The organism is Bradyrhizobium sp. LTSP849 (genome assembly GCF_000938255.1).
In the GTDB taxonomy this organism is placed as follows: Bacteria; Pseudomonadota; Alphaproteobacteria; order Rhizobiales; family Xanthobacteraceae; genus Bradyrhizobium.
The window spans coordinates 55101-166824 of sequence record NZ_JYMR01000034.1 but is presented as its reverse complement, the minus strand read 5'-3'; the positions used below and the strand labels follow the sequence as shown (position 1 = coordinate 166824).

The following is a 111724-nucleotide window of genomic DNA, read 5'->3' as shown; positions in this document are numbered from 1 at the left end:
CTTCGTCACGGCCGCAAGCAGCGCCGACATATTGCCAAGCACGGCCATGTCGGCCGGTACGCCGTGGCGCGCCGCAAGCCATGCCGGATCATTGTACGATAACCAGGTGGCGCCGGCAGCATCCTGCCAGACCAGGGCCTTGAGCGGCAGGTCGATGCCGATGGACTGGACTGACTGCATCAGAGGCGTCCCGGCCTTGGCGTTGCCGAAGATCAGGACCTCCGTCGGCCGCAGTGAAAGGCCAGCCTCCGCCGCGCCCGCGGCGTGGTCGATCCGGGCGAAGATGCGCAGGCCCTTCGTTGTCAGCTCGGCCTCGAGCCGGTCCATGGTTTCCCGAGACCCGTACGGGCTTGCAAGCGTCACCAGTCCATCCGCGCCCATGTCGCAACTCCGTTCCGGTCGTAGCGCGCCGGACTATCGGGCGAACAATCGTCTCGTGTCATCTGCCAATTGCGAACGCGCGAAAGGACGCCATGCTTTTTGACAATGGGGCGACTATATTCACGCCATGACTCTGATCGCCGGCGTTGTCGCAATTATCACCCTATATCTGCTGCTCCAGATGTTCCGCGCAGCCAATCCGGCGGTGCTGGCGCGCACCATCAAGGTCGGCGGCGGCGTGGTGGCGCTCGCGGTTGCAGCCTTCACCGGCTTGAGGGGCGAGCTGGCGGTGGCGATCCCGCTCGGGATATTCGGCGCCGGCCTGCTTGGCTGGACGCCGCTGGCGAATGCGGGCTTCGGCGGTGTCGGCGGCCTATTCGGAGGCGGCGCAACGCGCCCGTCCGGCAAGACCTCGCGCGTGCGCTCGCAGTTCCTGGACATGCGGCTCGACCACGATTCTGGCCAACTCACAGGCCAGCTCGTTGCCGGACCCCACGCCGGCCGCGGTCTCGACGAGTTCGATCTGGCTGGCCTGCTGGCGATGGTCCCGGCGTTTGACGCCGAGAGCGTGGCCTTACTTGAAAGCTATCTGGACCGCCGGTTTCCCGCTTGGCGTCAGAACGCGCAAGGCAACGCGGCAGGGGGGCAGCGCCGCACGGTGGCGAGCGGCAAAATGACGGCGGAGGAGGCCTATCAGATCCTTGGCTTGCAGCCGGGGGCGGGGCGTGACGACATCGGCCGGGCTCACAAGTCCCTGATGAAGAAACTGCATCCCGATCAGGGGGGCTCGACGTATCTCGCTGCCCGTGTAAACGAGGCCAAGGATACTCTGCTTCGTACGCATAACGGCTAACTCCGGCACCACGCTACAAACGCCCGTACCGCGTGAGCTCCGCATGCTCTGTTTGCCGTCGCCCCGATGCCCGCCATTGTCGGCGTGGTCAATCCCTTGAGCAGAAATTTAACCGTAAATTGTTGACGAGAGGTTGTCGCGGAACTGACTTTGCGTCACCGCGCCTCCCAAAACAAAAATGCCCGCGGCTGGGCGCGGGCATTTTGTTCGGAAACGGTGGAGAAGATCAGTTGCGGACGGTGATGCAGGAGATGTCGGCGCGCTTCAGGGCGCGGCAGACGGCTTCGGCTTGGTCCCGCTCGAGCCCGGCGAAGCGGGCGCGGTAGAGTTTGCGATTGTCCTTGGCGACGACCGGTTCGGTGAACGGGTCGGCCTTGCTGAGCAGGCCGCGGGCCGAGCTGCGCGCGGCGTCGATGCGCTGCTGGGCTTCATTCTCGCTCTCCAGCGCGCCGACCTGGACGATCCAGCCGCTGTGGGTGACGACCGGCCTGGTGGTGGCGCTCATCTGGATTGGCTGCGGCGACGGATCGGCGGAGGCGAGCTTCGCAGCCATCGGAGCGGGCGCGGCAGCGGTTGCTGACGGCAGCACGCCGAGAATGCCGTTGCCGGTGCCGAAGCCCGCCGGCTGCTGCGGCAGCTCGGTACGGGCGACCTCGGCCCTGGCGGGCTCTGGCTTGCTGTTGATGGTGTCGGCCTTGGCGACGAGAGCGCCGGAGGTCTCCGCGACCTCGTTGCGGGGCGTAATCGTGTTGGTGACCTGCGGTGCGACTTGCGTCGGGGCGGCGGACGCGACTTTCACGGTGCCCGCCTTGACCTGAACCGTTTTGACCCGGACCGGCTTCATCGGCTCGGACGAACCCGGAATGAGGGAGAGCGGCTGGCTCGAGATCACGCCATTGGTGAGCGGCGCGGGCTCGATCTTGGACTCAGTGGGCTTGGCTTCAGGCTTGGGCAGGGGGGGCGGCATCGCGGCAGTCGCAGCCGCAAGCGCCGACAGGCGCGAGGCGGGACGCGGCGCGGGTGCCTCGGGCGCAGGGGCGGCTGCAGCCTGGACCTGCGGAGCGGGGCGGGCCGGAGTATCGGAGGCATCAGCGACATCGGTGCTGGCATCAGTGCCGTTACGCTCGGTGACCGCCACGACCGTATGAGTGGTCGCGGCCTTCTCGAGATTCTCCGCGAGCAGATTGCGCATGATGGCGTCGCGCGAGCCGCCGCTGCGGCCGCCGAGCACCACGCCGATCAGGTGGCGGTTGCCGCGGCGCATCGACGTCACGAGGTTGAAGCCGGAGGCGCGGGTGTAGCCGGTCTTGATGCCGTCCACGCCCTCGACGCTGCCGAGCAGATGATTGTGGTTCCGGATCGACTGTCCGCGCCAATTGAACGTGGAGGTCGAGAAATAGCGATAGTAGCGCGGGAAGCGCTCCTGGATGGCGCGGCCGAGCGTGGCCTGGTCGCGCGCGGTCGTGACCTGCTCGTCGTTGGGAAGGCCGTTGGCGTTGCGGTAGACCGTCTTGGACATGCCGAGCGCGCGCGCCTTGCGCGTCATCATCTGCGCGAAATCGTCCTCGTCGCCGCCGATCGCTTCCGCGATCACAACGGCGGCGTCGTTGGCCGAGCGGGTGACGAGGCCCTTGATCGCGTCCTCGACGCGAATGGTCTGGCCGGCACGCAGGTTCAGCTTGGTCGGATCCTGGTCGGCGGCGTGCTGCGACACCGGCATCTCGGTGTCGAGCTTCATCTTGCCGGACTCGAGGCGCTCGAACAGCAGATAGAGCGTCATGATCTTGGTGAGCGAGGCGGGATGGCGGAGCCCGTCGGGGCTGGTCGACTGGAGCACCGAGCCGGAATTGCCGTCGACGATAATCGACGCGAATTGCGGGCTGTAGCTCTCGGAGACATCACGCTGCACCCGGTGGTGCGCATAATGCCGCCGATAGCGCCGCGCATCGGCGGCCTCGGTCGTGAAGATGACGGCTGTCGTGACCGTCAGAAGCCCAAAAACGCCAACCCGCGCCAAGCGCGAGGAAGACCAGTTGTTACGAAGCATGAAACCCCGTCCCCGTTTGTGACTTGATCACCGGCTCGTGAGGCGAAATTGTGCCCTGCGGACCCGGGATCATTACCTGCTCAGGCTGTCCCTCCGCCGTTGCTCGCTGCGGGGGACGTTGGGCCTGAGCCGCTGTTCTGGCTAAGGTGATGTTCTCAAACGGCTTTTGACCGCCTGCGGAAGGTGAATACGTCCAGGGAATCAGGGTAGGGGCCCGGGGTTTCCAAAAGCTTAAGGAACCATTGCGGGAAAGCCCGGGAATCTCCGTAACTTGCATCTATTTTTGTGCGTCGCACAAGATTCTTGACTTTTTTGTGCGCTGCACTAATTGTGGGCAGAGTCAGGGAGCCGGGCTTCCGGACCAAAGCCAGGGAAAAGGATTCCAAAATGTTCAAGGTTGAAGACTTTCAGAATTACGGGAAAGAGCACTTCGAGACCTACGTTGCTTCCGCGACCTCGGTGCAGCACGGCCTCCAGGCGATCGCCAGCGCATACGGCGACTACACCAAGAAGTCGTTCGAAGACACCAAGTCCTTTGTCGAGAAGCTTTCCGGCGTGAAGTCGCTGGACAAGGCGCTGGAAGCGCAGACCGATTTCGCCCGCTCCGCCTACGAGAGCTTCGTCGCGGAATCGCAGAAGATCGCCGGCCTCTACAGCGATCTCGCCAAGCAGGCGTTCAAGCCGGTCGAGACCGTCGTCTCGAAGTTCACCCCGGCCGCCAACTAATTTCTTCCGGAAGTCCTGGAATCAAAAAGCCCGGCTGGTTCAGCCGGGCTTTTTTTGTTCGGGGGCGATTGATCCGTCAGCGTGCCACGCGCAGCTTGCTCAGCGCGGTACCGATCGTATTGAACGTCGTGAGGATCTGGCTCGAGCTCGTCAGCATGAAGAACTTGTCGGAGCTGCTCGCACAGTTCTGCAGCACCGTGGACGTCGCATCCGCGGGCGAGGATGTGTTCACCTGGATGGTGTAGATCGTGTACATCGTCTGGCCCTTGGAATCCTTGGCGGCCTTAAGGTTGCTGCACATCAGCGCCTGCCGGACGTCGATCGGATTGCCCGACGCTTGCGAACTGCCGTTGCCGTATTCGGGCCAGCGATCTTCGGTATTGAGGCCGTCCGACAGCAGGATGATGACCCTGTTGTAGGTCGTGTTGGCGTCCTCAGCTGGTGTATTCAGCGGGCCGCCAACCAGCAGCGACTGCCAGGCCCAGGCCAATCCGACCCCCTGATTGGTGCCGCCTGTCGGCTGCATCGCATTGACGGCTGTCTTGAGCGTGCTCCAGTTGTAGCTCAGGGGAATGATCGGCTCGAGCTGGGTCGAGGCGCTGCTGCTGCAATAGGACGCGCTGTTCTCGTAATACTCGTTGGCAGGGAACAGCGTCGTGACGTCGGACGTCACGGGCAGCACACCGGTGGCGTCGTTCGGCTGGGTGCGGTCAGCGATGCAGCCCGTCCAGGTGTTGATCGGATTCGTCGAAGCCTGATTATAGGCGTTCACAACCGTTGGCGTGGTGTTCGTGGAGGTCCATTTATTGTTTGTGAAGCCAACGACGGCGCTGACCCGAGGCTGGTTCAGATTGTGCGTCAGATCGTTCGGTCCGGGCTGCGTCCAGTTGTGGACATAGAGATTGCCGGTGCATGATCTGCCGCCGTTGCTGCCGGTGCAGGTGCAGCCAGAGACGGCATTGTTCGAGGAATCCTTGGGGCAGGCGCACGACGAGGACCCCGAGCAGAAGACGCCGGTGCCGGCGGCCTCACTGGTCCAGCAGCCGTTGTAGAGAGTGTGGGAGTTGGCATCCACGCTTGGGCAAATATAGCCTGCGTAGGTGTTGCCAGTCGGAGGAATCGTCGAAACATTCGACTTGCTTGTTGGACTGGCGTTGCAGGTGAAGCCACCGCTGCTGTTCGAGAACGGGCACTTCGCGCCGGGTCCAACGGCGTGCCAGTTCATCGGCAGCGTCGCCTGATAGCTGCCATTGGCGGGTTGCGTGGTGGGCGGATTGAGCCAATCCGTCCAGTCAATCCAGCTCTGGCCATAGTTGCTGGCGTCGACATTGACGTCTTTGGCGAAGGGGATGACCGAGATATAGACGTCGCCGTTGGTCTTGCTCAGTGCGCTGAGCTGCTCGATGAGGCCGCCGCTGCCGGCCACCGCATTTCTGAGCGCGGTGATCTTACCGTCCTGCGCCATCGATCCCGTGTTGTCGAGCGCCAGCGCCACGCGCATCTTGACGTTGCCCCAGGTCGTCGTCGACGCGGTATTGAAGCCGAGTGTCGGAAATCCTGCAATTTGCATGAAATCAGACGTGATGTGGCCGGAGCCGCTCAGAAGGATGGTCGCCGCTGTGCTCGCCGTCGCTGTCGTGTAGTTGGAGGTGATGGAGACGCCCTGCGCTTCCGTATCCGTATAGAGCCCCGTGAAATAGCTCTGTGCCTTCGAGCTGATGTCGGAGCTCGTGATCGTACCCTGCGTCAGATCCTTGGACAGCATCAGGGCGGTGGAGTCGAGAGCGGCCTGCATCGCTGTGCGTGCCCGGGCTGCCCGCGTATAGTCGACGGCGGCGCCGACGAAGCTCAAGATCGGGATCAGCGTGATGGCAAAGATGACCGCGATATTGCCTTGCTCGGCCCCCGCGAAACGGGCGAGCTTACGTCCAATGAGGCTGACAACGGGCAGGCGAAACATGACGATCCCCGACATCTGTGGTTTTGCCCGATTTAGCGCCATACCCATTGAACCGCGGGTAAACAGGACCGTAGAAAACCGGAGGGATCCCGCGCTAAACCGCCGCGGTCCCGCCCGTGTCAGGTTCTTGGTCAACACGTTCTAAACGGTCGGGACGGAAATTTTTGTCAAATCAGTCCGGATTGATTAACCTTCGCCAGGATCGCCGGACCGGGAATCGGGGCCGCCGCGGCCGCATCGGCCGGACCTTTGCACGCTTGCGGCGAGCCGGGGGCGGGCCCATATTCCCTGCAATCGATCCGGCTTGGACCGGACCGGTTGGAAGCGGCGATCCAACAAGGCGGCGCGCCTGTGCGAGGCTCCCAAGTGCGGGGCGGCGCGGTGGACCGTTATTCGCTTCCGTGGGGAATTTGAACGCCTGAGCCATGCTGCAACTGACTTCCAGACTCGACCTGTCCGCGGCGGCCGCCGCCCACGCTCCCCGGATGAGCAACGACGAGAACCGTTCCGGCGGCCCGACGGGGCCGAACACGTCCGTGATCACCAAGGTCAAGCCGAAGACCAAGCGGCCCAACCTCTATCGTGTGCTGATCCTGAACGACGACTACACGCCGATGGAATTCGTCGTCCATGTGCTGGAGAAGTTCTTCCAGAAGGACATCGAGGCCGCGACCAAGATCATGCTGCATGTCCATCATCACGGCATCGGGGAGTGCGGCGTGTTCACCTACGAGATTGCCGAGACCAAGGTGACGCAGGTGATGGATTTCGCCCGCAAGCACCAGCATCCGCTGCAATGCGTGATGGAGAAGAAGTAAGACACCTCACGGCGCGTTCGAAGCCGGCGCTTGGCATGTCGCAGTTCCTGGGCATGTCGCAGTTCTTGGGCATGTCGCAGTTCTTGGGCATGTCGCAGTTCTTGGGCATGTCGCAGTGTGATCGTCGCGTGATGTCTGCGCGATGTCGGTCGCTTCCCGGCAAAACTACGGAAATCTGTACCGGCGCCAATCCCGCCCAAATCGGAACGGGTTTTGCATCGAAAATACCGTGGGGTGCGTACTCCCTTGAGTCGCGGAACCGGTCTTTCGCCGCGGCTTTGTATAACTATATGTGACAAAGGTTGTTGTTGCCTGACCGGGCGATGGCGATCATGATGGTGGGGGCCATAGAGGACGCGAATGCCGACTTTTTCTCAAAGCCTTGAACAATCCCTGCATCGTGCACTGGCGATCGCAAACGAGCGTCATCACCAATACGCGACGCTCGAGCATCTCCTGCTCTCTCTGATTGACGATTCCGATGCAGCCGCCGTCATGCGCGCCTGTAGCGTCGATCTCGACAAGCTCCGCACGAGCCTCGTCAATTATCTTGAGACCGAATTCGAGAATCTGGTGACGGACGGCGCCGACGACGCCAAGCCGACCGCCGGTTTCCAGCGCGTGATCCAGCGCGCAGTGATCCACGTGCAATCGTCCGGTCGCGAAGAGGTGACCGGCGCCAACGTGCTGATCGCGATCTTTGCCGAGCGCGAAAGTCATGCCGCGTATTTCCTGCAAGAGCAGGACATGACGCGCTACGACGCGGTCAACTACATCAGCCATGGTATCGCCAAGCGGCCCGGCGTCTCCGAGGCGCGGCCGGTGCGCGGCGTCGACGAGGAGACCGAAGCCAAGGGCAGCGAGGACGCCAAGAAGAAGGGCGAGGCGCTCGAGACCTATTGCGTCAACCTCAACAAGAAGGCGCGTGACGGCAAGATCGATCCGGTGATCGGACGCAATTCCGAGATCAACCGCGCGATCCAGGTGCTGTGCCGCCGGCAGAAGAACAATCCGCTGTTCGTGGGCGAGGCCGGTGTCGGCAAGACCGCGATCGCAGAGGGCCTCGCCAAGCGCATCGTCGACAGCGAGGTGCCGGAGGTTCTGGCGGCTGCGACCGTGTTCTCGCTCGACATGGGCACGCTGCTCGCCGGCACGCGCTATCGCGGTGACTTCGAGGAGCGCCTCAAGCAGGTGCTGAAGGAGCTTGAAGCGCATCCCAACGCCATCCTGTTCATCGACGAGATTCACACCGTGATCGGTGCGGGTGCGACGTCGGGCGGGGCGATGGATGCCTCGAACCTGCTCAAGCCGGCGCTCGCCTCGGGCACCATCCGCTGCATGGGCTCGACCACCTACAAGGAATACCGCCAGCACTTCGAGAAGGACCGCGCGCTGGTGCGGCGCTTCCAGAAGATCGACATCAACGAGCCGACGGTCGAGGACGCGATCGCGATCCTGAAGGGTCTCAAGCCGTACTTCGAGGACTACCACCGGCTGAAATATACCAACGAGGCGATCGAGGCCGCCGTCCAGCTCTCCTCGCGCTATATCCACGACCGCAAGCTGCCCGACAAGGCGATCGACGTGATCGACGAGTCCGGTGCGGCGCAGATGCTGGTCGCCGAGAACAAGCGCAAGAAGACCATCGGCATCAAGGAGATCGAAACCACGATCGCCTCGATGGCGCGGATCCCACCGAAGAGCGTGTCGAAGGACGATGCCGAGGTGCTCAAGCATCTCGAGCAGACCCTGAAGCGCACGGTGTTCGGTCAGGACAAGGCGATCGAGTCGTTGGCAGCCTCAATCAAGCTCGCCCGCGCGGGCCTGCGCGAGCCGGAGAAGCCGATCGGCTGCTACCTGTTCTCCGGTCCGACCGGCGTCGGCAAGACCGAAGTCGCAAAACAACTCGCAGCGTCGCTCGGCGTCGAGCTGTTGCGCTTCGACATGTCCGAATACATGGAGCGGCACACCGTGTCGCGCCTGATCGGCGCGCCTCCCGGCTATGTCGGCTTCGATCAGGGCGGTCTGCTGACCGACGGCGTCGACCAGCATCCGCATTGCGTGGTGCTGCTCGACGAAATCGAGAAGGCGCATCCCGACCTCTACAACGTGCTGCTCCAGATCATGGATCACGGCCGGCTCACCGACCACAACGGCAAGCAGGTTAATTTCCGCAACGTGATCCTGATCATGACCACGAATGCAGGTGCTTCGGATCTCGCCAAGCAGGCGTTCGGCTTCACCCGCTCCAAGCGGGAAGGCGACGACCACGAGGCGATCAACCGGCAGTTCGCGCCGGAATTCCGCAACCGCCTCGATGCCATCGTCTCGTTCAGCCATCTCAGCGTCGAGGTGATCGGTACGGTGGTGGAGAAGTTCGTGCTTCAGCTCGAGGCGCAGCTCGGCGACCGTGACGTCACCATCGAACTGTCCGAGCCTGCCAAGGTCTGGCTGGTCCAGCACGGCTATGATGAGCAGATGGGGGCGCGGCCGATGGCCCGCGTGATCCAGGAGCATATCAAGAAGCCGCTGGCCGACGAGGTGCTGTTCGGCAAGCTCAAGGGTGGTGGCCATGTCCGCGTCGTCCTGGTTAAGGACGAGGCCGACGAGACCAAGGAGAAGATCGGCTTCGAATTCGTCGAGGGCCCGGTCACGCCGAAGCAGGAAAAGCTGCCCGCCCGCAAGCGCCCGCCGGGCAAGCCCAAGCCGGGTGGCCCGGGCGGCTCGAAGGGGCCGACCTCGAAGGGCCCGCTGGTCAAGGCCTGATCCAGGCGCATCATGAATCGAAAAGGCCGGCTGAAGAGCCGGCCTTTTTGTTGACGCCGATGTCGGACCGCACAGCGGCCTTACGTACCCGCCTCGGGTGCGCGTGGCGGACGCGGCTTCTTCGGAGTGCGCGGTGCTGCCTGCGGGACGGACGGTTGCATCGTCACGATGACCGGATTCGGCTTGTGATCGGTTGCCGCACCCGTTGCCGCATCGACCCCCATGCCGATGACACCGCCTAGCAAAAGATTGCCTGCAAAGCCGGCGGCCCCGGAGGTCGGGATGTCCCGGCTCAGCGGTATGATCTGCGGGTCATAGCCTTCCTTCTGGAAGGTGATGGAGATGTCGGCGTTCCGCTTGATGACCACGGAGCAAGGCGTCGTGCAGGTGGTCGGAACCTCCATTCCGCTGACAACGGCTTCAACGCCAGACGGTGTCGATGCAATGCTGATATTCTCGGTCGTGCCGCGCGTGACAGACGCGCAGCCGCCCAGCATGACGCTGAGCGCCACAATTCCAATTGAACGCATGAAATGCCCCTTGCCCGATGCCAATGAAGCGCAACCGGAGCGCGAGTGCAATGGTTCGTGCGTCAGATAGTTAAGCCGTGCACGGGTTGCATGGAGGGAGAGGCAGTGACCTTTGCGTGGGCTCGCGCTACTCGCCCCGCAGGCGCTGGTCGTCCTGCACGCGGACATGTTCGGCGCCGCGCGCGCCCGCAGGCGACAGCCGCAGCATGCTCAGTATCGCGCCGCAGAGCGCAAATCCAACGCCGGTGAGGAGCGCGATTCGGGTGCCATCGATCGGATAGCGGCCGAGGAACAGCGCTACCAGCGCTGCGCCCGTGGTCTGGCCGAGCAGCCGCGCCGTGCCGAGCATGCCGCTGGCGCCACCCGAGCGCTCGCGCGGCGCGGCGGCGATCATGGTGCGGTTGTTCGGTGTCTGGAACAGGCCGAAGCCGGCGCCGGCCAGCGCCATCCGCCAGATGATGTCGAGCGGTGTCGGAGTTGCGGGCAGGTAGGCGAGCGCGCCGAGACCACAGGCGAACAGCGTAAGCCCGATGCCGCCGAGCAGGCCGGCCGGATAATGCTCGACCAGTCGGCCGGCGAGGGGCGCTGCGAAGGCCACCGCAATCGGCCATGGTGTGATCAAGAGGCCCATATGCACGGCCGAATAGCCAAACCGGCTCTGGAGATAGAAGGGGATCGCAACGAAGGCCAGCATCTGTCCGCAGAACGAGGCGATCGAGGTCGCAATCGACAGCCCGAACACCGGAATGCGCAACAGGTCGACCGGCAGTAGCGGCGATGCCATGTGCGTTTCGCGGTAGATCAGCAATCCGCCGGCGATGATGGCGATGGCGAACTGGACGAGCCAGGTGATCGGTGCCTCGCCGTGACCGACACTGTCGATCGCGGCGATGCCGACACCGAAGGTGATCGCGGAGAGACCCGCGCTCTGCCAGTCGAAGGAATGGCTCGCGGGCGTCGTGTGCGGCAGGCTGCGCCAGCCGAGCGCCAGCGTCACCACGCCGAGCGGAACGTTGATGGCGAACAGCCAGGGCCAGCTTCCGACCGCAAGGATGCCGGCCGCGATCGTCGGGCCGATTGCGGCGGAGAAGGCGACGACGAGCGCGTTGAGCCCGATGCCGCGGCCGAGCAGGCTGCGCGGATAGGTGAAGCGGACCAGCGCCGAGTTGACGCTCATGATGCCGGCCGCGCCGAACCCTTGCAGGATGCGCGCGATCGTCAGCAGCGGCAGCGTATGCGCCAGCGCACAGAACGCGGATGCGAGCGTGAACAGCACCAGCCCGACCAGGTACACACGGCGATAGCCGACGATCTCGCCGAGCGAGGCCAGCGGCAGCAGCGAGATCGTGATCGCGAGCTGATAACCGTTGACGATCCAGATCGAGAAGGCCGGGCTCGCGTCGAGGTCGGCCGCGATCGTCGGCAGCGCCACATTGGCAATCGCGCTGTCGACGACGGCCATGATGATGCCGAGCGCAATGGTCAGGACCGCCTGGTTGCGCTGGGGCTGTGGCAGGCCGTCGGCATGTTCGATCGGGACAGACGACATGGTGGAGGCTTGCTTGATTCGAGCCGTGATTGATCTCCGGATTAGGAAATTGCGAGATGCATCGCAACCCGGCAGGACACCGACGGTTCCTGTGTCGGGAGGGGGCCCCGGCGCTACAAGCATGGGTCAGGAGGCTCTCGCGGCCTCACCAGCGCGATGTCGACTTTCCGAAGAGGTCTACACCGGCGGCGGATTGCGATCGGAGAACGTTCCCCGTTGATGCCAGTAGGGATAGGGCAGCGTGACCTTGCTCGCCGCGTCGAGCTTTGCGATCTGGTCCTTGGTCAGCGACCAGCCGACCGCGCCGAGATTCTCGCGCAGCTGGGTCTCGTTGCGCGCGCCGACGATCAGCGTCGAGACCGTCGGACGCTGCAATAGCCAGTTCAACGCGATTTGTGAGACGCTCTTGCCCGTCTCCTTGGCGACCTCGTCGATCGCATCCACAACGCGATAAACGTGCTCGTCCGGCACGGGCGGCCCGAAATCGGCGGTCTTGGGCAGGCGGCTCACCTCCGGCTTCGGCTGGCCGCGGCGAATCTTTCCGGTCAAGCGGCCCCATCCGAGTGGCGACCAGACGACGGCGCCGAGCCCCTGGTCGAGGCCAAGCGGCATCAGCTCCCATTCGTAGTCGCGGCCGATCAATGAATAGTAAGTCTGATTGGCGACGTAGCGCGGAAAGCCGTGCTTGTCGGCAACACCGAGCGCCTTCATCAGGTGCCAGCCTGAAAAGTTCGAAACGCCGACGTAGCGGATCTTGCCGGCGCGCACGAGCCCATCGAGGGTCGCAAGCACCTCTTCAGGCGGGGTGAATGCGTCGAAGCCATGGAGCTGGAACAGATCGATGTAGTCGGTGCCGAGGCGGCTCAGCGCGCCATCGATGGCCGCGAGCAGATGTTGCCGTGACGAGCCGACGTCGTTGGGCCCGTCGCCGAAGCGGAACGTTGCCTTGGTCGAGACCAGCACCTTGTCGCGGCGGCCCTTGATGGCCTGCCCGAGAACGCGCTCGGATTCGCCGAGTGAATAGACGTCGGCGGTGTCGAACATCGACACACCGGCCTCGAGGCAGATGTCCAAAAGGCGCCGCGCTTCGGTCGCGTCAGTCGTCCCCCATGCAGCAAGGCGGCCGACGCCGCCGAACGTGCCGGTTCCAAGGCTCAGAGCAGGGACCATGAGGCCAGACCGGCCCAGGCGTCGGTATTCCATCGATATGCTCCTCGGCTGGCCGCTGATTGATCCCTGCGGCCTTGGTGCCGGATGGTAATGCAAGCAAGCGCCGTGTCCTATTGCGCGCTCACATAGCGGCTCTGCTGGGGCCGCACGCGTTACGCCGCGCTCGTCGCCTGCAAATTCGCGGCCGTGATCTTCGCACGCAGCCAGGCCTCGAACGCGCCGACATGGCTGCGGCCTTTGGCTTCGGCGGACCGCACGAGATAATAGGACACCGTCTCGACCTCGAACTCGGGCTGGCGAAAAGGCGCGACGAGCGTGCCTTTGTCCAGCTCCTCGGCGGCGAGGATCTCGCTCTCGAGGACGACGCCGAGACCTTCGACAGCCGCGTCAATGGCCATGGTGGACCGGTCGAACCACAATTCGTGGCGGGCTTTGATCGTCGAGCCGGTGACCTTTCGCAGATAGTCGGTCCAGGTCAGTGCGTTCGACGAATGAATCAGCGTGGCGCGGGCGAGATCACCGGGTTCGTGAAGTTCGAGTTGCTCGATCAGCCGCGGGCTACAGAGCGGGCGCAGACGCTCCGCCAGGAGAGGCTCGATATGCCGATTGTTCAGGACGGGCGGGCGTCCATAGGCAATGGCGAGATCGAAGCGAATGGTCTCGAGATCGCGCAAGTCGGCGATGGTTGACAGCCTGATCCCGATCTCCGGATGCTCGCCGATGAAATTCCCGATCCGCGGCTGAAGCCATTTGGCGGCAAAGCTCGGACCGCTCGCGATGAACAGATGATCGCGCTGCGACTGCGGCGCGACCAGCCGCGTTGCGCCCATGATCGTTCCGAATGCGCGCTCGATCTCGGCGGCATAGACGCGGCCGGCATTGGTGAGCACCGCACGGCCGGCGTGGCGGGAGAAGACGCGAACGCCGAGGAAGTCCTCGAGCTTCTGGATGTGGTGGCTGATCGCGGAGGGCGTAACCCCGAGCTCCTCGGCGGCGCGGCTGAAGCTGCCGTGGCGGGAGGCTGCTTCGAAGGCCGATAGCGCCTTGAGCGGAGGCATTCGCTGCCGCTGCGTTGACTCCGCTTCATCACCTGCTGAGTTTTTTGAACTGGCGCCCATTATGTCCGCTCGGTACGAATTTCTTGTTGCTCAGGCAAGTCTCGTACCGCAAGCGCCCCGAAGCAACAGCTACGTATCCCAAAACCGACCCGACAAAGTTGAGCGGCCTCGGCATCGACGCACCGCATGGCTGCGCGGCGGATGCCGCTTGCCCGAGGAGAACCGATGACTTCAGCGCTGAAACAGGCCGCCGACGAATTCCTCGTCCGCTATGGCGGAGACGTGTTCCCGAACCTCTTCACCTCGGCGAAGGGGACGATCGTGACCGACAGCGACGGGCGCGACTATCTCGATTTCACCTCGGGCCAGATGTGCGCTACTATCGGCCACAACCATCCGGCCATCGTCGCGGCGGTGGAGAGTGCAGGGAAGAAGGCCTTCCATCTCTTCAGCGGAATGATCCCCGAGGTGGTCGCCGAGCTCGCCCAGGTGCTGGCGAAGGATTGGTTGCCCGGCGATCTCAAGCGCTCGATCTTCATCAACACCGGCTCCGAAGCGACCGAAGTCGCGCTCCGGATGGCCAAGATGTACACCGGCGGCTACGAGGTACTCGTTCTCGGCGGCTCGTGGCACGGCATCACCGGCGGGGCGGCTTCGGTCTCCATGGCAAGCGACCGCAAGGGATATGGCGTGCCGGCGCCCGGCGTGTTCGTCATCCCCGAGCCGAACGCCTATCGGCCCTACATCGCAAAAGGCAGCGACGAGGAGTCCGCGCTCGCCAATCTCGAGATCGCCCTGAAGATGTTCGACATGCAGTCGAGCGGGCGGGGCGCGGCGATCATCGCTGAGCCCGTGATCAGCGCCGGTGGCGTGCTGGTGCCGCCGAAGGCGTTCATGGAGGCGCTGCGCAAGGCGGCCGATGAACGCGGCATGCTGCTCATCTTCGACGAGGCCCAGACTGCTTTCGGGCGCATCGGCAAGAAGACGGGATCAGAATATTTTGGGGTCGTTCCCGACATCATGACCATGTCGAAGACGCTCGGCGGCGGCCTTCCGCTTGCGGCGGTGTCGACCACCGAGGCGATCGAGAGCAAGCTCCACGAGGATCATTTCACCTATTACACCAGCCACGTCTCCGATCCCCTGCTTGCCGAGGTCGGACTCGCGGTGCTGCGCGTGATCACTGAAGAGAAGCTGGTCGAACGGGCCAACGTCATGGGCGCCTACCTGCGAAGCCGGTTCGAGGGGCTCCAGCAGAAATACGAGCAGATCGGCGACATCAGGGGCATGGGCCTTCTGCTCGGCGTCGAGCTGGTCACCGATCGCAACAGCCGGCGCCCAGCCCATCAGCTCGGCGGCCTGACGACGAAGAAGTGTTTTGAGTATGGGCTGAGCATGAACATCCGCCGCCGCCCCGAGCGCGGATCGGTGTGGCGCATCGCGCCGCCGTTGACCGTCTCGACCGAGGAGATCGACCGCGCCGTCGAGATCCTTGATCGGGCTTTGAGGGAAAGTCTCGACGAGCTGTCGCGAAATCCCACTGCTTAGTACTGGTCGGAGGCTGACATGATCCGCAGGAATTCGCCGACGTTTGCCGTTGCCGCCCTGTCGCTTGCGCTGCTCGATATTCGAGCGGCGCAAGCGGCGAGCCAGACCCTGGACAAGATCAAGGAGGTCGGCAAGATCACCTTCGGCTACCGCGAAGCGTCGATACCGTTCGCCTATCTCGGCGCAGATCAGAAACCGACCGGGCTCTCGCTCGACCTCTGTGCCGCAGTGGCCGACAAGATCAAAGTGATGTTGCAGCGGCTTGAGCTGGAGATCGAATACGTTCCGGTGAATGCGTCCAATCGCATTCCGCTGCTCCAGAACAGCACCATCGATGTCGAGTGCGGCAGCACGACTAATACGGCCGAACGGCAAAAGCAGGTGGCGTTCTCCGTTGCAACCTATGTGGCATCGCCGCGCTGGCTGGTGTCCGCCTCGTCGCCGCTGATGGAGCCGAAAGGACTTGACGGGCAGACCGTCGTCATCACGCAGGGCTCGCTGAATTTCGGGATCGCCAAGAAGCTCCTCGATGACCAGAAGCTGAATGTGACGATCGTCCAGGCCAAGGACCATGCCGAGTCGCTCCTCATGCTGGGAACGGGCCGGGCCGCAGCGTGGTTCGAGGACGATATCCTGGTTGCCGGGCTGGTCGCGAACGCATCCGATCCCAAGGCATTCCGGATGTTGGCGGCTACTTATGCGCCGTCCTACTACGGGCTGATGACCCGCAGGGAAGATCCCGAGTTCAAGGCTCTTGTCGATGCCGCGATCAAGGAGAAGATGGCGTCCGGTGAGTTCGGGAGGCTCTACGCGAAGTGGTTCGAGTCGCCGATTCCGCCGAAGGGACAGAGCCTCCAGCTTCCCATGAGCGAAGCGATGAAGGCCCGCGTCGCATCTCCCAGCGATGCGCTGGTGCCGTAGGCGGGGCTCGCGGCAGACCTCGCCTCAATGCCGCAACTGACTCTGCCGGAAGTCGCGCGGCGACATGCCAAAATGCTCGCGGAAGACGCGGCCGAAATGCGAGACGTCATTAAAGCCCCAGGCAAACGCAATCTCGCTGATGTGACGGTGAGCGAGCACGGGCGAGGCGAGGTCGCGCCTGCATTGGGCGAGGCGCTCAGCGAGCACATGGCGCTGGAACGAGGTGTCCTCATCGGCGAGGAGATCGTTCACGTAACGCGGTGAGATGCCGAGGGCTGCGGCGGTCTCGGGCAGCGACAGCTCGGGATCGGAGAGGTGACTGCGGATGTGCGCCTTGAGCCGGTAGAGCAGGGCGGAGCGATGGGTCGAGGACGGCAGCGACGTCTTGCCGAGCCGTTCGCTCAGTGCCATCGCCAATAGATCGACGGCCTGCTCCGACAGAGCGGCGGCATTGTTCGGCGCGAGACGGTCCGCGCTCTGGCAGAGCTTGAAGATGAAATCATAGGCGAGCCGCTCGAGCGGTACGTCGGGGCCGAACGAGATCGCGGTGAGGGCCTCGGTGCCGCCGAGCCGCCGCTGCAACATCTCACGAGGCACCTTGAAGATGGTCTGCGTGAAGGTGTCGTTGAACTTCAGCTCATAGGGGCGCGTGGTGTCATAGAGGGCGAATTCGCCGGGATGGATCACGGTCTCGCGGCCGTCCTGCACCACACCTCCGTCGCCGCGATTGCCGAGCGCGACGAGAACAAAATCCTGATCCGAGCGCGCGATGCGCGAGGGCGTGCGGAACACGTGCTGGCGGTCGGAGCTGACGTCTGAGCATATGGCCTTGCCGAGCGGGGCCTGCGTGACCGAGCCGCGAAAGGCGCTGCCAAGGTCCGACTTGCAGTCGAGCCCGACGAAGACGTCGCAGACGATGTCCTGCCAGAGGGCCAGCCGCCGGTAGCCGGGACTGCCGTCCGTCGTGAACTGGATTGGCATCTGGAGAGCCTCCCTTTCACATCCTGTAAAGCCGCATGTTGGCGCAGATCCGGCCTGACCGGAGGCAAGTTCCGTACCGGGGCGGCAATTCCTCCCGGTCGAGTTTTTGTTCCGCCATGGTCGAGCGCCGGCCGCCCGCCTTGCCCCAATAGACTGCATCGGACGTGGTCTCCGATCAACCGGCAATGGAGGCGGCAATGGGCATCGAACATCCGAAATACAAGGTGGCGGTGGTGCAGGCGGCGCCGGCCTGGCTCGACCTCGACGCCTCGATCGACAAGTCGATCGCGCTGATCAGGGAGGCGTCGGAGAAAGGCGCCAAGCTGATCGCCTTTCCGGAAGCCTTCATCCCCGGTTACCCCTGGCATATCTGGATGGACTCGCCGGCCTGGGCGATCGGCCGCGGTTTTGTGCAGCGCTATTTCGACAATTCGCTGTCCTATGACAGTCCGCAGGCCGAGCGGCTGCGTGACGCCGTGCGCAAGGCGAAGCTGACGGCGGTGCTCGGCCTGTCCGAACGTGACGGCGGCAGTCTCTATCTCGCGCAATGGCTGATAGGGCCCGATGGCGAAACCATTGCCAAGCGCCGCAAGCTACGGCCGACCCATGCCGAGCGCACTGTCTATGGAGAGGGCGACGGTAGCGATCTCGCCGTTCACGCCCGGTCCGACATCGGCCGCATCGGCGCGCTGTGCTGCTGGGAACATCTCCAGCCTCTGTCGAAATACGCCATGTATGCCCAGAACGAGCAGGTGCACGTCGCGGCGTGGCCGAGTTTCTCACTCTACGATCCCTTCGCGCCGGCGCTTGGCGCCGAGGTCAACAATGCCGCCTCGCGCGTCTATGCGGTCGAGGGCTCCTGTTTCGTGCTGGCGCCTTGCGCAACCGTGTCGCAGGCCATGATCGACGAGCTCTGCGACCGGCCCGATAAGAACGCGCTGCTGCATGTGGGCGGCGGGTTCGCTGCGATCTACGGGCCCGACGGCAGCCAGATTGGCGACAAGCTCGCGCCGGACCAGGAGGGGTTGTTGATCGCCGAGATCGATCTCGGAGCGATTGGCGTCGCCAAGAACGCGGCCGATCCTGCCGGGCATTATTCGCGGCCCGACGTGACGCGGCTGCTGCTCAACAAGAAGCGCTATCAACGCGTCGAGCAGTTTGCGCTGCCGGTCGACACTGTCGAGCCCACGGACATTGCAGCGGCGGCGAGCTGAGTGCGGCAGGCAGGGGAGGCTTGATCATGGAATCCGCTATTCCTCAGAATCTGGAAATGAAGCGCACGCGCCACAAGCGGGTACCGGACGATTACCAGCCGCCATATCCGTCGTTCGTGGCGCGCTACAAACCCGCGGTGAGCCGCGTCGTGATGGCCTATTTCGGCGTGCAGCATCGCGGCACGGTGCCGGCGGCAGCGACCGACGCGCTGAAGGAAATCGCAGGGCTCTTCGCTGCCGAGCATGGTCCCTCTCACTGGGACCGCGCGCACTATGTCGACCAGGCCGGCCATGAGAATGTGGTCTCGGTCGCCTATTGGGACGACGTCGCACGCTTCGACGCCTGGTTTGCCTCGGCGCGCGAGGCCTGGACTGGCAAAGCGCGAGAGGGCGTCGGCACCTTCATCGAGGTGTTGCGCCCCTCGGTCGAGCGGCATGAGACGCTGTTCTCCTCGCTCGGTCGGGCCGAGGGGGTCGCCGTCATCGCCGACGGCATGAGCGGCGAGGTGCAGGAGCACGCTTATTGGGGCGGCATGCGCGACCGCATTCCGCTGTCGCAGACCGACGCGATGGCGCCTGGCGGGTCTCCAGAACTGATCCGTGACGGAGCGCGGCTGCGCGTGAAAGCGCATGACAATCTCTGCCTGATCCGCTCGGGACAAGACTGGAGTGACACAGAAGCGTCGGAGCGAAAACTCTATCTCGACGATGTCGAGCCGGTGCTGCGCGAGGGCATGGACTTTCTACGCGACGATGGCCTTGCGATCGGCTGCTACGCCAATCGTTACATGGGCGTGCTCTCCGCCGACGGCAGCGCGAGCGAAAAATCCTACGGCCAGAGCTGGTGGAAGAGTCTCGCTGCGCTGGAGCGCTGGGCGGAGTCGCATCCAACCCATGTCAAGATTTTTGGCGCGGCGATGAAGTATCTATCCACGCTCGGGCCCTCAGCAAAACTGCGGCTCTATCATGAGGTCACGGTAGCGACCGCGGACGAACAGTTCTTCGAATATCTGAACTGCCATTCGAAGACAGGCATGCTGGCGGCGGTCGAAGGGTGAACGCCTAGGCCACGCAATGGCCGAGCAGCTCGGGGTGTGCGGCGCAGATGTGATGTGCGCCGGCATCCCTCAGCTCGGCCTCGCTGCCATAGCCATAGAGCACGCCGATCGCGGTCATGCCGTTGGTGCGGGCGCCGACCACGTCGTGGCTGCGGTCGCCGATCATGATCGCGCTGGCGGGATCGACCCTGGCTTCGTCGAGCGCGTAGCGCAGCAGGTCGCGCTTGTCGACGCGCGTGCCGTCGAGCTCGGAGCCGAACACGCGCTCGAAATAGGGTTTCAGGCCGAAATGATCGACGATGCGGGAGGCATAGACCACGGGCTTGCTGGTCGCGACGAACATGCGCGGCGTTGTCGCGGCAAGCGTTGTCAGGGTGTCCATGATACCGGCATAGGCCTCGTTCTCGAACAGGCCGATGTCGCTGAAGCGCTCGCGGTAGAGCAGGAGGGCTCGATCGGCGAGTTTCTCGCTGCCGGTCAGCTTTTGCAGGCTGGCATGCAGCGGCGGCCCGATGCACCAGGTCAACTCGTTCTCGGTCGGCACCGCGAGGCCCAGCCGCTCCAGAGCGTACTGGATCGAACGGGTGATCCCGGGTTTTGGGTTGGTCAGCGTGCCGTCGAGATCGAAATAGATTGTCACCATGCTGGTCGTGCCCGTGTTGATGCTGCCGTCTATATTGCGTGACCTAAACGAGGCCGCAGGCCAAGGCAACGCCGCCGCGTCGATGTCGCGTACGGTTTTAAAGCTCGCTATTCGCAGGGCGTAAGCGTAGAGTCCGCCGATCACCGCCCTTCCCATGGCATCCATCGGTGACTGAGGGTCACTCGCGCTCCCGCCGAACGAGGAGGAGGGCGCATGCCTCGATTTCGCCTGGCCGAGTGGATCGTGCCGCCGGTGATCGTTCCGCTGTTTTTGTTGTTCCTGGTGGCTGCTGCGGCCTTTCTGCGTGGATAGGACTTCGCTCCAATATCTGGTGAGCGGACGCGATCAAAGCGGCTTTGTGAGCTTGGGCCGCACCACGACGGCTGCCGCTTTGAAAAAGGCGAGGGAGCTGTTGCAGGAAGGCTATATCGACGTCCGGATATGCACGCCGCAAGGCCGGATTCTGCTCTCCGACGAGTTCGATCAGTTCGAGGCATGAGGAGCCGCCGTCGGCTCATCAAACGGCGCGCCCGGATTCTCCGACAGGAAACATAACTGCATGAAAATACTTATCGTCGCATTGGCGCTTGGCACATTCGTGCAGGGTGCTGTCGCGAAAGAGCCGGACTGCCGTGCGATCGAAAGCACGAGCGGACGGCTCGCCTGTTACGATGCTGCGTTTCCGCCAAAAGCGCAGCAAGCCACTGCTGCCGAAAAAGACGGAGCGCGGGCTGCCTACAAGGACCCGTTCATGGCGGAAGAGGCCAGAACCGCAGCCAAGCTGAAGAATATCTGCCGCGGTTGCTGAGGCCGTGCATTTTTCGACATCAAGAGAAAGCATCGAGGTGCCGACATGACGCCGCTCCGCCGTATTGCCGTCATCGGCAACTCGCTGCCTCGCCGGTGCGGAATTGCGACCTATACGACCGACCTGAAGAACGCGATATCGGTTTCGCGCCAGGATATGGAGACTTGCATCGTGGCAATGACCGATCGCGGTCAAGCCTATGATTATCCTCCGGCGGTCGCGTTCCAGATCAAGGACGGCAATATCGAAGACTACATGCGGGCCGCGGATTTCCTCAATGCCGGCCGGTTCGACACCGTGTGTTTGCAGCACGAGTTCGGGATTTTCGGCGGTGAAGCCGGGGCCCATATCCTTGTGCTGTTGTCCCGCCTTGCCATGCCGGTGGTGACGACGTTCCATACCGTTCTGGCCAATCCGACACCTGCGCAACGGATGGTGATGGAGCGCATCGTCGAGGCGTCGTCGAAGGTCGTGGTGATGGCCCATAAGGGCCGCGAACTGCTGCGTGACGTCTACCTGGTGCCCGACGACAAGATCGAGGTCATCGCCCACGGTATTCCCGATGTCGCCTTCGCCGCGCCCGATGCAGCGAAAGTCACCCTCGGATTTGAGCAGAAATCGGTCATTCTGACATTCGGCCTGTTGTCACCGAACAAAGGCATCGAGGTCATGATCGACGCCATGCCGTCGATTCTGAAGCGCTGCGCGAATGCGGTGTATGTCGTGCTCGGCGCAACGCACCCCAATCTGGTCAAGAACCAGGGCGAGGCCTATCGCGAGAGCCTGATGGCGCGGGTGCGCGAACTCGGAATTGACGACCACGTGGTGTTCTTCGACCGGTTTGCCGATCTGGCGACGCTGCTCGAATTCATCTCGATGTGCGACGTCTATGTCACGCCCTATCTCAACGAGGCCCAGATGACCTCTGGAACCCTGGCCTACAGCTTCGGACTGGGGAAGCCGGTGGTCTCGACGCCTTACTGGCACGCACGCGAATTGCTTGCCGACGGGTGCGGTGTGCTGGTGCCTTTCGGCGATTCCGCGGCGATCGGCAACGAGATCGCGAACCTGCTGACCGACGATGCCCGCCGGCACGCGATGTCTCGGCGCGCCTATGCGGCGAGCCGGATGATGACATGGGAGCGCGTGGCTGAGAGCTACGTGTCCGTCTTCGAGAATGCGCGGCCAGGTCATCGGTTGAAGGTCTTCGCGCGCCCCGAGATGAACACGCCGGAGCCACGTAGCCCTGCGCCGCCCGATATGCAGATCAGCTATTTCCTGTCGATGTGCGATGATGTCGGCCTGTTCCAGCACGCGGTCCATTCGGTGCCGGATCGCGCGCACGGCTATTGCGTGGACGACAATGCCCGAGCGCTGTTGCTGGCCTGCGCCCTCAACAGTCCAGGCGAACAGCCCCTGTCGGAAGTCCTGACGAGCCGGTTTGCGGCATTCGTGCAGCACGCCTGGAACCCTGACACCGGGCAATTTCGCAACTTCATGGGCTTCAATCGAACCTGGCTCGAAGACAGAGGGTCCGAAGACAGTCACGGGCGGACGCTATGGGCCTTGGGTGAGGCCGCACGCAGAGACGCAAGTCCGTCGCGGCGCCTGTGGGCTGCCGCCTTGTTCGCCCGGGCATTGTCGATCGCGGAGAGCTTTCGTTCGCCCCGCGCGTGGGCGTTCATGCTGCTGGGTTTGGACGCCTATTGCGCTGTAACTCCGGACGATCTGCACGCCAGGGAAGTCCGGCATTCCCTTGCCGGCAGGTTGATGTCCTGTCTGGCGTCGGTCGAGACGCCGGACTGGGTGTGGTTCGAAGAAGGGCTGGCCTACGACAACGCGCGATTGCCGCAGGCGCTGATACTCACGGGCGTGGCGACGCAAACGCCTCAATATCTCGATGCCGGATTGCGGTCTCTGCGCTGGCTCATGACGCAACAGACGACCGCGGCAGGGCATTTCCGGCCGGTCGGCACCGCCGGCTTCGGCGAACGGCGGCAACATCCCCGTGCATTTGATCAGCAGCCCGTGGAGGCAACGGCAACGATCGCTGCCTGCCTCACCGCGTGGCGTGCCGACGGCGATGCCGAATGGAAAGCCAAGGCCACGCGGGCCTTCGCCTGGTTCCTCGGCAGCAACGATCTCTCGGTGGCGCTGGTCGATCCGCTCACGGGCAGTTGCAGGGATGGCTTGCACCCCGATCGTGCCAACGAAAACCGCGGGGGCGAGTCGGTTGTTTGTTATCTCCTTGGACTCGCGGAAATGCGTCAGCTTGCGCGCGTCAACCCGAGCCTGACAAGGCCCACAGCCTTGCGCGCCGTGAGCGCCTGAACTTCATCCTTTCATTCAGCGAGCCGAGGATACCGTGTCACAAGCTTCTTTCCTGAACCGGCAGGGGCTTCATTTGCGCCCCGATCCGGCGCGAGTCATCGTGCGGCCATTCAAGCCGACGACGGAACCCCGCGACCTGAACCCGACCGACAAGATGCGTGCAAATCATATCGTCGACCGGGTTCTCGCGCTCAGTTCGGAAGCCGTCGCGGTTCAGCTTGCGGATGTCCTCGACAATTTCCAGGGGCGACATCGTAACCTCCTGGAGAGGTTCGAGACCCGCGCGGACGAAATGGAGGACGCTTTCGCGACGCATGGCGTCTTCTCGAAGAGCCAGCGTCAGCTGGTCGGCGCCTATTTTCTCAGTGAATATTCGTTCGAAGCCTCTGCCTTGTTCAACCCCAGCATCGTCCCGCACCCCGATCAATCGGGGGCGCCGAAAGGGGGGCTGCGCTTCATCATCAGTCTCCGCGGCGTCGGCGAGGGGCATGTCTCGTCACTGACGTTTCGAACCGGAACGATTGCGGCTGACGGAAGCCTGGCCGTCGACCCGACAGCGCGCCTTGCCTCGGTCCCCCGGATCACCGATCGCGTATCCGGGCCGGACGGTGACCGTGTGGAACTGACGTTCAGGCCTGAGGAAGACCTCAGCGAGCGGGTCATCTTTCCCATTACCGAATCCCAATCGAACGGCATCGAGGATGCGCGCTTTGTCAAATTCAGCGATGGCGATCGGGAGACCTATTACGCGACCTATACGGCCTACAGCGGACGCGCGATCCGGTCGGAATTGATCGAGACCGGCGATTTCATGTCGTTTCGACTGACGCCATTGCGGGGGGCTGCGTCACACAACAAGGGCATGGCGCTGTTCCCACGCAAGATCGGCGGCCGCTACGCCATGATCGCGCGACAAGACAATGAGAATCTGTACCTGCTCTATTCGGACGACCTCTACACGTGGGAAGGCGGCGGGGTCCCCCTTCTGAAACCGCAATTTCCCTGGGAGTTCGTCCAGATCGGTAATTGCGGGTCGCCGATCGAACTTGACGAAGGTTGGCTGCTGCTGACGCACGGTGTCGGTCCGATCCGTAAATACTCGATCGGAGCCGCGCTCCTCGACAAGCGCGATCCGTCCAAGGTGCTGGCGCGTTCGGTCGAGCCGCTGTTGCGGCCTGAACCGTCCGAGCGCGAAGGGTATGTCCCCAACGTCGTCTACACCTGCGGTGCGATGCGGCACAATGACCAGATCATCTTGCCATATGCCGTGTCGGACACCTTCTCCAGTTTCGCAACGATCAGGATTTCCGCGCTCATCGAAGCGATGCGCCGCTGAGCGCGGCCTTCACGGTCGTTGACGTCAACTCCGTTTGCCAACAGGTCAGAGGTGCCGTCATGGTCCGTGAAACAACCTACGTGGTGCAGGCGTTCAACGCCGGCAAGGGTGGAAATCTGAAGGCCGACCCTCCCATCGTCTGCAAGTCCGAAAGCGGCGCGCTGCGAACGGCGGAGAGACTGGCATTGAGCAAACTCGGCGTCGTTGCGTTCTCGTCCAGCGGCGATGCCGAAATGGGTGACTATGATGATGAACCTACGGTGTTCTTCCGAAAGGGCGAGCTTCCGGGAGGCTTCGACTGAGTCCTGAGGTCGCGGCCGAGCAGATGTTGGTGGAGAAGCAGAGATGAACGCGCGACTTGAAATATTGAAGAAGGCTCGTGATCGCATGATCGAGGACAGAGATCCGCATGCAAAGGTACTGGCCGCTCCTTTTGATCATGACAAGGCCGAGCGAGCACGGAACAAATTCGTCGAGCTTCAGACACTGATCGATGCCCTCGACCGCGCAATCAGCGCAGAAAAGCCCGTCTCGACTTAAGACCGAAGCGGGCGAAAGGCGGGACTGGCGGACATTTCATCGCCGGACCGTAGCGGCGTGCCGACGGCCGCCGCGGTTCGCCTTATTGCTGTCTCGCCCATTCGACGATCGCAGTCGCATCAGCGCCGGCCTGGGCCTCCCACGTGGCGATTGCGCCCGTTGCGGCCGTTCGAAGCGCGGCGACGAGCGACGCCGGTGCGGGCTCGGTGATGTTGACGCCGTTGTCGCGCATGCGCGCATAATTCTCGACGGTGCGATGGGCCAGCAGCGCAAACTGGCTTTGCTCGGTCTCGGCTGCGGCGACCAGCACCTCGCGCTGCATCGGTTCGGGCAGCGCGGCAAACGCCTCGCTGCGGACGAAGGCGATCGAGACCGGCATCGCGTAGTTGATGGCCGTGAAATAGGGCAGGAAGTCCCAGAGCTTGCGTCCCGCGCCGCCATCGCCGGAGGTGAGGAAAGCATTCAGCCGGCGCTCCCTGAGCCCGGCAAGCGCCGTGTCCATCGGCAGGAATTGCGCGTTCGCGCCGGCCGCGCGCATCACCTCGCTCGAATTGGCATCGTAGGCCCGCAAGTTCAGCTTCGGTAAATCGTCAGCCCCTGCAAGCGAACGGTCCGACCAGAGGCCCGTCGCCGGCCAGATCGTCAGATAGAGCAGCTTGAGACCGCGCGCTGCCAACGCCTTCTCGTAGAGCGGGCGGGCCCGCGCATTGGCGGCGCGGGCGATGTCGGCCGATTGGACCAGGAAGGGCAGGGTGGAGAGGCCGAGCACGGGGTCGAGGCCGGACAGTGCACCCGCAAAGGCATCACCGCCGGCGATCCGGCCATCGGCCGCGGCGCGAGGCATCTCGCCCGAGCTGATCTTGAGCTCGTTGTCGAAGGCGTTGGCCACGGTCACGAAACCGTTTGTGCGCGTGGCGACCCGATCGGCGAAACTGGTCAGCCCGATCCCGGAAATGTTGTTTTGCGGGTATTCCGTGGTCATCCGCCAATTGACTTGCGCCATGGCCGGCGCGGCGGACAGGATAGTTGCGGCGATGGCAAGGACCGCGCGGATCCGTTTGGCGGGGAAGCGCATTGGGAGAAACAGGTCAGGCATATATTGGCAACTCGTCGAACCATGGCACGATGCCACAACATGGCAGATCACCTTGTTGCATGCCGCGCCGGCGCGCGCCACCGCGATGCCTGCACGCAGTTGATGCAGATTGCATGGCGCGTCATCGCCGCACTGCTCGTCTCGGTGACACAGGCGGCGGCATGGGATAGCTCACCGGCAAAAACTGACGTCGCGGTCCCGAGCGTCGAGGAGCTTGCGATGCCGCCCGAGAAGCCGGCGGATGCGCGTGAGAGCGACACGCGGGAATCGATCTGCCTGATCATCGAGGCGGCCGCGCGCGATGCCAATCTGCCGTTGGAATTCTTCGCCCGCGTGATCTGGCAGGAGAGCCGTTTCCAGGTCGATGCGGTGGGCCCGATGACGCGCAGCGGCGAGCACGCGCAGGGGATTGCGCAGTTCATGCCGGGCACCGCCAGCGAGCGCGGGCTGCTCAATCCTTTCAATCCGGTCCAGGCGCTGCCGAAGTCGGCTGAGTTTTTGAATGAGCTGCGCAACCAGTTCGGCAATCTCGGCCTGGCTGCGGCTGCTTACAATGCCGGGCCACGGCGGGTGCAGGAATGGCTCGCCGGCACCGGCGGAATGCCCGAGCAGACCCGCAACTATGTCTTCGCCATCACCGGTGCGACGGTCGATGCGTGGGCCAAGGCGGGCAGCACAGGCAAGGGACCAGCGAGCTCGCCGCCGACGAGCTGCCGCGATCTGATGGCGCTCCTGAAGCGTGCGCCAAATCCCTTCGTGGCCGAGCTCGAGCAGCATGTGCAGCTCGCCGCCGCAAAGATCTGGGGCGTGCAACTTGCCGCGGGCTTCGACCGCAACAAGGCGCTGGCGATGTATTCCCGCGCGGTGACGCGGCTGAGTGCCGTGATCGGTGACCGTGATCCGAGCCTGCTTTCCTCGGTGATGCGCAGCCGCGGCACGCGCGCCTTCTACCTGGTGCGCATCGGTGCCGACACACGCAGCGAGGCGGACGATCTCTGCAACCGTATCCGCAAGGCTGGCGGCGCCTGCTTCGTGCTGAAGAACCGCGGTGTGACCGGGTAGGGCGCTCGCCTTGCACGCATGCCAGCCCCGCCGCGCGCTTCCTTGACGAGGCCGGCCGCATTGCCCGTTATGCAGGCGTGATTCCTTACCCCCGGCAAAATTCCCGTGGCATTTCCTCCGCTCGATTCACCTCAATGGCAAAGCCCCTGGCACGCCTTTGCGTGGGGGCTGCGAGCCATCACGCAGACGATCCTCACTCTCGTCCTGTTCGCAACCTACCTCGGCATTGGCGCGCTCGCCCACGACACCCATTTCAGCCTGGCCTGGGCGCTCGCCTCGACGCTGTTCGTCTGGGCCGGTCCGGCCCAGATCATTTTGATCACCACGCTCGGCTCAGGCGCGACCGTGATTCAGTCGGCGATCGCGGTCACCGTCAGCGCCATCCGCCTGTTTCCGATGGTGGTCTCGGTGCTGCCGCTGATGCGCACGCCGACGACCAAGCGGCGTGAGCTGTTCTTCGCGGCGCATCTCACGGCCGTGACGCTGTGGGTCGAATGCCACCGCTTCCTGCCGCAGGTGCCGCGCGGGCGGCGGATCGCCTTCGTCAACGGACTTGGCTTCGGTCTGGTCTCGGTGTGTCTTACTGCCAACACGATCGGCTATTTCCTCGCCGCCAACCTGACGCAGACGCTGGGCGCCGCGATCCTGCTGCTCACGCCGCTGTCTTTCTTGTTCTCGACCGCGCGCAACAGCCGCGAAGTCGCGGACGTTGTCGCGCTGGCGCTCGGAGTTCTACTCTATCCGCTGGCCGCGAAGATGAACTCCGGCCTCGACATCCTCGTCAGCGGCCTGGTGGCTGGCACGATCGCCTATGGCGTGCACTGGTGGCGTGAGGTGCGCGCATGAGCGCCGCGCAACTCATTGGCGACTGGCACGCGCTGTTCGTGCTCTTCGTCGCCGGCGTCATTCCCAATCAGATCTGGCGCATGCTCGGCCTGTGGTTCGGTGGCGGCATCGACGAGGGCTCCGAGCTTTTGGTCTGGGTGAGGGCGGTCGCGACCGCGATCCTGGCCGGTGTCATCGCCCAGATCGTGGTCGAGCCGCCGGGCGCGCTTGCGAGCGTGCCGGACGTGCTGCGCTATGGTGCGGTGTGCGCCGGGCTCGTCGTGTTCCTGCTGACCCGCCGCTCGATCTTTGCGGGCGTGGTCGCCGGCGAAGTCTTCATGCTGGCCGGCAAGTGGTGGTTGGGCTAAAACCGCTTCCGAATAGCAGGGAACTGGACATATGGTTCGCGAAAACGAGCTCCGCGAGGGCGAGGTCGCCATCGAGCTGCCGCCGACGCAGGACGCCGGCCTTTTCTTCATCGGTCGTATCCGCACACCCTGGACCTCGCGGTTGGAGACGCCGCGGCAGGGTCGCGTCGACGGTCCGGTGTGCCGGCTGGAGATCTTCGAGCCGTTCGTGCCGGCGATCAAGGGCGTCGACTTCTACAGCAATCTCGAAGTGCTGTACTGGCTCGACAAGTCGCGCCGCGACATCGTCCTGCAAAGCCCGAAGAACAACGAGAAAACCCGCGGCACGTTCTCGCTGCGCTCGCCGGTGCGGCCCAATCCGATCGGCACCTCGATTGTGAAGCTCGTCGGCATCGAAGGCAGCACGATCCTGGTGCGCGGCCTCGACTGCATCGACCATACGCCGCTGATCGACCTCAAGCCCGACCGTTGCGAGTTCACGCCGCTGGCCGCGCCGCAGGCGGGGGATTTTCAGACGGAGTGACAGGCGGAGAGCGTCAGCCCGCCTTTAGCGCCGCGATCAGTTTGGTCGCGTTTTCTTCCAGCACCTTGACGTCTTCCTTGCGGCTCGCGGGCGGCAGCATCGCCACGCCATCGTGGCGCGGCATCACGTGCATGTGCAAATGAAACACGACCTGTCCGCCGGCCGCCTCGTTGAACTGCTGCACGGTGATGCCGGCGGCGTTAAACGCCTTCATCGCGGCAGCGGCGATTCTGTGCGCGCCGCGGGCCACATGGGCGTAATCGTCGGGCTTGATGTCGAGGATGTTGCGGGCAGGGGCCTTCGGGATCACCAGCGTGTGGCCGGGTACGCGCGGCATGATGTCGAGGAAAGCGAACACGTGCTCGTCCTCATAGACCTTGTGGCAGGAAAACTCGCCGCGCAGGATCTTTGCAAAGATGTTGTTGGGGTCGTAGGCGGTCATGACGGCTCCTCAGCGGCTCCCTGGAATTTTGCGCTTACTGTCACCAGCCACAGCACACCGTCAAGGCGCCTCGTCGGCGTCTTTCCGGAACGGGCCGAGCTCGGCCAGCTCCCGGCCGGCCTCCGCGACATAGGCACGCTCGCGCTTGAGGTAATCGGCGATAGCGCGGCGCAGACCCTGATCGGCGATGAAGTGGGCGGAATGGGTGGTCCGCGGCAGGTAGCCGCGCGCGATCTTGTGCTCGCCTTGCGCGCCGGCCTCGACATGGGTCAGGCCGCGCTTGATCGCGAAATCGATCGCCTGGTAGTAGCAGACCTCGAAGTGCAGGAACGGATGATGCTCGACCGCGCCCCAGTTGCGGCCGAACAGCGTGTCCGAGCCGATGAAGTTGATCGCGCCCGCGATCCAGCGGTCGTTGCGGCGGGCCATCACCAGCAGCACGTCATCGCTCATGGTCTCGCCGATCAGCGAGAAGAATTCGCGCGTGAGGTAAGGCCGGCCCCATTTGCGCGAGCCGGTCTCCATGTAGAACCCGAAGAAGGCGTCCCAGGCGTCCTCCGTGATGTCGCGGCCCGTGAGCCAGTGGATCGTGATCCCGGCGGCGAGCGCGTCACGCCGCTCGCGCTTGATCGACTTGCGGTGGCGCGAGTTCAGGGTCGCCAAAAAGTCGTCGAAGCTCGCAAAGCCCTCATTATGCCAGTGGAACTGCTGGTCGGTGCGCTGGAGGAAGCCGTGCTCCGCGAGCAGCTTCCATTCAGCCTCGCGCGCGAAGGTGACGTGTACCGAGGAGGCCTTGCTGACGCCGCACAGCGCCACCAGCCCGCCCGCCAGCGCCTCCGCGATGCGCTCGCGATCAACGCCGTCACGGATCAGCAGCCGCGGCCCCGTCGCCGGCGTGAAGGGAACTGAGACCTGGAGCTTTGGATAGTAGCGGCCGCCGGCCCGCTCATAGGCGTCCGCCCAGCCGCGGTCGAAGACGTATTCGCCTTGCGAATGCGATTTCAGATAGCAGGGCACGACGCCGGCGACGCGGCCGTCGATCTTGGCCACGAGATGCCGCGGCCCCCAGCCGGTGCGCACAGTCGCCGAACCTGATTTCTCAGCGGCGGACAAAAATGCGTGCGAGACGAAAGGGTTGTAGGCAGGTTTTGAGAGGCCGAGAGAATCGCCTGGAAGCCCGGATGAGGTTCCTGCGCCATGCCCGTTGCACTTGCCGCCGGGATTGGCGCAGGCGTCCCAATCCTCGGCAGATACCTCGCCAATCGAGGGTACAGCCTCGAGTGTGATTTCAGATGATGCCATCTTGCCCAAGATCGTGCATTGCAGCAGCGACTTCAAGAGTAGGGAACATCAAGCCTACGGTACGAATCCCTCAAAGATCATCTGGTCGGCATATTGGCCAACCCGCGTCCGCTGCTCCGCCGTGCGCACGGTCCAGCCGAGCAGGGCGCAGCCGAACACGTTTCGGGCGATCCAGGGGGCGGGAGCTGGCAGGTGGTCGACCTTGAAGGCGACGAAATGCGGCTGGGTCTGAAAGCCGTGGCGCAGGTACAGCATGCTGTCGCGCTGTTCCCTCGTCAGCTTCGCCCAGTACTCGTCCTCATAGCTCCGCTGCGCGACGATGCCGCGCGGGCGGGAGGGCAGCAGCTCGCGCAGCGCCAGCACCTGGTCGGGGTCGAAGGACATGCCGACCGCGCGGCCGCTGTACGTCGACAGCACGTCGGCCATCCGCTTCACCAGCTTGCGGTCGCCGTCAAAATGGCTCTTTACCTCGATCACCAGCGGTACCCGGCCGGCGACCATGGCGCAAAGGTCGGACAGCGACATCATTCGCTCATCCGTATCCCTAAACTTGAGGGCCTTCAGCTCTGCCGCGGTTCTTTCGACCAGCTCGCCGGTGGCTTCAGTGAGGCGGCCGAGCGCATGGTCGTGGTGGACCATGGCCTCGCCGTCGGCGGAGAGCTGGATGTCGACCTCGATGGAGAAATTGCCCGCGATCGCCGCCTGCACTGCGCCCGGCATGTTCTCCACGATACCACGCGAGATGTCATGCAGGCCGCGATGGGCGACCGGCCGCGCTGTCAGCCAATCCGGAGCGCGCATCGGCCTCAGGCGACCTCGAACACGCCTTCGACCTCGACCGCCGCATCCGCAGGCAGCGAGGCGACGCCGACGGTCGTGCGGGCGTGGCGACCCTTGTCACCGAAGGCCGCGACCATCAGGTCGGAGGCGCCGTTGAGCACCTTCGGCCCGTCCAGGAAGTCGGGCGCCGAGTTGATGAAGCCGCCAAGACGCACCACCCGCACGACCTTGTCGAGGTCGCCGAGCGCCGCCTTGACCTGGGCCAGCAGGTTGACGGCGCAGCCGCGCGCGGCCGCCGCGCCGTCTTCGAGCGAGACGCCGGCGCCCAGCTTGCCCTTGGCGATCAGCTTGCCGTCGGGCGCGAAACAGACCTGGCCGGAGACGAACAGCAAATTACCGGTGCGCACGAACGGCACGTAGTTGGCCACGGGGGTGGGGGCCTCGTGCAGCTTGATGCCCTGTTCAGCCAGTTTCTGTTCGACCGTGCCCGCCATCTTCGACCTCGTTGTCCCAAAATTCATCCGTCCCGGCGCGTCCGTTGGCGGCCGGGCGCGCCCTGTTTCGCCCATCGTGCCGCCACATGCAAGCAAGCCGGCAGGGCGGCGGGGGTGGCCGACCGGACTGCATTTTCCTGAGCCAGGACAGGAGGTTCAACGAAGAGGTGCAACTTTACGTGAAACCGCCGCAGTTGCGACGCAATGGAACGGTCATTAAAGTGTCGAATCTGCGCTTCCCAAGGGACAGACATGGTGCACCTTTTCCGGACTTCGCTCGGTGTGATGGCGCTCGCGGCGGCCGCTTTCGGGGCAGGCGGCGGGGCTCACGCGGCCAGTGGTCCGTTTCTCTCGCACCAAGCGCTCTATGATCTGAGCCTCGTCAAATCGCGCTCCAATTCGATCAACAGCGCGCGCGGCCGCATCCTCTACAATTTCGCCGGCAGTAGCTGCGAAGGCTACACGTCGGAATTCCGCCAGGTCTCCGAGCTCGACAGCGGCGAGGGCAAGATCACACTCAGCGATCTCCGCTCCAATTCCTGGGAGGATGCGGCGGGGAAGAGCTACCGCTTCAAGATCGAGACGCGGATGAACGAGACCGAGGCTGGCCTGGTCGACGGCTCGGCGGAACGCGACGGCGACCACATCAACGTCAAGCTGAAGCTGCCTGAGCCGAAAAATTTCACCCTCGACGGCAAGGTCGTGTTCCCGACCGAGCAGATCCAGCGCATCATTGCCGCCGCCAAGGACGGCAAGCCGCTGCTGGAGCTCTCGGTCTACGACGGCTCCGACGACGGCCAGAAGGTCTACAACACGTTGACCGTGATCGGGCAACCGATCTCCGACGACCGCACCGCTTCGCCCGATCCGTCGACGTCGGATGAGCACATGAAATCGCTCAAGCGCTGGCCCGTCACCGTCAGCTATTTCGATCGCGAAGCCCAGCAGAAGGAAGGCGAGCAGACGCCGGTCTATGCGATGTCGTTCGAGCTCTACGAGAATGGCGTCTCCCGCCAGCTCGTGCTCGACTACAACGACTTTGTCATTTCCGGCGCGATGGGCAAATTCGACGTCAAGGACAGCAAGCCCTGTAATTGAGGGGCGAAACGTCTAGCCCTTGTCGCACTCTGCGGCTACGCTCGCTCCCAATCACAAATCTCCGGGAGCAAGCCCATGCCCAAGCTCGACCATCTCCGCCCCAGCGGCCTGCATCACAATCCGGCCTATTCCCACGTCGTCACCGCCTCCGGCGCGCGCACCATCTACATCTCCGGGCAGGTCTCGGTGGACGAAGAGGGCCGGATCGTCGGCGAGGGCGATCTCGCCGCCCAGACCACGCAGGTGATGCAGAATCTCGGCCACGCGCTGAAGGCGGCCGGTGCGAGCTACGCCAACATCGTGAAGATCACGACCTTCGTCGTGAACTACAAGCCGGAGCTGCGCCCCATCATCGGCAAGGCCCGCTCCGTCTTCTTCGAAGGCATGGAGCCGCCTGCCTCTACCCTCGTTGGCGTCTCCGCGCTTGCGGCGTCGGAATGGCTGATCGAGATCGAGGCGGTGGCGGTCGCGGATTGAGAGTTTGAACTGGTAGCCCGGAGCGAAGCGCAATCCGGGAAACCTATAGCCGCGCATACACCGTCCCGGATTGCGCTTCGCTCCATCCGGGCTACAGGCGCTTCGCTCCGGACATCTCTTGCAGGATGGCCATCGCTTCATCAGCCTTGTCGGCGGGCACAAAGAGATGGTCGTGATGGAAGGCCGAGAGGGCGTTTACGCTGATGCCGGCTTCGGCAAGACGCGCCGTGATGGCCGCAAGAAACCCCACCGCATTGAGCGCGGAGTGAACTGTGAGCGTGATCAGGCGTGAGGCGAACGCGGTGCGTAATTCTGCCGCTTCGGCTTCTTCACGCAGGATTACCAGCGTCGTTCCTTCCTGCTCGCGAAACGTTAGTAGCGGACTGGTGCTTGCGGGAATGGGCTCGTTTGGCGGGATCGTGCAGAATACGAAGATGCCCGGTCGCATCTCCGGTTTCATGTGTCTCAGCAGCGCATCGAGATCGCGTTCACCTGTCATGACTGCCGACGATCACTCCTCCGCCTTCTCCGGCCCCTCATACGCAATCCCCCGGATCACAGCGGCACTGCCGAACTTCTTGCGCAAGCTGTCTACGGCGCGCTCGGCATGCGCGGCGCGGCGGTCGAGCATGTCGGTGTCGTCGGCGGGGGAACCCTCGCGCAGCGCGCTGACGCCGGCGCCCATCAGGCGGAAGGCGGTGCCGTCGATCTCCTTGGCCAGCATCTCACGGCAGATCGCAAAAATCTTGGCGGCGAGCTGCGTCGGGGCGGCGATCGATTGCGAACGCGTGCGCTGACGGAAGTCGGCGGTCTTCAGCTTCAGCGTGACGGTCGAGCCCGCGAGCTCGCTGCTTTTGAGCCGCGACGACGTCTTCTCGCAGAGCCGCCACAGGATCTTCTCCAGCGTCGTGAAATCGCGGATATCGGTCTCGAACGTGGTCTCGCTCGAAATCGTCTTGGCGCCGCGGTCGGCCTCGACACGGCGGTCGTCGATGCCGCGCGCGAGACGCCATAGCCTGCGTCCCTCGCTTGGAAACTGCCGCATCATCTCGATCTCATCGGCCTTCTGGAGATCGGCGATGACGCGAAAGCCGCGCTGTCCCAGCCGCTCCTGCGTTGCGGGCCCGACACCGAAGATGAAGCCGACCGGCTTCTCCGCCAGCATCGCGCGCGCTTCGTCCTGATCGAGCGCGGCAAAGCCGCGCGGCTTGTCGAGGTCGGAGGCGATCTTGGCGAGAAACTTGTTGCAGGACAGGCCGACCGAAACGCTGATGCCGATGTCGCGCTCGATATTGCGCGCGAACCGCGCCAGCACCTTTGCCGGTATCATGCCGTGGACCCGCTCGGTGCCGGAGAGATCGAGAAAGGCCTCGTCGATCGAGAGCGGCTCGACCAGCGGCGTCAGCGCCTGCATGGCCTGGCGTACCTCGCGCCCGACGCGGACATACTTTGCCATGTCCGGCCTGATCACCGTCGCATGCGGACAGGCTTCCAGCGCCCGATACATCGGCATCGCCGAGCGCACGCCGAAGGTGCGTGCGATGTAGCAGGCGGCCGACACCACGCCGCGTTTGCCGCCACCGATGATGACGGGCTTGTCGGCGATGTCTGGATTGTCGCGCTTCTCGACTGTCGCATAGAAGGCGTCGCAGTCGATATGGGCGATGGTCAGCGTCGCGAGCGCGCGGTGGCGGACGAGGCGAGGGGAACCGCAGGCGGAACAACGCCGAACGCCCATGTCCAGATCGGCCAGACAATCCCGGCAGAAGCAGCGGGGCCCGGCCGGGTCGGGAGCGTTCACGGCACATCGCGCTCCCAGGTGCGGTCGCCGAGCGCGTCGCCCAGCACCTGCCGCGCTGCGGCAACGTTGGTCGGGTGCAGTTCCGAGGCGGTCGCAAACGCCTTCACGGTGGCGTCATCACGCATCACGAAATCGAGCACGCTCAGCAGGAAATTCGGGTCGGAAGCCGCGTTCCGGAGCGTCTCCGGGCCGACACCTGTCTCAGCCAGGAACAGGCCCAGCCGCTCGGGATCGCCTGCGACGAAGGACAGCGCCTGAATCGCAACGATTTCAGCGACTTCGCGAGGGTTGTGAACAGGCTTTTTCACGGGCCCGGTTTGCCTTTCCGTTAACTTTCGGTGTCTACTTTGGATCATGCCCGAGTCTCGGCCTTGAGTCTTGCGACCCCAGACAAGCAACTGGAAACCACATCGCAGAAAGTGGGCCCTCGGGCTTAACGAAACTAGAGCGAATCTGAGGCTAGTTTGAATCCAGTTTTCGAAGCGCCGGCAATCGGCGCCTGAGGCGTCATATGTATTGCTCTCCTTGCCAATCAGGAGGACAGGATGGCTAAGACCGTCCTGATCGTGGAAGACAACGAGCTCAACATGAAGCTCTTCCGCGACCTGTTGGAGGCGCACGGCTACCAGACCTCGGGCACCAGCAACGGTTACGAGGCCCTCGACCTCGTTCGCAAGATGCGCCCCGATCTCGTGCTGATGGATATTCAACTGCCGCAGGTCTCAGGGCTCGAGGTGACGCGCTGGATCAAGGACGATCCGGAGCTGCGCGCCATTCCCGTCGTCGCGGTCACGGCCTTTGCGATGAAGGGCGATGAAGAACGCATCCGCGAGGGCGGCTGCGAAGCCTATTTGTCCAAGCCGATCTCGGTCGGCAAATTCATTGAGACGGTCCGACGTTTCATCGGGTAGGGAGTGAGTTTCAGTGTCCGCGCGTATCCTGGTTGTCGATGACGTCCCTGCCAACGTCAAACTGCTCGAAGCCCGTCTCTCCGCCGAATATTTCGACGTGATGACCGCCTCGAACGGCACCGAGGCGCTGGCGATCAGCGCCCGTGCCGAATGCGACATCATCCTGCTCGACGTGATGATGCCCGACATGGACGGCTTCGAGGTTTGCCGCCGCCTGAAGACCGATCCCAACACCCACCACATCCCCGTCGTGATGGTGACCGCGCTCGACAGTCCCGCCGACCGCAATCGCGGACTGGAAGCCGGTGCCGACGACTTTTTGACGAAACCCGTCTCCGACGTCGTGCTGATCGCGCGCGTGCGCTCGCTGACGCGGTTGAAGATGATGACGGACGAGCTGCGCATGCGCGCCATCACCTCGCTCGAGATCGGCATGCAGGCGCCCGAGCGCACTGCGGTCGCCGACACCGGCAAGGGCGGCCGCATCCTGCTGGTCGACGACCGCCAGTCCTCCTATGAGCGGCTCGCGGGCTTGCTCGCGGCCGAGCACACCGTCGACGTGGAGCCCAATCCGACGGAGGCGCTGTTCCACGCGGCCGAGGGCAATTACGATTTGCTGATCGTCTCGCTCGACCTCAACAATTTCGACGGGCTCAGGCTGTGCAGCCAGGCGCGCTCACTGGAGCGCACCCGACACGTGCCGATCCTGGCGATCGCTGAAGCGGAGAACTCCACGCGGTTGCTCCGCGGCCTCGAGATCGGCGTCAACGACTATCTGCTGCGCCCCATCGACAAGACCGAGCTTCTGGCGCGCGTCCGCACGCAGATCCGCCGCCGCCGCTACACCGATCATTTGCGCGACAATGTGCAGAACTCGATCGAGATGGCGATCACCGACGCGCTCACCGGCCTGCACAATCGCCGCTACATGGAGAGCCATCTGGCGACGCTCGCCGAGCAGGCCTCCACGCGCGGCAAGCCGCTCGCGCTGATGATCCTGGACATCGACTACTTCAAGTCGATCAACGACAATTACGGCCACGACGCCGGCGACGACGTGCTGCGCGAATTCGCGGTGCGCGTGCGCAAATCGATCCGCGGCATCGATCTCGCCTGCCGCTACGGCGGCGAGGAATTCGTCATCGTGATGCCCGAGACCGATCTCCACGTCGCCGGCATGGTCGCCGAGCGCCTGCGCCGCTCGATCGCCGGCGAGCCCTTTGCCGTCCACAAGGGCACCAAGCGCATCGAGGTCACGATCTCGATTGGCCTCACCACGCTGGAGCAGAAGGGCGAGGCGGTGGCCGACGTCCTCAAGCGCGCCGACACCGCGCTGTATCGCGCCAAGCATGACGGCCGCAATCGGGTGGTCTCGCACGCGGCGTAAAGGCTGGCGGCACAAAAAGTGCGAAAACAACCCCATGCACAGTAGCCGACGTTAGTCGGATCAACGGCTTATGCGGGAGCGAATGCTTCAGCAGAGCGGTTTGACTCGTCGGGCAAAACAGGCGCATTTTGGTATGATCGCTGATTGAGCTGAACACTGGGGCCTAACACTCAGTGTCGTCCCGGCGGAGGCCGGGACCCATAATCCCAGGGAGGGGTTGTGGCGCGAACAGCTCACCACGAGTCTTCGCCAAACTGTTTTTCGTGGTTATGGGTCCCGGCCTTCGCCGGGACGACAATTACTGCGACGCTCGCTTGCCTCGCTTCACTGCCGGCTTCACCGCTTTCCCCACATCCACCCCCGCATTCCGCAACAGCACCGTCGCCGCTTCCTTCGCAGCCCGCGCCATCGCGGGATCGTCGCGCACGAGATCCTGCGCGATCGAGCCGTCGACCAGCAGCACGAGCTGGGTTGCCAGCGCTTCCGCCTCGCTGACACCGAGCTCGTTCAGCCGCTCGCGAAACCAGACGCGGCGGCTTTCCTTGAAGGCGATGGCGATCTTCTTCACCGCGCGGTCCGTAGGCCCAAGCTCGGCGACCGCATTCACGAACGGGCAGCCGCGAAAATCCTTTGCCGCAAAACGCCGCTCCAGCGAATCGAAGGTGGCAAGGATTTGCTCGGCCGGCGGCTTGTCGGACGGGCGCGCATGAACGAAGCGGCGCTCCAGATAGGCCGCGATCAGCGCGTCCTTGGACGGGAAGTGGTTGTAGAGCGTGCGCTTGGAGATGCCGATCTCGGCCGCGATGGTGTCGACGCCGATGGCGCGAATGCCTTGCAGATAGAACAGCTTGTCGGCGGTCTCGAGGATCCGCTCTTTCATCGTCTGTGGGGCGGGCGGGGGAGCCATGCGGCGGCGAGCATCCTGTTGGGCTTCTCTTGGCTTGACAGCGCCCGTCTCCTATAGACTAATTACACAGGTCTGTGTAACCAAAATCAACGCGAATTGCAGACGCCGGCACGCGTGCCGTGCCCACGAGGGAGAACAACAATGCCCCTGTTGCAGATCCTGCGTCCGACATTGCCCATCCTGATCGGCGCCTCCATCATGCTGACGCTGAGCATGGGGCTGCGACAGTCGCTCGGCATCTTCATGCAACCGCTGACGCACGACATCCATCTATCGGTGTCCGACTTTACGCTGGCACTCGCCGTGCAAAACCTCGCCTGGGGCTTTCTCCAGCCGCTCGCCGGCGCGATGACCACGCGCTACGGCTTCCGCCCGATCATGATGGTGGGCGCACTGATGTACATCGTGGGCCTCATCATGATGGCGACCGCGAACGGGCTCGTCGCCATCATGATCGGCGCCGGCGTGCTGATTGGTACCTCGCTCGCCTGCACCGCGGCCGCGATCGCGATGTCGGTGGCGGCGCGCGCGGTGCCTGCGACCGTGCGCTCGACCGTGCTCGGCATCGTCTCCGGCGCGGGTTCGCTCGGCGCGCTGCTGTCGGCGCCGCTCGGGCAGATGCTCAATGAAGGATTCGGCTGGCGGGTCGGGCTCGCCGGCTTCGTGGTGATGTCGGTGCTGATGATTCCCGCGGCCTGGTACGCCGGCCGCGTTGACATGATTCCGCTGCCGAAGCCTGCGGCCGATGACATCGGCGATGCCACTGCCATGACTGCGGCCAAGACCGCGTTCGGCAACGCGTCCTTCGTGGTGATGACCTGCGCCTATCTCGTCTGCGGCATGCAGCTCGTGTTTCTCACCACGCATCTGCCGTCCTATCTCGCGATCTGCGGCCTCGATCCGATGCTGAGCGCGCAGACGCTCGGCATGATCGGCGGCTTCAACGTGCTGGGCTCGCTGTTCTTCGGCTGGGCCGGCCAGCGCTGGAACAAGCTCGCGCTGTTAGGGGGCATCTACATCTTCCGCTCGCTCGCGCTCGCCTGGTACTTCATGCTGCCGGCGACGCCCGCATCGACGCTGCTGTTCGGTGCGATCATGGGCTTCCTGTGGATGGGCGTCGGCCCGCTGGTCGCAGGCGCCGTCGCCGAGATGTTCGGCCTGCGCTGGCAGGCCATGATCCAGGGCCTCGCCTTCATGAGCCACCAGATCGGCAGCTTCCTCGGCGCGTACGGAGGAGGGGTGATCTACGACTCGCTCGGGTCATACACCATGGCGTGGCGCATCGGCGTCGCGTTGGGCTTGGCCGGCGGCATGGTGCAGGTGGCATTCGCGCTGATCCGGCCGTCGCAGCCGCCGGTGTTGCGGACGGCGTAGCTGGGGGCGCGCGCTAGCGTCAGCTTCGGGATACGGGCTGACCGACGATCGCGCGCGTTCTAACCAGGAGGGGACAGCGAAGGCCACTGGTCGCTCGGGTTTGCGAAATTGGTTGAGGTAAAGCATTTCGAGAGAAGCCAGCGGTGCAGCAACGCCATGGGCGTCGCAACTATTGCGTAAGGGATACCCAGGATGACGGTTCCGACCACCACTATTTCCAACGGTAGGATCAGGATCAATAAGGGGGTGATCTTCGAAGTGGGATCAGAAATCATTGAAACAAGACCGTCAACGAGCATTGATGACGCAATGATCATGCTGACGACACCATACGCCGCGCCGATGAGCTTCAACGTTTGGTGCCGCGAGTAGTCGCGTCGACGAAAGATGACCGCATACCAACACGCCGGATAAACAATCATGCCGGGGGATGCGAAGACCACAATCATTGCCAAGCCTGGGTGCTCGCCGCCAGACGCAGCAAGCAACACGACAAACATTCCAGCAAGCATCAATGCCGCAACGGCAAAGGCACTGATTACACCTGTCCAGAGGAGCCGGGTCGACCACATGGCACGGTACTCTCCGCCAAACGCGTAAACGAACCGTGCTCTGACAACTTAGGGATGTCTATTTCTGGGCCCAAAGCTGACATCGAGCCTCCGGATTCAACGTCGTCTTCCACGCGCATCGCGGACGCGACAATTCTCGCTCTCGCGCTCCGGACGCAGCGCATTCGGATCAAGCGCCCAAATAAAAACGGGGCCCAGAGGGCCCCGCAAAAGTCTTCAACGTTCCGCGATCTTACTTGATCTTGGATTCGCGGAATTCGACGTGCTTGCGCGCAACCGGATCGTACTTCTTCTTGACCAGCTTGTCGGTCATGGTGCGCGAATTCTTCTTGGCGACGTAGTAGAAGCCGGTGTCAGCCGAGGACACGAGCTTGACCTTGATGGTGACCGCTTTGGCCATGTTCAGGACCTCTGAAAATTAGGGGAATCTGGAGCCGGCCAAACGGCCCGCGTTGGCCGGCAACCTAGCCAGAAACCGCCTGATGTCAAGGTTTTTGGGCCCTAAAACCACTCAAATCGGCCCTTTCAGGCTTCAAAATAGCCGTAGCAGGACCTAAGTCTATCAGTCGCCCTTGTACGAGTTTCTGTACGTTGATATGTACGGTTGTCTGTACAAAAAGACTAGGACAATTGCCATGGCAAACGTCTCGTATACGGAGCTACGGAGCAACCTCGCGGCCTACATGGACCAGGTCTGCGACGATCGCGCCCCGCTCGTTGTCACCCGCCAGAACGCCCGTAGCGTGGTGATGATCTCGGAGGAAGAGTACGAGGGCCTTATCGAGACGGTTCATCTTCTCAAGAGCCCGGCCAACGCCGCGCGCATTCTGCGCTCCATCAAGGAAGCCGATGAGGGCAAGCTGGTCGCGCGTGAATTGATCGAGCCCGGCTCGACCGGCTAGGCGCATGCTGATCGCCTGGACCGAGCTTGCCTGGCAGGACTATCTGCAATGGCAGACAGAGGACGAAAAGATCCTCACGGCCATCAACGATTTGATCAAGGACATCAAAAGAGATCCGTTCAGGGGGCTCGGGAAACCGGAGCCCCTCAAGCATGATCTGCGCGGTTGGTGGTCTCGCCGCATTACAGGCGAGCAACGATTGGTGTACCGCCTTCAGGGCAAGGACGACGGGCAGCAGCTCGTCATCGCCGAATGTCGATATCACTACTAAAACGTTTTGTTGGTTCGGTCGTCTTCGGCGTCAAAAATATTACGCCTCAAAGAACCGGTTTTTCGGCCGGGGCAGGCCCAGATTGTCCCTCAAAGTGGGCCCTTCGTACTCTTTGCGGAAAATCCCGCGGCTCTGGAGCTCGGGGACGACCTTGTCGACGAAATCGTCGAGGCCGGCAGGCAGGAACGGGAACATGATGTTGAAGCCGTCGGAGCCGCGGCCGACCAGCCATTCCTCCATCTGGTCGGCGATGGTTTTGGCCGTGCCGACGAAGGCGAGCCCGCCATAGCCGCCGACGCGCTGGGCGAGCTGGCGCACGGTGAGCTTGTCGCGGGCGGCGAGGTCGACCATGCGCTGGCGGCCGCTCTTGCTGGCGTTGGTCTCGGGGATTTCGGGGAGTGGGCCGTCGGGATCGAAGCCTGAGGCGTCGGTGCCGAGGATGACGGAGAGCGAAGCGATGGCGCTGTCGTAATGCACGCGGCTGTCGAGCAGCGCGCGCTTCTCCTTGGCCTCGTCGACGCTGTCGCCGACCACGACGAACGCGCCGGGCAGGATCTTGAGGTGTTCAGGATCGCGCCCGACCTTCTCCATGCGCCCCTTGATGTCGGCATAAAGCTTTTGCCCGTCGGCGAGGCTGCCGCCGCCGGTGAACACGGCTTCCGCCGTTTCAGCCGCGAGCTGCCTGCCGTCCTCGGAGGCACCGGCCTGCACGATCACCGGCCAGCCCTGTACGGGACGGGCGATATTAAGGGGCCCGCGCACCTTCAGATATTTGCCCTGGTGGTCGAGCACATGCATCTTCGAGGGATCGACGAACAGGCCGCTTTCGACATCGCGGACGAAGGCGTCGTCGGCGAAGGAATCCCACAAGCCCGTGACCACGTCATAGAATTCGCGGGCGCGCTTGTAGCGCTCGGCGTGCTCCATGTGGTCGTCGAGGCCGAAATTCAGCGCGGCGTCCGGGTTCGAGGTGGTGACGATATTCCAGCCCGCGCGCCCACCGCTGAGATGGTCGAGCGAGGCGAAGCGCCGCGCCACGTGATAGGGCTCGTCAAAGGTGGTCGAGCCCGTTGCGATCAGGCCGATCCGCTCGGTGACGGCCGAGAGCGCCGACAGCAGCGTGAACGGCTCAAACGACGTCACAGTGTGGCTGCGCTTGAGCGCATTGACCGGCATGTTCAGCACGGCGAGGTGATCGGCCATGAAGAAGGCGTCGAACTTGCCGGCCTCGAGCTTCTGGATCAGCGTCTTGATGTGACCAAAATTGAAATTGGCGTCCGGCCAGGCCCCGGGATAGCGCCAGGCGCCGGTGTGGATGCTGATCGGGCGCATGAACGCGCCAAGCTTGAGTTGCCGTTGTGCCATCGCCCCGTATCCGTTCTGGGTATCGTTAGAGAAGACATAGGAACGCCGCGAAACTCTGCCATCGGGAGGGGCAAGAACATTTTTTCGTTTTTCGATGCGTCCTCAGCACATTCGCGTCATTCCGGGCTCGTGCCGGAGGGGCGCGCCGCGGAATGACGGAGGAGAGGCCCTCGAACCATTCAGCTTCTCGACCCGACCAAGCCATGAACTCGGCCCGTGAGGAAACGTGACATGGCAGGCGCAATGACCGTGGATGGCAATACCGTCCGCATCGACCGGCCGATGCCCTGGATCGGCCGGTTGCTGTCGCTGCCGCTCCTGGCGGCAAGCGCCTATCTGCTCTGGAATGTCGCCCTCGGCCTGCGCCAGGATTTTTCCGGCTTCGGGCGACTCGCCGACGATCTCGTGCCGGTGCTGGTGTTCACGGCCCTCGGGCTGCTCGTCGGCATACCCGGCTTTATCCTGCTGACGTTTCGCACTTTCGTCGTGCTCAACGAGACGCTGCGCCAGATCGTCATCACCAGGCAGTTCGGCCCGCTGAATATTCGCAAGCGCCGCAATCTCGCCGACTATCACTTCATCAGCATCACCGATGATTACGATCCGGAGCTGACGGCCTATGATGTCAATCTCTGCGGCAACAAGGGCACCGAGCCGATCACGCTGATGAGCTTCACCACGCGCGAGGAGGCGGACAAGTTGGCGAATGAAATCGGCCATGTCCTCAAGCTGCCGGCGCGCGATTATGTCGGCACCGAGCCGGACGCGGACTGATCAAGCCTGGGCGCGACCTGTTGCTCCCTGTTCCCAAAATTGCCATCCTTGCGGCCGGACACCGCAATGGAACGCCATGACCTCAACGAATCATTCCATTCCTGCGATTCTGCCGCGCAGCAAGGGCCATCAGTTTCTCTTGTATGGCGACTCCTGCTCGGGCGTGCCGGGTGCCTTGCACGAAAGGACCTTCGCCTCGGTCAACGCTGTCGTTCAACGCCTGAGACCGCAGCCTGAATTCATTCTGTTTCCGGGCGACGAGATCATCGGACTGACGCCGGATCCAGACGCTCTGCGCGCGCAGTGGCGCTATTGGCTGGATACGGAAATGGCCTGGCTCGACCGTGCAGCCATTCCGATGTGGCACACAACCGGCAATCACACGACCTATGACGTGATGAGCGAGGCGGTGTTTCGCGCCGCTCTGGACCTGCCGGACAATGGGCCGCCGGGGCAGACTGGTCTTTCCTACTTCGTGCGGCGCGGCGACCTCCTGATGGTATTCGTCAACACGCTCTGGAGCGGCCTTGGCGGTGAGGGCCATGTTGAGCTCGCGTGGCTGGAAGCCACGCTGAGAGAAAATGCTGACGCGCGGCATAAGCTCGTCCTCGGTCATCACCCGGTATTTCCCATCAACGGCTTTACGGGGACGTATCAGCGCGAGATCGGCCACGAATACGCGCGCCCGTTCTGGGACATTCTGGTGAATGAGAACGTGCTTGCCTATTTGTGCAGCCATATCCTCGCCTTCGATGTGCAGGCGCATCGCGGCGTCCTGCAGATTTGCACGGCGGGCGCGGGAACGGCTCACAGGATGCCGGAAGGCGTCGAATATCTGCATTGCGTTCAGGCCGCGCTTGACGAGCAAGGTCTGCGCTATCAGGTGCTCGATACCGACGGCGTAGCGAGGGAGAGGATTGAATGGCCGCTGCGTGATCCTGATCCCGCCGGCTGGAAAGAGCTGCCGTTCGGAGATGTCACAGCGCCGTTTAGCGGGTGTGTGCAGAGCGGACGTCGGATCGAGTTGAGACTACTGGGGCAAAGCGCCGCGACCGATGTGGCGTCAGCCCAGACGATTTTGACGGCCTTCGCGCCTGGTTCGATCGCGCCGTTCTGGCTCGGGCTCCGGGGACCGAAGCAAACTCTGACAGCCATCGTTGGTCGTGAGCCGGGGCGCAGTCCGTCCTATTGGTTTGGACCTGATCTTCCAGAAGGCGCCGGTTTCGATATTCACGTGACGGTCTATCCGGATATGGGTCCCGGCGGTCTCCTGTACCGCCATCATGACTCCGGCCGTTGGTCGTCCTTCACCTCCGCGTCGGCGCAAGGGCTGGACCAGCTTTCGTGGCCCCGGCATTGGGCTATCGGCCACGGACAAGGCGGCAGCGAAGACCGCGCCTTCAGAGGTGCCGCGCTGAGTTTGCTGATCGCGTGAGCGGGCTTCAATGAAACGGCGGCTGGAGATCAGCTCAAAATATCCTTTTGCATCTTGCCGCCGTAGAAATGGAAGAACGGCACTGGCGCATCGTGGCGGAGCGGGCCGGTGGCAAGACGGGTGTCGAGCTCGTTGAGCACATTGCGCGTCATCGGATGCAAATCGGCGAGCGGCTTTGAGCCGAGCTCGACCCAGACCAGTTCGACGAGCTCCGCATCGGCGTGGATTACGCCCTCGACGCGATGGGTGATCGCGGAGGCATCCGCGGTGAAGAAGCGCGTGTCGAAGCGCTTGACGCGGCCGGGCGGGGTGATCGCGCGTGCGATCAGGAACAGGCTGGACGGATCAGGCAGCAGGCCGGCATCCGCAAACGGCTTCCAGTTGCCCTCGAGCTTTGGCACCTTGCCTTCCGCCTTGCGTCCGAGGCAGAGGCCGGTCTCCTCGCAGGCCTCGCGGATCGCGGCGATGGCGAGCGACTTTGCGCGTGAGGGCGGCGTCTTCGGGCTGCCCTTGGCGAGATTGGCTTCCAGCTCGGATGTGATGGGTGCTGCGACCGGCACGCGATAGTCGGTCTTGTCGACGCGGCCGCCGGGGAAGACGAATTTTCCTGGCATGAAGACCACCTTGTCGTGGCGCTTGCCGACCAGGACCTTTGGAATGGCGCCGCTGCGATCGACCAGGATCAGCGTCGCGGCATCCCGGGGACGGAAATAGGGATGGTGATCGGCTTCCTTGCCTTCGTGGATCTTTGCCTTTTCCGCCTGCGCCGTGCCCGTCATGTCCTCACCCAAACCGCTTTTGTTTATTTTGCTTACACCGGCGGAATACCATCCGGAGGGCTGTCGTCAAAGCCGTGCATGCGCAGAGCCCATTGCAATCCGACCACAGCACCCTTGATCGGCTGGAGCAGTCCGAGCGAGGCGACGAACGTGAAGGGCAGATAGGCGGCAAAGCTGATCCAGACCGGCGTGGTGTAGTTGGTCTCGATCCAGAGGATGGTCGGCACGGTGATGTGGCCGACGATGACGATCACAAGATAGGCGGGCAAATCATCGGCGCGATGCGGCGTGAAATCGAGGCCGCAGGCCGAACAATTGTCCGCCGTTTTCAGGAAGGCGCGGAACAATTTTCCCTGGCCGCAGCGCGGGCAGCGGCCGCGAAAGCCGCGCCTCATCGCAGCCCAGAGGTCGCGCTTCTCGACGAGGCCGGTCTCGCGCGTCCAGACTTTTGGGACCGTGTTCATCGCTACCACGCCTTGCCTTTTGCGCCTTTACCTTTTCCTTTGTTCTTCTTGCCCTTGCCGGGCTTCTTTTGCTTCGCAGGCTTGTGCTTCTTCGCCGGACTGCGTCCGGGATGCGCCTTGAACGAGGGGCGGCGTTGCGGACCGGATGGCCTGCGGCCCCGCGGCGCGGTCTCACCGGTCGAGGACAGCAGCTCGAAGCGCAGCGCGCCCGCGATGGGAGCTGCTTCTATCAGACGGACGTCAACGACGTCACCCAGCTGATGCATGGTGCCGCTGCGCGTGCCGACCAGCGCGTGGCGGCCCTCGTCATAGTTGAAATATTCCGTGCCAAGGGATCGGATCGGGATCAGGCCGTCGGCGCCGGTCTCGGCAAGCTTGACGAACAGGCCCGCGCGCGTGACGCCGGAGACGCGGCCCTGGAAGGTCGCGCCGATACGGTCGGCGAGATGATGCGCGATCAGCCGGTCGACGGTCTCGCGCTCCGCCTTCATCGCGCGCCGCTCGGTCACCGAGATGTGGGCTGCGACCTCGCCGAGGCTTTCCGGCGTCTCGCTGTCGGGCAGGGCGCCTTCGCCAAGGCCGAGGGCGCGGACCAGGGCGCGGTGCACGACCAAGTCGGCGTAACGGCGGATCGGCGAGGTGAAATGCGCGTAGCGGCGCAAATTCAGTCCGAAATGACCGTAATTCTCAGCGGAATATTCGGCTTGCGCCTGGGCGCGCAGTACGACCTCGCTGACCAGCGGGAAATGGTCGTGGCCTTCGAGCTGTGCCAGCACGCGATTGAACAGCGCGGGGCGCAACGCGCCTGTCTTCGCGAAGGGCACGTCGAGCGTCTGCAAAAATTCTGCCAGCGCGTGGACCTTCTCCAGCGTCGGCTCGTCATGCACGCGGTAGATCAGCGGCAGCGACTTCTTCTCGAGCATTTCCGCCGCCGCGACATTGGCGAGGATCATGAATTCTTCGATCAGCTTGTGCGCATCAAGCCGCTCCGGGACGACGACGCGGTCGACCGTGCCGTCGCTCTTCAGCAGGATTTTTCGTTCGGGCAGATCGAGATTGAGCGGATCTCGCTCGTCGCGGGCGCGCTTGACGCAGGCATAGGCGGCGTAGAGCGGCCTCAGGATGGGATCGAGCAGGGGGCCGGTGGTGTCGTCCGGCCTTCCGTCGATTGCGGCCTGCGCCTGCGCGTAATTCAGCTTGGCCGCCGAGCGCATCAGGATGCGGTGAAAGCTGTGCGAGCGCTTGCGTCCGTCCGGGGCGATGATCATCCGTACCGCGAGCGCGCCGCGCGGCTCGCCTGGCACCAGCGAGCAGAGATTGTTGGAGATGCGCTCGGGCAGCATCGGCACGACGCGGTCGGGGAAATAGACCGAGTTGCCGCGGTCGAGCGCATTGCGGTCGAGCGCGGTGCCCGGCCGCACGTAGAAGCTGACGTCCGCAATGGCGACATCGACGATGAAGCCGCCCTTGTTGTTGGGATCGGGATCGGGCTGCGCATGCACCGCGTCGTCGTGATCCTTCGCATCCGGCGGATCGATGGTGACGAGCGGCACGTCGCGCCAGTCCTCGCGTCCCTTCAGATTGGCCGGCTCTGCCGCCTCGGCCTCGCGTTCGGCTGCGGGGGAGAATTGCAGCGGAATGTCATGGGCGTAGATCGCGATCAGGCTGATCGCCTTCTCGGACTTGACCGAGCCGAGCTTCTCCTTGACGCGGCCTGAGGCCAGGCCAAAGGCGCGCGAGCGGACGATGTCGACGCTGACGAGGTCGCCGTCCTGCGCGCCGTGCGTCTCGGTCGCGGCGATGTTCAGTTCGCGATCGGCGGACTTCTTGTCGACCGGGATCAGCCGTCCGCCGCCTTCGGGCAGGCTGCGGAACACGCCGAGGATCCGGCTCTTGGCCTTGTCGAAGACCTTGATGATGTGGCCGCGATAGGCCGGGCCTTCGCCCTCATCCGAGCGCTCGACGCGCAGCAGCGCGCGATCGCCGATTCCGGCCGCGGTGCCAGGCTTTGGCCGGCGCGGCATGACGATGAGGATCTTTGGCGGCTCGCCGCCTTCGACTTCGTCCCATTCGGTGGGGGAGGCGATCAGCTCGCCGTCAGCGTCGCGGCCGGTGATGTCGGCGACAAGCGTCGGCGGCAGGCTGTCGGGCTCTGAAATGGTGTGGCGTTTTTTCTTGACGAGGCCGTCGTCGGCGAGCTCGCGCAGCAGGCGCTTGAGCTCGATGCGGTCGGCGTTCTTCAGGCCGAACTCGCGCGCGATTTCGCGGGTTCCGACCTTTCCGGGATTTGCCTTGATGAAGGCGACGATGGCATCCCTGTCGGGAAAGCCATGGTCATTCTTGCGTTTCACTTAACCTCTTAAGTCGTGCCGGCACTCTTCTTGGCCGGAGCTTTGGCGGCAGCCGCCTTGGTCGGCGACGTCTTGACTGCTGAAGTCTTGGCGGTCGACGACACGGCTGCGCGCGCCTTGCTGGTGGATTCGGATTTGGTTTTGGCCGCGGCTTTCTTCGCGGCCGGCTTCTTCGGTTTCGGCGCGGCGTCCTCGCCAGCGGCGGATTTGGTTGCCTTCGCCTTCTTCGCCGGCTTGGCAGCCTTCTTGGGCTTGCCGCCACCCTTGGCCGCGCGCTCGTCGATCAGTGCGATCGCCTGCGGCAGCGTGACGGTGTCCTTTTCGAACTCGGCAGGGATCGTCGCGTTGACGCCGCCCGCCGTGACATAGGCGCCGTAACGGCCGCTCTTCACGGTGACGGTGCCGAGTGTCGGATGATCGCCGATGGCCTTGCCGGGATCGGCGCCAAAACGACGGCTCGGGCCCTTCAAAACCTTCTCGGCAATCAGCGTGACCGCGCGATTGAGGCCGATGTCGAAGACTTCGTCGCCGGCCTCGAGGCTGGCGTAGGTCTTCTCGTGCTTGACGAACGGGCCGAAGCGGCCGAGGCCGGCGGTGATCGGCTCACCGGTTTCCGGATGCTTGCCGATCTCGCGCGGCAGCGACAACAGTTTCAGCGCAAGCTCAAGCTCGACATCGCCGGGCGAGGTGCCCTTCGGGATGCCGGCGCGCTTCGGCTTCTCGTCTTCCGCATAATCCTTCTGCTCGCCGAGCTGGATGTAGGGACCAAACCGGCCGGCCTTGACCCAGACATCGCGACCGGTGTCGGGATCCTGGCCGAGCGAGCGGTCGGCGCTGGCTTCGCCGTCGGCAGCGAGCTGACGGGTGTAGCGGCATTCCGGATAGTTCGAGCAGCCGACGAAGGCGCCGAACTTGCCGGCCTTCAGATTGAGCCGACCATTGCCGCAGCTCGGGCACTGCCTGATGTCGCCGCCATCGGTGCGAGGCGGATAAATGTGCTGTCCGAGCATCCCGTCGAGCACGTCGAGCACCTGCGCGACGCGCAGATCCTTGATCTCGTCGACGGCGCCGATGAAGCCGGTCCAAAAGTCCTTCAGAACCTGCTGCCAGGAGATTTCGTTGTTGGAGACGCGATCGAGCTGCTCTTCCAGATTGGCCGTGAAATCGTATTCGACGTAGCGCGCGAAGAAGCTTTCGAGGAACGCGACCACGACGCGGCCCTTGTCCTCGCCATGCAGGCGCTTCTTCTCCAGCTTGACGTAGCCGCGGTCCTTCAGGACCTGGAGGATCGAGGCATAGGTCGAGGGCCGGCCGATGCCGAGCTCTTCCATGCGCTTGACCAGCGATGCCTCGGAGAAACGCGGCGGCGGCTCGGTGAAGTGCTGGGTGACGGCGAGGGACTGCCGCTTCAGCGCATCGTTCGGGCTCATCGCGGGCAGACGGCGGGAATCCTCGTCCTCCTCGTCGTCGCGACCTTCCTGGTAGAGCGCCAGAAAACCGTCGAACTTGACGACCTGGCCGGTGGCGCGCAGGTCGAGCGTGCGTCCGCCAACCTTCGCCGTGATGTCGACCGTGGTGCGCTCCAGCTCGGCCGATTCCATCTGGCTGGCGATGGTGCGCTTCCAGATCAGCTCGTAGAGCCGGGCCTGATCGGAATCGAGCTTGCGGCTCATGCTGTCGGGCCGGCGCGACATGTCGGTCGGGCGGATCGCTTCGTGCGCTTCCTGGGCGTTCTTGGCCTTGGCCTGGTACTGGCGCGGGGCCTCCGGCACGTAGGCGTTGCCGTAATCCTCGCCGATCACCTTGCGCGCCTGGGTGATCGCGGACGGATCGATCTGCACGCCGTCCGTACGCATATAAGTAATGAGTCCGGTGGTCTCGCCGCCGATGTCGATGCCTTCATAAAGCCGCTGCGCGATCCGCATCGTGTGCGCCGGCGCAAAGCCGTATTTGCGGCTGGCTTCCTGCTGCAGCGTCGAAGTGGTGAAGGGCGCCTGCGGATTGCGCCGGGCAGGCTTCGCATCGACCGTGGTCACCGCGTAGGCGGCGGCTTCGAGCGCCTTCTTGAAATCCTCGGCTTCGGCGCCGGTGCCGATGTCGAGACGCTGGATCTTCTTGCCGTCGGCACCGACCAGGCGGGCCTCGAACGCGTCGCCGCGCGGCGTCAGCAGGGTCGCGATCAGCGACCAATATTCACGGGCAACGAACTTCTCGATCTCGAGCTCGCGGTCGCAGACCAGCCGCAGCGCCACCGATTGCACACGGCCGGCCGAGCGGGCGCCAGGCAGCTTGCGCCACAGCACGGGGGAGAGGGTGAAGCCGACCAGATAGTCCAGCGCGCGGCGCGCCATGTAGGCGTCGACCAGTGCACCGTCGATCTGGCGCGGATGCTTCATGGCATCCGTGACCGCCTGCTTGGTGATGGCGTTGAACACCACGCGCTCGATCTTGTGGTCCTTGATCGCGCGCTTCTCTTTCAGCACCTCCAGCACGTGCCAGGAGATGGCTTCGCCCTCGCGATCAGGGTCGGTGGCGAGAATCAGGCGGTCGGCGCCCTTCAGGGACTTGGCGATGTCATTGAGCCGGCCGGCCGCCTTGGGATCGATCTCCCAGATCATCTTGAAATTGGCGTCAGGATCGACGGAGCCGTTCTTCGCCGGCAAGTCCCGGACATGGCCGAACGAGGCCAGAACCTCGTAGGACGAGCCCAGATACTTGTTGATCGTCTTGGCTTTCGCCGGCGACTCCACAATGACGATATTCATATAGTTCCAGTGACTTACGGGGAAATTTGGGGCCGAATTCGACAAGATTCGGGTCGGCCCTTTCGACCCGAACATGGGTGGTGAGGCCCCCGCTGTCAAATCGAAGGGTGTTGAAGGCCCGCGGAATGGGAAAAGTTTCATATCGAGAAAGTTGTAAATTACCACCTTGGAGTTGCGATTGATGTAGGCGTACAGTTCCAGCGGGGCATGGATTCGGTGGGGTCTGGTGACAAAGCCAGGAAAGAAACGGACGCGCGCCGCATCAGGCGTGGCGGGAGGCTCGCGCAACGAGGAACCGGGGGAGGGCGGGGCGGATGAGGCGGTTGGCTTCATCGCCGAGCAGACAGCCGCGCTGCGCAAGCTCGCCGAGCGCCACAAGCTGGACGTGTTGCATTATCTCCTGGGCATGACGCAGCTCGAGGCCGACGAGCATCTCAGGCTGCGTACCAAGCGGAAGTTGTCGTGAGCTCTTCTGTCGTCCCGGCGAAGGCCGGGACCCATACCGCGGAGTCCATCGACCTGAACGCGGTGCCAATCCCGAACGACCAGCCTTCGCCTAACGTCTCCCTGTGGTTATGGGTCCCGGCCTTCGCCGGGACGACACTGAGGAGAGATCGTGAGTAACGTTATCCAGCCGACCTTCGGCGCGGCGCGGGTCGCAGCTTCAGCGTTGTCTCCGCCTGCGTGAGCAACCGCCCGTCCTCCGCACGCAGCTCGAGCTTCTTCACCGGGCGGCCTTTCTCGCGATCGACCAGAATCGTCGCGATCTCCTCGGGGCGATCGTCGAACGCCTCGCTCCATTGCCGGAGTGCCACCAGGATCGGGAAGGTGCCGCGGCCCTTCGGCGTCAGCACATATTCCTGGTAGGCGCTGCCATCGGAAGCCGGGGCGGTTTCCAAAATGCCGTGGTCGACCAGTGACCGCAGCCGCGCGGCCAAAATGTTCTTGGCCATGCCGAGCTTGCTCTGGAATTCGCCGAAGCGGCGCAGGCCGAGCAGCGCCTCGCGGATGATCAGCAGCGACCACCAGTCGCCGATCGCCTCCAGCGATCGTGCAACCGGACAGGAATCGCCCTCGAAGCTCGTTCGTTTCACCATCGTCTCGTCCCGCTGCGTCTGCCGGATCCCGGCATCGATCACGCGCTTGTGTGGTTGCATCATAAAACCATATGCCCTAGATGGCAAGTGTAGTTTCATTATGCAACCACTGGAGGCGAGCGTGAGGCTCAAGAACAAGACGGCACTGATCACCGGCGGCAACAGCGGCATCGGACTTGCGACGGCAAAGCTGTTCGTCGCGGAAGGCGCGAAGGTGGTGATCACCGGGCGCAACAAGGAGACGCTGGCGGCTGCTGCGAAAGAGCTCGGGCCGAACGGCCTTGCCGTCGAAGCTGATATCACCGACATCGCCGCCACGGAAAAGGCGATCGCGCAAGGGATCGAGAAATTCGGCAAGCTCGACATCGTGTTCGCCAATGCCGGCATCCCCGGCAACACGCCGGTCGGCGGCACCACGCTCGCGGCGTTCGAGCAGGTGATCCGCACCAATCTGACCTCGGTCTTCTTCACCGTGCAGGCGGCATTACCCCATCTCAATGACGGCGCATCCATCATCCTCAACGGCTCGGTGATCTCGGTGCTCGGCAATCCCGGTTATGCGGCCTACGCCGCGAGCAAGGCCGGCGTGCGCGGGATGGCGCGCGTGCTCGCCTCAGAGCTTTCGCCGCGCGGCATCCGCGTCAACGTGGTGGCGCCGGGCGCGATCCGCACGCCGATCTGGAAGGGCGCTGCACCGACAGAGCAGGCATTCGCCGTGCTGGAGGGCCGCATCGCCAAGACGACTCCGCTCGGGCGCATTGGTGAAGTGGATCACATTTCGAAGACGGTGCTGTTCCTCGCGTCGGATGATTCTGCACATGTCACGAGTGCGGAGATCTTCGTCGATGGTGGTTCGACCGGATCACCAGCGGGCGCGCCGATCTATCGCGGTTGATCAATTCAGATGCAAATTGAATCGGTCGGCGCATGCCAAGCGGTTGCGCCGGCCGGTTCCCACATCTCGCCAGATGTATTTTCTGAAGCTTGCGTGATGCGTTGAACCTTCGTGCGTGCTGCCAAGACCTTTTTACAGGCCGGGGTCAAAAGACCCATTCAAGGGAACCCGTTATGCCAAAGGCAGCACGCATTTTTTCTCCGATTTCAGCACCGCGTATTTACACCGAAAAATCCGCCATACCTGCGAAGCGTTCCGACACGTCAGAGTTCATTGGGGTCGCGCTGTTCTCCGGCATCGGCTTGTTCATTTCGCTCGTTGCCGTCATCCTGGGCGTGCAGGGCGCCTGGTTTTAGCTTCACCGAACGTCCGCCCGTTTGATCAGCCGCCGCAGGCAATCTTACGGCGGCTGATGGTGTCGGCGTGGCCTCAGGCCGCGCGCAGGCTCGTTGCCGCCTGGAGCGCGTTCGCGAGCGATTTTTCGCGATGGTCCGGGCCAACCTGGATGCCGTCGGCGAAGATGAATTCGGGGTTGGTGACGCCGATGAAGCCGAACACCCAGCGCAAATACGTTTCGAGATGCTCGCCGATCGCAGCAGGCGTGCCCGCGCCATAATAGCCGCCGCGCGAGATGGCCACGATCACGCGCTTGCCACCGGCAAGACCCTGCGGGCCATTCGCGTCGTACTTGAACGTTTTCCCTGCCACGAGGACGCGGTCGATCCACGCCTTGAGCTGGCTCGGAAGCGTGAAATTGTACATGGGGGCGCCGATCACGACGATGTCGGCATCGAGGAACTCATTCAGAACAGCCGCGCTTGCGGCGAGATCGGGTCCAAGTTCCGCGGGCGCTGGCGCGCCCTGCGCAGCCGCGAGGTGCGATCCGGAGAGGTGGGCAAGCGGGGTCTGGGTCAGGTCGCGATAGACGATTTCGAGCGACGGCGTTGACTGACGTAGCCGGTCGACGATGGCGGCGGAAACCTGCCGGCTGACGGAGTGGGGGCCGAGCACGCTGGAGTCGATATGGAGGAGTTTCATTTGGATCACCCATGGTATATGTTTGTAACCAGAGCTACATGAGTGACTGTCGAAATCTCCGCAAGAACGCACATTTTTGGGCCATGAGCACATTATTGAAACCTGCACACATCGATTTGCCTGCCCCTCCGACGCGGCCGGATCCCAACCACGCCGGCTGTCGCGGCGTCGCCTCGGTGCTCTCGCGCGTCGGGGATAAATGGAGCGTGTTCGTCATCATGACGCTTGGCGACGGACCGAAGCGCTTCAACGAGCTCAAGCGCATCATCGACGGCATCTCGCAGCGAATGCTGACCCTGACCCTGCGCGGGCTCGAGCGGGACGGGCTGGTGACACGGACGGTGTTTCCGACCATTCCGCCGCGGGTCGATTATGAATTGACCGAACTCGGTCGCGGGCTCGCCGATCCCGTGCAGGCGCTTGGCAAATGGGCGTTTGCGCATCTGCCGGAGATCGAGGGCGCGCGGACGCGGTTCGACAAGCGCAACGACGGGCTAAAGTAGAGAAACCAGTCCGCCGCCATGGCGTTCGAGCCGGCCGGCGAGCTCGAGCTCCAGCAGCACCGTGCGCACGATTGCGGGCGAGGCGCCGGACATCCGCACGAGATCGTCGATCGAGATCGGGGCAGGGCCGAGCAGGCCGGTGATCTGGCCGCGGTCGTGCCCTTGCGGATCGCTCTCGAACGGCTCGCTGTCGGGCTCGCCTGCGGTGCGCATCGCCGGGCGCTCCATGATCGGTGCGACCGCGTTGATGATGTCGGCAGCTTCGGTGACGAGTGTCGCGCCCTGCTTGATCAAATCGTTGGTACCGGCGGCGCGCGGATCGAGCGGCGAGCCGGGGACGGCGAACACTTCGCGGCCCTGTTCGGCAGCCATGCGTGCGGTGATCAGCGAGCCCGAGCGGTGCGCGGCCTCCACCACGACCACGCCGAGCGAGGCGCCCGAGATCAGCCGGTTGCGGCGGGGGAAATCGCGGGCGCGCGGTTCATGGCCGAGCGGCATCTCGGAGATCGCAGCGCCACCGCGGTCGAGGATCGCTGTGAGCAGATCGCCGTGCTCGGGCGGATAGATGCAGTCATGCCCGCCGGCGAGCACGGCGATCGTGCCGCTCTCGACGCTCGCACGATGCGCGGCCTGGTCAACGCCACGCGCAAGTCCCGAGATGATGACAAAACCGGCCTCGCCGAGCTCGCGGGCGAGCAAGCCTGCGAACTTCAGTCCGGCGCCGGAAGCATTGCGCGAGCCGACGATGGCGATCATCGGCCGCATCAAGGTCGCGTTGTCGCCGCGCACGGCAAGCAGCGGCGGCGCGTCGTCGAGCGTTGCCAGCCGTGCCGGATAGCCGTCCTCGCCGGGTGCGAGCCAGGCGATGCCGAACTTGCGGCTCGCGGCGAGCTCGGCCTTCGCCTCGTCAGCGCTACAGATACGCCCCGATCGCGCGGCGCCACCCCGACGCGCCAGATCAGGCAGCCGCTCCAGCGCCGCGCGCGCGGTGCCGAAATGATCGACCAGCGAACGGAAGGTGCGCGGCCCGACATTGTCGGAGCGGATCAGCCGCAAACGGTCGATCCGCTCAGTCTCGGTCAGCTCCACGCTCGGATTGATGGCGTCCACGGTGTCTCCTTGTGGGAGCAGAATGGAACAACCTGAGGGAGTGGGCAACAGGGGGTGTGTTTGTTTCTATCGCCGCAATCATGGACCGAGGAGGAGAAGTCGGCACTCCTACTCGATGACCTCGTCCGCGCGCACCTGCAACGACTGCGGAATCTCGAGGCCGAGCGCCTTGGCGGTCTTCAAGTTGATGACCGTCCTGAACTGGGTTGGCTGCTCGATGGGGATGTCGGCCGGGTTCGCGCCCTTCAATATCTTGTCAACGAAAACAGTGGCGCGGCGAAACATAGAGGTGAAGTCCACCCCGTACCCTACCAGCGCGGCCCCCCGGGACGCGACGATGGGTGCGGCAATCGATGGCACGCGGCACTTTTCGACAATCGCCCCGACCAACGCCGAATTGGTCACAAACGCATTGGCGTCCGTGATCACGAGACCGTCCATAGCGGTGGAGCCGACGATTGATAGCGCGTTGTCGAGGTCGCCGGGGATGTCAACCTCGATCGGTCGCAGCTCCACCTTCATTGCCAACGCGGCGTTCGTCATGGCACTCATTGTGCCGTTGTTCAGGGGGTTGCCTCGTTGCATGAGCACCCCTGCGCGGGTCATCGAGGGAGCTATGCTCGCAAGAACCTCCAACCGCTTCGCAGCTAGTTCCGTGAGGAAAAAGGTCTGTCCGGTAATGTTGCCACCGGGATGAGCCATGCTGGCTGCAAGGCCCAAGGATACCAGATCGGGACCGACGATCATCACGGTTGGAATTGTGGTCGTCGCACGGTGCGCGGCAAGAACCCCGGGAAATGTAGCTGTCACGAGAACGTCGACGCCGAGGGCGACCAGTTCAGCAGCCAGCGCCGGAAGCCGGTTGTCGTCGCCATCGGCGTCGCGATATTCAACGTGGACGTTCTCGCCCTCAACCCAACCGAGACCGCGCAGCGCAACGAGGAACGCGTCGACCTCCGCATTTCGCGGTGGGGGGAGGAAAAGGCCGATCCGCGAGACGCGCTTCACTTGCTGAGCGCGTGCGGCGGTTGCCCACGCCAACGCCCCACCGGCCAAAGTGATGAATCCGCGTCGTTTCATAGCTGCGCTTAATCGCTCATCCTCTAGCGAACAGTAAGCATTTTTCGGCACTGGTCCAGCCACGTCAACGAACGGGTGGATCAGAACGCGCACTGCCTAAGCCGACACCGCGTCAGCGCTTGCGTGGCTCCTTCGCAATGCTAAAAGCGATGCCAATAAGAAGGGTTTTGCCATGATCTCACTTGCCGACCTCCAGCGCCGCATCGAAGCGGGCGAGCTTTCGCCTGAGGACGCCATCGCGCAATCGCACGCGGCGATCGAGGCCAGGGAGAAGGACGTCCGCGCCTTCGTCCGGCATGACAAGTCAGCCAAGGCACAAGCCTCCGGGCCGCTGCGCGGCATCGCTGTCGGCATCAAGGACATCATCGACACCGCCAATATGCCGACCGAGATGGGCTCGGAGATCTATCGGGGCTGGCAGCCGCGCGCCGATGCGCCGGTCGTGATGATGCTGAAGCGGGCGGGGGCCACCATCATCGGCAAGACCACGACCACGGCGTTTGCCTCGCGCGATCCGACGCCGACGCTCAATCCGCACAATGTTGGCCACACGCCGGGCGGCTCGTCGTCGGGCTCGGCGGCGGCGGTCGGCGCCGGAATGATCCCGCTGGCGCTGGGCACCCAGACCGGCGGCTCGGTGATCCGGCCGGCAGCCTATTGTGGCGCCGCTGCGATCAAGCCGTCGTTCCGCATGCTGCCGACCATCGGCGTCAAATGCTATTCATGGGCGCTCGACACGGTCGGCCTGTTCGGCGCCCGCGCCGAAGATCTCGCGCGTGGACTGTTGGCGATGACCGGCCGCACCGAATTCTCCGGCATTGTCGCGGCCAAGGCGCCGCGCATCGGCGTGGTCAGGCAGGAGTTTGCGGAAGCCGTGGAGCCGGCAGCGGAAGAGGGGTTGCTGGCGGCGATCAAGGCCGCCGAGCGTGCCGGCGCCAGCGTCCGGACCATCGACCTGCCCGAGGCGGTGAAGGAAGCCTGGCGCATCCACCCGATCATCCAGGATTTTGAGGCGCATCGCGCGCTCGCCTGGGAGTTTTCCGAGCGTCACGACGAGATCGCGCCGATGCTGCGCGCCAGCCTCGATGAGACCGTCGGACTGACGCCGAAGGAATATGACGACGCACGTCGGATCGCCCGTCGTGGCCGCCGCGAGCTGGCTGAAATGTTCGAGGGTTTCGACGTGCTGCTGACCTATTCCGCACCGGGCACAGCACCAGCCAAGGAGCTGGCCTCGACCGGCTCGCCCCGCTACAACCGGCTGTGGACGCTGATGGGCAATCCTTGCGTCAACGTGCCAGTGCTGAAGGTCGGCGGACTGCCGATCGGCGTGCAGGTGATCGCGCGCTTCGGCAATGATCCCGGCGCACTCGCAGCGGCGTGGTTCCTGGAGGATGCGTTGGCGAAATCAGGCTAGCGCGGGTTCGGCAGAGACAATGCGCTGACCTGGCGTCGGCCGCGCAACGGCGGCGTTCGAACCTTGCCCGAGCCAGCGCTCGGCGGCCTGGCGGCCGCTCCGATGCAAGAGGCGGATGAAGCCGCGGCCGAGGTCGGTCGATGAGCGCTGCGCCAGGCCCTCGATCGAGTCTTCCGCAGCGATCCTGAACAGCCGCAGCGAAGGCGCTGCGTGCGATCGCGCCCATTCCAGCGCTGCGATCTCGGCATTGAGGGCGGCATTCGCCGCGATCTGGTCGAGCCGACGGTCGATCGCGGCGAGCGTGATCGGCACATAATTGTCTCGGGACGGGGTGACTTGAACGAGCAGTACGTCCGTCGCCGCAGTTTCCTGCACCAGTTTCACGAGCGGTGGATTGCCGCCGTAGCCGCCATCCCAATAGGCCTCGCCCTCGATCTCGACGGCACAGTGAACCAGAGGCGGACAGGTCGAGGCGAGCGCGACGTCAGCATTGATCGCGTCATTGCGAAAGATCTGCTGCTGCCCGTCACGAATCCGCGTCGCCGCGATCTGAAGCTTTGGGCACCTCGCATCGCGCAGCGCCGCAAAATTGATGTCGCGCGACAGCGCCAGCCGCAGCGGGTCGAGATCGAACGGATCGAACTGACCGGAGCGCAGCGTCGGCCCGAACGCGACCGAGCTTCCCGCCGGCGAGAAGCCGCCGACCAGCATCAGCGAGCGGAACGAGGCCTCGTGCATGAGCCGGACCCAGAACCGGTTCAGCCGCGCGCGGGCGCCCTCGCGCCCGCCCTCGGCAAAACCGCTGGCGAGCAGCAGCGCGTTGATGGCGCCGGCGCTGGCGCCGCTGATCGTGTCGATCTCGATCGACGGCTCTTCCAGCAGCCGCTCCAGCACGCCCCAGGTGAAGGCGGCAAAGGTGCCGCCACCCTGCAAGGCCAGCGACAATTTTCGGGGCGGCCATTGTGTTGAGGGCGCGGTCCGCGTTGGCATGACCGGCGTGGCGACAGCTACAGGCTCGACAGCATGAGCAACTGGCGCAACAGGAGCAGGTGGCGGAGCCGGCGATGAAACGGCGGCGGGCTTTGGCGCAGGAGGGGGCGAGGGCGCATCGGACCAGATATTGGTCATCGAGAGCAGCCGGCTTGCTGCAGTGCCCTGCAAGCCACCCTCATCATGCGTGCCGATAATCTTCTCGCTCATTCTGAGCTACCGCGTAACGCCATTTCCTCTGTCAGGATGACAGGCATGGAACCCGTTCGCCAATACAACCGTGATTCGGCCCAGAGTTGCGAACAGGAATTGGCATATAATGCGGAGGAGGCGCGGCGGTATCCGTACTTTTTCCGGTCTTAGATTTTGTTTTGACGCGTTTTCTTGACGCGAACCGGTATCCACTTCGCTCGAAAACGCTCTAGGCCTTCTCGCCGATCCGGCTTTCCTTGCCCGATTGCAGCCGTTTGATGTTCTCGCGATGGGCGTAGAACAGCAGCAGCGTCAGCACCACGGCCAGCGCAGACAATGCGAGATGGCCGAACCACCACAGGAAGATTGGGGTGATGAAGGACGCCACCAGCGCCGAGAGCGAGGAATAGCGGGTGGTGAAGGCGGTAGCTAACCAGAGCACACAGAAAACGACGGCGGCCGGCCAGAACAGCCCAAGCAGGATGCCGATATAGACGGCGACGCCCTTGCCGCCTTTGAACTTGAGCCAGACCGGGAAGAGATGGCCGAGGAAGGCGCCGAGCCCGGCCACCATCGCGGCATTCGGGCCTGCGATGTAGCCGGCGATCACCACCGCCGCAGTGCCCTTGAGCGCGTCGAACAGAAGGGTTGCTGCGGCAAGGCCCTTGTGTCCCGTGCGCAGGACGTTGGTGGCGCCGATACTGCCGGAGCCGATCGAGCGCAGGTCCTGCGTGCCGGCGAGTTTGGTCAGGATCAGCCCGAACGGAATCGAGCCGAGGAGGTAGCCGATGATGAAGGCCACCGGCAGGAATGCTTCAAGCCCCATGGGGGTGTCTCCATGTCCGACATAGCCAGCGCCCATGATCTGGTCCTGACGTGTTACGGCGGCGACGTGAGACGCGGCCCGCATCGCCAAAATACGGCATCTCAGACATGCTCAAAAACCGTCCGTCCGCCAACGATGGTCCGGACCACGCGGCCTGTAAAGCGGGCTTCGTCGAATGGCGTGTTCTTGCTGGGCGATTTGAGATCGGCGGGATCGACCACCCAGGGGACATCGGGATCGATCACGATAACGTCCGCCGGTGCGCCGGTGCGCAGGGTTCCGCCGGGCAGGCCTAGAATCTCGGCTGGCCGGGTCGACATCGCCCGGATCAGCGTCTTGAGGTCCAGCTCGTCATTATGGACCAGCCGCAGGCCCGCCGGCAGCATGGTCTCAAGCCCAATGGCGCCGGGTGCGGCTTCCGCGAACGGCAGGCGCTTGACCTCGACGTCCTGCGGATTGTGGTCGGACATGATGACGTCGATGAGGCCGGAGGCCACGGCTGCGACCAGCGCGCGGCGGTCGTCCTCGGTGCGCAGCGGGGGCGACAGCTTCAGGAACGAGCGGTAGGGCCCGATATCGTTCTCGTTCAGCGCAAGATGGTTGATCGAGGCCGAGGCGGTCACGGCGAGGCCGGCGTCACGGGCGCGTTTGAGGATTTCGAGCGAGTCGATGCAGGTCAGCGAAGCCGCGTGATAGCGCCCGCCGGTGAGCGCGACCAGGCGCATGTCGCGCTCGAGCATCACGGCCTCCGCCGCGTTCGGGATGCCCATCAGGCCGAGCCGGCTCGCGAACTCGCCCTCGTTCATCACGCCTTCGCCGACGAGATCGGGATCCTCGGTGTAGTGCACGATCAGCGCGTCGAAATCGCGCGCGTAGGTCAGCGCGCGGCGCATCACCTGCGCATTGGTCACGCTTTTGTCGCTGTCGCTGAAGGCGATTGCGCCGGCGGCCTTGAGCAGGCCGAACTCGGTCATCTCCTCGCCGTGCATCCCTTTGGTGAGCGCCGCCATCGGCTGGATGTTGACGATTGCGGTGTCGCGGGCGCGGCGCATCACGAAATCGACGGTCGCCGAATTGTCGATGACCGGCGAGGTGTCGGGCTGGCAGATGATGGTGGTGACGCCGCCGGTCGCAGCCGCCTGGCTCGCGGACGCAAAGGTTTCGCGGTGGCTGAAGCCGGGCTCGCCGACAAAGGCGCGCATGTCGATCAGGCCGGGTGCCACGATCTTGCCGGAGCAGTTGACGACGTCGGTGCCCTCGGGGACGCCGGCAGCTCCGATGCCGCGGCGGGTCTCGCGGATTATGCCGTCCGCAATCAGGACGTCGCCGGGGCCGTCGAAATCCCGCGAGGGATCGACGACGCGGGCGTTGGCAAGCAGGATGGGTCGTCGATCGGTCAACATGAGCATCACGCGTTCGGCAGGTTGCGGGCGAGCGCTTCGAGCACGGCCATGCGTACGGCCACGCCCATCTCTACCTGTTCACGGATCAGGGATTGCGCGCCGTCGGCGACGGCTGAGTCGATCTCGACGCCGCGGTTCATGGGGCCGGGATGCATGACGAGCGCGTCGGGCTTGGCGTAAGCGAGTTTCTTCTGGTCCAGCCCGAAATAATGGAAGTACTCGGAGGTCGACGGCACGAAGGAGCCGTTCATGCGCTCGCGCTGGAGCCGCAGCATCATGACGATGTCGGCGCCGTTGAGCCCCTCCCGCATGTCGCGCGCCACCTCGACGCCCATGCGTTCGAGCCCCGGCGGCAGCAAGGTGGTCGGGCCGACCACGCGGACGCGGGCGCCCATGGTGTTGAGCAGGATGATGTTGGAGCGGGCAACGCGCGAATGCAGCACGTCGCCGCAGATCGCGACCACGAGGCCTTCGATCCGGCCCTTGTTGCGGCGGATGGTCAGCGCGTCGAGCAGCGCTTGCGTCGGATGCTCGTGCGCGCCGTCGCCGGCATTGATCACGGAACCGTCAACCTTGCGGGCCAGCAGTTCCACCGCACCTGAGGCGTGATGCCGGACCACCAGGATATCCGGGTGCATGGCGTTCAACGTCATGGCGGTGTCGACCAGCGTCTCGCCCTTCTTCATGGACGAGGAGGAGACCGACATGTTCATGACGTCGGCACCCAGGCGTTTGCCCGCGAGCTCGAACGAGGACTGCGTCCGGGTCGAGGCCTCGAAGAACAGGTTTACTTGCGTCCGTCCACGCAGGACGGTGCGCTTCTTGTCAACCTGGCGGTTGAGCTCGACATATTCTTCGGACAGGTCGAGCAGGCCGGTGATGTCGGCCGCGGAAAGGCCCTCGATGCCCAGCAAATGCCGGTGGCCGAGGACGAAGGTCGATTTTGATGTCATTAAAACGAGAGCTATAGGCGGGGATGGCTGGGGGGGCAAGGGCCAATGCCGGGGCGGGGAGTTATCCCCTGATCTGTCGGGTTCTGCGTCCTCCGTCATGCCCGGGCATAGCCGTCCGAAGGACGGCGTCGCTTCCGCTCGCCTATGTCCCGGGCATCCACGTGCTTCATTCGCATTTGACGTAAAAAGGCCGTGGATGGCCGGGACAAGCCCGGCCATGACGATATGGGGGCTTCAGTTGAAAACAATTCTGACGGCGCTCTTAGCAGCAATCATCATCAGCGAAGCCCACGCCCAATCGCTCCCCGGCGGCTTCGTCTATTTGCGCGACATCGATCCCAGCATCATCCAGGACATCCGCTACGCCAGCTCCAACAATTTCATCGGCCGTCCGATGAGCGGCTATGGCGCGGGCGAGTGTGTGGTGAAGCGGGAGGTGGGGTTGCGGCTGAAGGCGGTGCAGCAGGAGCTGGCGGCGCAAAACCTGTCGCTCAAAATATTCGACTGTTACCGACCGGCGCGCGCATCGCTCGATATGGTGAAGTGGTCGCAGAACGGCCGGGAGACAGCAGCAGAGCGGCGCTACAATCCGAAGATCCCGAAGACGGAGCTGTTTCGCCTTGGCTATATAGCGAGCCGCTCGCAGCATTCGACAGGTGCGGCGCTCGACCTGACCCTGGTCGATCTGAGGGCTGACAACTCCGCCAAATACGATCCGTCAAAAACCTATGCCGACTGCACGGCGCCGGTCGAGGCGCGCATCCCGGAAGGCAGCGTCGACATGGGCACCGGCTATGACTGCACGGACGCGAAGGGGCACACCGCAGCACCGTCGATCACGCCGGACCAGCGTGCCTGGCGCAAGCGGCTGGTCGCTGCGATGGCTCGGCAAGGCTTTGTGAACTATTCGAAAGAGTGGTGGCATTTTTCCCTGCCGGGGGCGGGCGGGGCGGCCTATGATTTCCCGATCCAGCCGCGGCGGAACTGATTCCGGTCGCAGGAAAGCGCCATGACTGAGCCCAGCCTCGCGACCTCTGAAGTCTTCAACGATCCGCCGCTTGACGTGACGCCCGCGGACGCCGCGCCGCGCGTGTGGAAATTCTGGGGCACGGCGCTGTGGGGGGCCCTCCTCTTCGTCGCGATGTTCGTCGGACAGATTGGCGCCATCGTCCTGTTCGTCGTGTATCGCGGTCTGCCGCTCAGCCTTGCATCGATGCAGCTCGTCGGCGGCGAGCCTCAGGCGCTGGCGTTGTCGGTCATCATGGGTCTGCCGGCGACGCTTGCGGTCGCGTGGCTCGCCATTCGCATCAAGGGGGCATCCTTCGTCGATTATCTCGCGCTGCATTGGCCATCCTGGAAGCAGATCCTGTTTGGCGCCGTCGGTCTCATCGTGATCGTGCTGGCCTGGGAGGTCACATCGCGATCCCTGGGCCGCGAGGCGACTCCGGGCTTCATGACCGATCTGCTGAAGTCGGGTCGCGACAAGGGCGCCGCGCTGCTGCTTCTGTTCGCCTTCAGCGTGGCCGCGCCGATGTCGGAAGAGATTCTGGCGCGCGGCTTCCTGTTTCGCGGCTGGTCGGCGAGCTTCCTGCGCGTGCCCGGCGCGATCATCCTGTCGTCGCTGGTGTGGACGGCGGTGCATCTGCAATACGACATGTACTTCCTCGCCGAGGTCTTCTCCATCGGCGTCTGGTTCGGCTACATGCGCTATCGCGCCAATTCGCTCTGGCTCACCATCGTGCTGCATGCGCTGAACAACATGACGGCGGTGGTGCTGACGATGTGGCTAGGGAGCTAGGCGGGCGGATGTGCTGCATTCTCTTGATTGCTCGTTGAATGGTGCTCAGGTAGGTTAGGTGGAACCTAAGCCTGCCTTCGCCGCGAAGTTGTCGTGAAAAGCCCGCATGTCCGATCTCGAAAATGCCGATCCCTCCGCGGCGGACTCAACCCGGCTGCCCCGGACGTGGGATTTCATGGAGACCCTGTTCGTCGCCTTGATTGCTGACGGTGCGTTTGCGCTGACCGGTGGCCTCGCACTGAGTGTTTTGCTAGTCGCTTATGGTGGAGCAAAAAACCTGCCTCCGGCCGAATTTCAGGCTGTGTGGGTGCAGGGCCGCTGGCAGGCCTCCGGCATCATCCTGGGAACACCGGCCACGATCGCGGTGCTCTGGGTCGCGATCCGGATGGCCGGTCGAGACTTCGCTGACTATCTAGCGCTCACTTGGCCAAGTCGCGATGAGGTGGTCTGCGGGTTCGGCATCATGATCATTCTGATCACCGTCGAAGCCTTTGTCACGATCAAGCTCGGAATCGTGGGGCCTCGAGCCAATTCGGACTTCGTCGTCGGAGGGGCCGCCGGCTTGTTCACTTTGGCGTTAGGATATTGTGTTGCGGCGCCCGTGCTGGAGGAGTTCGTCTTCCGAGGATTTATGTTTCGAGGCTGGTCTCAGTCGTTTCTCGGTCCGTTCGGCGCCATCGTCCTCACAGCCGCGCTATGGGCGCTCAATCACACGCAATACGGCTGGTATGATCGCTCCTTGCTTTTCGTCACTGGGCTTGTGCTTGGCTATTTTCGCTTGCGAACCAATTCCACCTGGCTGCCGGTCATGCTCCATTCGGGCATGAACATGACGATCATTTTCTTGGGAGGCCCGTACGTCTAGCGCGCGGCCACCAGCGCGATCGCGATCGGCATCGTGATCGCCGCCAAAATCGTTTGCAGCGTGATGATCTGCGCCAGCAGCGGCGCATCGCCGCCCATCTGGCGGGCCAGCACATAGGCGCTGGGCGAGGTCGGCACCGCCGCGCAGATCGCCACGATCGCGAGGCTGTCGCCGGAGAGGCCGAACCAGGCGGCGAGTACCAGCGCGAGCACAGGCATCAGCACGAGCTTGAACGCCACGCCGATCGTCGCACTCACGCTCGGGCGGAACAGGCCCTTGAGCTGGAGGCCGGCGCCGGTGACAAGCAGGCCGATGGCGAGCGAGGAGCGGCCGAGCGCATCGGCGACCTCGTGCCAGATTTTTGGCAGCGGCAGATGGATGACGTTGATGAAGAGGCCGATGGCGCAGGCCCAGATCAGGGGATTGCGGATCACCGTCATGACGATCGCGCGCGCGGACTGTTTCTCCGGCGATGCGTAGTGCGCCAGCACCGCGACGCTGAACACGTTGACCAGCGGAATGATCGCGACCATCGCTACGGAGGCCAGCGCCAGCCCGACATCGCCGAACATGTTGGCGGACACCGAGAGCGCCACATAGGTCTGCCAGCGCGTCGCGCCCTGGAAGATCGAGGTGAAGGCGGGGCCGTCGATGTCGAGGCGCGCCAGGGCAGGCCGTAGCGCGAGGCAGAGAAGCGACATCGCGAGCGCCGACAGCAGCAGCGCGCCGCCGACGCCGGCCACCGGCACCTTGGAAAGATCGGCCTTCACCAGCGTCTGGATCAGCAGCATTGGAAACAGCACGAAATAGGTCAGCCGCTCCAGCCCGTGCCATTGCGTGTCCAGCCGCATCAGGCTGTGCCTGAGCACGACGCCGAGCACGATGAGGATGAAGACCGGCAGCAGTGCCGCGATCACGACGGCCATGGATCAGCCATTCTCCGAAGCCGCGCGAAGATTGGCGAGCCGGTCGAGCGCGCCTTGCAGGATGAAGATCGCGGCGTGCTCGTCGATCACCTCGGCGCGCTTGGCGCGGCTGACATCCATGCCGATCAGCTCGCGCTCGACCGCAGCGGTCGAGAGCCGTTCGTCCCACAGCCCGATCGGAAGCGCGGTGAGGCCAGCAAGGTTGCGGGCGAAGGCGCGGGTCGACTGCGCGCGGGGGCCCTCGCTGCCGTCCATGTTGATGGGCAGGCCGAGCACGAAGCCGACCGCCTTGCGCTCGGTGGCGATCGCGAGCAGGCGGGCGGCATCCTGCTTGAATGCCTTGCGCTGGATGGTCTCGACGCCGGTCGCTAACCGCCGGTCCGGATTGGACACGGCAACGCCAATGGTCTTGGTGCCGAGATCAAGGCCGACCAACCCGCCGCGTTCGGGCCAGTGGGTTGCAGCATCGATCAATGGCAGGATAAGAGCCGGCACGGTCTAGCGCATATCACGCGTCGCGCTGCGGAGTGAACCGGGAACATGGATGCACTGACGTTATTCGGCTTGTTTGCCGTCACCGCCATGCTGGTCTGCTATGCCATGGAGGACCGCAGCCACTGGTTCGTGCTGCTGTTCGCGGTGTCCTGCGCGCTCGGCTCGGCCTACGGCTTCCTGCAAGGCGCCTGGCCGTTCGGTCTGGTCGAGGCGATCTGGGCCGTCGTTGCACTGCGGCGCTGGCATCTCAGGCCGCGATGATTTCGTCATCCTTCTTCAGGCAGGCGATAAAGCCGCTGAGCGCACTGTATTGATGGCCGGCGCGGCGCTGGATGAACAGCGTTTCGACCCGCGCGTGTGACGGGCTCAGCGCGTGGATCGAGACGCTGCCGTTCATCGCGCTGCGCTCGACGACAGTGCGCGGCAGCAGCGTCACGCCCATGTCGGCCGCGACGCAGCCGATCATGCCGTCGAGCGTGCCGAGCTCGAAGCGCGCCGCGGACGGCCAGCCGAACTCGACAAAGATCTGTTCGAGCCGCTGGCGATAGGTGCAGCCGGTGCGGAACGCGAGCGCGGTCGGGCCGGACTCCGGCGTGCCGGCGCGCAGTTCGGCCAGCGAACCCCAGCGCCGCGCGCTGACCAGCACCAGCTCTTCGCGGAACGCGCTGGTCGCGGTGAGGTCGGCATGCGCGATCGGACCAGCGACGAAGGCGCCGTCGAACGTGCCGTCGAGCACGCCCGCGACGAGATCGGCGGTGGTCGCCGTTCGCAGGCTCAGGCGCACGGAAGGGAAGCGGCGGTGGAAATCGGCCAGCAGCGGCGGCAGCCGCACCGCGGCGGTGGTCTCCATCGAGCCGATCGCGAGCGGTCCCTTCGGCTCGCCATCGTCACGCGCCGCGAGCACGGCCTCGCGTGACAACGCGGCCATCCTTTGCGCGTAAGGCAAAAGCCTTTTGCCCGCGCCGGTGAGCGTCATGCCGCGGCTATGTCGTTCGAACAACGGCGTGCCGATCTCGGCCTCCAGAGCCTTGACGCGCTGAGTGACGTTGGATTGCACCGTGTTGAGCTCTTCGGCGGCGCGGGTGATGCCGCCGGTGCGGGCGACCGCGGCGAATGTCTGGATGTCGCTGAGTTCCATGGCTTCGTTTCGCTTTTGTGATGGCAGCGTTCGCTAGAATTCAATTTTCGAGAATGCTATTCCGGCCTAGTCTGGCTGTCGAGAGTGGAGCAGCCATGCCGATCACCACGCCGCTGACGGAGCTTCTCGGGATCAGGCATCCGATCCTGTCGGCGCCGATGGACACGATTGCGGGCAGCCGGCTGACCCGCGCGGTCAGCGAGGCCGGCGGCTTCGGCATTCTGGGTGGTGGCTACGGCGATCAGGCCCGGCTCGAGGCGGAGACCAAAGAGCTCAGCGGCTTTGCACCGTTCGGTATCGGCTTCATCACCTGGAGTCTGGCGAAGCAGCCAAAGCTTCTCGACATCGCGCTGGACGCGGGTCCGCAAGCCATCATGCTGTCGTTCGGCGCCCCCGCGCCGTTTGCGCCACGTATCAAAGCGCGCGGCGCGCGATTGATCTGCCAGGTGCAGAGCGAGGACATGGCGAAGCAGGCGCTCGACGCCGGTGCGGAGATCCTGATCGCGCAGGGCACCGAAGCCGGCGGCCATGGCGCGTCGCGCACCACCGTCGATATCGTTCCGGCGATCGTCGATCTTGCGGCAGGGCATGTGCCCGTGGTTGCGGCCGGCGGGATTGCCGATGGCCGCGGCCTTGCGGCGATGATGATGTTGGGCGCATCCGGCGTGCTGGTCGGCACCCGTTTCTATGCAAGTATCGAGGCCAACGGCGCCGAAGAGGCAAAGCAGCGCATTCGCGCGGCTGATGGCAATGACACCGTGCGCGGCGTCGTTCCCGATTGGTCGCGACAATTGTTCTGGCCGGCTCCGTTCACCGCGCGCACGCTGGTCAATGACCATATCAAGAGCTGGACCGGCCGCGAGGTCGAGCTGATGCAGCGCGCGGGCGAGATCGCGGTAGAGTATATGGCGGCCAGGGCTGCCGGAAATTTCGAGGTCGCGGCCGTCTTTGCCGGCGAGGCCGTCGGCCTGATCCATGATATCCCGCCCGCGGCAGAGATCGTCGAGCGGATTGCGCTTGAGGCCGAGCAGCTGCTCGCCGGCCGGCGCAATTCCATCGCATCGCTCGCCTGAAACAAGAGAGACAGCACCATGTGGCCCGACCGTCGACTGATCGATCTCTTCAAGACCGAACTCCCGATCGTGCTGGCGCCAATGGCCGGCGTGATGGATGCGGAGCTGGTGATTGCAGCAGCGCAGGGCGGCGCGCTCGGCTCGCTGCCGTGCGCCATGCTGTCGGGAGAGAAGATCCGCGAGCAGGTCAACATCATCCGCCAGCGCGTGTCTGCGCCCGTCAATCTGAACTTCTTCTGCCACACGCCGGTCGAACTCACCGCCGCGGCGGAAGCGCGTTGGAAGCAGCGCCTCGCGGGCTATTACAAGGAGCACGGCCTCGATCCGGCAGCCCCGGTCAACGCCGCCAACCGGGCGCCGTTCGATGCGGCGGCCTGCGCGGTGGTGGAGGAAGTGAAGCCGGAGGTCGTGAGCTTCCATTTCGGCCTGCCGGAGAAGGCCCAGCTTGACCGTATCAAAGCGGCCGGTTGTCTCGTGATCGCCTCGGCGACGACGGTGAAGGAGGCGGTCTGGCTGGAGCAGCGCGGCGTCGACGCCATCATTGCGCAAGGGGCGGAGGCGGGCGGCCATCGCGGCATGTTCCTGACCGACAAGATAGCCGAGCAGCCCGGGCTCTTTGCCCTGTTGCCGCAGATCGTCGACGCCGTGAAGGTGCCGGTCATCGCAGCCGGCGGCATCGCTGACGGGCGGGGCATTGCCGCGGCCTTCACGTTGGGCGCATCCGGCGTGCAGATCGGCACTGCCTATTTGCGCTGTCCGGAATCGACGCATACGGCGGCGGGGCGCGCCGCGCTTGCAGAGGGGCGGGATGATTCCACCGTGATCACCAACGTCATGACCGGGCGGCCGGCGCGCGGGGTTCAGAACCGCCTGATCCGCGAGGTCGGCCCGATCTCGCCCGATGCTCCGCCATTCCCCCATGCTGCAACCGCCCTGGCGCCGCTGAAATCGGCAGCCGAGAAACAAGGCCGCGTGGACTTCACCAATCTCTGGGCCGGGCAGGCCATTGCCCTCGGCCGTGAGGTCCCGGCGGCCGAATTGACCCGGGATCTCGCCAAATCGGCGCTGGACCGGTTGCGGCAGATGGCCGGATAGCTCCCAGCGCCGGTTGCGGCGCAAAAGCGGCCTCTGCTATACGGCGGATAGGTTTTGCCGTGAGAGGCCTTATATAATGTCCGTCGACGCCGCTACCGTCCGCCGCATCGCGCATCTGGCGCGCATCGCGGTTTCCGAGGACGAAGTTCCGCACTTGCAGGGCGAGCTCAACGCCATGCTCGCCTTTGTCGAGCAGCTCTCGGAGGTCAATGTCGAGGGCGTGGAGCCGATGACCTCGGTCACCCCGATGCAGATGAAGAAGCGGCAGGACGTGGTCAACGACGGTGAGATCGCCGACGATATCGTTGCCAACGCGCCTGCGACCGAGGGGCACTTCTTCCTCGTGCCCAAAGTCGTTGAGTAACTTGCATAGCGTTTTCGAGCGAAGTGGAAGCCGGTTCGCGTAAAGAAAACGCGTCAAACTAAAGAGTCTTAGGACGTGGTCCGATGTGCATGCTTTGCGACGATGAGAAGGCCTATCAGGCCTATATGAATTATCTCGACAAGATGGAGCGGCAGGGCAAGGCCGCCGATCCCAACGTCGCCGTCAATGCCGTGCTCGACGAGATCGAGGCGGCCGCGAACGCCGCCGCCAAGAAAAAAGACGACCCGGCCAACGACAAGACCCTGTCTCCGTTCTTCTGTAGCCCGATCAATAAATGACCGATTTGACATCCCTGACGCTCGCCGAGGCCCGCAAGGGCCTCGCGGCCAAGACTTTCACGTCACTCGAGCTGACCGACGCGCATCTGTCCGCGATCGAAGCCGCGCGCGTGCTCAATGCCTTCGTGATGGAGACGCCCGATCGCGCGCGTGACATGGCGAAGGCCGTGGACGAGAAGATCGCCAAGGGTGAGGGCGGTCCGCTCGCGGGCATCCCGCTCGGCATCAAGGATCTCTTTGCGACCGAGGGAGTGCGCACCACGGCGTGCTCGAAGATCCTCGGCAATTTCGTGCCGACCTATGAGTCCACCATAACCTCGCAGCTCTGGCGCGACGGCGCCGTGATGCTCGGCAAGCTCAACAATGACGAGTTCGCGATGGGCTCGGCCAACGAGACCTCGTGCTTCGGCCCCGTCGGCAATCCCTGGCGGCGTGAGGGAAGCAACACGACGCTGGTGCCGGGCGGCTCGTCCGGCGGCTCGGCCTCGGCCGTGGCGGCGCTGCTGTGCATGGGCGCGACCGCGACCGACACCGGCGGTTCGATCCGCCAGCCGGCGGCGTTCACCGCGACCGTCGGTATCAAGCCGACCTATGGTCGCTGCTCGCGCTGGGGCATCGTCGCCTTTGCCTCCTCGCTCGACCAGGCTGGCCCGATCGCGCGCACAACGCGCGATGCGGCGATGCTGCTGCGCTCGATGGCCGGGCACGATCCGAAGGACACGACCTCGGTCGACATGCCCGTGCCGGATTACGAGGCCGCGATCGGCAAATCCGTGAAGGGCATGAAGATCGGTATCCCCAAGGAATATCGCCTCGACGGCATGCCGTCCGAGATCGAAAAGCTTTGGGAAGAGGGCGCGGCCTGGCTGAAGGCGGCCGGCGCCGAGCTTGTCGAGGTGTCGCTGCCGCACACGAAGTACGCGCTGCCGGCCTATTACATCGTGGCGCCGGCGGAGGCGTCCTCCAACCTCGCGCGGTATGACGGCGTCCGCTACGGCCTGCGCGAGCAGGGCAAGAACATCATCGAGCAGTATGAGAACACCCGCGCCGAAGGTTTCGGTGCCGAAGTGCGCCGCCGCGTCATGATCGGCACCTATGTGCTCTCGGCCGGCTATTACGACGCCTACTATTTGCGCGCCCAGAAAGTCCGCACGCTGATCAAGAAGGACTTTGAGGATTGCTTCGCCAAGGGAGTCGACGCGATCCTCACCCCCGCGACGCCGTCGGCCGCCTTCGGCATCGGCGAGAAGGGCGGCGCCGACCCCGTCGAGATGTATCTCAACGACATTTTTACGGTGACCGTGAACATGGCGGGGCTGCCGGGCATCGCCGTGCCAGCGGGCAAGGATGCGCAAGGCCTGCCGCTCGGGCTGCAACTGATCGGTCGTCCCTTTGACGAAGAAGCGTTGTTCTCGCTCGGCGAGGTGATCGAGCAGGCGGCCGGCCGTTTCACGCCCGCGAGGTGGTGGTGAACCTGGCGGCGTATATCGCCAGCCTCGACGGCGCAGCACCGGCGCCGGATCTCAGCGCGCCGCTCGCCGGCCTCTGGTGGGCCGCCAAGGGCGACTGGGACCAGGCGCACAGGATCGTCCAGGACGAGAGCAGCCGCGACGCCGCCTGGGTGCACGCCTATCTGCACCGCGTCGAGGGCGATCTCGGCAATGCCGGCTACTGGTACCGCCAGGCTGGCCAACCCGTGGCAACGGATTCGCTCGAAGCAGAATGGCAGCGTATCGTCGATACGCTGGGTGGGAGTGCATCCGCATGAGCGAGCCTGGATTCACGGGACCGAAGGCGAAGCCGGAGGACTTGTTCGGCCGTTTTCGCGAGATCGTTTCCGATCCCCTCAACCTCCTGATCGAACGCGTCCCGATGGCCGGCCATGTCGAAGGCGATCAGGTCTATCTGCATAACGGCCTGAAGGTCCCGGTATCGGCCCCGGGGCGTATTACGGACCCTTCAGCAGCGTGCTTGTGATCAATCGCGGTGTCCACGAGCCGCTGGAAGAATACGTCTTTCAGGAATTGCTGAAGCGGCTGGGCGAAGCGCCCGCGATGATCGAGCTCGGCGCCTATTGGGGCCACTATTCCATGTGGCTCAAGAAGATGCGGTCTAAGGCAGACGTCATCCTAGTCGAGCCGGACCCCGCCTGCTTGAAGACCGGTCAGGATAATTTCGCGCGCAACGGACTGAAGGGCGAGTTCATCAAGGCCTTCGTCGGCAATGGCAAATTCGAGGTCGACGCCTTCTTCAGGGACAGGAAGATCAGGCGTCTCGACATCTTGCATGCCGATATCCAGGGGTTCGAGGTCGAGATGTTGCAAGGCGCCGAGAGCGTGCTGACCAAGCGCCGCGTCGATTTTCTCTTCATCGCAACCCATTCGCAGGCCCTCCATTACGAGGTCGTCGATCGTCTCAAGGCGAAAGGCTACCGCGTCGAGATCTCCAGCGATTTCGAGGACCAGAGCACGTCGTTCGACGGCTTCGTGTTTGCCTCCTCGCCGGAGGTCGACGCGCTGTTCGGAGAGATCGAGATGATGGGCCGCCCCGAGATCGCGCTGCGCCGGCCGGCCGATGTGCTTCGATTGCTCAACGGGTTTTTCGAAGCCGGCGAAAGGCGAGCAGCCAACGGACCAGGAACGCCATGAGCGCATCTGATGCCTGGCGGGACGCTATCGCAGCGTTCCCTTCGGCAGCAGATATTCGTGAACATGCGGACAGACATTGCCGAGATTGCAGCGCTCGGCCTTGATGAGCGGCTCCAACTGGGCGATCAGCGCCTTGGCGTTGAACACTTTTGGCGGAGCCGCCACTAGCTACGCACGGCGCGGGCGCTGCTGTCCGCGCTTTTGCCTCGTTAACCCTGTATGGGCTCTGGCCTCGGGGTCATGCCGATGCCACCTTTGAGCATGATAGACTGGCGGTGACAGGGTGGGGCCTGCGACGGGACATTCGGGTGCAAGCGTTGAAGATGCGGGGGTGGGTCCTTGCCGGGTTGGCCGCTGCGTTCGCGGGGTTATTGGCGGGATGTGCGACGGTCTACAATTTGCCGGGCAACGCTCCGCTCGGCGAAGCGTTGGCCGACAATGATTTTGGGCGAGAAGTTCAGACTTACGCGGACGATCTGCTGCTGGGGTTGTCGTTCTCCGGCGGCGGCATGCGTGCCGCGGCCTTCTCCTTTGGGGTGCTGACCGAACTCGATCGGTCTCGCGTCGGCTCCGATCGCGCGAAAACGCTGCTTGACCGGGTGGACTTCGTTTCCGGCGTCTCCGGCGGATCGGTTACGGCAGCCTATTTCGGCCTCAAGCAGCGCGCTGCGATTGCGGATTTTCGCGAGCGTTTCCTGCTGCGGAACGCCGAGGAAGGTCTCAATACCCGCGTTTCGCTTGGCAATATCGGGCGCGCACTCGGCGGTGGCGTCAACGACAGCCAGTTTACCGACTGGCTCGATCGAAACCTGTTCGATGGCGCGCGGTTCGATATTTTTCGCGAAGACCGGCGCCCACGGGTCTGGATCAATGCGTCCGACATCTACAACCGCACGCCATTCGTGTTCGGGAAGACCACTTTTGACGCGCTGTGCAGCGATATCCGGTCTTATCGCATCGCTGAGGCGGTTGCAGCGTCCGCAGCGGTACCGCTTGCCTTTGCACCGATCGTGCTCGAGACCTATCCCGGCGGCTGCGCAACGCAACTGCCGGACTGGATCGAACGTGCACGCCGCGATCCGAATGCGCAGCCGTTGTTGCGGTCGTTTGCGGAAGCCAACGCCCGCTATCACGATGGCTCGATGCGCTATGTGAAGCTGCTCGACGGCGGCCTCGTCGACAATTATGGCCTGTCCGGTTTCAGCATCGGGATGCTCGCGGCGCAGCGCCCGTTCGAGCCGATGAACGAGCGCCAGGCCGTGAAGGTGCGGCGGATCATGTTCCTTCTCGTCGATGCCGGGCGGGGTATCTCCGGCGACTTCGCGCAGCGGGTCGAAGGGCCAAGCGGCATCGAACTGGTGTCGGCGGCAGCCGACACCGCCATCGATGCTGGCGTGCGATCGAGTTACGCGGCATTCACCGGCCTGGCCAATGACTGGGTGGGGAAGATCAGACGCTGGCGATGCAGCCTGTCCGCGGCGGACCGTGCCCGTCTCGGGGTCGGCAATAATTGGCGCTGCAACGACGTCAGTTTCTTCATCGATCGGGTGAATTTCGAGCAGCTTGGGCCTGCGCGTGCCGGCATCCTCAATACGATCCCGACGCGGTTCTCGCTGCCGGCGGACCAGGTCGATCTCCTGATCGAAGGCGGCGCCGACGCGCTGCGCCAGAGCAAGCCCTACCAGGCGTTTCGCCGCGGGCTTTGACCGCGGGGGGCTGTTGACCACCAGAATGTCGATTTCTTCGGCTTGACTGGCGCCAGCCGTTGCGCGAAGCCCAACCATCCCACATTTGAATGGTTCGGAAGCCGGATCGATGAACGTGTCAGTCACACCGCACAAGCTTCTCAAGGGCGCCACCGGCGACTGGGAGGTGGTTATCGGCATGGAGATCCATGCGCAGGTGACGTCGAGCTCCAAATTGTTCTCGGGCGCCTCCACTGCGTTTGGCGGCGAGCCGAATTCGCATGTGTCGCTGGTCGACGCGGCGATGCCAGGCATGCTGCCCGTCATCAACGAAGAGTGCGTCAGGCAGGCTGTCCGGACCGGGCTCGGGCTCAACGCAAAAATCAATCTGCGTTCGGTGTTCGACCGGAAAAACTATTTCTATCCGGACCTGCCGCAGGGCTACCAGATCAGCCAGTATAAGTCGCCGATCGTCGGCGAGGGCGAGGTGATCGTCGAGCTCGACGGTGGTAGGACTGCGGCGATCGGCATCGAGCGCCTGCATCTTGAGCAGGATGCCGGCAAGTTGCTGCACGATCAGTCGCCGACCATGACCTATGTCGACCTCAACCGCTCCGGCGTGGCGCTGATGGAGATCGTATCAAAACCGGACATCCGCGATGCCGAGCAGGCCAAGGCCTATGTGACCAAGCTGCGCTCGATCCTGCGCTATCTCGGCACCTGCGACGGCGACATGGAGAAGGGGTCGTTGCGCGCCGACGTCAACGTCTCCGTGCGCAAGCCCGGCGGGCCGCTCGGCACCCGCTGTGAGATCAAGAACATGAACTCGATCACCTTCATCGGCCAGGCGATCGAGTACGAGGCGCGGCGCCAGATCGAAATTTTGGAGGACGGCGGCGCGATCGACCAGGAGACGCGGCTCTACGATCCCAACAAGGGCGAGACGCGGTCAATGCGGTCCAAGGAAGAGGCGCACGACTACCGCTACTTCCCTGATCCCGATCTGCTGCCGCTGGAGTTCTCTCAGGCTTTCGTCGACGAGCTGAAAGCGGAGCTGCCCGAGCTGCCGGACCAGAAGATGACGCGTTTCGTCGCCGACTTCGGCCTGTCGGCCTATGACGCGAGCGTGCTGGTCGCCGAGCGCGAAAGCGCGGTGTTCTACGAGACCGTGCTCGACAAGCTCGCCAACCGCGCCCGTGACGGCAAGATGGCGGCGAACTGGGTGATCAACGAATTGTTCGGCCGTCTCAACAAGGAAGGCCGGGATATTACGGACTCTCCAGTCAATGCCGGGCAGCTCTCAGGGATCATCGACCTGATCGGCGAGGGCACGATTTCCGGCAAGATCGCCAAGGATCTGTTCGAGATCGTTTGGCAAGAGGGCGGCGATCCCCGCGCGCTGGTCGAAAGCCGCGGCATGAAGCAGGTCACCGACCTCTCGGCGATCGAGAAGGTCGTCGACGACATCATCGCGGCCAATCCCGACAAGGCTGCGCAGGTCAAGGACAAGCCGCAGTCGCTCGGCTGGTTCGTCGGCCAGGTGATGAAGGCGTCCGGCGGCAAGGCCAACCCGCAGAGCGTCAACGATCTGCTCAAGTCCAAGCTCGGCATCTGACGTCGCGCGTTCGAATGAGGTGACGGATACGTTCCGTCACCTCGCTTCAGCTCGCGATGCGACGCGCGCGTCCGTCATCGATGGCCAACATCATCCCATCTGAGCCACGCAGCGACGACCGAATCGCCGTCACGCGATTCGCGCGAAACGGCGGCTTGCACGCGCTTTGGCGAGCGCTCGCGCCGTTAAGCATGAAAATATTTTCGTTGCCAAAACCTGCGACTCAGAGTCCGCGAAACGCTTCCATGACGCGATCGAGCAAACCGCGACGCACGTCACCGCGTTGATCATGCGCAATGCGCAAGTGCAGAATAATACTTGCTGCATAGAGTTTCTTTGCAGTCACCGGCCTTGCCGAGATCGATGCTGCGACCACTCTGCGTGATCGCGAGCGCATGTCTCTCCGACCACTTGCGTCGCGCTCGCCAAGCGCACGCGCTCCGCTGCGTCAACACTTCCTTAAGTGAGAAGATGTTTTTTTCGTCGTGTTGGTGTATTCGGGGTGAGTGCATTCGATCCCCGAATGTACGCAGCGATTAAAGCCATCTCACACATCGGAGGGCAACATGGCCAAGAAAGCAAAGAAGGCGAAGAAGGCGAAGAGCGCAGTGAAGAAGACTGCGAAGAAGACCCGCAAGGTCGCCAAGAAGAAGAAGTAACTTCGCTTCTGAAGTTGCCGGCTCCTAGAGAGCCGGCACGTCATCAGCGCCTCTTAGCAGGTTCTGGTCGACGATAGAGGGTGTCGGCGAGACATCAGGTCAACGGTCGGATCGTTCTCTTTCGCGGGTTCGCTCGCCAAAGTCCGGTCCGGCAGAAGAAACAAGTTTTCTTCGTTCGGTGCGGCTCCGGTTCTCCGGCTCTGCAATTTCACGAGTAGCCTCGCGGTCAAAGTGGAATCTGGTCCTGACGTGTTCGCCGACGCCCTCGTTCCCTGAGGCCGGGGCATTGCCGGCATTTCTTTCCCAACATTTCTGATCTGACCGTGACGTGGCCGCGCTGCCTTGAGGCAGGCGAGGGCTGCGGCTTTGTCGTACGCAGCGCCCGCGCCCCATTTCCCGTTTGCGTTGCCGTCACCGTTCCGACCGGGGGCTCCTGTTCGCCGCGCGATGGATGACTGGGGTCTCTGGAACGACAATGCGTGGGCGCGGGCGACGCCACAACGCGCCCGCTACAACGCGCGATGGTTATCGTAGTCCGAAAATCTCACGGTAAACCAAATCTGACGAATCGCAGAAGTGCTTGGAAAACGGCAGCTTCTTGCATTCCTTTCGCGAACGTTGCGCCCGCGCGTTTACGTCTGCTTCATCGCGATACTTAAACTGCCATTCAAATTTGCCCGCCATCATCACCTCCAACAAGCCGGCAAACGGCATGGGCAAGAAGACTCGGGGATGAGTTGAACAGTCAATTGGACGGGAGCCGCGCTCGGGGGACGAGGCGGCATAAGAAAAAGGGGATGCGTTGTGTTTCAGGGTACTTTCGATCTGGAGACGGCGACGGCGATCGACGCGGGCGCGCTGTCTGACGTGCTGTTCGAGCGCGGGATGTATTGGGCGAGCGGTCGTTCCGGCCTCGTCGATCTCGTCGCCGCGCATAAATGGTTCAACCTTGCCGCGCTGAAGGGCCGCAAGGACGCCGTCACGTTGCGCCAGGAAGTGGCCGGGCAGATGTCGGACGCCGAAATCTCGGCCGCGCAGCGCGACGCGAGGGCGTGGGTCTCCACGCACTGAGCTGACAATCGCATCGGGCCCTGTGTTGTACGGGGCGATCCGGTTGCTCCAAGGCAAGTTCCTGCGTCGGGCCGCCACTAGACCCGCGCGGTAGGAGCGACACTGACAAGAATGACCCGGGGAACGGGCGAGGCGTGCCGATATGGCATTCCTGCCGCCGGATGCGGGCACACATATATAAAGAGAGCGCGAATCGGGCCGAGTTCAGCCGTGCGGATCCTTGCGCCAGGCTGTCGCGCCGGCTTCACGATCGCTTTCACGCGAAAGAACGCCGAGACCTTGATTCTGCGGGTGGGGTGGCGGAGAGGGAGGGATTCGAACCCTCGATACAGCTTGAGACCGTATGACGCTTTAGCAAAGCGTTGCCTTCAGCCACTCGGCCACCTCTCCGGTGCGAGCCTTATGCATCTAATTACTTGGGCTGGTCAATTTCGAAGCGTGTGTTTTCGCTCGAATATTCCCAACGATTTCCGCAGTCATGCGCGCCAATAGAGACGATTTGCCTTCCGGTTGAGGACTTGATGCCGAAACAGTGGGCCCAGAACTGAAACGTCTGGCACGGACGACAAGGATGGCTCCCCAGAGGACGGTATCTCGATCGAATCAAGCGGTTGAATTTGTTGAATTTTTCCTGCTGCCCTCGCTTTGCGCTGCAAGATATGATGGGTAGTTCAGTACTATGGGCTTGCGGATGGCCGGGGCATAAGGGCTGCCGCGCGTAACCAAGCTGCTGCCAACTGCTCCCACAAGCCAAACTCGGCTTTGTGGCGTCGCCGAACCGGTTGCGGTATTTGACCGGATGATCTGAGGGAGGAATGGGCTTGGCGGTGAACTGCAGACCAAATTTCGACGTGCCGTCGAAGCCTTTCAGGCCAAGGATCTGGTCAAAGCGGAAAGAATACTGCAGCAGATCGCAAAAGCGGCCAGGAACGTGTTCGAGGTCGAGCATCTCCTCGGTGTCGTCAAGCTCGTCCAAGGTCGATTTTCGGAGGCCGAAGTCCATCTCAAGGCGGCTGTCGCCCTGAATGGAAGCAGTGACGAAGCGCTCAGCAATTATGGATACGCGCTCAAAGCCCTGAACCGACCGCAAGAGGCGCTCGCATATTTTACGCGCGCATTGGCGGTCAATCCGCGCAATCCCCTGTCGTACCACAACAGGGGTTCGATACTCGCCGAATTCTCGAGGAACTATCCGGAGGCGATTGACCAGTTCGACAAGGCGATTGCCTTCAATCCGAACTTTGCCGACGCATATTCAAGCAAGGGCAATTGCCTCGAGAAGCTCAAGCGCTACGAGGACGCCCTCGTTGCCTACGATAAGGCGTTGTCGCTCAAGCCTGACCTGGAGATTGCGTGGCTTGGTCGCGGGAATGTTTTCCGCAATCTGAAGCGCTATGACGAAGCGTTTGCGACATACGACAAGGCGCTGTCGGCCAAGCCTGCTTTCGAGGAGGCATGGGTCGGTCGAGGTGACGTTCTCGCTGATCTCAAGCGCCATGACGAGGCATTGGCTGCGTACGACAAGGCACTGTCGATCAAGCCCGATGTCGAGGGTGCGTGGGTTGCCCGGGGCAATGTGTTCTGGAGTCTCAAGCGCTATGACGAGGCACTGGCTGCATACGACAAGGCGCTATCGATCAAGCCTGGTTTGGAGAATGCGTGGCTTGGTCGAGGCAACGTGCTCTGCGATCTCAAACGTTACGACGAAGCATTTGCCGCTTTTGACAAGGCGCTGTCGATCAGGCCTGACCTTGCAGAAGCGTGGCTTGGCCGCGGCAATGTCTTTACCGAGCTCGAGCGTCATGATGGGGCGTTTGCCGCTTATGACAGGGCGCTGTCGATCAAGCCGGATCTGGCAGAGGCATGGCTCGGTCGAGGCAACGTATTGTGGGGTCTCAAGCGCTATGAGGAGGCTCTCGCTGCCTTCGACAAGGCACTGTCGTTCAAGTCCGATCTGGATGGAGCGTGGGTCGGGCGAGGCAATGTTTTCACCGATCTCATGCGCTATGATGGAGCGCTTGCCGCTTATGACAAGGCAGTATCGATCAGGCCTGACCTGGAGGGCATCGAGGGGTTGCGTCTCTATGCAAAGATGAATCTTTGCAATTGGGAGAATCTCGACGAAGAGATCGGACATTTGACGGCTGCAATACGGGCCGGGAAGGCCAATAGCTCTCCCTTTGCGTTGCTGTCATTGACGGATTCGCCTGATGATCACCTGCGATGCGCCAGGGCATGGGTGGCTGCAAAGCTCCCGCAATCCTCAAGGGCAGGTTCAAGAGGCGTACCCCATCAGCACGACAGGATTCGGATCGGATATGTTTCACCGGATTTACGTGAGCATCCGGTCGGGTATCTGACTGCTGGGGTTTTTGAGAAACACGACGCTCGTCGATTTGAGACATACGCCTTCTCGATCGGTCCGGGCGATGACAGCGATCTGCGCAAGCGACTGGAAGGGTCCTTTCATCGCTTTATCGATTGCGAGCACAAGAGCGACAGTGAAGTCCTGGAGGCGATCAGCGAAGCGCAGATCGATATTCTTGTCGACCTTGCCGGTCACACACAGAATGCCAGGCTGCCGCTATTCGCATCCAGCCCCGCTCCGATCGTCGTCAATTACCTCGGGTTCGCGGGAACCCTCGGGAGCAAGGAACTGTCGAATTACATCATTGCCGATCAAATCGTGCTGCCGGATTCGAACAGTCAGTTCTTTGAAGAGAAAGTCGTCCGGTTGCCCGGCAGCTTCATGCCGCGCGACAACAATGGGCCCGCGATCGGCGAAGTGCTGCCCGATCGGGCTGATCACGATCTGCGGCCGGAATGGACGGTGTTTTGCTGTTTCAACAACGCCTACAAGATCAATCGATCGGTCTTTGGCTGCTGGCTGAACATCTTGAGGAGCGTCGGGCAGTCGGTCCTTTGGTTGTCCGATATCGGAGAAATCGCAAAATCGAATTTGCGAAAGGAAGCCAAAGAGGCGGGCATCGATCCGGATCGGCTAGTGTTTGCAAAGCGCGTTTCATCGTCGGCCGACCATTTGGCGCGGCATCGCCTTGCCGACCTTTTCCTGGATACGCTGCCCTACAACGCGCACACGACAGCGAGTGATGCGCTGTGGGCTGGGCTGCCCGTCGTCACACAAATTGGAAATAGCTTCGCAGGCCGCGTCGCGGCGAGCTTGCTCAACGCAGTTGGCTTGCCTGAATTGATCACGCGAACGCGCGAGGAATATGAAGCGCTCGCAATCGATCTGGCGCGCGACAGGCAGAAGCTCCAGGGCATTCGCGAGAGGCTGCAAAGGAACCGTCTGACGACGCCGCTGTTTGATGCGGCACTTTATACGAGACACCTCGAGGCGGCCTACGAGGCAATGCATCAGCGCCATCAGACCGGATTGCCGCCGGATCATATCGACATTCAAGCTCTCCGGTGAGCATCCGGCAGGCCATCAGTTCGTAAGCGGCTTGTTCCGTGTCGGGGAGGGGACGACAAACCGGTCGCGTTGATCCCCGGGAAGCGAAACTGCGGCTCTCCTCGCGTCCGGATCAGTCGATTCTCCGGGCGGTGGCGGGCGCCGGTGAGTCCCTCGGCGATTCCACGATTCGATCGCGTCAGAACCGCAACACCGCTGCTTCGCGCTGGTGGGGGCAATGGGCGGGAGTTTCGACGGCAAATGGAACCGCTTCTAAAACATGAGCAAATTCAAACCCTTGTGCGGGCGGATTGATCACATCTGCGTGTTATTTGTGCAACACCCATCGGAAAACGCGCTCCATTGGCTCGTTTCGGAGCGTTCTCTTGTTGTGTGTGCAAGGACGTTCGGTAATTGTGATCGAGCGACGGAGGGGGGCATCCCAAGGTCGTCCCGTTTAGGTCTTTCGCTTAAGTCCCTCGCGTTCATGCGGGTGTGTCCGAAGACGCGAAGGTGGCCAAAGCGGTGATTTAAAGGGGGTTGGGGAATTGGCCGTTCGGGTCAGTGACCTTCCCTGAAGAGCAACTTGGAGGTTTAACATGAAGTTGGTTAAGAGCCTTTTGCTCGGCTCAGCGGCGGGTCTTCTCGCTGTGGGCGGAGCGCAGGCAGCCGATCTCCCCGTGAAGGCCAAAGCGGTCGAATACGTGAAGATCTGCTCCCTGTACGGTGCGGGTTTCTACTACATCCCGGGCACCGACACTTGTATCAAGCTGGGTGGTTATCTGCGCGCTGAAGCAGCTATTAACACCAACTCGGACTACAGCGGTCAGTTTGCCGCTCCCGCGGGCGCAAAAAATCGCCTGAGCAACTACTACACCGCTCGCGCTCGTGAAGACTTCAACATCGACACGCGCACCGCGACCGAGTACGGCGTCGTTCGTACCTTCTTCGATGGCGTGTTCTCGTGGACGACGGGTGGCTATCAGGGCACTGGCTCCGCTACGGGCGCGACTGCCTATACCGGTACGCTGGCGCTCAACACCTCGGGTGCGACCCCGGCGCTGGTTGGTTCGTCGATCAACGGCACCGACGGCAACACTTCGGCCGGTTCGCTCGGCGTGTACTACGCCTTCATCCAGTTCGCTGGCTTCACGATGGGTAAGGCCGTGTCGCAGTTCGACGCGCCCTGGACCAACTATCCCGGCAACAACTTCGACGGTCTCGTCGGCGGCAGCGGCACGGTCACTGGTATCCTCCAGTTCACCTACACCGCTGACTTCGGTCAGGGCATCACGGCGTCGTTCTCGGCGGAAGATCCGTCTGCTTACATGCAGGCCGGCAACATCAACCTGTCCGGTGCTGCTGGTCCCTCGGGCGTCACCGGTGCGGCGCTTGGTTCCAACGCGATCGGCGGCACCCGTTCTCCGAACCTCGTCGGTATGCTGCGTGTCGACCAGGCTTGGGGTCTGTTCCAGGCGTCGGTCGCTGCACATGACAACCATGTTGCCTACTACGGCGCGACCGAGCCGACTGGCCACCCCGACGACAAGTGGGGTTGGGCGATCCAGCTCGCTCTGTCGATCAAGAACATCCCGACTGGTGCGGGAGACGTGATCAACGTGTCGGCCGTCTACACCGACGGTGCGACCCGCTACAACTTCCAGAACCTGGCGGGCAGCACGTATACCGTCTATGGTACCTCGAGCCTAGCCGGTGCCTATGGCAGCGTCGCTGCTGTGACCGCGCCGGACACCACGTTCACCACGGGTAGCCAGCAGGAAAACGTCAAGACCTGGGGCTTCCGTGGTGCCTACACCCACAACTGGGATCCCTTCTGGAACACCGCGATCTACGGTGCGTATGCTCAAGCCCAGTTCGGTAGTGGTGCCAAGACGTTCCTCTGCGGACCGGCTGGCATCATCGCTCTGACCGCTGGCGTTACGTCTTGTAACCCGGACTTCAACATCGGCCAGGTCGGTGTCATCACCCGCTGGACCCCGGTCAAGAACCTCACGTTCTCGGCTGACCTTGCGTGGACCAACATCGACCAGAAGTACGCAGGCGTCGTGACCACCACGTCGATCTCCGGCCCGAATGCCAAGCCGATTGCGGCCTACGAGCTGAAGGACCAGAACTCGCTCGTTCTGCTCCTCCGCGCTCAGCGCAACTGGTAAGTTCGGTCTAACGACCTGATAGAGAGCCCCGGCGGGAAACCGCCGGGGCTTTTTCTTTTGCCGGGGCCGGTTCGCGCTCCCAGGAATGTCTGGTCAGAACTGGCGCGCAGGTGCGCTGGTTGCTTCCGGTTACTCGTCACGAGCGAGGCGAGAGGGCGCGGGGATCAGGCTCGAAACGAGACCGCCGATCTCCGTCGTAGACCCCGAGGCGCAATTTGCTGACGTCGCGTTTATCTGCGCCGCACGCCAGCCCCGCGCCGACGCGCAATTGGTCCGCCTGTGGCTGACCGATAGCCCGGTAACCCACTCGCCGATCTGGTTGCACAGCCCTTGGCTCTCAAGGCGTGCCCTGATAAGGCCCGTTTGAAGATCACGTCGGAGCTATAGAGTTCCTCCACCAAAGGAGAGGCGGGCGCGAGTATGGCGCTTGCTGCCGATGCGCTCCGTAGCGAAGCGATGGAGGGCGCCGCTATTCCACGCTGCCGGCGCCGCGGCGCAAATCAGCCTCGATCTGCAACCGCGTGCCGCCGCCGAAGCGAGCGCGGTAGACCTGAAGATTCTCCATGATCCGCTGTACGTAATTGCGCGTCTCGGAGAACGGAATGAGCTCAACCCAGTCGACCGCGTCGACCTTGGCGTCGCGTGGGTCGCCGTAGCGGTCGACCCACTTCTTCACGCTGCCGCGGCCGGCATTGTAGGCGGCAAACGTCATGATGTAGGAGCCGCGATAATCCTCGAGCAGACCGCCGAGCTCGGCCGAGCCGAGCGTGGCGTTGTAGGCCGAATCGTTCTTCAGCCGCGACAAATCGTAGGTTCCGCCGTGCCGCTTGCAGACATAGCGCGCGGCGTCGGGCGTCACCTGCATCAGCCCGTAGGCCTGCGCCGGCGAGACCACGGCCGGATTGAACGCGCTTTCCTGCCGCGCGATGGCGTAGACGATGCTGCGCTCGACCTCGGGCCCGATCGGCGTGAACTGCGGAATGCCGTTGACGGGATAGGCGTAGAAATCGAACGGCAGCCCGCGATTGAGCGCGGCCTTGCCGACCAGCAGCATGCTGCGCGCGTCGCTATAGCGCTGGGTCAGCTCGCCGAGCCCGGTCAGCGCCTCGGGATCGCCGTTCTCGCCCATATCGGCGAGCATCGGCACCGCGATCTCGCGCTCATCGAGCTCGTACAGCAGTTGCGCGGCGCGCACGATCTCGAGCCGTTCGGCGCCGCGCCCCCGCGGCTGGCTGTTGAGCTCGATCTGCGGCAGGCCGAGTTTTGCGCGCGCGAGCTGGCCGTAATAGCTGGTCGACTGCTCGGCTGCACGGGCGTAGGCGTTGCGCGCCTCCTGCTGGCGGCCCGCGGCTTCCGCCGCGCGGCCCTGCCAGTAGCCGGCGCGCGCCAGCGTGGTCGGATTGACGCTGCCGACGCCGATGCGGGCAAAGTGCTGGGCGGCCGTGGCGGGATCGTTGAGGAAGCGCAGCGCAATCCAGCCCGCCGTGAACTCCTGCTCGGTCTTGTAAATGTCGCGTGAGGGCAGCGCCGCGTCGCGCGCGATCAGATAGGCGCTGCGGAATTCCTCGGTGTCGATCATCTTGCGCGCCAAAAGGCGCCGCTCGATCCACCATTCGTCGAGATTGTAGAGCCGGTTCGGATCCTTCGGCGCCGACAGCATGAGCTGGGCAGCTTCGGCAAACTTCTCCTCGCGGCGCAGCAGCTGGATCTTGCTGAAGATGAAGCCGGGATCGCTGTGCAGCTCGCGTGGCACCTCTTCGAGCAGCGCGCGCGTGTTCGGCGCCTTCTTGAACGAGGCGATGCGCGCCTTGGCGAGCGCGACATAGCCGGCGCCGAGCCGTTTTGCCGCGCGCAGTGCCGCTTCGGTCTCGCTGCCGTAGAGCAGTGTGTCCATCCGCGCCTTCTGGTCGCCCGGCGTCAGCAGGGCGCCAAACTGGTCAAGCGCGTTGTTCTCGGTGTCTTCCGACATCGGATCGCTGCGCCACGCCTCGCGCACCAGCCGTTCGGCATTGGCGCGGTCGCCGCGCGCCAGCATCGCCCTGGCAAGTACGAAGCGGCCCTTGGCCGAAACAGGGGATTCGTTCTCGAACCACGACCAGCCAACGGAATCGTCGCGCCTGTCGTCCCACATCGCGGCCTCGAGGCGGCGGCGCAGGAAGGTCTGCGACGGCCAGCTCGGATTGGCGGAGAGGAACGCGCGGTAGCGCTCAACACTCGCGCCATTGTCCTCGCTGCGCAGGATGATCCATTCCGCGAGCTTTCGCGCGACGGGATCCGAAATCGAATCTGCGTAACTGTTGGCGTCGCCCGGCTTGCGCTTGCGCACCAGCTCGATGACGTTCTCGAGCGTGTCCTTGTCGGCTTGCGACGTCGACGAGGTCGCCGCAACCGCGGCCGGCGTGACCGGCTTGCGCGGCGCGGCGTGCTGTCGGGTCGCAGGCGCCAGCACGGGTGTTGCAACAGGTCTGGCGGAGGCAGGGGCCGGGGCGGAAGGCTTGACGGTGGCCGTCACCGCCGGCGCGGTCTGGGTGGCCGGCGCATTGGCGGCCGGTCGGGATTTTGGCGCGGGGGCGGCAGCGGCGGGCTTCGGCTTGTCCTTCGCGGCATCCTTGCTGGCAGGTTTCTTCGCCGCATCCTTGGCGGGGGCGGGTGTTACTCCCTTGGTCGCGCCCTTGGCTGCCTCCTTGCCTGTTTCCTTGGTCGATCCTTTGGCAGCTCCCTTCGCCGCATCCTTAGCGGGCTGGGTGGTCGCTGGCTTGACGGCTGGTTTCGCGGTTCCCTTGGCGGCCTGCTTGGCTGGTTCCTTAGCAGTGTCCTCGGCCGTCTCATTGGACTTGGCCAAGGCGATGCAGCCGATCGACAGGCCGGCCATCAGGCAGAGGGCCAGACCGGCAGATCGCCATGCGGCACGAGGAAATGAGGTCACGGCGGTTCGTCGCCCCGAATCAGTCAATTGGCTCAAGACCTATCTGTACAAGATCTGGCTGTATTTGATTGAATATGCGGACAAAATACCAACAGCCGCTTACCTTCGCCCGCTTTGCACCACCACCGCGGCAAAATCGCGGCCTAAACGGTGCGTCAGTCGGCAGCAGCTCTTTTACCGACGGGATAGACCCGATATGTATGGGGCTTGCTCTAAAACTTGCCGCGTACGGAGGAAGTCCATGGCAGCCAAGACGAAATTCCGGGGGTCGTTCACCGCCTTGGTCACGCCGTTCAAGAACGGCTCGCTGGACGAGGCGGCGTTCCGGTCGCTGGTCAACTGGCAGATCTCCGAGGGCACCAACGGCCTAGTCCCGGTCGGTACCACCGGCGAGAGCCCGACGCTCAGCCATGACGAGCACAAGAAGGTGGTCGAATGGTGCATCGAGGAGGCCAAGGGCCGCGTGCCCGTGATCGCCGGCGCCGGCTCCAATTCAACCAAGGAAGCGGTCGAGCTGGCCCAGCATGCCGAGAAGGCCGGCGCCAACGCCGTGCTGGTGGTGACGCCCTACTACAACAAGCCGACCCAGGAAGGCATGTATCAGCACTTCAAGGCGATCAACGATGCGATCGGAATTCCGATCATCATCTACAACATCCCGCCGCGCTCGGTGATCGACATGTCGGTCGACACCATGACGCGGCTGTGGGAGTTGAAGAACATCGCCGGCGTCAAGGACGCCACCGCCAGCATGGTGCGCGTGTCGCAACAGCGTGCGGCGATGGGCGAGGACTTCAACCAGCTCTCCGGCGAAGACGCGACCATCCTCGGTTACATGGCCCATGGTGGCCATGGCTGCATCTCGGTGACGTCGAACGTCGCGCCGCGGCTGTGTTCGGAGTTCCAGGCCGCCTGGGCGAAGGGCGACCACGCCACCGCGCTGAAGATTCACGACAAGCTGATGCCGCTGCACAACAACCTTTTCATCGAGAGCAATCCGGCGCCGATCAAGTATGCAATGACGCTGCTCGGCAAGATGGACGAGACGCTGCGGCTGCCGATGGTGCCAGTCTCCGAGCCGACCCGCGTTGCGGTGCGCAGCGCCATGGTGCACGCCGGCCTGATCAACTGATGCTTTAGCCACCGGGGGAGCTTGTCATGAGCGCAGTCGACGAAAAGGGCAGGCGGATGCTAACGGAGTTCCGCGACTTCGCCATGAAGGGAAACGTCGTTGATCTTGCGGTCGGCGTCATCATCGGCGCGGCCTTCGGCGCCATCGTCACTTCGTTGGTCGGCGACGTCATCATGCCGCTCATCGGCGCTGCTACCGGCGGGCTCGACTTCTCGAACTACTACGTCCCCTTGTCGAAGGCGGTCACCGCCACCAACTTAGCGGATGCGAAAAAGCAAGGCGCAGTCCTTGCTTACGGCAGCTTCCTTACGCTGACGATCAACTTCATCATCGTCGCCTTCGTGTTGTTCCTGGTGATCCGCGCCATGAACACGCTGAAGCGCAAGGAAGAGGCCAAGCCCGCGGAGCCGCCGAGGCCGTCGGCAGAGGTCGTGCTGCTGACCGAGATCCGCGATCTCCTCAAGAAGTGACGCGCGCGCTTCATTCCAAACTGTTAGCGTCCGCTCGTATCTCGATCAGGTTTTTTCCCAGGTTTTGACAAGTGATGGCCGATAAGAACGAACGTCCTATCAAGGTCATGGCGGAAAATCGCAAGGCCCGCTTCAACTATGCGATCGAGGATACGGTCGAGGCGGGCATTGCGCTCACCGGCACCGAGGTCAAGTCGATCCGCAGCGGCAAGAGCACGATTGCGGAATCGTATGCCGATTCGAAGGACGGCGAGATCTGGCTGATCAACGCGACCATTCCCGAATATCTCCAGGGCAATCGCTTCAATCACGAGCCCAAGCGGCCGCGAAAACTGCTGCTGCACCGCAAGCAGATCAACAAGCTGATGGGTGCCGTGGACCGCGAGGGCATGACGCTGATCCCGCTCAAGCTCTACTTCAACGAGCGCGGTCGCGCCAAGCTGCAACTCGCAGTAGCAAAGGGCAAGAAACTGCACGACAAGCGCGAGAGCGAGAAGAAGCGCGACTGGAGCCGGGAGAAGGGCCGCTTGCTGCGGGCGCGGGGATAGCGAGATGAATCAGAAAAATCTGCTCGAGGTCGATTGGAGCCGGATTCCCGCACCCGCCGACGACGGCGGCGCCGCGCATCTGATCGGCACGACGCTGCCCGAAATCAGCCTGCTCGCGACCGACGACACCTCGGTCACGCTGTCGGCGCTCTCCGGCCGAAGCGTGGTGTTCGCCTATCCGCGCACCGGCGAGCCCGGCAAGATCTCGCTGGTCGATGATTGGGATATGATCCCGGGCGCGCGCGGCTGCACCCCGCAGACTTGCGCTTTTCGCGATCTGTTCGCTGAGTTGAAGGCCGCAGGTGCCTCACAGGTGTTCGGCCTCTCGACCCAGAGCAACGACTACCAGACCGAGATGGCGTCGCGGCTGCATCTGCCGTTCCCGGTGCTTTCGGATGAGAAGCTGGCGCTGACACGTGCCCTCAATCTTCCGACCATGGAGGTCGCCGGCCTGACGCTGATCAAGCGCCTCGCGCTGATCATCGACGATGCGAAGATCACGCATGTGTTCTATCCAGTGTTTCCGCCCGACCGGAACGCGGGCGATGTGCTCGACTGGCTGAAGGCCAATCCCGCCAAGAGCCTGACCAAGGCCTAATCGAGGTCAGCCTTCACCTTCGCGAACACGCTGCGGAACATGTCCGGCGTCAGCACGCGAGTGTTCGTGTTGTAGCGGGAGCAGTGATAGCTGTCGTAGAGCTTGAATGGGCCGGCCTGATGCACCGCGCCGTGGCCGAAGGGGGCTTGCGAGGCCTTCAGCTTCAGCGGTTTGAGCACGGTGTCGTGCGCAATCCGTCCGAGCGCGACGATCGCGCGCAGGTTCGGCATCGTTTCGAGATTCGCCGCGAGAAACTGACGGCAGGTGTTGATCTCCGCCGGCAGCGGCTTGTTCTGCGGCGGCACGCAGTGCACGGCGTTGGCGATCCGGCAGTCGACCAGCTTCATGCCGTCGTCAGGCCGCGCCTGGTAGGTGCCTTTGGCGAAGCCGTATTCGAGCAGCGTTGCGTAGAGCAGGTCACCCGCATAGTCGCCGGTGAACGGCCGGCCCGTGCGGTTGGCGCCCTGCATTCCCGGCGCGAGGCCGACAATCAAAAGGCGCGCTTCGATATCGCCGAAGGGCGCAACCGGCGCGTTGTGCCACAGCGGCTCGCGCGCGCGGTTCGCCTCGCGAAAGGCGACCAGGCGCGGGCAGAGCGGACAGTCACGGTCGGGTACGAGTGTGAGGGGCTGGCGGCTTAGCCGGGCCGTCTCACTCCTCGAAGTCGTCATCGCCCCTCGGCGCCATGGTGGTCGCGCGCTGGAGGAACTGCGGGGCGTGGTGACGTGCTTCGCGCTCGCCGCGATCGCGCGGGGCGGGGCGCTCGGACGGATCGCGGCCAAGCTTGGACTGCAATTCGACCAAGTCAGTGAAGACATCGGCCTGGCGGCGCAGCTCATCGGCGATCATCGGCGGCTGGCTGGCGATGGTGGAGATCACCGTGACCCGCACGCCGCGGCGTTGCACCGCCTCGACCAGAGAGCGGAAGTCGCCGTCACCCGAGAACAGCACCATCTGGTCGATGTGCTCGGCGAGCTCCATGGCGTCGACCGCAAGCTCGATGTCCATGTTGCCCTTGACCTTGCGTCGGCCGGAGGCGTCGATGAACTCCTTGGTCGCCTTGGTGACGACGGTGTAGCCGTTGTAGTCCAGCCAGTCGATCAAGGGGCGGATCGAGGAATATTCCTGATCCTCGATGATCGCTGTGTAGTAGAACGCCCGCAGCAGTGTCCCGCGGCTCTGAAATTCCTTCAGCAGGCGCTTGTAATCGATGTCGAAGCCGAGAGTTTTCGCCGTCGCGTAAAGATTGGCTCCATCGATGAAGAGCGCGATCTTGTCGGTAGAGGAAGGTGACATTCAGTTTGCTCGCGTAGTGTTCGTGATAAATCGTTTATTGTTGGCGCGACGGCAGCAAGCCGCGCAGTTCAAACTACCGCCGAAACCCGTCGAAACCACAAATCCGGAGAAGTCGGGGCAATCAAGGTATAGTTATGGCGGTCTTGCATACACCCGGCGCCGCCCTCGATGGCCGCCCGGGAAAACACCCATCCCAGCCCCAATGTGGGGGTAGCAGAGCCGTTTGGCGAGGCCAAATCACAAATTGGCCTTGCGAAACCGCCTTGGTCCCTATAACTACCCCCAATCATCCACATATTTCGTCCCACCCACAGCGGAGCGACAGTCCATGGCTCGCGTCACCGTAGAAGATTGTATCGACAAGGTCGACAACCGGTTTGACCTGGTCCTGCTGGCTGCCCACCGCGCCCGCATGATTTCGTCCGGCTCACAACTAACGGTTGACCGCGATAACGACAAGAACCCTGTTGTATCTTTGCGTGAAATTGCCGACGAGACAATCTCGCCGGAGGATCTCCGCGAAGAGCTGGTGCACTCGCTCCAGAAGTTCGTCGAGGTCGACGAGCCCGAGCCGGACACAGTGCCGCTGATCGGCTCCGCCGGCGCGAGCGTCGATGCCGACGATACCGAAGTTGCCGTGGAACGCATGACCGAAGAAGAGCTCCTGAAGGGCCTCGAAGGCCTCGCGCCGCCGGAAGAGCAGCCCGAGGAGGACGAGTAATCGTCCCATCGCGATCGTCGAATTCTTGTGATCATATCAAAGGCCCGAACCCGTGTTCGGGCCTTTGCTTTTGTTGGCGTTTTCGTGGTTACCATAGCGTTGTCGGTTCGCACCGCGACCTGTCACTGAATTGATCGGACGCGCGCGCGATCGGAGCTAAGATGTATACAACGGGCTGGTTCATGGCCCGTTTGAAGGCAGGACGGCATGGTGTATCGACGCCGCAGACCAACGCAGATGCAGGCCGCAACCGAATCGGTTGCCGTGGCCCCGACTGCGCCGGTGGCGCGGCCGGCGAAGCCGCGCGCGCGCATGATGCGTCAATATGACCTCGTCGAGCGCGTCCGGTCCTACAATCCCAACACCAACGAAGATCTGCTGAACCGCGCCTATGTCTACGCGATGAAGGCGCACGGCTCGCAGACCCGCGCCTCCGGCGATCCGTATTTCTCGCACCCGCTCGAAGTGGCGGCGATTCTCACCGATCTGAAGCTCGACGACGCGACCATCGTCGCCGCGCTGCTTCACGACACGATCGAGGACACCGAGGCGACGCGGGCCGAGATTGACCAGATCTTCGGACCGGAAATCGGCGCGCTGGTCGAGGGCCTGACCAAGCTGAAGCGGCTGGAGCTGGTGTCGCGCGAGGCCAAGCAGGCCGAGAACCTGCGCAAATTGTTGCTGGCCATTGCCGACGATGTCCGTGTTCTCCTGGTGAAGCTGGCCGACCGCCTGCACAACATGCGCACGCTGGAGTTCGTGCCGACGGAATCGCGACGGCGTATTGCCGAGGAGACACTCGACATCTATGCGCCGCTCGCAGGCCGCATGGGCATGCAGGAAATGCGCGAGGAGCTGGAGGACCTGTCCTTCCGCACCCTCGATCCCGAAGCCTATTCGGTGGTGATGCAACGGCTCGATGCGCTCGCCGAGCGCAACCGCAACCTGATCGGCGAGATCGAGGCGCAGCTTTCCAACAATCTGCGTCACAGGGGCTTGGGCGCGCGGGTCTATGGCCGCCGCAAGAAGCCGTTTTCGATCTGGACCAAGATGGAGCGCAAGTCGGTCGGCTTCGAGCAATTGTCCGACATCTTCGGTTTCCGTGTCGTCGTCAACGACGTCGAGTCCTGCTATCGCGCGCTCGGCATCGTCCACACCACCTGGCCGGTCGTGCCGGGGCGTTTCAAGGACTACATCTCGACGCCGAAGCAGAACGATTACCGCTCGATCCACACCACCGTGATCGGTCCCGGCAACCAGCGCGCCGAGCTCCAGATCCGCACCGAGGCGATGGACCAGATCGCCGAGCGCGGCATCGCCGCGCATGTGTTCTACAAGGAAGGCGTGGGCTCGCCGACCGAATTCCTCAAGCGCGAGTCCAATGCGTTTGCCTGGCTGCGCCACACCGTCGGCATCCTCACCGAGAGTACCAACCCCGAGGAATTCCTCGAGCACACCAAGCTCGAGCTGTTCCACGACCAGGTGTTCTGCTTTACGCCGAAGGGCAAGCTGATCGCGCTGCCGCGCCATGCCAATGTGATCGACTTCGCCTATGCCGTGCATACCGATGTCGGCAACAGCGCGGTGGGCTGCAAGATCAACGGCAAGTTCGCGCCGCTGTCCTCGGAGCTCCAGAACGGTGATGAGGTCGAGGTGCTGACCTCGGAGGCGCAATCGGCGCCGCCGTCGGCCTGGGAAACGCTCGCGGTCACCGGTAAGGCGCGCGCCGCGATCCGCCGCGCCACCCGGACAGCCGTGCGCGACCAATACGCCGGCCTCGGCCGGCGCATCGTGGAGCGCCTGTTCGAGCGCGCCAAGATCGAATATGCCGACGACAAGCTGAAGGGTGCGCTGCCGCGGCTTGCGCGCGCTTCGATCGAGGACGTCATGGCGGCGGTCGGCCGCGGCGAGATCAAGGCCTCCCATGTCGCCCGCGCGATGTATCCGGACTACAAGGAGGAGCGCGTTGCGCGCTACGGCATCAAGAAGGGGTTGGCCAAGCTCAAGGAGAAGGTTGCCTCCGAGCCGCCGCGCAGCCCGGTCGCGATCCCGATCCGCGGCATCAATTCCGACCTGCCGGTGAAGTTCGCACCGAACGGCGGCGCGGTGCCCGGCGATCGCATCGTCGGCATCGTCACGCCGGGCGAGGGGATCACCATCTATCCGATCCAGTCGCCGGCCCTGAAGGATTTCGAGGAGGAGCCGGAGCGCTGGCTCGACGTCCGCTGGGACATCGAGGACTCCATGCCGCAGCGTTTCCCGGCCCGCATCAAGGTCGAGAACGTCAACGAGCCCGGCGCGCTGGCGCAGATCGCGACCGTGATCGCCGAGCATGATGGCAATATCGACAACATCAGCATGCAGCGCCGCTCGCCGGACTTCACGGAGACGACGATCGACCTCGAAGTCTACGATCTGAAGCACCTCAGTGCGATCCTAGCCCAGTTGCGCGCGAAGGCGGTCGTCGCCCGCGTCGAACGTGTTAATGGATAGGCGTCTTTCGCAGTCGCCTGTCCTTCGAATTTGTGAGCCTTGCAATGCCTGCTCTTCCGCTTCGCCTTGGCGTCAATGTCGATCATGTCGCGACCCTGCGTAACGCGCGCGGTGGCCGCAATCCCGATCCGGTGCGCGCCGCGCTGCTCGCGATCGAGGCCGGCGCCGACGGCATCACCGCGCATTTGCGCGAGGATCGCCGGCACATCCGCGACGAAGACATGGCGCGGTTGAAGGCCGAGATCTCCAAGCCGCTGAATTTCGAGATGGCGGCGACCGACGACATGATGCGCATCTCGCTCGCCACCAGGCCGCATGCGGTGTGCCTGGTGCCGGAGCGCCGCCAGGAGGTGACGACCGAAGGCGGGTTGGATGTGGTCGGCCAGCACAACGCGCTCGCGCCCTACATCGCGCGGCTGAACGATGCCGGCATCCGCGTCTCGCTGTTCATCGCCGCGGACCCCGCGCAGATCGAGATGGCGGCGCGGCTGCGCGCGCCCGTGATCGAGATCCACACCGGCGCGTGGTGCGACGCCGTGGTCGACGGCCATACCGACAAGGCTGAGGCCGAATGGCAGCGGATCGTGGCGGGGGCGAAGCTCGCAAAGGCCGCTGGCCTGGAGGTCCATGCCGGGCACGGGCTCGACTATGCGACGGCAGAGACGATCGCGGCGCTGCCCGACATCATGGAGCTCAACATTGGCTACTACATGATCGGCGAAGCTTTGTTCGTCGGCCTTGCCGAGACGGTGCGCAGCATGCGCGCGGCGATGGACCGCGGCCGGAGCCGGGCATGATCATCGGCATCGGCTCCGACCTGATCGACATCACCCGCGTCGCCAAGGTGATCGAGCGCCATGGCGAGCGCTTTCTCGGTCGCATCTTCACCGACGCCGAGCGGGCCAAGGCGGAGCGGCGCGCCAAGAACGAGAAGATGGTGGTAGCGACCTATGCCAAGCGCTTTGCCGCCAAGGAGGCCTGCTCCAAGGCGCTCGGCACCGGCATCCGGCGCGGCGTCTGGTGGCGCGACATGGGGGTGGTCAACCTGCCGGGGGGCCGGCCGACCATGCGGCTGACCGGGGGCGCTCTGGCCAGGCTTCAGGACCTGACGCCGGAGGGGTTCGAGGCGCAGATCGACTTGTCGATCACCGACGACTGGCCGCTGGCGCAGGCCTTCGTGATCATTTCCGCCGTTCCGCTGGCCAAGCCTTGATGGGCTGGCGAAAATTTTATAATTCTCATTAAAAATCAATATCTTATACGTTTTTGATGCGATCCTTGATTGCGTGGCTCCCGACAACCGTCTAAAAGTCCGCGAACGCAAATCAGCCCGGGCGAATTCGGCTTTACGCCGGAATTGGCCCTCACTATCAGAATCAGGACAATCTCCTTGCGCCGCGCAGCGATGGGCCGTTCGCGGGAGGAGGGCGCTCTGTGACCGCCGGTCGGAATTGAGAGAGCAATGAGCGTGACTTCGGGAACAAAAACTGAGAGCGGCGTCGGCGAAACGATCCGGGTCGTGATCCATGCCCTCCTGATCGCGCTTGTGATCCGCACCTTCCTGTTCCAGCCCTTCAACATCCCGTCCGGCTCGATGAAGGCGACGCTGCTGGTCGGCGACTATCTATTCGTCTCGAAATATTCCTACGGCTACAGCCACTACTCGATCCCGTTCTCGCCGCCGCTGTTCTCGGGGCGGATCTGGGGTTCGGACCCGAACCGCGGCGACATCGTGGTGTTTCGCCTGCCGAAGGACGATTCCACCGACTACATCAAGCGCGTGATCGGGCTTCCCGGCGACCACATCCAGATGAAGGACGGGCTGCTCTACATCAACGATACGCCGGTCGAGCGGCAGCGCATGAGCGAATTTGTCGGCGAAGATCCTTGCGGTTCCGAAGGCGGCGGCCTTTCTCGGGTGAAGCGCTGGAAGGAGACGCTGCCGAACGGGGTGTCCTATGAGACGCTGGATTGCGCCGACAACGGCTATATGGACAACACCAATGTCTACACCGTGCCGCCCGGCCACTTCTTCATGATGGGCGACAACCGCGACAACTCGACCGACAGCCGCTTCCTCGGCCAGGTCGGCTACGTGCCGCAGGAGAACCTGATCGGCCGCGCCCAGATGATCTTCTTCTCCATCGCCGAAGGCGAGCATGCCTGGATGTTCTGGCGCTGGCCGTGGGCGGTGCGCTGGAATCGTTTCTTCAAAATTGTCCGATGAAAGACGAAGCCAAGGACATCACGACCCAACCGATCGAGGCGCAAGCTGGCCCTGACGGCGAAGCTGTGACCAAGACGCTGACGTCCAAGACGCCTGCGAAGAAGAAGCGGGTGCGCAGCGGCAAGGCCAAGGCGGCTGACGCGAACGCGGCGCTCGAGGCGCGCATTGGGCACGGCTTTGCCGATCCGAACCTGCTGATGCTGGCGATCACGCATGTTTCGGCGCTGAAGTCCGGGCGCAAGCGCGGCGACAGCTATCAGCGGCTGGAATTTCTCGGCGACCACGTGCTCGGGCTCGTCGTCTCCGACATGCTCTATCATACCTTCCCGAACGCGGATGAGGGCGAGCTGTCCAAGCGGCTTGCCGAGCTCGTGCGCAAGGAGAGCTGCGCCGACGTCGCCAAGTCGCTCGGTCTGCTCGACGACATCAAGCTGGGCTCGGTCGGCCCCAGCGCCGACGCCCGGCTGCGCAAGTCCATACTCGGTGACATCTGCGAGGCGGTGATCGGCGCCATCTTCCTCGACGGCGGCCATGCGGCCGCGGACGAGTTCGTCAAGCGCAACTGGACCGAGCGCATGCACAAGCCGCGACGGCCGCTGCGCGATCCCAAGACCGTGCTCCAGGAATGGGCGCAGGGGAAGGGACTGCCGACGCCGGTCTACCGCGAGGTCGAGCGCACCGGTCCGCATCACGATCCGGAGTTCCGTGTCGCGGTGGACCTGCCGGGGCTGGCGCCGGCCGAAGGCACGGGCGGCAGCAAGCGTGCGGCGGAGAAGGTCGCGGCCTCAGTCATGATCGAACGTGAAGGTGTTGGCGGCGGCAATGACGGTTGAAGCAAGCGGCGAGACGCCCACTGCTACGCGCTGCGGCTTCGTAGCGCTGATCGGCGCCCCCAATGTCGGCAAGTCCACGCTGGTCAACGCGCTGGTCGGGGCGAAGGTCACGATCGTCTCGCGCAAGGTGCAGACCACGCGTGCGCTGATCCGCGGCATCGTCATCGAGAACAATGCGCAGATCATCCTGGTCGACACGCCCGGTATCTTCCTGCCCAAGCGAAGGCTCGATCGCGCCATGGTCTCGACCGCCTGGAGCGGCGCGCATGACGCCGATCTTGTCTGCGTGCTGCTCGACGCCAAGGCCGGGATTGACGAGGAGGCCGATGCGATCCTCACCAAGGCCGCGAGCGTCAAGCACGACAAGATCCTGGTGATCAACAAGGTCGACCTGGTCCAGCGCGAGAAGCTTTTGGCGCTGGCGCAGGCCGCCAACGAGCGCATGGCCTTCACGAAGACCTTCATGATTGCGGCGATCTCGGGCGACGGCGTCGACGACATCCGCAATACGCTCGCCGAGATGGTGCCGCCGGGTCCGTTCCTCTATCCCGAAGACCAGATGTCGGATGCGCCGATGCGGCATCTCGCGGCCGAGATCACCCGCGAAAAGATCTTTCGCAAGCTGCACCAGGAATTGCCTTACCAATCCACGGTCGAGACCGACAAGTGGGAGGAGCGCAAGGACAAGTCGGTGCGCATCGAGCAGACGATCTTCGTCGAGCGCGAAAGCCAGCGCAAGATCGTGCTCGGCGCGGGCGGTGCCACCATCAAGTCGATCGGCGCGGACTCGCGCAAGGAGATCGGCGAAATCCTGGGCGTGCCGGTGCATCTCTTCCTGTTCGTCAAGGTGCGCGAGAACTGGGGTGACGATCCCGATCGCTATCGCGAGATGGGCCTGGAATTTCCCAAAGAATAACCAAGAAAAGATCGGTATTTGATGAGCGTGCCCCGCAACGTCCAGCGCTTCGAAGCGTTGCTCTATGCTTCGCTGATGCTGGATGCCCTGTCGGTCGCGGTCCAGGACCGCACACCCACCGTCGACATGACCGAGCAGATGATCATGACGGCGACGCTGCTCGCCGGCGCCATGATTTCGCTGCTGGTCTATTTCGTCTGGCTCGCCGCGCATGGGCGCAAGAACTGGCCGCGCTGGGTGCTGGCGGCAGCGCTGGTGCTGTCGGTGATCTCGCTCGGCCAGATCATCGGCGAGCGGGGCCTGGAGCTCGACAGCGTCATCGAAATCGCCTCCTGCGTGCTGACGGTGTTCGGGCTGTATTTCTCCTTTAGCGGCGACGCGCAGGGCTGGTTCAACGCGTGAGGTCAAATTGGTGGGCACGCTTCGCTTTGCCCACCCTACGATTCCTCAAAATGCGCTAGACTTCCGTCCATGGAGTGGACCGACGAAGGCATCGTGCTGGGGGTGCGGCGGCATGGCGAATCCAGCGCCATCGTCGAGCTTTTGACGCGCGAGCACGGCCGGCATCTCGGCCTCGTGCGTGGCGGCGCCGGCTCGCGGATGCGGCCGCTCTTGCAGCCGGGAAACAGCGTCAGCGTGGTGTGGCGGGCGCGGCTCGACGAGCATCTCGGCACCTATGCGATCGAAGGCTTGAAGCTGCGCGCGGCGACGCTGCTGGGATCGTCCCATGGCGTTTACGGCGTCACCCATCTGGCCTCGATTGCGCGGCTCCTGCCGGAGCGCGATCCGCACGGGGAGATTTTTGCGCTGCTCGAACATTCGCTCGACGATTTCGACGACATCGGCAGCGCCGCCGTGCACGTCATCCATTTTGAACTGGCTATGCTCACCGAACTTGGCTTCGGGCTGGCGCTGGACAATTGCGCGGTGACCGGGGAGACCACGGACCTGATCTACGTCTCGCCGAAATCCGGCGGTGCGGTGTCACGCGGCGCAGGCGAGCCGTGGCGCGATCGGCTGTTGCGGCTGCCGCAGTTCCTGCGCCAGGGCGAGGTGCAGGACGACCTCACCGATGAGGATCTCCAGGACGGCTTTCGGCTCACCGGCCTGTTCCTGCTGCGCCATGTGCTGGAGCCGCGTGGGCAAGCCCATTCCGACGCGCGGGCCGGCTTCATCAACGCGCTGACACGGCAGCAGGCCAAAGCGGCGCTCCCAGCGCCATGAAAAGGCGGTGCTTCCCGCGCCATGACGCCAGCGCGCCCCTGTATTGCCCAATCAGGCGGCAGTTTGCGGAACAATAGACGGGTTCCCGGACTTGCTCTTGGGGTTCCAACCCGGGGATAGCCTGATGTTGATCAAGGGAATGCTGATATCGGCAGCGCTTGTCGCGCTGGCGCCGGACGCCCTCGCAGGCGAGCAACCGGGTGTGTTTCGCCGTGCCTCCTGCACCGTTGTCAGGTTTTACGTGGCCAAATATTCCGCTGCAGCGGCAGAGGCATGGGCCCGATCCAAGGGCGCGACAGACGCTGAAATCGAGACGGCTCGCCGCTGCGTGGCCAATACGCCGGTCACTGCGCAGGCCAAGGTTCAGCCGACCGTGACCGCCGGCTGGGCAGGGCAGTAGAAGCCCACAGGGAACCAATCCATCCTTGCCCGATTCGCCTTCACGGTTTAACCGGGCGGCATGGGAAAACGAATCGTTCCGCCGGAAGAACCGGCCGAAATTCACGATGTGCCGCTGCGTGAGGCGCTGGAAGAGCGCTATCTCGCGTACGCGCTCTCCACCATCATGCACCGCGCGCTGCCGGATGCGCGCGACGGCCTGAAGCCGGTGCACCGGCGCATCCTCTACGGCATGCGCCTGCTCCGGCTCGACCCGGGTACGGCCTTCAAGAAATCCGCCAAAATCGTCGGCGACGTGATGGGCTCCTTCCATCCGCACGGCGACCAGGCGATCTACGACGCGATGGTGCGCCTCGCGCAGGATTTCTCCTCGCGCTATCCGCTGGTCGACGGCCAGGGCAATTTCGGCAATATCGACGGCGATAACCCCGCGGCCTACCGCTACACCGAAGCCCGCATGACCGATGTCGCGCGGCTTCTGCTCGACGGCATCGACGAGGACGGCGTCGAGTTTCGTCCCAACTACGATGGCCAGTCCAAGGAGCCGGTGGTTCTGCCCGGCGGCTTCCCGAATCTGCTCGCCAACGGCGCGCAAGGCATCGCCGTCGGCATGGCGACCTCGATCCCACCGCACAATGCCGCCGAGCTCTGCGAGGCAGCGCTGCATCTGATCGAGAAGCCCGACGCGAAATCGAAGGCCCTGCTGAAGTGGGTGAAGGGCCCGGATTTCCCGACCGGCGGCATCTGTGTCGATTCCAAGCAGGCGATTGCTGAAGCCTACACCACCGGCCGCGGCTCTTTCCGCGTCCGCGCCAGGTGGGAGCAAGAGGAGGGCGCCCGTAGCACTTGGGTCGTCGTCATCACCGAGATTCCCTTCCTGGTGCAGAAGTCGCGCCTCGTCGAGAAGATTGCCGAGCTGCTGGACCAGAAGAAGCTGCCGCTGGTCGGCGATGTCAGGGACGAGTCGGCCGAAGACGTCCGTCTCGTGATCGAACCGAAGTCGAAGAACGTCGATCCTGCCCTGATGATGGAATCGTTGTTCCGGTTGACCGAGCTCGAAAACAAGATTCCGCTGAACCTCAACGTGCTGCTGAAGGGCCGCATCCCCAAAGTGGTGGGTCTGGCCGAGTGCTTGCGCGAATGGCTCGACCATTTGCGCGACGTCCTGATCCGCCGGACCAACTTCCGCAAGGCGCAGATCGAGCATCGGCTGGAAGTCCTCGGCGGTCTCCTGATCGCCTATCTCAACATCGACGAGGTGATCAGGATCATCCGTACCGTAGATGAGCCGAAGCCGGCGCTGATGAAGGCGTTCAAGCTCACCGAGGTACAGGTCGAGGCCATCCTCAACATGCGGCTCCGGAGCTTGCGCAAGCTTGAGGAAATGGAGATCCGCACCGAGGACAAGAACCTTCGCAACGAGCTCAAGGGCATCAATGCATTGCTCGCGTCCGAAGCCGAGCAGTGGAAGAAGGTCGCCGAGCAGGTCGGCAAGGTCCGCGACATGTTCGGACCCAAGACGCCGCTCGGCAAGCGCCGCACCACCTTTGCGGATGCGCCCGAGCACGATCTTGCCGCAATGGAGGAAGCCCTCGTCGAGCGCGAGCCGGTGACCGTTGTCGTCTCCGACAAAGGCTGGATTCGCACCATGAAAGGCCATGTCGAGGATCTCTCGGGCCTCGCCTTCAAGCAGGACGACAAGCTTGGCTTCACCTTCTTCGCGGAGACGACCTCGAAGCTGCTGCTGTTTGCCACCAACGGAAAATTCTATTCGCTCGACGTCGCAAAACTGCCGGGCGGCCGCGGTCATGGCGAGCCGATCCGCCTGTTCATCGATCTCGAGCAGGACGCAGCTCCCGTCACGCTGTTCGTCAACAAGGGCGGCCGCAAGTTCCTCGTCGCGAGCCACGAAGGCCAGGGCTTTGTCGTCAACGAGGACGATTGCGTCGGCACCACCAAGAAGGGCAAGCAGGTTCTCAACGTCGACATGCCGAACGAGGCGCGCGCGATCACCGAGGTGCTCGGCGATACCATCGCGGTCATCGGCGAGAACCGCAAGATGCTGGTCTTCCCGCTCAGTGAAGTGCCGGAGATGGCACGCGGCCGCGGCGTTCGCTTGCAGAAATACAAGGACGGTGGCCTCTCCGACATCGCGGTGTTCGACGCCAAGGCGGGCCTCACCTGGAAAGACTCCGCGGGGCGCGAATTCAGCGCGACCATGAAGGAGCTCGCCGAATGGAAAGGCACCCGCGCAGATGCCGGCCGCCTGCCGCCGAAGGGCTTTCCGAAGTCGAACAAGTTCGGGCGAGTGATCGGGTAACTCAACTTTCAAACAGCAGGCGCGCCCTCCTGATTCGCAATCGCGTATCTCTTAACGCTTGATTGCGATTTCTTGCTTTGTGCCGACAAAAGCAGCATTTTTCGCAAGCTTGTTGTTGCCGTTTGAACACGCCGCAAGGCTTTCGCGTTCGCGCGCTCAACGGGAGATAGCGAATCACGAATCGCCGTGATTCCATTTGTGCTAGGATATTTTTGGAATTTCGCTGGGGACTGGGAATGGGGCCGGGATCGAACACGGCGTTGCGGCCGCCGCGCTGCCTGCTTCTTTGTAGCGTCTCAATCATCGCCTTGTCCGGTTCGGCGCTCGGAGCCGACTTGCCCGTAAAGGCGTCACCGGCGCTCGCCGCGTCCTGGGCGGGCTTCTACCTTGGTGTCCACGGCGGATATGGCTGGGAGCGCGACGACTTCTCACAGTCGGAGGCGTTCGCGCTGGCGACGCCGCAATCGATCAACGGCATCCGCGGGAAAGGCGCCGTCTACGGCGCGCAGGCCGGCTACAATTGGCAGTTCGGCCGCGCCGTCACCGGGCTCGAGTTCGATTTCTCGGCGACCGACATCAAGGGCAGCAACGCGGTCAGCCAACTCCTCGGCGGGACTGACACGACGACCATCACGCTGGGCGAGAAGGCGCAATATCTCGGCAGCGTTCGCGGCCGCCTCGGTTGGCTGCCGGCCGACAATGTGCTGCTGTACGGGACCGCGGGCCTCGCCTGGGAGCGGCTCGACTCCACATCGCAGACATTGCAGACCTCGACGGCGCCGGTCAGTGCGACGCTGTCGTCCAGCCGCACGCCAACCGACAAGTTCGGCTGGGTCGCCGGCGCTGGCGTCGAGGCGATGCTGGGCAGCCCGAACTGGATCGGCCGCATCGAATATCTGCACTACGATTTCGGCCAGATCGCCGACTCCTCCGCGATCACCGCTGCGATCGGCCAGGTGAACTCGACGTCGGGGTCGCAGACCATCGACATGGTTCGCGTCGGCGTGTCCTACAAGTTTGGCGCGCCAGCGCGGCAAGCACCGGTGCCTTACGTCAAGGCGCCCGTGCTGGCATCGGCGCGCAGCGGCTGGGCCGGGTTCTATGCCGGCGCCCATGGCGGCTATGGCTGGGGCGATGATCCCGCGACCTTGCCCCTGACGCTGCTCGACTTTGCGCCGGACGGCGCGCTGACCGGCGCAAAGTCGCAAGGCTGGGTCGCCGGCGGTCAGTTCGGCCACAACTGGCAATATAATCGAGTGGTCGCCGGCCTCGAGGCCGACCTCAGCGCGGCCGACATCAAGGGCAGCACTTCGACGGCATCGATTGCGTCTCCTGGCTTCGCCTCGACGCTGAAGTTCGACGAGAAGGTGAAATATCTCGGTACCGTGCGCGGCCGTCTCGGCTGGACGCCGATCGACACCATACTGCTTTATGGGACCGCCGGCCTCGCCTGGGAACGGCTGGAGATCACCCAGGTGCAGCAGGACACCACCGCGACGGGCGTCACCACCACGCGGACGGCTACACCGAGCGACCGCTTCGGCTGGGTTGCAGGTGCGGGCGGCGAGATGATGCTCGGCAGCAGCAACTGGATCGGGCGGCTGGAATATCTGCACTACGATTTCGGCCGCGTCCGTTCCGATTCAAGCCTGGTCGCCGTCTCGCCGCCGTTGACGAATTTTGCCGCGGCGACCTCGATCGGCCACCAGACCGTCGACCTCGTGCGTGCCGGCGTATCCTACAAGTTCGGGCCGGACGCCGTCTCGCCCGTGTCTGCGCTTGCCTATGCCAAACTTGCCGATGCCAAGGCGGGCCCGATGCCATCGCTGCAAAGCTGGTCCGGCTTCTATCTTGGCGCCCATGGCGGCTATGGCTGGAAGCAGAACGATTTTTCGAACGGCTCCTTGCTTGGCGGGGTCACCATCGGCGATATCAGGTCGAAAGGCTGGCTCGGCGGCGGCCAGGCCGGCTACAACTGGCAGTATGCGAGCGCCGTTGCGGGTGTCGAGATCGACGGCAGCGCGACCGGCATCAAGGGCTCGACCCCAACCGTGCTCGCCGGCACCGTCAGCGACACGCTGTCGGACAACGTCAAATATCTGGGCACGGTGCGCGGGCGTCTCGGCTGGACGCCGTCGAGCGGCTGGCTGCTCTATGCCACCGGCGGTCTCGCGTTCGAACATGCGCACCGTATCGATTCCTCGGCCAATTCGGCCCCCAGTCCGATCACAGCCGCCGTGGTCGAGACGGCGCGCAATCATTTCGGGGTTGCCGCCGGTGCGGGTGTCGAGACCTTCCTCGGCAATTCGAACTGGATCGGCCGCATCGAATATCTGCATTACGATTTCGGCACGGTGGAAGCGAAGACCAACATCGCCACGACCGAGCCCGGCGGTGCGCCCACCACCGATCGCGGCGGCCGGCAGACGATCGATACCGTCCGCGCCGGGGTGTCATACAAGTTCACGCCATAGAGCTGCGCTCAGATCGCCCCGACGAGCCCGAGGCCACTGTCGCAAGCGTAAACGCACGCGGGTGAGGTCGATCATCGCTCCGCCCGCATCCCGCAAACGCGCGGCAGCTAGTCACCATCGCATGAGCAATGCGGTCGCGTGCGGCACGAACATTGCCTTTTAAAACCGCTGGAAACCCAGGTGTTTCCGCGCATCGTTCTAATTCTTCCAGAGCGCAAACGAGCTCCGAAAAAAGCAAAAAGGCACCAATGTCAAAACTGAAGGCTTTCATTCCGGCGCTGTTCGCCCTCGCGCTGGCGGCGGCGCTGACGCCCGCGCATGCGGCCGGCAATCTCGTCGCGGTGCTTGAAGCGGAGATCGTCACTCTCGATCCGCATTTCTCCACGGCCTATATTTCGCGCACCTTCGGCTACATGGTGTTTGACACCCTGTTCGCGAAGGATTCCAAGGGCGACGTCAAGCCGCAGATGGTGCAGGACTGGAAGGTCTCAGCCGATGGCTTGACCTACAGCTTCACGCTGCGCGACGGCTTGAAGTGGCATGACGGCCAGCCGGTCACCGCGGCCGATTGCGTCGCGTCGCTGCGCCGCTGGGGCACCCGCAGCGCGCTCGGCCGTCGCATCTTCGCCATCACGGCGTCGCTGGAGCCGACGGATGCCAAGACGTTCGTGCTGACGTTGAAAGAGCCGTCCGGCCTTGTCATCGACGCGCTCGGCAACCCTGTCAGTCCGGTCGCCTTCATGATGCCTGAGCGCATCGCGAAAACGCCCGGCGACCAGCGCATCACCGAGATCGTCGGCTCCGGCCCGTTCGTCTACAGCAAGGCCGATCACCGCACCGGCGATCGCATGATCCTGAAGAAATTCGCCGACTATGTGCCGCGCCCGGAGCCGGCCGATTTCCTCGCCGGCGGCAAGCGCGTCAACGTCGACACGCTCGAGATCCGCGTCATTCCGGACGCTTCGACCGCCGCCTCCGCGTTGCAGGCCGGCGAAATCGACTTCATGCAATATGCGCCGTTCGATCTGTTGCCGCAGCTAGAGAAGAACGCGCGCGTCAAGCTCGTGAACTTTACCGGCGGCAACATGTTTGCGGGCGCCTATCGCCTCAATGCGGCGTCGAAGCCGTTCGACGATCCCGCGATCCGGCGCGTGCTGTGGAAGCTGGTCGATCAGCGCGAAGTGCTGGATGCGCTCGGCCTCGATGCCAAATACGCCACGCCTTGCGCGACGTTCTTTACCTGCGGCACCACCTATGAGAGCAAGGCTGACATCGAAGCTGCGGCCAATCCGTCGATCGAAGCGGCGAAGGCGGCGCTGAAGGCGACGAAATATGCCGGCGAGCCCGTCGTCGTGATGGAGGCCAACGATCTCGAAGCGCCGCGCGTCTCCGCGCAGGTGCTGGCCGAGCGGCTGAAGGCGGCCGGATTCAACGTCGACCTCCAGGTGATGGACTGGGCGAGCGTGCTGGCGCGTCGCGCCAAGAAGGAAGGCTGGAGCGTCTATGGCGTTCACGCCGGCGGCTTCGATCTGGGATCGCCGCTGACCAACGTCATGGTCGCCTTCAACTGCGCCGACTTCACCGGCTGGCAGTGCGATGCGCGCATCACGCCATTGATGGAAGCCTTCGCCAAGGCGCCGGCCGAAGCGGATCGCAAGAAGATTGCCGGAGAGATCCAGAGCGTCATGTACGATCAGGCGCCGGCGATTCCGTGGGGTCAGTTCGCCCAGCCGGCCGTCTATCGCGCCAGTCTGCGCGGTCTGATACCGTCCGCCATACCGGTGTTCTGGAACGTTGAGAAGTAACGCGATGTACGATGTCATTGTTGTCGGCGGCGGCTCGGCCGGCGCCGCTGTTGCGGCAAGGCTCTCCGAGGATCCGGCAAGGCGCATTCTGCTGCTCGAGGCGGGTCTCGACTGGCGCGCCGACGAGGCGCCCTGGGAGGTGATGACGCCGAACCCAATCCCGATCATTCACAAGCGCGAGTATCAGGAGAAATGGCAGTGGCCGCATCTGCTGACGCGCCGGGTGGCGGGGCAGGAGCCGCGCTTCTATTGGCGCGGCAAGGGGCTCGGTGGCTCATCGATGATGAACGGCCAGATCGCCATCCGCGGCGTTGCGGACGCATTCGACGAATGGGCCGCCAATGGCTGCACCGGTTGGTCAGCCAAGGACGTGATGCCGCTGTTCTCGGTGATCGAGGATGATCTGGAATTTGGCGAGACTGAAGGTCACGGCCGCGGCGGACCATTGCCGGTGTACCGTGCTCCGCCGGAGAAATGGGGGCCGATCGATCGCGGCTTGCGCGATGCGGCGCTGGCGAGCGGCTATCCCTGGTGCGCGGATGTCAACGGTCCGGACGGAGAGGGTGTCGCCTGTTATCCCATCAACAGCCGCGACAGTCGCCGCATCACCACCAACGAAGGTTATCTCGAGCCTGCGCGCGGTCGCACCAATCTGGAGATTCGGGGCAAAACGCTCGTCGACCGCGTGCTGATCAGCGACGGAAGGGCGACCGGTGTCCGCGTTCACATCGAGGGCCAGGGCACCAGCGAGATCAGCGCGCGCCAGATCGTGCTTTGCGCCGGCGCTATCCATAGTCCCGCGATCCTGCTGCGGTCGGGCGTTGGGCCCGCCGATGAGCTGAAGGCGATGGGAATTGCGGTTGAGCGCGACCTGCCGGTCGGCCGGCACTTCTTCGATCACCCGCTGTTTCGCGCAACGATCGGGCTCCACGAAAATCTCCGGCCCACCGATCCGGACACCCGCCACACCAATTGCTGCGTGACCTATTCCTCCGGCCTCGCCGACGGCGGCAAGCGCGACATGATCTTGATCGCCTTCAACCATCGCGGCATCGGCGTGCCCGGGGCGATCGGCGCCGGCCTCTTCAACGCCTATTCGCGTGGTACGTTGAAGTTGGCCTCGATCGATCCCGCCGTCGATCCGATCGTCGAGGAGAACATGCTGGCCGATCCCCGCGACATGCTGCGCATGAAGGATGCGGTGAAACGGCTGGCCGTGATCACCTCGCAGCCGGCGCTGGCCGGCATCTCCGACTGGATCAGGCTGACCGACACCGACCTCACGCTGCCGCAGGCCGCAGCCCTGCCGGATCACGAGCTCGACGCGCTGCTGCGCCGTGAAACTGGCGACATCCAGCATGCCGCTGGCAGTTGCCGCATGACCGGCGTCAACGACGCCAATGGCGTGGTCAATCCCGACGGCAGTGTGAAAGGCATCAGCGGGCTGCGCGTCGCCGACGCCTCGATCATGCCGTCCGATTGCCGGGCCAACACCCACTTCACGACTGTGGTGATTGGGGAAGCGATCGCGCGGATGATGATGCGGTAGTTCCACCGCGTTAAACCCACGCTTCTCACGGTCGGCTCAACTCCCGACGCTGCCGACCAGGCGAGGACGGCGGTGGGCGAGCGCTTTCTCGGCCGGCAGGGCGCGCAGCCATTCGCGGAAGCTGACGATCTCGGGACAATCCGCGGTGCCTTCAGGCGCAATCAGCCAATCACCGGGGCCCGATCCCTCATTGACCCGGTCGCAGCGATAGCCCGGATGGTGGCCGAGACCGCGGGCGATCAGCAGGTCGACCTTGCCCTCGACCAATTCGTGCAAGCCGGCGGGCTGAAGCACCCGCAAACCGATGTCCCCATGCGCGCTGCGAAACTCCGCCAATTCGAGGCGACGCAGGTCGAAGCTGCCATGGACTCCCAATTGCAGCAGCACCGCACCAGCCGGTTTCAATTGCGAGGTTGCATCCGCTATGCGGCGAAAGCCGTCGGATATCCCGGGCAGATAGGCCTGGCCTGCCGCGGTCAGGATGAGCTGCTTATGCAGCCGTTCGAACAGGGGTACGCCGAGACGCGCCTCCAGCGCTTTCACCTGCTGGCCTACGGCGGCGGGTGTTACGTGCAGCTCGTGCGCGGCCAGTTTGAAGCTGAGGTGCCGCGCGGCGGCTTCGAAGGCACGGAGCGCGTTGAGTGGCGGAAGGGTGTAGGTCATCGCACGGCAAGTTTGACACTGATCACCGGTGGCCTTGCAATAGATTTTCTTGCGCTGAAACGCAGGAATCATGCTTTGCGCCGCGGCGATGTTGCCGGATACGGTCAGCCCGCAATCCGGAGAACCCCATGCCCCGCCGACTGGACCATCTCGTCATTTGCGTCCACGATCTCGAACGAGCTGCGCTGGATTGGCGCAGACTGGGCTTCAACCTCACGCCGACCGGTGTGCATCCGTTTGGAACCAGCAACCGCCTTGCGCAATTCGCCGACAATTTCGTGGAGCTGCTGGCCGTCACTGATGAGGCGTTGGTGCCCGCAGCGACACCGGGCCATTTCAGCTTCGCGGCCCACAACCGGGAGTTTCTGACGCGGGCCGAAGGCATGTCGATGCTGGTCTTGCACAGCACCGACGCCCACGCCGATGCGGCACGCTTCAGGGCCGATCGCATCGGCGCCTACGCACCGTTCGATTTCGGCCGCGACGCGGTGCTGCCTGATGGAGGCACGGCACGCGTTGCATTCTCCCTGGCTTTCGCCACCGATCCCGCCATGCCCGGGATCGCGTTCTTCACCTGCCAGCAGCGTCACCCCCCGGAACTGTTTTGGAAGCCGGATTATCAGCGACACGCTAACGGCGTCCTTCGTGTGATCGAGGTCGTGATGTCGACGCCGGAGCCAGCGGCACACCGCGATTTCCTCGAGCGCCTCATGGAAGGCCCGGCCGAGCTTGCACCTGACCGCCTGACGGTCGGCGACAGCGACAACCGGATCACATTGCTCGGCCCCTCCGAACTGGCGCGCCGGTTGCCGGGCCTGGCGAACAGCTCTGCGCCGCGCTTTTCCGCTGCGCGTTTTTTGGTCGCCGATCTCGATGCGACGAGGCGGGCATTGGAAAGCAACGGCGTCAGCTTCGCGATGACCGGCGGCGTGCTGCTGATTCCACCCGTCGCCACGCATGGTCTGGCGCTGGAATTCGTCGAGCAGGAGGCAAACTGACGTGGCTCACATCCTCAACCACAATCCCGCAGCGGTCCACGCCCCCGCCGGTGGCTACAGCTTGGGAGTTGAACTCGGTCAGTATCGCCGCCTGCTGTTCACCAGCGGCCAGGTACCCGAGGCATCCGACGGCGCGGTGCCTGAAGGATTCGATGGAGATCGAGGCGATTGCTGCGGGATGAACCCGGCTCTCGCCGACCTAGCAAAGGGCCAATTGTGCCAGGTGTCCAATGACTGAGATCATCCATCCCTTTTACGAGACCCATCGCGCTGCAATGGAAGCCGCCATGCGCCATCGCCTCGATCTTGCCAAGGTGATGTTGCGCGAGCGCGCGCATCTCACCGATATTGACGGGATCAGGCAGGAGGTGATGGACGAATTCGAAATCGTGCTCACCCAGATGCCCTATGTCGGAGGCGCGGCAAGTCGCATGAGCGATTTCTTCATGCGTCTCATCGGCTTCATGGCCATCAGCCGCGTGCTCCGGCGACACGGCGTGCCGCTGTCCGTGATCGGCGACATCGAGCGGGAAACCTACAAGGCGCAATTGCTCACCGTATCAGGAGCGGAACGCCTCGCCTCGGGCCGTCAATTCATGTCGTCGGAAAACCAGACCTTGCTGCGCGAGCAAGCTACAAGAAGCCATCAGAAGGAGTTTTCGGAAGATTTCGTCTACGATTTCGTCGAGCCGGGCCCGGGTGACAACTTCGAATTCGGCATCGACTACAAGGCTTGCGGCTTTTGCAAATTCGCGGCTCGGCATGGCGACAAGGAGATCTTGCCGAACATTTGCGGGCTTGATTTCGACGCCTATGCAGCGAGCGGCATTCACCTGGAAAGGACGCAGACACTGGCTGGCGGCGCGAGCCACTGCAATTTCCGCTTCTCGCGCCTTCCGTCGGCCCAAGACGTCTAGATCACCCCCGCCAGTCGCAGCGCCACGCCCGCCGCGCAACTGCCCGCAAGTACCGTGATCATGCCGAGCTTGAAACGGAAGATCGCGGTCGCGGCCGCGATTGACAGCACGAGCGCCGGCACGTCGACGCTGGTGAGCACCGGCCTATCGAAGTTCAGTGGAAAGGCGTGCACCGGCACGGTCTCGCGGAACAGCGTGTGCAGCGCGAACCAGATCGAGAGGTTGAGGATCACGCCAACGACGGCGGCGGTGATCGCACTCAGCGCGCCGGCAAGTCCGGTATTGCCGCGCAGCCGTTCGATATAGGGGCCGCCGACGAAGATCCAGAGGAAGCAGGGCGTGAACGTGACCCAGGTCGCGAGCAATCCACCGAGCGTGGCCGCGAGCATCGGCGACAGGCCGCTCGCGTCGCGATAGGCCGCCATGAAGCCCACGAACTGGAGCACCATGATCAGCGGGCCCGGCGTGGTCTCGGCCATGCCGAGGCCGTCGAGCATCTCGTGCGGCTTCAGCCAGTGATAGTGCTCGACCGCCTGCTGCGCGACGTAGGCCAGCACGGCATAGGCGCCGCCGAAGGTGACCAGCGCCATCTTCGAGAAGAACAGCGCGATCTGGCTGAACACGCTGG

At 63.7% G+C, this 111724-nt stretch carries 113 protein-coding genes and 1 tRNA gene (2 of these 114 only partly in view); 70 read left to right on the top strand and 44 right to left on the bottom strand.

Annotated elements, in window-relative coordinates; translation table 11 throughout:
- Window positions 1-381, bottom strand: the 5' portion of a protein-coding gene (locus UB31_RS22080) for a DUF302 domain-containing protein (RefSeq protein ID WP_045008077.1). 54 nt of this gene lie to the left of the window's left edge; 381 of the gene's 435 nt are visible here — the first part of the coding sequence; the start codon lies at window positions 379-381; the stop codon falls past the left edge of the window.
- Window positions 382-508: 127 nt separating this feature from the next.
- On the opposite strand from UB31_RS22080, the gene UB31_RS22075 reads away from it, so the two are divergent.
- Entirely contained in the window at window positions 509-1234 is a 726-nt protein-coding gene (locus UB31_RS22075) for a DnaJ domain-containing protein (RefSeq protein WP_045012378.1), read from the top strand.
- A gap of 226 nt (window positions 1235-1460) precedes the next feature.
- Here the strand turns inward: UB31_RS22075 and UB31_RS22070 are convergent, their stop codons facing one another.
- Complete coding sequence (locus UB31_RS22070) at window positions 1461-3281, bottom strand: D-alanyl-D-alanine carboxypeptidase (protein ID WP_045012377.1); 1821 nt, start codon at window positions 3279-3281, stop codon at window positions 1461-1463.
- Window positions 3282-3668: 387 nt separating this feature from the next.
- Here UB31_RS22070 and UB31_RS22065 point away from each other — a divergent pair, with 387 nt between their 5' ends.
- Window positions 3669-4007: a phasin family protein gene (locus UB31_RS22065; protein ID WP_045012376.1), complete on the top strand. Its 339-nt coding sequence runs from the start codon at window positions 3669-3671 to the stop codon at window positions 4005-4007.
- Between the two features lie 76 nt (window positions 4008-4083).
- Here the strand turns inward: UB31_RS22065 and UB31_RS22060 are convergent, their stop codons facing one another.
- On the bottom strand, window positions 4084-5967 hold the full coding sequence (locus tag UB31_RS22060; protein WP_045012400.1) for a TadE/TadG family type IV pilus assembly protein: 1884 nt from the start codon (window positions 5965-5967) through the stop codon (window positions 4084-4086).
- A gap of 485 nt (window positions 5968-6452) precedes the next feature.
- On the opposite strand from UB31_RS22060, the gene clpS reads away from it, so the two are divergent.
- Both clpS and clpA read left to right on the top strand, forming a co-directional pair.
- Window positions 6453-6785 (top strand): ATP-dependent Clp protease adapter ClpS, encoded by a 333-nt coding sequence (gene clpS / locus UB31_RS22055; RefSeq protein ID WP_014494655.1) that lies wholly within the window; start codon window positions 6453-6455, stop codon window positions 6783-6785.
- A 360-nt stretch (window positions 6786-7145) separates the two neighbouring features.
- Window positions 7146-9551, top strand: a complete 2406-nt coding sequence (gene clpA, locus UB31_RS22045; RefSeq protein WP_045008073.1) for an ATP-dependent Clp protease ATP-binding subunit ClpA — start codon at window positions 7146-7148, stop codon at window positions 9549-9551.
- An 80-nt stretch (window positions 9552-9631) separates the two neighbouring features.
- On the opposite strand, the gene UB31_RS22040 is transcribed toward clpA, so the two are convergent.
- From UB31_RS22040 to UB31_RS22025, 4 genes are all read right to left on the bottom strand, one after another.
- Window positions 9632-10081 carry a PEGA domain-containing protein gene (locus tag UB31_RS22040; RefSeq protein WP_045012399.1) on the bottom strand — a complete coding sequence of 150 codons (450 nt, stop codon included), beginning with the start codon at window positions 10079-10081 and terminating at the stop codon, window positions 9632-9634.
- 127 nt (window positions 10082-10208) lie between these two features.
- A complete protein-coding gene (locus tag UB31_RS22035; protein ID WP_045012374.1) occupies window positions 10209-11630 on the bottom strand; it encodes an MFS transporter in 1422 nt (473 codons plus the stop codon).
- 177 nt (window positions 11631-11807) lie between these two features.
- Window positions 11808-12833: an aldo/keto reductase gene (locus UB31_RS22030; RefSeq protein ID WP_045012373.1), complete on the bottom strand. Its 1026-nt coding sequence runs from the start codon at window positions 12831-12833 to the stop codon at window positions 11808-11810.
- 119 nt (window positions 12834-12952) lie between these two features.
- Window positions 12953-13858: a LysR substrate-binding domain-containing protein gene (locus UB31_RS22025; RefSeq protein WP_045012372.1), complete on the bottom strand. Its 906-nt coding sequence runs from the start codon at window positions 13856-13858 to the stop codon at window positions 12953-12955.
- Between the two features lie 225 nt (window positions 13859-14083).
- Between UB31_RS22025 and UB31_RS22020 the strand changes: the two genes are divergently transcribed.
- Both UB31_RS22020 and UB31_RS22015 read left to right on the top strand, forming a co-directional pair.
- Entirely contained in the window at window positions 14084-15406 is a 1323-nt protein-coding gene (locus tag UB31_RS22020) for an aspartate aminotransferase family protein (RefSeq protein ID WP_045012371.1), read from the top strand.
- Window positions 15407-15424: 18 nt separating this feature from the next.
- A complete protein-coding gene (locus UB31_RS22015; protein WP_045012370.1) occupies window positions 15425-16327 on the top strand; it encodes an amino acid ABC transporter substrate-binding protein in 903 nt (300 codons plus the stop codon).
- A 24-nt stretch (window positions 16328-16351) separates the two neighbouring features.
- On the opposite strand, the gene UB31_RS22010 is transcribed toward UB31_RS22015, so the two are convergent.
- Window positions 16352-17308 (bottom strand): AraC-like ligand-binding domain-containing protein, encoded by a 957-nt coding sequence (locus UB31_RS22010; protein WP_045012369.1) that lies wholly within the window; start codon window positions 17306-17308, stop codon window positions 16352-16354.
- 197 nt (window positions 17309-17505) lie between these two features.
- Between UB31_RS22010 and UB31_RS22005 the strand changes: the two genes are divergently transcribed.
- Both UB31_RS22005 and UB31_RS22000 read left to right on the top strand, forming a co-directional pair.
- Window positions 17506-18522 carry a carbon-nitrogen hydrolase family protein gene (locus UB31_RS22005; protein WP_045012368.1) on the top strand — a complete coding sequence of 339 codons (1017 nt, stop codon included), beginning with the start codon at window positions 17506-17508 and terminating at the stop codon, window positions 18520-18522.
- A 26-nt stretch (window positions 18523-18548) separates the two neighbouring features.
- Window positions 18549-19580: a phenylacetaldoxime dehydratase family protein gene (locus UB31_RS22000; protein ID WP_045012367.1), complete on the top strand. Its 1032-nt coding sequence runs from the start codon at window positions 18549-18551 to the stop codon at window positions 19578-19580.
- Window positions 19581-19584: 4 nt separating this feature from the next.
- On the opposite strand, the gene UB31_RS21995 is transcribed toward UB31_RS22000, so the two are convergent.
- On the bottom strand, window positions 19585-20223 hold the full coding sequence (locus UB31_RS21995) for an HAD family hydrolase (protein WP_045008064.1): 639 nt from the start codon (window positions 20221-20223) through the stop codon (window positions 19585-19587).
- 304 nt (window positions 20224-20527) lie between these two features.
- On the opposite strand from UB31_RS21995, the gene UB31_RS21990 reads away from it, so the two are divergent.
- The 6 genes from UB31_RS21990 to UB31_RS21965 are packed head-to-tail and all read left to right on the top strand — an operon-like array spanning window position 20528 to window position 25238.
- Complete coding sequence (locus tag UB31_RS21990; RefSeq protein ID WP_045008063.1) at window positions 20528-20722, top strand: hypothetical protein; 195 nt, start codon at window positions 20528-20530, stop codon at window positions 20720-20722.
- 60 nt (window positions 20723-20782) lie between these two features.
- Entirely contained in the window at window positions 20783-21031 is a 249-nt protein-coding gene (locus UB31_RS21985; RefSeq protein ID WP_045008062.1) for a type VI secretion system-associated protein TagO, read from the top strand.
- A gap of 45 nt (window positions 21032-21076) precedes the next feature.
- Window positions 21077-23362 carry a glycosyltransferase family 4 protein gene (locus tag UB31_RS21980; RefSeq protein WP_045012366.1) on the top strand — a complete coding sequence of 762 codons (2286 nt, stop codon included), beginning with the start codon at window positions 21077-21079 and terminating at the stop codon, window positions 23360-23362.
- A gap of 34 nt (window positions 23363-23396) precedes the next feature.
- Window positions 23397-24698 (top strand): glycoside hydrolase family 130 protein, encoded by a 1302-nt coding sequence (locus tag UB31_RS21975; RefSeq protein ID WP_045012365.1) that lies wholly within the window; start codon window positions 23397-23399, stop codon window positions 24696-24698.
- A gap of 59 nt (window positions 24699-24757) precedes the next feature.
- A complete protein-coding gene (locus tag UB31_RS21970; RefSeq protein WP_045008059.1) occupies window positions 24758-25000 on the top strand; it encodes a hypothetical protein in 243 nt (80 codons plus the stop codon).
- 43 nt (window positions 25001-25043) lie between these two features.
- Complete coding sequence (locus tag UB31_RS21965; protein ID WP_045008058.1) at window positions 25044-25238, top strand: hypothetical protein; 195 nt, start codon at window positions 25044-25046, stop codon at window positions 25236-25238.
- Window positions 25239-25320: 82 nt separating this feature from the next.
- On the opposite strand, the gene UB31_RS21960 is transcribed toward UB31_RS21965, so the two are convergent.
- Window positions 25321-26334 (bottom strand): TRAP transporter substrate-binding protein, encoded by a 1014-nt coding sequence (locus UB31_RS21960; protein WP_045008057.1) that lies wholly within the window; start codon window positions 26332-26334, stop codon window positions 25321-25323.
- Window positions 26335-26436: 102 nt separating this feature from the next.
- On the opposite strand from UB31_RS21960, the gene UB31_RS21955 reads away from it, so the two are divergent.
- From UB31_RS21955 to tsaA, 4 genes are all read left to right on the top strand, one after another.
- Window positions 26437-27396: a lytic transglycosylase domain-containing protein gene (locus UB31_RS21955; RefSeq protein WP_045008762.1), complete on the top strand. Its 960-nt coding sequence runs from the start codon at window positions 26437-26439 to the stop codon at window positions 27394-27396.
- A 105-nt stretch (window positions 27397-27501) separates the two neighbouring features.
- Window positions 27502-28242: an AzlC family ABC transporter permease gene (locus UB31_RS21950; protein ID WP_045012364.1), complete on the top strand. Its 741-nt coding sequence runs from the start codon at window positions 27502-27504 to the stop codon at window positions 28240-28242.
- Window positions 28239-28589 (top strand): AzlD domain-containing protein, encoded by a 351-nt coding sequence (locus UB31_RS21945; RefSeq protein ID WP_045008055.1) that lies wholly within the window; start codon window positions 28239-28241, stop codon window positions 28587-28589. Before UB31_RS21950 ends, UB31_RS21945 begins: the two co-directional genes overlap by 4 nt.
- Before the next feature lie 31 nt (window positions 28590-28620).
- Entirely contained in the window at window positions 28621-29112 is a 492-nt protein-coding gene (tsaA, locus tag UB31_RS21940) for a tRNA (N6-threonylcarbamoyladenosine(37)-N6)-methyltransferase TrmO (RefSeq protein WP_045008054.1), read from the top strand.
- A 13-nt stretch (window positions 29113-29125) separates the two neighbouring features.
- Here tsaA and UB31_RS21935 read toward each other — a convergent pair whose 3' ends face one another.
- From UB31_RS21935 to UB31_RS21920, 4 genes are read right to left on the bottom strand one after another with little or no spacing between them, the layout of a single operon-like run.
- On the bottom strand, window positions 29126-29554 hold the full coding sequence (locus UB31_RS21935; RefSeq protein ID WP_045008053.1) for an HIT domain-containing protein: 429 nt from the start codon (window positions 29552-29554) through the stop codon (window positions 29126-29128).
- 60 nt (window positions 29555-29614) lie between these two features.
- A complete protein-coding gene (locus UB31_RS21930) occupies window positions 29615-30856 on the bottom strand; it encodes a GNAT family N-acetyltransferase (RefSeq protein ID WP_045008761.1) in 1242 nt (413 codons plus the stop codon).
- A gap of 54 nt (window positions 30857-30910) precedes the next feature.
- Window positions 30911-31657, bottom strand: a complete 747-nt coding sequence (locus UB31_RS21925; RefSeq protein WP_045012363.1) for a glycerophosphodiester phosphodiesterase — start codon at window positions 31655-31657, stop codon at window positions 30911-30913.
- 5 nt (window positions 31658-31662) lie between these two features.
- Window positions 31663-32130: a RidA family protein gene (locus UB31_RS21920; protein WP_045008051.1), complete on the bottom strand. Its 468-nt coding sequence runs from the start codon at window positions 32128-32130 to the stop codon at window positions 31663-31665.
- Window positions 32131-32382: 252 nt separating this feature from the next.
- Between UB31_RS21920 and UB31_RS21915 the strand changes: the two genes are divergently transcribed.
- A complete protein-coding gene (locus UB31_RS21915) occupies window positions 32383-33228 on the top strand; it encodes a cell envelope integrity EipB family protein (protein ID WP_045012362.1) in 846 nt (281 codons plus the stop codon).
- Between the two features lie 75 nt (window positions 33229-33303).
- Window positions 33304-33705, top strand: coding sequence for a RidA family protein (locus UB31_RS21910; RefSeq protein ID WP_045012361.1), 402 nt, complete (start codon window positions 33304-33306; stop codon window positions 33703-33705).
- A 91-nt stretch (window positions 33706-33796) separates the two neighbouring features.
- Here UB31_RS21910 and UB31_RS21905 read toward each other — a convergent pair whose 3' ends face one another.
- From UB31_RS21905 to UB31_RS21895, 3 genes are read right to left on the bottom strand one after another with little or no spacing between them, the layout of a single operon-like run.
- On the bottom strand, window positions 33797-34204 hold the full coding sequence (locus tag UB31_RS21905) for an ACT domain-containing protein (protein WP_045012360.1): 408 nt from the start codon (window positions 34202-34204) through the stop codon (window positions 33797-33799).
- A 12-nt stretch (window positions 34205-34216) separates the two neighbouring features.
- On the bottom strand, window positions 34217-35506 hold the full coding sequence (locus UB31_RS21900; protein WP_045012359.1) for a DNA polymerase IV: 1290 nt from the start codon (window positions 35504-35506) through the stop codon (window positions 34217-34219).
- On the bottom strand, window positions 35503-35814 hold the full coding sequence (locus UB31_RS21895) for a DUF3572 domain-containing protein (protein WP_045012358.1): 312 nt from the start codon (window positions 35812-35814) through the stop codon (window positions 35503-35505). The genes UB31_RS21900 and UB31_RS21895 overlap by 4 nt, the downstream gene beginning before the upstream one ends.
- Window positions 35815-36051: 237 nt before the next feature.
- On the opposite strand from UB31_RS21895, the gene UB31_RS21890 reads away from it, so the two are divergent.
- Together UB31_RS21890 and UB31_RS21885 are read left to right on the top strand one after the other, a co-directional pair.
- Window positions 36052-36417: a response regulator gene (locus UB31_RS21890; protein ID WP_008566616.1), complete on the top strand. Its 366-nt coding sequence runs from the start codon at window positions 36052-36054 to the stop codon at window positions 36415-36417.
- A 13-nt stretch (window positions 36418-36430) separates the two neighbouring features.
- A complete protein-coding gene (locus UB31_RS21885; RefSeq protein WP_045008045.1) occupies window positions 36431-37804 on the top strand; it encodes a PleD family two-component system response regulator in 1374 nt (457 codons plus the stop codon).
- A 298-nt stretch (window positions 37805-38102) separates the two neighbouring features.
- Here UB31_RS21885 and UB31_RS21880 read toward each other — a convergent pair whose 3' ends face one another.
- The gene (locus UB31_RS21880; protein WP_045012357.1) at window positions 38103-38711 is read right to left on the bottom strand and encodes a TetR/AcrR family transcriptional regulator; all 609 of its coding nucleotides are present in this window, start codon (window positions 38709-38711) and stop codon (window positions 38103-38105) included.
- A 141-nt stretch (window positions 38712-38852) separates the two neighbouring features.
- Here UB31_RS21880 and UB31_RS21875 point away from each other — a divergent pair, with 141 nt between their 5' ends.
- Window positions 38853-40085 carry an MFS transporter gene (locus tag UB31_RS21875; RefSeq protein ID WP_045012356.1) on the top strand — a complete coding sequence of 411 codons (1233 nt, stop codon included), beginning with the start codon at window positions 38853-38855 and terminating at the stop codon, window positions 40083-40085.
- Between the two features lie 59 nt (window positions 40086-40144).
- Here UB31_RS21875 and UB31_RS21870 read toward each other — a convergent pair whose 3' ends face one another.
- Entirely contained in the window at window positions 40145-40657 is a 513-nt protein-coding gene (locus tag UB31_RS21870; protein WP_156175489.1) for a hypothetical protein, read from the bottom strand.
- Between the two features lie 232 nt (window positions 40658-40889).
- Window positions 40890-41057 (bottom strand): 50S ribosomal protein L33, encoded by a 168-nt coding sequence (gene rpmG, locus UB31_RS21865; RefSeq protein WP_045008041.1) that lies wholly within the window; start codon window positions 41055-41057, stop codon window positions 40890-40892.
- 235 nt (window positions 41058-41292) lie between these two features.
- Here rpmG and UB31_RS21860 point away from each other — a divergent pair, with 235 nt between their 5' ends.
- Both UB31_RS21860 and UB31_RS21855 read left to right on the top strand, forming a co-directional pair.
- Window positions 41293-41559: a type II toxin-antitoxin system Phd/YefM family antitoxin gene (locus tag UB31_RS21860; RefSeq protein WP_045012354.1), complete on the top strand. Its 267-nt coding sequence runs from the start codon at window positions 41293-41295 to the stop codon at window positions 41557-41559.
- A 4-nt stretch (window positions 41560-41563) separates the two neighbouring features.
- The gene (locus UB31_RS21855; RefSeq protein ID WP_045012353.1) at window positions 41564-41830 is read left to right on the top strand and encodes a Txe/YoeB family addiction module toxin; all 267 of its coding nucleotides are present in this window, start codon (window positions 41564-41566) and stop codon (window positions 41828-41830) included.
- Between the two features lie 39 nt (window positions 41831-41869).
- Here UB31_RS21855 and UB31_RS21850 read toward each other — a convergent pair whose 3' ends face one another.
- Entirely contained in the window at window positions 41870-43195 is a 1326-nt protein-coding gene (locus UB31_RS21850; protein ID WP_045012352.1) for an LLM class flavin-dependent oxidoreductase, read from the bottom strand.
- 231 nt (window positions 43196-43426) lie between these two features.
- Here UB31_RS21850 and UB31_RS21845 point away from each other — a divergent pair, with 231 nt between their 5' ends.
- Entirely contained in the window at window positions 43427-43969 is a 543-nt protein-coding gene (locus UB31_RS21845; protein WP_045012351.1) for a hypothetical protein, read from the top strand.
- Window positions 43970-44045: 76 nt separating this feature from the next.
- Window positions 44046-45404 carry a metallophosphoesterase family protein gene (locus UB31_RS21840; RefSeq protein ID WP_045012350.1) on the top strand — a complete coding sequence of 453 codons (1359 nt, stop codon included), beginning with the start codon at window positions 44046-44048 and terminating at the stop codon, window positions 45402-45404.
- Window positions 45405-45433: 29 nt separating this feature from the next.
- Here the strand turns inward: UB31_RS21840 and UB31_RS21835 are convergent, their stop codons facing one another.
- From UB31_RS21835 to topA, 4 genes are read right to left on the bottom strand one after another with little or no spacing between them, the layout of a single operon-like run.
- Window positions 45434-46183, bottom strand: a complete 750-nt coding sequence (locus tag UB31_RS21835) for an NUDIX hydrolase (protein ID WP_045012349.1) — start codon at window positions 46181-46183, stop codon at window positions 45434-45436.
- Window positions 46184-46215: 32 nt separating this feature from the next.
- The gene (locus tag UB31_RS21830) at window positions 46216-46647 is read right to left on the bottom strand and encodes a DUF983 domain-containing protein (protein WP_045012348.1); all 432 of its coding nucleotides are present in this window, start codon (window positions 46645-46647) and stop codon (window positions 46216-46218) included.
- Between the two features lie 2 nt (window positions 46648-46649).
- Window positions 46650-48998, bottom strand: coding sequence for a ribonuclease R (gene rnr / locus UB31_RS21825; RefSeq protein ID WP_045012347.1), 2349 nt, complete (start codon window positions 48996-48998; stop codon window positions 46650-46652).
- An 8-nt stretch (window positions 48999-49006) separates the two neighbouring features.
- On the bottom strand, window positions 49007-51763 hold the full coding sequence (gene topA / locus UB31_RS21820; protein ID WP_045012346.1) for a type I DNA topoisomerase: 2757 nt from the start codon (window positions 51761-51763) through the stop codon (window positions 49007-49009).
- A gap of 226 nt (window positions 51764-51989) precedes the next feature.
- Between topA and UB31_RS21815 the strand changes: the two genes are divergently transcribed.
- A complete protein-coding gene (locus UB31_RS21815) occupies window positions 51990-52229 on the top strand; it encodes a hypothetical protein (protein WP_045012345.1) in 240 nt (79 codons plus the stop codon).
- Between the two features lie 160 nt (window positions 52230-52389).
- Here the strand turns inward: UB31_RS21815 and UB31_RS21810 are convergent, their stop codons facing one another.
- Window positions 52390-52860 carry a winged helix-turn-helix transcriptional regulator gene (locus UB31_RS21810; protein WP_045012398.1) on the bottom strand — a complete coding sequence of 157 codons (471 nt, stop codon included), beginning with the start codon at window positions 52858-52860 and terminating at the stop codon, window positions 52390-52392.
- 121 nt (window positions 52861-52981) lie between these two features.
- On the opposite strand from UB31_RS21810, the gene UB31_RS21805 reads away from it, so the two are divergent.
- Window positions 52982-53755: an SDR family NAD(P)-dependent oxidoreductase gene (locus UB31_RS21805; RefSeq protein ID WP_045012397.1), complete on the top strand. Its 774-nt coding sequence runs from the start codon at window positions 52982-52984 to the stop codon at window positions 53753-53755.
- Between the two features lie 173 nt (window positions 53756-53928).
- Window positions 53929-54111 (top strand): hypothetical protein, encoded by a 183-nt coding sequence (locus tag UB31_RS21800; RefSeq protein ID WP_045012344.1) that lies wholly within the window; start codon window positions 53929-53931, stop codon window positions 54109-54111.
- Window positions 54112-54184: 73 nt separating this feature from the next.
- Here the strand turns inward: UB31_RS21800 and UB31_RS21795 are convergent, their stop codons facing one another.
- Window positions 54185-54793 (bottom strand): FMN-dependent NADH-azoreductase, encoded by a 609-nt coding sequence (locus UB31_RS21795; protein WP_045012343.1) that lies wholly within the window; start codon window positions 54791-54793, stop codon window positions 54185-54187.
- A gap of 83 nt (window positions 54794-54876) precedes the next feature.
- Here UB31_RS21795 and UB31_RS21790 point away from each other — a divergent pair, with 83 nt between their 5' ends.
- Entirely contained in the window at window positions 54877-55296 is a 420-nt protein-coding gene (locus UB31_RS21790; RefSeq protein ID WP_045008027.1) for a winged helix-turn-helix transcriptional regulator, read from the top strand.
- On the opposite strand, the gene dprA is transcribed toward UB31_RS21790, so the two are convergent.
- Window positions 55288-56430 carry a DNA-processing protein DprA gene (dprA, locus tag UB31_RS21785; RefSeq protein WP_045012396.1) on the bottom strand — a complete coding sequence of 381 codons (1143 nt, stop codon included), beginning with the start codon at window positions 56428-56430 and terminating at the stop codon, window positions 55288-55290. The two genes, UB31_RS21790 and dprA, sit on opposite strands and share 9 nt — an antisense overlap.
- A gap of 84 nt (window positions 56431-56514) precedes the next feature.
- Entirely contained in the window at window positions 56515-57486 is a 972-nt protein-coding gene (locus UB31_RS21780) for an ABC transporter substrate-binding protein (protein ID WP_045012342.1), read from the bottom strand.
- 172 nt (window positions 57487-57658) lie between these two features.
- On the opposite strand from UB31_RS21780, the gene UB31_RS21775 reads away from it, so the two are divergent.
- On the top strand, window positions 57659-58903 hold the full coding sequence (locus UB31_RS21775; protein ID WP_045012341.1) for an amidase: 1245 nt from the start codon (window positions 57659-57661) through the stop codon (window positions 58901-58903).
- Here the strand turns inward: UB31_RS21775 and UB31_RS21770 are convergent.
- The 4 genes from UB31_RS21770 to UB31_RS21755 form a co-directional block, all read right to left on the bottom strand.
- A complete protein-coding gene (locus UB31_RS21770) occupies window positions 58895-60103 on the bottom strand; it encodes a patatin-like phospholipase family protein (RefSeq protein ID WP_045008024.1) in 1209 nt (402 codons plus the stop codon). The two genes, UB31_RS21775 and UB31_RS21770, sit on opposite strands and share 9 nt — an antisense overlap.
- Window positions 60104-60314: 211 nt before the next feature.
- Window positions 60315-60911 (bottom strand): glycerol-3-phosphate 1-O-acyltransferase PlsY, encoded by a 597-nt coding sequence (plsY, locus tag UB31_RS21765; protein WP_045008023.1) that lies wholly within the window; start codon window positions 60909-60911, stop codon window positions 60315-60317.
- A gap of 101 nt (window positions 60912-61012) precedes the next feature.
- A complete protein-coding gene (locus UB31_RS21760; RefSeq protein ID WP_045008758.1) occupies window positions 61013-62314 on the bottom strand; it encodes a dihydroorotase in 1302 nt (433 codons plus the stop codon).
- A 5-nt stretch (window positions 62315-62319) separates the two neighbouring features.
- Window positions 62320-63267: an aspartate carbamoyltransferase catalytic subunit gene (locus UB31_RS21755; RefSeq protein ID WP_045008022.1), complete on the bottom strand. Its 948-nt coding sequence runs from the start codon at window positions 63265-63267 to the stop codon at window positions 62320-62322.
- A gap of 217 nt (window positions 63268-63484) precedes the next feature.
- Here UB31_RS21755 and UB31_RS21750 point away from each other — a divergent pair, with 217 nt between their 5' ends.
- The 3 genes from UB31_RS21750 (at window position 63485) to UB31_RS21740 (ending at window position 65930) form a co-directional block, all read left to right on the top strand.
- Entirely contained in the window at window positions 63485-64255 is a 771-nt protein-coding gene (locus UB31_RS21750) for a M15 family metallopeptidase (RefSeq protein WP_045012340.1), read from the top strand.
- A gap of 21 nt (window positions 64256-64276) precedes the next feature.
- The gene (locus tag UB31_RS21745; protein ID WP_045012339.1) at window positions 64277-65065 is read left to right on the top strand and encodes a CPBP family intramembrane glutamic endopeptidase; all 789 of its coding nucleotides are present in this window, start codon (window positions 64277-64279) and stop codon (window positions 65063-65065) included.
- Window positions 65066-65171: 106 nt separating this feature from the next.
- Window positions 65172-65930 carry a CPBP family intramembrane glutamic endopeptidase gene (locus tag UB31_RS21740; protein WP_050044812.1) on the top strand — a complete coding sequence of 253 codons (759 nt, stop codon included), beginning with the start codon at window positions 65172-65174 and terminating at the stop codon, window positions 65928-65930.
- Here the strand turns inward: UB31_RS21740 and UB31_RS21735 are convergent.
- Both UB31_RS21735 and ruvX read right to left on the bottom strand, forming a co-directional pair.
- Window positions 65927-66856: an AEC family transporter gene (locus UB31_RS21735; protein WP_045012338.1), complete on the bottom strand. Its 930-nt coding sequence runs from the start codon at window positions 66854-66856 to the stop codon at window positions 65927-65929. The genes UB31_RS21740 and UB31_RS21735 overlap by 4 nt on opposite strands.
- Before the next feature lie 3 nt (window positions 66857-66859).
- Window positions 66860-67351, bottom strand: a complete 492-nt coding sequence (gene ruvX / locus UB31_RS21730; RefSeq protein WP_045012337.1) for a Holliday junction resolvase RuvX — start codon at window positions 67349-67351, stop codon at window positions 66860-66862.
- Window positions 67352-67396: 45 nt separating this feature from the next.
- On the opposite strand from ruvX, the gene UB31_RS21725 reads away from it, so the two are divergent.
- Complete coding sequence (locus UB31_RS21725) at window positions 67397-67612, top strand: hypothetical protein (protein WP_045008018.1); 216 nt, start codon at window positions 67397-67399, stop codon at window positions 67610-67612.
- Here the strand turns inward: UB31_RS21725 and UB31_RS21720 are convergent.
- A complete protein-coding gene (locus UB31_RS21720; protein ID WP_045008017.1) occupies window positions 67599-68489 on the bottom strand; it encodes a LysR family transcriptional regulator in 891 nt (296 codons plus the stop codon). The two genes, UB31_RS21725 and UB31_RS21720, sit on opposite strands and share 14 nt — an antisense overlap.
- A gap of 53 nt (window positions 68490-68542) precedes the next feature.
- Between UB31_RS21720 and UB31_RS21715 the strand changes: the two genes are divergently transcribed.
- The 8 genes from UB31_RS21715 to UB31_RS21685 all read left to right on the top strand — a co-directional run bounded on the left by UB31_RS21715 (window position 68543) and on the right by UB31_RS21685 (window position 73968).
- Complete coding sequence (locus UB31_RS21715; protein ID WP_082078583.1) at window positions 68543-69562, top strand: NAD(P)H-dependent flavin oxidoreductase; 1020 nt, start codon at window positions 68543-68545, stop codon at window positions 69560-69562.
- 18 nt (window positions 69563-69580) lie between these two features.
- Complete coding sequence (locus UB31_RS21710) at window positions 69581-70657, top strand: NAD(P)H-dependent flavin oxidoreductase (protein WP_045012335.1); 1077 nt, start codon at window positions 69581-69583, stop codon at window positions 70655-70657.
- A gap of 76 nt (window positions 70658-70733) precedes the next feature.
- Complete coding sequence (gene gatC, locus UB31_RS21705; protein ID WP_008548395.1) at window positions 70734-71021, top strand: Asp-tRNA(Asn)/Glu-tRNA(Gln) amidotransferase subunit GatC; 288 nt, start codon at window positions 70734-70736, stop codon at window positions 71019-71021.
- An 83-nt stretch (window positions 71022-71104) separates the two neighbouring features.
- Complete coding sequence (locus UB31_RS21700; protein WP_014494728.1) at window positions 71105-71320, top strand: hypothetical protein; 216 nt, start codon at window positions 71105-71107, stop codon at window positions 71318-71320.
- Window positions 71317-72792, top strand: a complete 1476-nt coding sequence (gene gatA, locus UB31_RS21695; protein ID WP_045008014.1) for an Asp-tRNA(Asn)/Glu-tRNA(Gln) amidotransferase subunit GatA — start codon at window positions 71317-71319, stop codon at window positions 72790-72792. The genes UB31_RS21700 and gatA overlap by 4 nt, the downstream gene beginning before the upstream one ends.
- Complete coding sequence (locus UB31_RS21690) at window positions 72783-73088, top strand: hypothetical protein (protein WP_156163412.1); 306 nt, start codon at window positions 72783-72785, stop codon at window positions 73086-73088. Before gatA ends, UB31_RS21690 begins: the two co-directional genes overlap by 10 nt.
- Entirely contained in the window at window positions 73085-73297 is a 213-nt protein-coding gene (locus UB31_RS42615) for a hypothetical protein (protein ID WP_245305619.1), read from the top strand. The genes UB31_RS21690 and UB31_RS42615 overlap by 4 nt, the downstream gene beginning before the upstream one ends.
- Entirely contained in the window at window positions 73288-73968 is a 681-nt protein-coding gene (locus UB31_RS21685) for an FkbM family methyltransferase (RefSeq protein ID WP_245306041.1), read from the top strand. The genes UB31_RS42615 and UB31_RS21685 overlap by 10 nt, the downstream gene beginning before the upstream one ends.
- Before the next feature lie 24 nt (window positions 73969-73992).
- Here UB31_RS21685 and UB31_RS41580 read toward each other — a convergent pair whose 3' ends face one another.
- Window positions 73993-74133, bottom strand: a complete 141-nt coding sequence (locus tag UB31_RS41580; RefSeq protein ID WP_156163411.1) for a hypothetical protein — start codon at window positions 74131-74133, stop codon at window positions 73993-73995.
- Between the two features lie 158 nt (window positions 74134-74291).
- On the opposite strand from UB31_RS41580, the gene UB31_RS21680 reads away from it, so the two are divergent.
- The 3 genes from UB31_RS21680 (at window position 74292) to UB31_RS21665 (ending at window position 78998) form a co-directional block, all read left to right on the top strand.
- Window positions 74292-75674, top strand: coding sequence for a patatin-like phospholipase family protein (locus UB31_RS21680; protein WP_082078584.1), 1383 nt, complete (start codon window positions 74292-74294; stop codon window positions 75672-75674).
- 109 nt (window positions 75675-75783) lie between these two features.
- Entirely contained in the window at window positions 75784-77268 is a 1485-nt protein-coding gene (gatB, locus tag UB31_RS21675) for an Asp-tRNA(Asn)/Glu-tRNA(Gln) amidotransferase subunit GatB (RefSeq protein ID WP_045012333.1), read from the top strand.
- 1463 nt (window positions 77269-78731) lie between these two features.
- Window positions 78732-78998: a hypothetical protein gene (locus UB31_RS21665; protein WP_045008010.1), complete on the top strand. Its 267-nt coding sequence runs from the start codon at window positions 78732-78734 to the stop codon at window positions 78996-78998.
- A gap of 297 nt (window positions 78999-79295) precedes the next feature.
- On the opposite strand, the gene UB31_RS21660 is transcribed toward UB31_RS21665, so the two are convergent.
- Together UB31_RS21660 and UB31_RS21655 are read right to left on the bottom strand one after the other, a co-directional pair.
- Window positions 79296-79388: transfer RNA gene (locus tag UB31_RS21660), tRNA-Ser, on the bottom strand.
- Between the two features lie 22 nt (window positions 79389-79410).
- A complete protein-coding gene (locus UB31_RS21655) occupies window positions 79411-79974 on the bottom strand; it encodes a hypothetical protein (protein ID WP_045012332.1) in 564 nt (187 codons plus the stop codon).
- Here UB31_RS21655 and UB31_RS21650 point away from each other — a divergent pair.
- Both UB31_RS21650 and UB31_RS21645 read left to right on the top strand, forming a co-directional pair.
- Window positions 79930-82434, top strand: a complete 2505-nt coding sequence (locus UB31_RS21650) for a tetratricopeptide repeat protein (RefSeq protein WP_050044811.1) — start codon at window positions 79930-79932, stop codon at window positions 82432-82434. The two genes, UB31_RS21655 and UB31_RS21650, sit on opposite strands and share 45 nt — an antisense overlap.
- A 578-nt stretch (window positions 82435-83012) precedes the next feature.
- Window positions 83013-84587 (top strand): porin, encoded by a 1575-nt coding sequence (locus tag UB31_RS21645; protein WP_045012331.1) that lies wholly within the window; start codon window positions 83013-83015, stop codon window positions 84585-84587.
- 469 nt (window positions 84588-85056) lie between these two features.
- On the opposite strand, the gene UB31_RS21640 is transcribed toward UB31_RS21645, so the two are convergent.
- A complete protein-coding gene (locus UB31_RS21640) occupies window positions 85057-87459 on the bottom strand; it encodes a lytic transglycosylase domain-containing protein (protein WP_045012330.1) in 2403 nt (800 codons plus the stop codon).
- Between the two features lie 295 nt (window positions 87460-87754).
- Here UB31_RS21640 and dapA point away from each other — a divergent pair, with 295 nt between their 5' ends.
- The 4 genes from dapA (at window position 87755) to UB31_RS21620 (ending at window position 90261) form a co-directional block, all read left to right on the top strand.
- A complete protein-coding gene (gene dapA / locus UB31_RS21635; protein WP_045012329.1) occupies window positions 87755-88645 on the top strand; it encodes a 4-hydroxy-tetrahydrodipicolinate synthase in 891 nt (296 codons plus the stop codon).
- A 56-nt stretch (window positions 88646-88701) separates the two neighbouring features.
- Window positions 88702-89115: a large conductance mechanosensitive channel protein MscL gene (gene mscL, locus UB31_RS21630; RefSeq protein WP_045012393.1), complete on the top strand. Its 414-nt coding sequence runs from the start codon at window positions 88702-88704 to the stop codon at window positions 89113-89115.
- A 74-nt stretch (window positions 89116-89189) separates the two neighbouring features.
- A complete protein-coding gene (gene smpB, locus UB31_RS21625) occupies window positions 89190-89663 on the top strand; it encodes an SsrA-binding protein SmpB (RefSeq protein ID WP_045012328.1) in 474 nt (157 codons plus the stop codon).
- A 4-nt stretch (window positions 89664-89667) separates the two neighbouring features.
- A complete protein-coding gene (locus tag UB31_RS21620; RefSeq protein WP_045012327.1) occupies window positions 89668-90261 on the top strand; it encodes a peroxiredoxin in 594 nt (197 codons plus the stop codon).
- On the opposite strand, the gene UB31_RS21615 is transcribed toward UB31_RS21620, so the two are convergent.
- Window positions 90258-90932, bottom strand: coding sequence for a uracil-DNA glycosylase (locus tag UB31_RS21615; RefSeq protein ID WP_045012326.1), 675 nt, complete (start codon window positions 90930-90932; stop codon window positions 90258-90260). The genes UB31_RS21620 and UB31_RS21615 overlap by 4 nt on opposite strands.
- Window positions 90913-91557, bottom strand: coding sequence for a LabA-like NYN domain-containing protein (locus tag UB31_RS21610; protein ID WP_045008001.1), 645 nt, complete (start codon window positions 91555-91557; stop codon window positions 90913-90915). Before UB31_RS21610 ends, UB31_RS21615 begins: the two co-directional genes overlap by 20 nt.
- 328 nt (window positions 91558-91885) lie before the next feature.
- Here UB31_RS21610 and rpoZ point away from each other — a divergent pair, with 328 nt between their 5' ends.
- The 14 genes from rpoZ to UB31_RS21540 all read left to right on the top strand — a co-directional run bounded on the left by rpoZ (window position 91886) and on the right by UB31_RS21540 (window position 108518).
- The gene (rpoZ, locus tag UB31_RS21605; protein WP_014494742.1) at window positions 91886-92278 is read left to right on the top strand and encodes a DNA-directed RNA polymerase subunit omega; all 393 of its coding nucleotides are present in this window, start codon (window positions 91886-91888) and stop codon (window positions 92276-92278) included.
- A gap of 207 nt (window positions 92279-92485) precedes the next feature.
- Window positions 92486-94771, top strand: a complete 2286-nt coding sequence (locus UB31_RS21600; protein WP_045012325.1) for a RelA/SpoT family protein — start codon at window positions 92486-92488, stop codon at window positions 94769-94771.
- A gap of 44 nt (window positions 94772-94815) precedes the next feature.
- Window positions 94816-95568 carry a pyridoxine 5'-phosphate synthase gene (locus UB31_RS21595; RefSeq protein ID WP_045012324.1) on the top strand — a complete coding sequence of 251 codons (753 nt, stop codon included), beginning with the start codon at window positions 94816-94818 and terminating at the stop codon, window positions 95566-95568.
- Window positions 95565-95984 carry a holo-ACP synthase gene (acpS, locus tag UB31_RS21590; RefSeq protein WP_045007998.1) on the top strand — a complete coding sequence of 140 codons (420 nt, stop codon included), beginning with the start codon at window positions 95565-95567 and terminating at the stop codon, window positions 95982-95984. The genes UB31_RS21595 and acpS overlap by 4 nt, the downstream gene beginning before the upstream one ends.
- Before the next feature lie 249 nt (window positions 95985-96233).
- Window positions 96234-96998: a signal peptidase I gene (lepB, locus tag UB31_RS21585; RefSeq protein WP_045007997.1), complete on the top strand. Its 765-nt coding sequence runs from the start codon at window positions 96234-96236 to the stop codon at window positions 96996-96998.
- Window positions 96995-97831 (top strand): ribonuclease III, encoded by an 837-nt coding sequence (gene rnc / locus UB31_RS21580; protein ID WP_045007996.1) that lies wholly within the window; start codon window positions 96995-96997, stop codon window positions 97829-97831. Before lepB ends, rnc begins: the two co-directional genes overlap by 4 nt.
- A complete protein-coding gene (gene era / locus UB31_RS21575; RefSeq protein ID WP_045012323.1) occupies window positions 97821-98747 on the top strand; it encodes a GTPase Era in 927 nt (308 codons plus the stop codon). The genes rnc and era overlap by 11 nt, the downstream gene beginning before the upstream one ends.
- 21 nt (window positions 98748-98768) lie before the next feature.
- Window positions 98769-99149, top strand: coding sequence for a hypothetical protein (locus tag UB31_RS21570; RefSeq protein ID WP_045007994.1), 381 nt, complete (start codon window positions 98769-98771; stop codon window positions 99147-99149).
- A gap of 69 nt (window positions 99150-99218) precedes the next feature.
- A complete protein-coding gene (gene recO, locus UB31_RS21565; protein ID WP_045012322.1) occupies window positions 99219-99971 on the top strand; it encodes a DNA repair protein RecO in 753 nt (250 codons plus the stop codon).
- A gap of 124 nt (window positions 99972-100095) precedes the next feature.
- Window positions 100096-100371, top strand: coding sequence for a hypothetical protein (locus UB31_RS21560; protein WP_045012321.1), 276 nt, complete (start codon window positions 100096-100098; stop codon window positions 100369-100371).
- Between the two features lie 60 nt (window positions 100372-100431).
- Window positions 100432-102690: a DNA topoisomerase IV subunit A gene (gene parC / locus UB31_RS21555; RefSeq protein WP_045012320.1), complete on the top strand. Its 2259-nt coding sequence runs from the start codon at window positions 100432-100434 to the stop codon at window positions 102688-102690.
- A 335-nt stretch (window positions 102691-103025) separates the two neighbouring features.
- Window positions 103026-105164, top strand: coding sequence for an outer membrane protein (locus UB31_RS21550; protein ID WP_197090840.1), 2139 nt, complete (start codon window positions 103026-103028; stop codon window positions 105162-105164).
- 248 nt (window positions 105165-105412) lie between these two features.
- Window positions 105413-106969, top strand: a complete 1557-nt coding sequence (locus tag UB31_RS21545) for an ABC transporter substrate-binding protein (RefSeq protein ID WP_045007989.1) — start codon at window positions 105413-105415, stop codon at window positions 106967-106969.
- Window positions 106970-106973: 4 nt separating this feature from the next.
- Window positions 106974-108518: a GMC family oxidoreductase gene (locus UB31_RS21540; protein ID WP_045012318.1), complete on the top strand. Its 1545-nt coding sequence runs from the start codon at window positions 106974-106976 to the stop codon at window positions 108516-108518.
- A gap of 36 nt (window positions 108519-108554) precedes the next feature.
- On the opposite strand, the gene UB31_RS21535 is transcribed toward UB31_RS21540, so the two are convergent.
- Window positions 108555-109181: a LysR family transcriptional regulator gene (locus UB31_RS21535; protein WP_045012392.1), complete on the bottom strand. Its 627-nt coding sequence runs from the start codon at window positions 109179-109181 to the stop codon at window positions 108555-108557.
- A gap of 128 nt (window positions 109182-109309) precedes the next feature.
- Here UB31_RS21535 and UB31_RS21530 point away from each other — a divergent pair, with 128 nt between their 5' ends.
- The 3 genes from UB31_RS21530 to UB31_RS21520 are packed head-to-tail and all read left to right on the top strand — an operon-like array spanning window position 109310 to window position 111096.
- On the top strand, window positions 109310-110179 hold the full coding sequence (locus tag UB31_RS21530) for a VOC family protein (protein ID WP_045007987.1): 870 nt from the start codon (window positions 109310-109312) through the stop codon (window positions 110177-110179).
- 1 nt (window position 110180) lies between these two features.
- Window positions 110181-110417 carry a hypothetical protein gene (locus UB31_RS42610; protein ID WP_245306040.1) on the top strand — a complete coding sequence of 79 codons (237 nt, stop codon included), beginning with the start codon at window positions 110181-110183 and terminating at the stop codon, window positions 110415-110417.
- Window positions 110410-111096, top strand: coding sequence for an L-2-amino-thiazoline-4-carboxylic acid hydrolase (locus UB31_RS21520; protein ID WP_045012317.1), 687 nt, complete (start codon window positions 110410-110412; stop codon window positions 111094-111096). Before UB31_RS42610 ends, UB31_RS21520 begins: the two co-directional genes overlap by 8 nt.
- Here UB31_RS21520 and chrA read toward each other — a convergent pair.
- Window positions 111093-111724, bottom strand: the 3' end of a protein-coding gene (gene chrA, locus UB31_RS21515) for a chromate efflux transporter (RefSeq protein WP_045012316.1). It continues 754 nt past the right edge of the window; only the last 632 of its 1386 coding nucleotides appear in the window; its start codon lies off the right edge, out of view — the gene reads right to left on this strand; its stop codon occupies window positions 111093-111095. The two genes, UB31_RS21520 and chrA, sit on opposite strands and share 4 nt — an antisense overlap.

Bases quoted from the DNA above. Each gene is read 5' to 3' on its own strand.
- UB31_RS22065 (WP_045012376.1), top strand. From the start codon at position 3,669: ATGTTCAAGGTTGAAGACTTTCAGAATTACGGGAAAGAGCACTTCGAG.
- gatC (WP_008548395.1), top strand. From the start codon at position 70,734: ATGTCCGTCGACGCCGCTACCGTCCGCCGCATCGCGCATCTGGCGCGC.
- UB31_RS21755 (WP_045008022.1), bottom strand. From the start codon at position 63,267: ATGACATCAAAATCGACCTTCGTCCTCGGCCACCGGCATTTGCTGGGC.
- UB31_RS21880 (WP_045012357.1), bottom strand. From the start codon at position 38,711: ATGGCTCCCCCGCCCGCCCCACAGACGATGAAAGAGCGGATCCTCGAG.
- UB31_RS22025 (WP_045012372.1), bottom strand. From the start codon at position 13,858: ATGCCTCCGCTCAAGGCGCTATCGGCCTTCGAAGCAGCCTCCCGCCAC.
- UB31_RS21540 (WP_045012318.1), top strand. From the start codon at position 106,974: ATGTACGATGTCATTGTTGTCGGCGGCGGCTCGGCCGGCGCCGCTGTT.
- UB31_RS21890 (WP_008566616.1), top strand. From the start codon at position 36,052: ATGGCTAAGACCGTCCTGATCGTGGAAGACAACGAGCTCAACATGAAG.
- UB31_RS21925 (WP_045012363.1), bottom strand. From the start codon at position 31,657: ATGCGCGCTCCGGATTGGCTGACAGCGCGGCCGGTCGCCCATCGCGGC.
- rnc (WP_045007996.1), top strand. From the start codon at position 96,995: ATGAAAGACGAAGCCAAGGACATCACGACCCAACCGATCGAGGCGCAA.
- UB31_RS21835 (WP_045012349.1), bottom strand. From the start codon at position 46,183: ATGACGGGCACGGCGCAGGCGGAAAAGGCAAAGATCCACGAAGGCAAG.
- dapA (WP_045012329.1), top strand. From the start codon at position 87,755: ATGGCAGCCAAGACGAAATTCCGGGGGTCGTTCACCGCCTTGGTCACG.
- clpA (WP_045008073.1), top strand. From the start codon at position 7,146: ATGCCGACTTTTTCTCAAAGCCTTGAACAATCCCTGCATCGTGCACTG.
- UB31_RS21830 (WP_045012348.1), bottom strand. From the start codon at position 46,647: ATGAACACGGTCCCAAAAGTCTGGACGCGCGAGACCGGCCTCGTCGAG.
- UB31_RS21595 (WP_045012324.1), top strand. From the start codon at position 94,816: ATGCCTGCTCTTCCGCTTCGCCTTGGCGTCAATGTCGATCATGTCGCG.
- UB31_RS21790 (WP_045008027.1), top strand. From the start codon at position 54,877: ATGAGCACATTATTGAAACCTGCACACATCGATTTGCCTGCCCCTCCG.
- UB31_RS21870 (WP_156175489.1), bottom strand. From the start codon at position 40,657: ATGTGGTCGACCCGGCTCCTCTGGACAGGTGTAATCAGTGCCTTTGCC.
- UB31_RS22060 (WP_045012400.1), bottom strand. From the start codon at position 5,967: ATGTTTCGCCTGCCCGTTGTCAGCCTCATTGGACGTAAGCTCGCCCGT.
- UB31_RS21535 (WP_045012392.1), bottom strand. From the start codon at position 109,181: ATGACCTACACCCTTCCGCCACTCAACGCGCTCCGTGCCTTCGAAGCC.
- gatA (WP_045008014.1), top strand. From the start codon at position 71,317: ATGACCGATTTGACATCCCTGACGCTCGCCGAGGCCCGCAAGGGCCTC.
- UB31_RS21915 (WP_045012362.1), top strand. From the start codon at position 32,383: ATGGTGCACCTTTTCCGGACTTCGCTCGGTGTGATGGCGCTCGCGGCG.
- UB31_RS21920 (WP_045008051.1), bottom strand. From the start codon at position 32,130: ATGGCGGGCACGGTCGAACAGAAACTGGCTGAACAGGGCATCAAGCTG.
- UB31_RS22005 (WP_045012368.1), top strand. From the start codon at position 17,506: ATGGGCATCGAACATCCGAAATACAAGGTGGCGGTGGTGCAGGCGGCG.
- UB31_RS21910 (WP_045012361.1), top strand. From the start codon at position 33,304: ATGCCCAAGCTCGACCATCTCCGCCCCAGCGGCCTGCATCACAATCCG.
- UB31_RS21645 (WP_045012331.1), top strand. From the start codon at position 83,013: ATGAAGTTGGTTAAGAGCCTTTTGCTCGGCTCAGCGGCGGGTCTTCTC.
- UB31_RS21955 (WP_045008762.1), top strand. From the start codon at position 26,437: ATGCAGATTGCATGGCGCGTCATCGCCGCACTGCTCGTCTCGGTGACA.
- UB31_RS21980 (WP_045012366.1), top strand. From the start codon at position 21,077: ATGACGCCGCTCCGCCGTATTGCCGTCATCGGCAACTCGCTGCCTCGC.
- UB31_RS21930 (WP_045008761.1), bottom strand. From the start codon at position 30,856: ATGGCATCATCTGAAATCACACTCGAGGCTGTACCCTCGATTGGCGAG.
- UB31_RS22020 (WP_045012371.1), top strand. From the start codon at position 14,084: ATGACTTCAGCGCTGAAACAGGCCGCCGACGAATTCCTCGTCCGCTAT.
- UB31_RS21905 (WP_045012360.1), bottom strand. From the start codon at position 34,204: ATGACAGGTGAACGCGATCTCGATGCGCTGCTGAGACACATGAAACCG.
- UB31_RS21985 (WP_045008062.1), top strand. From the start codon at position 20,783: ATGAAAATACTTATCGTCGCATTGGCGCTTGGCACATTCGTGCAGGGT.
- UB31_RS22035 (WP_045012374.1), bottom strand. From the start codon at position 11,630: ATGTCGTCTGTCCCGATCGAACATGCCGACGGCCTGCCACAGCCCCAG.
- UB31_RS22075 (WP_045012378.1), top strand. From the start codon at position 509: ATGACTCTGATCGCCGGCGTTGTCGCAATTATCACCCTATATCTGCTG.
- UB31_RS22040 (WP_045012399.1), bottom strand. From the start codon at position 10,081: ATGCGTTCAATTGGAATTGTGGCGCTCAGCGTCATGCTGGGCGGCTGC.
- UB31_RS21710 (WP_045012335.1), top strand. From the start codon at position 69,581: ATGTGGCCCGACCGTCGACTGATCGATCTCTTCAAGACCGAACTCCCG.
- UB31_RS21725 (WP_045008018.1), top strand. From the start codon at position 67,397: ATGGATGCACTGACGTTATTCGGCTTGTTTGCCGTCACCGCCATGCTG.
- lepB (WP_045007997.1), top strand. From the start codon at position 96,234: ATGAGCGTGACTTCGGGAACAAAAACTGAGAGCGGCGTCGGCGAAACG.
- UB31_RS21735 (WP_045012338.1), bottom strand. From the start codon at position 66,856: ATGGCCGTCGTGATCGCGGCACTGCTGCCGGTCTTCATCCTCATCGTG.
- era (WP_045012323.1), top strand. From the start codon at position 97,821: ATGACGGTTGAAGCAAGCGGCGAGACGCCCACTGCTACGCGCTGCGGC.
- UB31_RS21770 (WP_045008024.1), bottom strand. From the start codon at position 60,103: ATGAGCGAGAAGATTATCGGCACGCATGATGAGGGTGGCTTGCAGGGC.
- smpB (WP_045012328.1), top strand. From the start codon at position 89,190: ATGGCCGATAAGAACGAACGTCCTATCAAGGTCATGGCGGAAAATCGC.
- UB31_RS21720 (WP_045008017.1), bottom strand. From the start codon at position 68,489: ATGGAACTCAGCGACATCCAGACATTCGCCGCGGTCGCCCGCACCGGC.
- UB31_RS21860 (WP_045012354.1), top strand. From the start codon at position 41,293: ATGGCAAACGTCTCGTATACGGAGCTACGGAGCAACCTCGCGGCCTAC.
- UB31_RS21680 (WP_082078584.1), top strand. From the start codon at position 74,292: ATGCGGGGGTGGGTCCTTGCCGGGTTGGCCGCTGCGTTCGCGGGGTTA.
- UB31_RS21530 (WP_045007987.1), top strand. From the start codon at position 109,310: ATGCCCCGCCGACTGGACCATCTCGTCATTTGCGTCCACGATCTCGAA.
- UB31_RS21875 (WP_045012356.1), top strand. From the start codon at position 38,853: ATGCCCCTGTTGCAGATCCTGCGTCCGACATTGCCCATCCTGATCGGC.
- UB31_RS21560 (WP_045012321.1), top strand. From the start codon at position 100,096: ATGTTGATCAAGGGAATGCTGATATCGGCAGCGCTTGTCGCGCTGGCG.
- UB31_RS21845 (WP_045012351.1), top strand. From the start codon at position 43,427: ATGGCAGGCGCAATGACCGTGGATGGCAATACCGTCCGCATCGACCGG.
- UB31_RS21600 (WP_045012325.1), top strand. From the start codon at position 92,486: ATGGTGTATCGACGCCGCAGACCAACGCAGATGCAGGCCGCAACCGAA.
- parC (WP_045012320.1), top strand. From the start codon at position 100,432: ATGGGAAAACGAATCGTTCCGCCGGAAGAACCGGCCGAAATTCACGAT.
- UB31_RS21840 (WP_045012350.1), top strand. From the start codon at position 44,046: ATGACCTCAACGAATCATTCCATTCCTGCGATTCTGCCGCGCAGCAAG.
- UB31_RS21700 (WP_014494728.1), top strand. From the start codon at position 71,105: ATGTGCATGCTTTGCGACGATGAGAAGGCCTATCAGGCCTATATGAAT.
- UB31_RS22010 (WP_045012369.1), bottom strand. From the start codon at position 17,308: ATGCCAATCCAGTTCACGACGGACGGCAGTCCCGGCTACCGGCGGCTG.
- UB31_RS21995 (WP_045008064.1), bottom strand. From the start codon at position 20,223: ATGGTGACAATCTATTTCGATCTCGACGGCACGCTGACCAACCCAAAA.
- acpS (WP_045007998.1), top strand. From the start codon at position 95,565: ATGATCATCGGCATCGGCTCCGACCTGATCGACATCACCCGCGTCGCC.
- UB31_RS21970 (WP_045008059.1), top strand. From the start codon at position 24,758: ATGGTCCGTGAAACAACCTACGTGGTGCAGGCGTTCAACGCCGGCAAG.
- UB31_RS21715 (WP_082078583.1), top strand. From the start codon at position 68,543: ATGCTATTCCGGCCTAGTCTGGCTGTCGAGAGTGGAGCAGCCATGCCG.
- UB31_RS21570 (WP_045007994.1), top strand. From the start codon at position 98,769: ATGAGCGTGCCCCGCAACGTCCAGCGCTTCGAAGCGTTGCTCTATGCT.
- UB31_RS21750 (WP_045012340.1), top strand. From the start codon at position 63,485: ATGACGATATGGGGGCTTCAGTTGAAAACAATTCTGACGGCGCTCTTA.
- UB31_RS21615 (WP_045012326.1), bottom strand. From the start codon at position 90,932: ATGACGACTTCGAGGAGTGAGACGGCCCGGCTAAGCCGCCAGCCCCTC.
- UB31_RS21780 (WP_045012342.1), bottom strand. From the start codon at position 57,486: ATGAAACGACGCGGATTCATCACTTTGGCCGGTGGGGCGTTGGCGTGG.
- UB31_RS21855 (WP_045012353.1), top strand. From the start codon at position 41,564: ATGCTGATCGCCTGGACCGAGCTTGCCTGGCAGGACTATCTGCAATGG.
- rpmG (WP_045008041.1), bottom strand. From the start codon at position 41,057: ATGGCCAAAGCGGTCACCATCAAGGTCAAGCTCGTGTCCTCGGCTGAC.
- UB31_RS21795 (WP_045012343.1), bottom strand. From the start codon at position 54,793: ATGAAACTCCTCCATATCGACTCCAGCGTGCTCGGCCCCCACTCCGTC.
- UB31_RS21800 (WP_045012344.1), top strand. From the start codon at position 53,929: ATGCCAAAGGCAGCACGCATTTTTTCTCCGATTTCAGCACCGCGTATT.
- UB31_RS21760 (WP_045008758.1), bottom strand. From the start codon at position 62,314: ATGTTGACCGATCGACGACCCATCCTGCTTGCCAACGCCCGCGTCGTC.
- clpS (WP_014494655.1), top strand. From the start codon at position 6,453: ATGAGCAACGACGAGAACCGTTCCGGCGGCCCGACGGGGCCGAACACG.
- UB31_RS21810 (WP_045012398.1), bottom strand. From the start codon at position 52,860: ATGGTGAAACGAACGAGCTTCGAGGGCGATTCCTGTCCGGTTGCACGA.
- UB31_RS21965 (WP_045008058.1), top strand. From the start codon at position 25,044: ATGAACGCGCGACTTGAAATATTGAAGAAGGCTCGTGATCGCATGATC.
- UB31_RS21945 (WP_045008055.1), top strand. From the start codon at position 28,239: ATGAGCGCCGCGCAACTCATTGGCGACTGGCACGCGCTGTTCGTGCTC.
- UB31_RS21935 (WP_045008053.1), bottom strand. From the start codon at position 29,554: ATGACCGCCTACGACCCCAACAACATCTTTGCAAAGATCCTGCGCGGC.
- mscL (WP_045012393.1), top strand. From the start codon at position 88,702: ATGCTAACGGAGTTCCGCGACTTCGCCATGAAGGGAAACGTCGTTGAT.
- UB31_RS22070 (WP_045012377.1), bottom strand. From the start codon at position 3,281: ATGCTTCGTAACAACTGGTCTTCCTCGCGCTTGGCGCGGGTTGGCGTT.
- UB31_RS21775 (WP_045012341.1), top strand. From the start codon at position 57,659: ATGATCTCACTTGCCGACCTCCAGCGCCGCATCGAAGCGGGCGAGCTT.
- UB31_RS42615 (WP_245305619.1), top strand. From the start codon at position 73,085: ATGAGCGAGCCTGGATTCACGGGACCGAAGGCGAAGCCGGAGGACTTG.
- plsY (WP_045008023.1), bottom strand. From the start codon at position 60,911: ATGGGGCTTGAAGCATTCCTGCCGGTGGCCTTCATCATCGGCTACCTC.
- topA (WP_045012346.1), bottom strand. From the start codon at position 51,763: ATGAATATCGTCATTGTGGAGTCGCCGGCGAAAGCCAAGACGATCAAC.
- UB31_RS22015 (WP_045012370.1), top strand. From the start codon at position 15,425: ATGATCCGCAGGAATTCGCCGACGTTTGCCGTTGCCGCCCTGTCGCTT.
- UB31_RS21520 (WP_045012317.1), top strand. From the start codon at position 110,410: ATGACTGAGATCATCCATCCCTTTTACGAGACCCATCGCGCTGCAATG.
- rpoZ (WP_014494742.1), top strand. From the start codon at position 91,886: ATGGCTCGCGTCACCGTAGAAGATTGTATCGACAAGGTCGACAACCGG.
- tsaA (WP_045008054.1), top strand. From the start codon at position 28,621: ATGGTTCGCGAAAACGAGCTCCGCGAGGGCGAGGTCGCCATCGAGCTG.
- UB31_RS21745 (WP_045012339.1), top strand. From the start codon at position 64,277: ATGACTGAGCCCAGCCTCGCGACCTCTGAAGTCTTCAACGATCCGCCG.
- UB31_RS22030 (WP_045012373.1), bottom strand. From the start codon at position 12,833: ATGGAATACCGACGCCTGGGCCGGTCTGGCCTCATGGTCCCTGCTCTG.
- UB31_RS21850 (WP_045012352.1), bottom strand. From the start codon at position 43,195: ATGGCACAACGGCAACTCAAGCTTGGCGCGTTCATGCGCCCGATCAGC.
- UB31_RS21545 (WP_045007989.1), top strand. From the start codon at position 105,413: ATGTCAAAACTGAAGGCTTTCATTCCGGCGCTGTTCGCCCTCGCGCTG.
- UB31_RS21960 (WP_045008057.1), bottom strand. From the start codon at position 26,334: ATGCCTGACCTGTTTCTCCCAATGCGCTTCCCCGCCAAACGGATCCGC.
- UB31_RS21640 (WP_045012330.1), bottom strand. From the start codon at position 87,459: ATGGCCGGCCTGTCGATCGGCTGCATCGCCTTGGCCAAGTCCAATGAG.
- gatB (WP_045012333.1), top strand. From the start codon at position 75,784: ATGAACGTGTCAGTCACACCGCACAAGCTTCTCAAGGGCGCCACCGGC.
- UB31_RS22000 (WP_045012367.1), top strand. From the start codon at position 18,549: ATGGAATCCGCTATTCCTCAGAATCTGGAAATGAAGCGCACGCGCCAC.
- UB31_RS21620 (WP_045012327.1), top strand. From the start codon at position 89,668: ATGAATCAGAAAAATCTGCTCGAGGTCGATTGGAGCCGGATTCCCGCA.
- UB31_RS21610 (WP_045008001.1), bottom strand. From the start codon at position 91,557: ATGTCACCTTCCTCTACCGACAAGATCGCGCTCTTCATCGATGGAGCC.
- UB31_RS21740 (WP_050044812.1), top strand. From the start codon at position 65,172: ATGTCCGATCTCGAAAATGCCGATCCCTCCGCGGCGGACTCAACCCGG.
- recO (WP_045012322.1), top strand. From the start codon at position 99,219: ATGGAGTGGACCGACGAAGGCATCGTGCTGGGGGTGCGGCGGCATGGC.